101 protein-coding genes, 2 tRNA genes and 1 other RNA gene (1 of these 104 running past the window's edge) are annotated in these 115,343 nt (G+C 58.9%); 38 read left to right on the top strand and 66 right to left on the bottom strand.

The annotated features are described in order from the left end of the window. From nusA to rlmE, 10 genes are all read right to left on the bottom strand, one after another. Positions 1-413, bottom strand: the start of a protein-coding gene (gene nusA, locus EJD88_RS10170; protein WP_003212187.1) for a transcription termination factor NusA. It extends 1,069 nt beyond the left edge of the window; only the first 413 of its 1,482 coding nucleotides appear in the window; it begins with the start codon at positions 411-413; its stop codon lies beyond the left edge, outside the window. Between the two features lie 47 nt (positions 414-460). Further along, positions 461-919: a ribosome maturation factor RimP gene (rimP, locus tag EJD88_RS10165; protein WP_038843818.1), complete on the bottom strand. Its 459-nt coding sequence runs from the start codon at positions 917-919 to the stop codon at positions 461-463. A gap of 140 nt (positions 920-1,059) precedes the next feature. Beyond that, positions 1,060-1,136 (bottom strand) — tRNA-Met (locus EJD88_RS10160). Between the two features lie 96 nt (positions 1,137-1,232). Then, positions 1,233-1,318: transfer RNA gene (locus EJD88_RS10155), tRNA-Leu, on the bottom strand. 22 nt (positions 1,319-1,340) lie between these two features. Next, the gene (gene secG, locus EJD88_RS10150; protein WP_158877888.1) at positions 1,341-1,724 is read right to left on the bottom strand and encodes a preprotein translocase subunit SecG; all 384 of its coding nucleotides are present in this window, start codon (positions 1,722-1,724) and stop codon (positions 1,341-1,343) included. A 4-nt stretch (positions 1,725-1,728) separates the two neighbouring features. Continuing rightward, complete coding sequence (gene tpiA / locus EJD88_RS10145; protein ID WP_150675887.1) at positions 1,729-2,484, bottom strand: triose-phosphate isomerase; 756 nt, start codon at positions 2,482-2,484, stop codon at positions 1,729-1,731. 66 nt (positions 2,485-2,550) lie between these two features. Next, positions 2,551-3,888 (bottom strand): phosphoglucosamine mutase, encoded by a 1,338-nt coding sequence (gene glmM, locus EJD88_RS10140; protein ID WP_158877887.1) that lies wholly within the window; start codon positions 3,886-3,888, stop codon positions 2,551-2,553. A 16-nt stretch (positions 3,889-3,904) separates the two neighbouring features. Then, positions 3,905-4,756, bottom strand: a complete 852-nt coding sequence (gene folP, locus EJD88_RS10135; RefSeq protein ID WP_099584790.1) for a dihydropteroate synthase — start codon at positions 4,754-4,756, stop codon at positions 3,905-3,907. Positions 4,757-4,764: 8 nt separating this feature from the next. After that, positions 4,765-6,675, bottom strand: coding sequence for an ATP-dependent zinc metalloprotease FtsH (ftsH, locus tag EJD88_RS10130; RefSeq protein WP_099584789.1), 1,911 nt, complete (start codon positions 6,673-6,675; stop codon positions 4,765-4,767). Between the two features lie 200 nt (positions 6,676-6,875). Then, entirely contained in the window at positions 6,876-7,526 is a 651-nt protein-coding gene (gene rlmE / locus EJD88_RS10125) for a 23S rRNA (uridine(2552)-2'-O)-methyltransferase RlmE (RefSeq protein ID WP_003235041.1), read from the bottom strand. Between the two features lie 105 nt (positions 7,527-7,631). On the opposite strand from rlmE, the gene EJD88_RS10120 reads away from it, so the two are divergent. Further along, on the top strand, positions 7,632-7,940 hold the full coding sequence (locus EJD88_RS10120; protein ID WP_017139256.1) for a YhbY family RNA-binding protein: 309 nt from the start codon (positions 7,632-7,634) through the stop codon (positions 7,938-7,940). Between the two features lie 8 nt (positions 7,941-7,948). On the opposite strand, the gene EJD88_RS10115 is transcribed toward EJD88_RS10120, so the two are convergent. The 8 genes from EJD88_RS10115 to grpE all read right to left on the bottom strand — a co-directional run bounded on the left by EJD88_RS10115 (position 7,949) and on the right by grpE (position 18,417). Then, positions 7,949-8,353, bottom strand: coding sequence for an MFS transporter (locus tag EJD88_RS10115; protein WP_112196765.1), 405 nt, complete (start codon positions 8,351-8,353; stop codon positions 7,949-7,951). 28 nt (positions 8,354-8,381) lie between these two features. Next, entirely contained in the window at positions 8,382-8,858 is a 477-nt protein-coding gene (gene greA, locus EJD88_RS10110) for a transcription elongation factor GreA (RefSeq protein ID WP_099584787.1), read from the bottom strand. Beyond that, the gene (carB, locus tag EJD88_RS10105; protein WP_158877886.1) at positions 8,855-12,076 is read right to left on the bottom strand and encodes a carbamoyl-phosphate synthase large subunit; all 3,222 of its coding nucleotides are present in this window, start codon (positions 12,074-12,076) and stop codon (positions 8,855-8,857) included. The genes greA and carB overlap by 4 nt, the downstream gene beginning before the upstream one ends. 105 nt (positions 12,077-12,181) lie before the next feature. Continuing rightward, on the bottom strand, positions 12,182-13,318 hold the full coding sequence (gene carA / locus EJD88_RS10100) for a glutamine-hydrolyzing carbamoyl-phosphate synthase small subunit (protein ID WP_099584785.1): 1,137 nt from the start codon (positions 13,316-13,318) through the stop codon (positions 12,182-12,184). A 259-nt stretch (positions 13,319-13,577) separates the two neighbouring features. Continuing rightward, entirely contained in the window at positions 13,578-14,384 is an 807-nt protein-coding gene (dapB, locus tag EJD88_RS10095) for a 4-hydroxy-tetrahydrodipicolinate reductase (protein WP_158877885.1), read from the bottom strand. 10 nt (positions 14,385-14,394) lie between these two features. Beyond that, a complete protein-coding gene (gene dnaJ / locus EJD88_RS10090; RefSeq protein WP_015885930.1) occupies positions 14,395-15,519 on the bottom strand; it encodes a molecular chaperone DnaJ in 1,125 nt (374 codons plus the stop codon). A 318-nt stretch (positions 15,520-15,837) separates the two neighbouring features. After that, positions 15,838-17,754 carry a molecular chaperone DnaK gene (gene dnaK / locus EJD88_RS10085; RefSeq protein WP_099584783.1) on the bottom strand — a complete coding sequence of 639 codons (1,917 nt, stop codon included), beginning with the start codon at positions 17,752-17,754 and terminating at the stop codon, positions 15,838-15,840. A 102-nt stretch (positions 17,755-17,856) separates the two neighbouring features. Beyond that, complete coding sequence (gene grpE, locus EJD88_RS10080; RefSeq protein WP_094951702.1) at positions 17,857-18,417, bottom strand: nucleotide exchange factor GrpE; 561 nt, start codon at positions 18,415-18,417, stop codon at positions 17,857-17,859. Between the two features lie 254 nt (positions 18,418-18,671). Between grpE and recN the strand changes: the two genes are divergently transcribed. Continuing rightward, positions 18,672-20,345 (top strand): DNA repair protein RecN, encoded by a 1,674-nt coding sequence (recN, locus tag EJD88_RS10075; protein ID WP_158877884.1) that lies wholly within the window; start codon positions 18,672-18,674, stop codon positions 20,343-20,345. 83 nt (positions 20,346-20,428) lie between these two features. Here the strand turns inward: recN and fur are convergent, their stop codons facing one another. Next, on the bottom strand, positions 20,429-20,833 hold the full coding sequence (gene fur / locus EJD88_RS10070; protein WP_003194220.1) for a ferric iron uptake transcriptional regulator: 405 nt from the start codon (positions 20,831-20,833) through the stop codon (positions 20,429-20,431). 98 nt (positions 20,834-20,931) lie between these two features. Here fur and EJD88_RS10065 point away from each other — a divergent pair, with 98 nt between their 5' ends. Continuing rightward, positions 20,932-21,459, top strand: a complete 528-nt coding sequence (locus tag EJD88_RS10065; protein WP_158877883.1) for an outer membrane protein assembly factor BamE — start codon at positions 20,932-20,934, stop codon at positions 21,457-21,459. Positions 21,460-21,522: 63 nt separating this feature from the next. On the opposite strand, the gene EJD88_RS10060 is transcribed toward EJD88_RS10065, so the two are convergent. Together EJD88_RS10060 and EJD88_RS10055 are read right to left on the bottom strand one after the other, a co-directional pair. Continuing rightward, positions 21,523-21,825 (bottom strand): RnfH family protein, encoded by a 303-nt coding sequence (locus EJD88_RS10060; RefSeq protein ID WP_158877882.1) that lies wholly within the window; start codon positions 21,823-21,825, stop codon positions 21,523-21,525. Then, positions 21,818-22,252 (bottom strand): type II toxin-antitoxin system RatA family toxin, encoded by a 435-nt coding sequence (locus tag EJD88_RS10055; protein WP_158877881.1) that lies wholly within the window; start codon positions 22,250-22,252, stop codon positions 21,818-21,820. Before EJD88_RS10055 ends, EJD88_RS10060 begins: the two co-directional genes overlap by 8 nt. Before the next feature lie 168 nt (positions 22,253-22,420). Here EJD88_RS10055 and smpB point away from each other — a divergent pair, with 168 nt between their 5' ends. Next, positions 22,421-22,903 (top strand): SsrA-binding protein SmpB, encoded by a 483-nt coding sequence (smpB, locus tag EJD88_RS10050; protein WP_003176160.1) that lies wholly within the window; start codon positions 22,421-22,423, stop codon positions 22,901-22,903. A 37-nt stretch (positions 22,904-22,940) separates the two neighbouring features. Here smpB and EJD88_RS10045 read toward each other — a convergent pair whose 3' ends face one another. Beyond that, positions 22,941-23,708 carry an FCD domain-containing protein gene (locus EJD88_RS10045; RefSeq protein ID WP_099584779.1) on the bottom strand — a complete coding sequence of 256 codons (768 nt, stop codon included), beginning with the start codon at positions 23,706-23,708 and terminating at the stop codon, positions 22,941-22,943. 262 nt (positions 23,709-23,970) lie between these two features. Here EJD88_RS10045 and EJD88_RS10040 point away from each other — a divergent pair, with 262 nt between their 5' ends. The 5 genes from EJD88_RS10040 to EJD88_RS10020 all read left to right on the top strand — a co-directional run bounded on the left by EJD88_RS10040 (position 23,971) and on the right by EJD88_RS10020 (position 30,897). Continuing rightward, positions 23,971-25,665, top strand: coding sequence for a lactate permease LctP family transporter (locus EJD88_RS10040; protein WP_158877880.1), 1,695 nt, complete (start codon positions 23,971-23,973; stop codon positions 25,663-25,665). Positions 25,666-25,735: 70 nt separating this feature from the next. Then, complete coding sequence (locus tag EJD88_RS10035; RefSeq protein ID WP_158877879.1) at positions 25,736-28,546, top strand: FAD-binding and (Fe-S)-binding domain-containing protein; 2,811 nt, start codon at positions 25,736-25,738, stop codon at positions 28,544-28,546. Positions 28,547-28,681: 135 nt separating this feature from the next. Continuing rightward, positions 28,682-28,963 (top strand): hypothetical protein, encoded by a 282-nt coding sequence (locus EJD88_RS10030; RefSeq protein WP_099584776.1) that lies wholly within the window; start codon positions 28,682-28,684, stop codon positions 28,961-28,963. A gap of 94 nt (positions 28,964-29,057) precedes the next feature. Beyond that, positions 29,058-29,454, top strand: a transfer-messenger RNA (tmRNA) gene (gene ssrA, locus EJD88_RS10025). Positions 29,455-29,640: 186 nt separating this feature from the next. Then, positions 29,641-30,897, top strand: a complete 1,257-nt coding sequence (locus EJD88_RS10020; RefSeq protein ID WP_158877878.1) for an integrase domain-containing protein — start codon at positions 29,641-29,643, stop codon at positions 30,895-30,897. 173 nt (positions 30,898-31,070) lie between these two features. Here the strand turns inward: EJD88_RS10020 and EJD88_RS27195 are convergent, their stop codons facing one another. The 10 genes from EJD88_RS27195 to EJD88_RS09975 form a co-directional block, all read right to left on the bottom strand. Further along, on the bottom strand, positions 31,071-31,340 hold the full coding sequence (locus EJD88_RS27195; RefSeq protein WP_256673705.1) for a hypothetical protein: 270 nt from the start codon (positions 31,338-31,340) through the stop codon (positions 31,071-31,073). After that, positions 31,337-32,317, bottom strand: coding sequence for an integrase domain-containing protein (locus tag EJD88_RS10015; protein ID WP_158877877.1), 981 nt, complete (start codon positions 32,315-32,317; stop codon positions 31,337-31,339). Before EJD88_RS10015 ends, EJD88_RS27195 begins: the two co-directional genes overlap by 4 nt. Beyond that, entirely contained in the window at positions 32,301-32,654 is a 354-nt protein-coding gene (locus EJD88_RS10010) for a hypothetical protein (protein WP_158877876.1), read from the bottom strand. The genes EJD88_RS10015 and EJD88_RS10010 overlap by 17 nt, the downstream gene beginning before the upstream one ends. Continuing rightward, a complete protein-coding gene (locus tag EJD88_RS10005) occupies positions 32,647-34,047 on the bottom strand; it encodes a YfjI family protein (protein WP_158877875.1) in 1,401 nt (466 codons plus the stop codon). Before EJD88_RS10005 ends, EJD88_RS10010 begins: the two co-directional genes overlap by 8 nt. Positions 34,048-35,303: 1,256 nt before the next feature. After that, complete coding sequence (locus tag EJD88_RS10000) at positions 35,304-36,443, bottom strand: SGNH/GDSL hydrolase family protein (protein WP_158877874.1); 1,140 nt, start codon at positions 36,441-36,443, stop codon at positions 35,304-35,306. Further along, positions 36,430-38,262, bottom strand: a complete 1,833-nt coding sequence (locus tag EJD88_RS09995) for a carbamoyltransferase (RefSeq protein ID WP_158877873.1) — start codon at positions 38,260-38,262, stop codon at positions 36,430-36,432. Before EJD88_RS09995 ends, EJD88_RS10000 begins: the two co-directional genes overlap by 14 nt. Then, the gene (locus tag EJD88_RS09990) at positions 38,259-38,876 is read right to left on the bottom strand and encodes a LysE family translocator (protein WP_158877872.1); all 618 of its coding nucleotides are present in this window, start codon (positions 38,874-38,876) and stop codon (positions 38,259-38,261) included. Before EJD88_RS09990 ends, EJD88_RS09995 begins: the two co-directional genes overlap by 4 nt. Further along, positions 38,873-41,065, bottom strand: a complete 2,193-nt coding sequence (locus EJD88_RS09985; RefSeq protein WP_158877871.1) for an iron-containing redox enzyme family protein — start codon at positions 41,063-41,065, stop codon at positions 38,873-38,875. Before EJD88_RS09985 ends, EJD88_RS09990 begins: the two co-directional genes overlap by 4 nt. Positions 41,066-41,117: 52 nt before the next feature. Next, positions 41,118-41,753 carry a LysE family translocator gene (locus tag EJD88_RS09980; RefSeq protein WP_160385063.1) on the bottom strand — a complete coding sequence of 212 codons (636 nt, stop codon included), beginning with the start codon at positions 41,751-41,753 and terminating at the stop codon, positions 41,118-41,120. Positions 41,754-41,776: 23 nt separating this feature from the next. After that, positions 41,777-42,535, bottom strand: coding sequence for a YqcI/YcgG family protein (locus tag EJD88_RS09975; RefSeq protein WP_158877870.1), 759 nt, complete (start codon positions 42,533-42,535; stop codon positions 41,777-41,779). A gap of 135 nt (positions 42,536-42,670) precedes the next feature. On the opposite strand from EJD88_RS09975, the gene EJD88_RS09970 reads away from it, so the two are divergent. From EJD88_RS09970 to EJD88_RS09950, 5 genes are all read left to right on the top strand, one after another. After that, positions 42,671-43,591 carry a LysR substrate-binding domain-containing protein gene (locus EJD88_RS09970; protein ID WP_158877869.1) on the top strand — a complete coding sequence of 307 codons (921 nt, stop codon included), beginning with the start codon at positions 42,671-42,673 and terminating at the stop codon, positions 43,589-43,591. Positions 43,592-44,041: 450 nt separating this feature from the next. Then, the gene (locus EJD88_RS09965; RefSeq protein WP_099584765.1) at positions 44,042-44,560 is read left to right on the top strand and encodes a cysteine hydrolase family protein; all 519 of its coding nucleotides are present in this window, start codon (positions 44,042-44,044) and stop codon (positions 44,558-44,560) included. A 348-nt stretch (positions 44,561-44,908) separates the two neighbouring features. Further along, positions 44,909-45,163, top strand: coding sequence for a DUF6124 family protein (locus EJD88_RS09960; RefSeq protein ID WP_158877868.1), 255 nt, complete (start codon positions 44,909-44,911; stop codon positions 45,161-45,163). A gap of 106 nt (positions 45,164-45,269) precedes the next feature. After that, positions 45,270-46,295 (top strand): hypothetical protein, encoded by a 1,026-nt coding sequence (locus EJD88_RS09955; protein WP_158877867.1) that lies wholly within the window; start codon positions 45,270-45,272, stop codon positions 46,293-46,295. A 116-nt stretch (positions 46,296-46,411) separates the two neighbouring features. Continuing rightward, positions 46,412-47,845: a glycosyltransferase family 39 protein gene (locus EJD88_RS09950; RefSeq protein WP_158877866.1), complete on the top strand. Its 1,434-nt coding sequence runs from the start codon at positions 46,412-46,414 to the stop codon at positions 47,843-47,845. Between the two features lie 18 nt (positions 47,846-47,863). Here the strand turns inward: EJD88_RS09950 and EJD88_RS09945 are convergent, their stop codons facing one another. After that, entirely contained in the window at positions 47,864-48,352 is a 489-nt protein-coding gene (locus EJD88_RS09945; protein ID WP_099584761.1) for a TIGR00645 family protein, read from the bottom strand. 164 nt (positions 48,353-48,516) lie between these two features. On the opposite strand from EJD88_RS09945, the gene EJD88_RS09940 reads away from it, so the two are divergent. Then, positions 48,517-50,340 (top strand): hypothetical protein, encoded by a 1,824-nt coding sequence (locus EJD88_RS09940; RefSeq protein ID WP_158877865.1) that lies wholly within the window; start codon positions 48,517-48,519, stop codon positions 50,338-50,340. Positions 50,341-50,346: 6 nt separating this feature from the next. Here EJD88_RS09940 and EJD88_RS09935 read toward each other — a convergent pair whose 3' ends face one another. Next, positions 50,347-50,664 carry a hypothetical protein gene (locus EJD88_RS09935; protein WP_099584759.1) on the bottom strand — a complete coding sequence of 106 codons (318 nt, stop codon included), beginning with the start codon at positions 50,662-50,664 and terminating at the stop codon, positions 50,347-50,349. A 505-nt stretch (positions 50,665-51,169) separates the two neighbouring features. Next, complete coding sequence (locus tag EJD88_RS09930; protein ID WP_099584758.1) at positions 51,170-53,611, bottom strand: Lon protease family protein; 2,442 nt, start codon at positions 53,609-53,611, stop codon at positions 51,170-51,172. Positions 53,612-53,878: 267 nt separating this feature from the next. Between EJD88_RS09930 and EJD88_RS09925 the strand changes: the two genes are divergently transcribed. From EJD88_RS09925 to EJD88_RS09900, 6 genes are all read left to right on the top strand, one after another. Further along, positions 53,879-54,367, top strand: coding sequence for a DUF3015 domain-containing protein (locus EJD88_RS09925; protein ID WP_099584757.1), 489 nt, complete (start codon positions 53,879-53,881; stop codon positions 54,365-54,367). Positions 54,368-54,459: 92 nt separating this feature from the next. Next, a complete protein-coding gene (locus tag EJD88_RS09920) occupies positions 54,460-56,313 on the top strand; it encodes a DUF4105 domain-containing protein (RefSeq protein WP_112196790.1) in 1,854 nt (617 codons plus the stop codon). Between the two features lie 96 nt (positions 56,314-56,409). Continuing rightward, positions 56,410-56,709 (top strand): chorismate mutase, encoded by a 300-nt coding sequence (locus EJD88_RS09915; RefSeq protein WP_158877864.1) that lies wholly within the window; start codon positions 56,410-56,412, stop codon positions 56,707-56,709. A gap of 214 nt (positions 56,710-56,923) precedes the next feature. After that, on the top strand, positions 56,924-58,009 hold the full coding sequence (locus EJD88_RS09910) for a type I restriction endonuclease (protein WP_112196792.1): 1,086 nt from the start codon (positions 56,924-56,926) through the stop codon (positions 58,007-58,009). 223 nt (positions 58,010-58,232) lie between these two features. Beyond that, positions 58,233-58,589 (top strand): hypothetical protein, encoded by a 357-nt coding sequence (locus EJD88_RS09905; protein ID WP_158877863.1) that lies wholly within the window; start codon positions 58,233-58,235, stop codon positions 58,587-58,589. A 70-nt stretch (positions 58,590-58,659) separates the two neighbouring features. Then, positions 58,660-59,157, top strand: a complete 498-nt coding sequence (locus tag EJD88_RS09900; RefSeq protein WP_158877862.1) for a GreA/GreB family elongation factor — start codon at positions 58,660-58,662, stop codon at positions 59,155-59,157. Here EJD88_RS09900 and gdhA read toward each other — a convergent pair. Beyond that, positions 59,154-60,491 (bottom strand): NADP-specific glutamate dehydrogenase, encoded by a 1,338-nt coding sequence (gene gdhA, locus EJD88_RS09895; protein ID WP_158877861.1) that lies wholly within the window; start codon positions 60,489-60,491, stop codon positions 59,154-59,156. The two genes, EJD88_RS09900 and gdhA, sit on opposite strands and share 4 nt — an antisense overlap. A 300-nt stretch (positions 60,492-60,791) precedes the next feature. Further along, entirely contained in the window at positions 60,792-62,456 is a 1,665-nt protein-coding gene (gene ettA, locus EJD88_RS09890; protein WP_099584751.1) for an energy-dependent translational throttle protein EttA, read from the bottom strand. A 285-nt stretch (positions 62,457-62,741) separates the two neighbouring features. Here ettA and EJD88_RS09885 point away from each other — a divergent pair, with 285 nt between their 5' ends. After that, the gene (locus tag EJD88_RS09885) at positions 62,742-66,593 is read left to right on the top strand and encodes a bifunctional diguanylate cyclase/phosphodiesterase (RefSeq protein WP_099584750.1); all 3,852 of its coding nucleotides are present in this window, start codon (positions 62,742-62,744) and stop codon (positions 66,591-66,593) included. A gap of 230 nt (positions 66,594-66,823) precedes the next feature. Beyond that, the gene (gene glyA / locus EJD88_RS09880) at positions 66,824-68,077 is read left to right on the top strand and encodes a serine hydroxymethyltransferase (RefSeq protein ID WP_053137906.1); all 1,254 of its coding nucleotides are present in this window, start codon (positions 66,824-66,826) and stop codon (positions 68,075-68,077) included. A 67-nt stretch (positions 68,078-68,144) separates the two neighbouring features. Here the strand turns inward: glyA and yjiA are convergent, their stop codons facing one another. From yjiA to EJD88_RS09865, 3 genes are all read right to left on the bottom strand, one after another. Further along, complete coding sequence (gene yjiA / locus EJD88_RS09875) at positions 68,145-69,104, bottom strand: GTPase (protein WP_112196797.1); 960 nt, start codon at positions 69,102-69,104, stop codon at positions 68,145-68,147. 137 nt (positions 69,105-69,241) lie between these two features. Next, on the bottom strand, positions 69,242-69,439 hold the full coding sequence (locus EJD88_RS09870) for a YbdD/YjiX family protein (RefSeq protein WP_003176208.1): 198 nt from the start codon (positions 69,437-69,439) through the stop codon (positions 69,242-69,244). Between the two features lie 15 nt (positions 69,440-69,454). After that, positions 69,455-71,521 carry a carbon starvation CstA family protein gene (locus EJD88_RS09865; RefSeq protein ID WP_158877860.1) on the bottom strand — a complete coding sequence of 689 codons (2,067 nt, stop codon included), beginning with the start codon at positions 71,519-71,521 and terminating at the stop codon, positions 69,455-69,457. Between the two features lie 174 nt (positions 71,522-71,695). Between EJD88_RS09865 and EJD88_RS09860 the strand changes: the two genes are divergently transcribed. Next, positions 71,696-72,064, top strand: coding sequence for a PilZ domain-containing protein (locus EJD88_RS09860; RefSeq protein ID WP_158877859.1), 369 nt, complete (start codon positions 71,696-71,698; stop codon positions 72,062-72,064). Positions 72,065-72,094: 30 nt separating this feature from the next. On the opposite strand, the gene radA is transcribed toward EJD88_RS09860, so the two are convergent. Genes radA through katB form a run of 3 tightly spaced genes read right to left on the bottom strand, consistent with a single transcriptional unit; the run spans position 72,095 to position 75,634 of the window. Beyond that, positions 72,095-73,462: a DNA repair protein RadA gene (gene radA, locus EJD88_RS09855; RefSeq protein WP_032884669.1), complete on the bottom strand. Its 1,368-nt coding sequence runs from the start codon at positions 73,460-73,462 to the stop codon at positions 72,095-72,097. 35 nt (positions 73,463-73,497) lie between these two features. Further along, positions 73,498-74,037, bottom strand: coding sequence for an ankyrin repeat domain-containing protein (locus EJD88_RS09850; protein ID WP_112196800.1), 540 nt, complete (start codon positions 74,035-74,037; stop codon positions 73,498-73,500). Positions 74,038-74,092: 55 nt separating this feature from the next. After that, positions 74,093-75,634, bottom strand: a complete 1,542-nt coding sequence (katB, locus tag EJD88_RS09845; protein WP_158877858.1) for a catalase KatB — start codon at positions 75,632-75,634, stop codon at positions 74,093-74,095. 286 nt (positions 75,635-75,920) lie between these two features. On the opposite strand from katB, the gene mscL reads away from it, so the two are divergent. Then, positions 75,921-76,340, top strand: a complete 420-nt coding sequence (gene mscL, locus EJD88_RS09840; RefSeq protein WP_099584743.1) for a large-conductance mechanosensitive channel protein MscL — start codon at positions 75,921-75,923, stop codon at positions 76,338-76,340. A gap of 47 nt (positions 76,341-76,387) precedes the next feature. On the opposite strand, the gene EJD88_RS09835 is transcribed toward mscL, so the two are convergent. Continuing rightward, on the bottom strand, positions 76,388-77,164 hold the full coding sequence (locus EJD88_RS09835; protein WP_158877857.1) for a ferredoxin--NADP reductase: 777 nt from the start codon (positions 77,162-77,164) through the stop codon (positions 76,388-76,390). A gap of 381 nt (positions 77,165-77,545) precedes the next feature. Here EJD88_RS09835 and EJD88_RS09830 point away from each other — a divergent pair, with 381 nt between their 5' ends. Continuing rightward, positions 77,546-78,256, top strand: a complete 711-nt coding sequence (locus EJD88_RS09830; RefSeq protein WP_158877856.1) for a LuxR family transcriptional regulator — start codon at positions 77,546-77,548, stop codon at positions 78,254-78,256. A 159-nt stretch (positions 78,257-78,415) separates the two neighbouring features. Then, entirely contained in the window at positions 78,416-79,540 is a 1,125-nt protein-coding gene (locus EJD88_RS09825; RefSeq protein WP_158877855.1) for a methyltransferase, read from the top strand. Between the two features lie 83 nt (positions 79,541-79,623). On the opposite strand, the gene EJD88_RS09820 is transcribed toward EJD88_RS09825, so the two are convergent. The 3 genes from EJD88_RS09820 to EJD88_RS09810 are packed head-to-tail and all read right to left on the bottom strand — an operon-like array spanning position 79,624 to position 82,252. Then, positions 79,624-79,791 (bottom strand): DUF2474 domain-containing protein, encoded by a 168-nt coding sequence (locus EJD88_RS09820; RefSeq protein WP_099584739.1) that lies wholly within the window; start codon positions 79,789-79,791, stop codon positions 79,624-79,626. 12 nt (positions 79,792-79,803) lie between these two features. Beyond that, complete coding sequence (gene cydB, locus EJD88_RS09815; RefSeq protein WP_099584738.1) at positions 79,804-80,811, bottom strand: cytochrome d ubiquinol oxidase subunit II; 1,008 nt, start codon at positions 80,809-80,811, stop codon at positions 79,804-79,806. A gap of 1 nt (position 80,812) precedes the next feature. Then, complete coding sequence (locus tag EJD88_RS09810) at positions 80,813-82,252, bottom strand: cytochrome ubiquinol oxidase subunit I (RefSeq protein ID WP_099584737.1); 1,440 nt, start codon at positions 82,250-82,252, stop codon at positions 80,813-80,815. 318 nt (positions 82,253-82,570) lie between these two features. Between EJD88_RS09810 and EJD88_RS09805 the strand changes: the two genes are divergently transcribed. Beyond that, positions 82,571-83,818 (top strand): MFS transporter, encoded by a 1,248-nt coding sequence (locus tag EJD88_RS09805; RefSeq protein WP_112196804.1) that lies wholly within the window; start codon positions 82,571-82,573, stop codon positions 83,816-83,818. 67 nt (positions 83,819-83,885) lie between these two features. Here the strand turns inward: EJD88_RS09805 and EJD88_RS09800 are convergent, their stop codons facing one another. From EJD88_RS09800 to EJD88_RS09785, 4 genes are all read right to left on the bottom strand, one after another. Next, positions 83,886-86,069, bottom strand: a complete 2,184-nt coding sequence (locus EJD88_RS09800) for a xanthine dehydrogenase family protein molybdopterin-binding subunit (protein WP_158877854.1) — start codon at positions 86,067-86,069, stop codon at positions 83,886-83,888. Beyond that, complete coding sequence (locus tag EJD88_RS09795; RefSeq protein WP_099584734.1) at positions 86,066-87,055, bottom strand: xanthine dehydrogenase family protein subunit M; 990 nt, start codon at positions 87,053-87,055, stop codon at positions 86,066-86,068. Before EJD88_RS09795 ends, EJD88_RS09800 begins: the two co-directional genes overlap by 4 nt. Continuing rightward, complete coding sequence (locus EJD88_RS09790; protein WP_112196806.1) at positions 87,052-87,558, bottom strand: (2Fe-2S)-binding protein; 507 nt, start codon at positions 87,556-87,558, stop codon at positions 87,052-87,054. The genes EJD88_RS09795 and EJD88_RS09790 overlap by 4 nt, the downstream gene beginning before the upstream one ends. A gap of 96 nt (positions 87,559-87,654) precedes the next feature. Continuing rightward, complete coding sequence (locus EJD88_RS09785; RefSeq protein WP_158877898.1) at positions 87,655-88,101, bottom strand: DUF4879 domain-containing protein; 447 nt, start codon at positions 88,099-88,101, stop codon at positions 87,655-87,657. A gap of 188 nt (positions 88,102-88,289) precedes the next feature. On the opposite strand from EJD88_RS09785, the gene EJD88_RS09780 reads away from it, so the two are divergent. Both EJD88_RS09780 and trmA read left to right on the top strand, forming a co-directional pair. Further along, positions 88,290-89,585 (top strand): NCS2 family permease, encoded by a 1,296-nt coding sequence (locus tag EJD88_RS09780; protein WP_099584731.1) that lies wholly within the window; start codon positions 88,290-88,292, stop codon positions 89,583-89,585. Further along, the gene (trmA, locus tag EJD88_RS09775; RefSeq protein WP_099584730.1) at positions 89,582-90,661 is read left to right on the top strand and encodes a tRNA (uridine(54)-C5)-methyltransferase TrmA; all 1,080 of its coding nucleotides are present in this window, start codon (positions 89,582-89,584) and stop codon (positions 90,659-90,661) included. Before EJD88_RS09780 ends, trmA begins: the two co-directional genes overlap by 4 nt. Here trmA and EJD88_RS09770 read toward each other — a convergent pair. The 9 genes from EJD88_RS09770 to EJD88_RS09730 form a co-directional block, all read right to left on the bottom strand. Further along, a complete protein-coding gene (locus EJD88_RS09770; RefSeq protein ID WP_099584729.1) occupies positions 90,644-91,111 on the bottom strand; it encodes a DUF2442 domain-containing protein in 468 nt (155 codons plus the stop codon). The genes trmA and EJD88_RS09770 overlap by 18 nt on opposite strands. Next, positions 91,108-91,536 carry a DUF4160 domain-containing protein gene (locus tag EJD88_RS09765; RefSeq protein ID WP_112196807.1) on the bottom strand — a complete coding sequence of 143 codons (429 nt, stop codon included), beginning with the start codon at positions 91,534-91,536 and terminating at the stop codon, positions 91,108-91,110. The genes EJD88_RS09770 and EJD88_RS09765 overlap by 4 nt, the downstream gene beginning before the upstream one ends. A gap of 136 nt (positions 91,537-91,672) precedes the next feature. After that, a complete protein-coding gene (locus EJD88_RS09760; RefSeq protein WP_112196808.1) occupies positions 91,673-92,989 on the bottom strand; it encodes a TolC family outer membrane protein in 1,317 nt (438 codons plus the stop codon). Next, entirely contained in the window at positions 92,986-94,305 is a 1,320-nt protein-coding gene (locus EJD88_RS09755; protein ID WP_371926553.1) for an HlyD family type I secretion periplasmic adaptor subunit, read from the bottom strand. Before EJD88_RS09755 ends, EJD88_RS09760 begins: the two co-directional genes overlap by 4 nt. A 2-nt stretch (positions 94,306-94,307) precedes the next feature. Further along, on the bottom strand, positions 94,308-96,056 hold the full coding sequence (locus tag EJD88_RS09750; protein WP_158877852.1) for a type I secretion system permease/ATPase: 1,749 nt from the start codon (positions 96,054-96,056) through the stop codon (positions 94,308-94,310). A gap of 176 nt (positions 96,057-96,232) precedes the next feature. After that, positions 96,233-96,853, bottom strand: coding sequence for a heme acquisition protein HasA (locus EJD88_RS09745; RefSeq protein ID WP_099584724.1), 621 nt, complete (start codon positions 96,851-96,853; stop codon positions 96,233-96,235). A 103-nt stretch (positions 96,854-96,956) separates the two neighbouring features. Next, positions 96,957-99,707, bottom strand: a complete 2,751-nt coding sequence (locus tag EJD88_RS09740) for a TonB-dependent receptor (RefSeq protein WP_158877851.1) — start codon at positions 99,705-99,707, stop codon at positions 96,957-96,959. Positions 99,708-99,858: 151 nt separating this feature from the next. Then, on the bottom strand, positions 99,859-100,857 hold the full coding sequence (locus EJD88_RS09735; protein ID WP_158877850.1) for a FecR family protein: 999 nt from the start codon (positions 100,855-100,857) through the stop codon (positions 99,859-99,861). Positions 100,858-100,920: 63 nt separating this feature from the next. Then, the gene (locus EJD88_RS09730) at positions 100,921-101,442 is read right to left on the bottom strand and encodes an RNA polymerase sigma factor (RefSeq protein WP_099584721.1); all 522 of its coding nucleotides are present in this window, start codon (positions 101,440-101,442) and stop codon (positions 100,921-100,923) included. A gap of 207 nt (positions 101,443-101,649) precedes the next feature. Here EJD88_RS09730 and aroQ point away from each other — a divergent pair, with 207 nt between their 5' ends. Both aroQ and EJD88_RS09720 read left to right on the top strand, forming a co-directional pair. Continuing rightward, complete coding sequence (gene aroQ, locus EJD88_RS09725) at positions 101,650-102,099, top strand: type II 3-dehydroquinate dehydratase (RefSeq protein WP_099584720.1); 450 nt, start codon at positions 101,650-101,652, stop codon at positions 102,097-102,099. Then, positions 102,096-102,944: a shikimate dehydrogenase gene (locus EJD88_RS09720; RefSeq protein WP_158877849.1), complete on the top strand. Its 849-nt coding sequence runs from the start codon at positions 102,096-102,098 to the stop codon at positions 102,942-102,944. The genes aroQ and EJD88_RS09720 overlap by 4 nt, the downstream gene beginning before the upstream one ends. Positions 102,945-103,070: 126 nt before the next feature. Here the strand turns inward: EJD88_RS09720 and EJD88_RS09715 are convergent, their stop codons facing one another. Together EJD88_RS09715 and quiC are read right to left on the bottom strand one after the other, a co-directional pair. Continuing rightward, positions 103,071-103,736 carry a TetR/AcrR family transcriptional regulator gene (locus tag EJD88_RS09715; protein WP_099584718.1) on the bottom strand — a complete coding sequence of 222 codons (666 nt, stop codon included), beginning with the start codon at positions 103,734-103,736 and terminating at the stop codon, positions 103,071-103,073. An 80-nt stretch (positions 103,737-103,816) separates the two neighbouring features. Then, positions 103,817-105,718, bottom strand: a complete 1,902-nt coding sequence (gene quiC, locus EJD88_RS09710) for a 3-dehydroshikimate dehydratase QuiC (protein WP_099584717.1) — start codon at positions 105,716-105,718, stop codon at positions 103,817-103,819. 223 nt (positions 105,719-105,941) lie between these two features. On the opposite strand from quiC, the gene EJD88_RS09705 reads away from it, so the two are divergent. Then, the gene (locus EJD88_RS09705; RefSeq protein ID WP_112196816.1) at positions 105,942-107,276 is read left to right on the top strand and encodes an MFS transporter; all 1,335 of its coding nucleotides are present in this window, start codon (positions 105,942-105,944) and stop codon (positions 107,274-107,276) included. A gap of 13 nt (positions 107,277-107,289) precedes the next feature. Here EJD88_RS09705 and EJD88_RS09700 read toward each other — a convergent pair whose 3' ends face one another. Continuing rightward, complete coding sequence (locus tag EJD88_RS09700; RefSeq protein ID WP_158877848.1) at positions 107,290-108,168, bottom strand: DMT family transporter; 879 nt, start codon at positions 108,166-108,168, stop codon at positions 107,290-107,292. A gap of 198 nt (positions 108,169-108,366) precedes the next feature. On the opposite strand from EJD88_RS09700, the gene EJD88_RS09695 reads away from it, so the two are divergent. The 3 genes from EJD88_RS09695 to EJD88_RS09685 are packed head-to-tail and all read left to right on the top strand — an operon-like array spanning position 108,367 to position 110,700. Continuing rightward, complete coding sequence (locus EJD88_RS09695) at positions 108,367-108,780, top strand: membrane lipoprotein lipid attachment site-containing protein (RefSeq protein WP_099584714.1); 414 nt, start codon at positions 108,367-108,369, stop codon at positions 108,778-108,780. Positions 108,781-108,837: 57 nt separating this feature from the next. Beyond that, positions 108,838-109,725 carry a neutral zinc metallopeptidase gene (locus tag EJD88_RS09690; RefSeq protein ID WP_099584713.1) on the top strand — a complete coding sequence of 296 codons (888 nt, stop codon included), beginning with the start codon at positions 108,838-108,840 and terminating at the stop codon, positions 109,723-109,725. Next, positions 109,726-110,700, top strand: coding sequence for an alpha/beta hydrolase (locus EJD88_RS09685; RefSeq protein ID WP_158877847.1), 975 nt, complete (start codon positions 109,726-109,728; stop codon positions 110,698-110,700). On the opposite strand, the gene EJD88_RS09680 is transcribed toward EJD88_RS09685, so the two are convergent. The 3 genes from EJD88_RS09680 to EJD88_RS09670 are packed head-to-tail and all read right to left on the bottom strand — an operon-like array spanning position 110,690 to position 112,792. Beyond that, a complete protein-coding gene (locus EJD88_RS09680) occupies positions 110,690-111,319 on the bottom strand; it encodes an HAD family hydrolase (protein ID WP_158877846.1) in 630 nt (209 codons plus the stop codon). The genes EJD88_RS09685 and EJD88_RS09680 overlap by 11 nt on opposite strands. Next, positions 111,316-112,185, bottom strand: coding sequence for an acyl-CoA thioesterase II (gene tesB, locus EJD88_RS09675; RefSeq protein ID WP_099584710.1), 870 nt, complete (start codon positions 112,183-112,185; stop codon positions 111,316-111,318). The genes EJD88_RS09680 and tesB overlap by 4 nt, the downstream gene beginning before the upstream one ends. Before the next feature lie 37 nt (positions 112,186-112,222). Then, positions 112,223-112,792: a GNAT family N-acetyltransferase gene (locus tag EJD88_RS09670; RefSeq protein WP_158877845.1), complete on the bottom strand. Its 570-nt coding sequence runs from the start codon at positions 112,790-112,792 to the stop codon at positions 112,223-112,225. Between the two features lie 76 nt (positions 112,793-112,868). Between EJD88_RS09670 and EJD88_RS09665 the strand changes: the two genes are divergently transcribed. Continuing rightward, positions 112,869-113,789 (top strand): histone deacetylase, encoded by a 921-nt coding sequence (locus EJD88_RS09665; RefSeq protein WP_158877844.1) that lies wholly within the window; start codon positions 112,869-112,871, stop codon positions 113,787-113,789. Positions 113,790-113,960: 171 nt separating this feature from the next. Next, the gene (locus tag EJD88_RS09660; protein ID WP_158877843.1) at positions 113,961-115,187 is read left to right on the top strand and encodes a TIGR03862 family flavoprotein; all 1,227 of its coding nucleotides are present in this window, start codon (positions 113,961-113,963) and stop codon (positions 115,185-115,187) included. Positions 115,188-115,343: the final 156 nt, after the last annotated feature.

The raw sequence follows: 115,343 nt of genomic DNA, 5'->3' as shown, positions 1-115,343 counted from the left end.
TCACCCAGGCGCTCGCGATAAGCGTCGACAACTTGAGCGCGCTCGGCTTCGCGAACCTTTTGCACGATCACCTGTTTGGCGGTCTGTGCAGCAATACGGCCGAACTCGATGGATTCGATCTTTTCTTCGACGACATCACCGACCTGGGCGCCCGGGTGCGTTTCAGCAACCTTGCTTGGCCAGGTTTCGATGGCCGGATCATCAAGATCGGCTTCTTCGACGACCGTCCAGCGACGGAAAGTCTCATAGGCACCGGTGTGGCGGTTAATTTCCACACGCAGATCAACTTCGTCTTCAAAACGCTTTTTGGTAGCAGTGGCCAGGGCCAGCTCCAGCGCTTCAAAAATCACGTTTGCCGGTACGCCCTTTTCATTGGATACCGACTCAACAACCAGCAGTACTTCTTTGCTCATCGTACGCCTCGCCTTTCGCAAGCCATTGGATCCGCGGGATCCGCGTCTCAGTCAAAACTGGGAATAATGTTGGCCTTGTCGATCATATCGATCGGCAACAGGAACTCATGGTCTTCTACCTGCACCACGACATCCTGTTCTTCTACACCGCGCAGAAGGCCCTGAAAGTTGCGTCGCCCTTCAAAAGGAGACCGCAGCTTGATCTTCACTTGTTCACCGGCAAATTTTGCAAACTGCTCAATAGTGAACAGTGGGCGTTCCATGCCTGGCGAGGAAACTTCGAGGGTGTATTCAACGGAAATTGGATCTTCAACATCCAGGACACCGCTGATCTGACGGCTGACAATGGCACAATCGTCCACCAGCACACCGCCCTCTTTATCGATATAAACGCGCAACATTGAGTGGCGACCTTGAGCCGAAAACTCAATACCCCAGCATTCATAGCCTAGGGCCACGACCACCGGGGCCAGCAAGGCCTGCAACTCTTCTAGCTTGCTCGACACCTGAACCCCCTCGTGCATGTATGTGCATGCTGTGCAAAATAAAAAAATGGGCGAAACGCCCATCCTTGAAACGCCGTCGAACAGCGGCGTTGAAAGTGTCCAGCTAACAAAAAGCCCCTTAAAAGGGGCTCCGCTAAAACTGGTTGCGGGGGCCGGATTTGAACCGACGACCTTCGGGTTATGAGCCCGACGAGCTACCAGACTGCTCCACCCCGCGACAAAGCTGGGGCGGAAGTATACGACCGATCCCTTACAGGGTCAATGTAACCTTCCACCTACAAAAAAGCCCGCAACAGCGGGCTCTTCTGATAATTGGTACCGAGAAGGGGACTCGAACCCCTACACCCTATGGGCACAACCACCTCAAGGTTGCGTGTCTACCAATTCCACCACCTCGGCAATACAGCGCTTACAACCCTTCTTACTTCTGCTCTTGAGCTGGAGGTACGTCAGTCGCTGGAGTAGCCGACTTTTGCTCTTGAAGCACCGGGACATCATCAGAAGCCGGTTTTGCTTTTGGAACTTCCAACACTGCTGTGTTTGGCAAACCTACTTGAGTCAGCACATGAGCTTTCTCTTTAGCAAAGTAACCTAACCCTAAGCTGGTTATGAAGAAACCGGCGGCAAGTATAGCAGTAAACTTACTAAGAAAGGTAGAGGAACCTTGGCTTCCGAACACAGTATTTGAAGCACCTGCACCGAAAGACGCACCAGCGTCCGCACCTTTACCCTGTTGCAACAAAACCAGGGCAACTACGCCCAGGGCAGCCAACAGATGAAAAACGACTACGACTGTTTCCAGCATTTTTTCAGTTTCCCGCGGCGCGACAGATCGCACCGAACTCATCTGCATTCAGGGAAGCTCCACCAATGAGCCCCCCATCGATATCCGGCATGCCGAACAGTTCGACCGCATTGGCCGCCTTCACGCTGCCGCCGTATAGAAGCCGCACACCTTGTGCGATTTCAGAATTCTCTGCCGCCAACTGCGCGCGGATGGCTGCGTGCACATCCTGCGCCTGTTGCGGTGTAGCAGTCAGCCCGGTACCAATTGCCCAGACCGGCTCGTAAGCAATTACCGCCTTTGCAAACGCACCAACACCCAACTCCTCGATGATGCTGCCCAACTGACGCGAGACAACTTCAAGAGTCTTGCCTGATTCGCGCTGCTCTAGGGTCTCGCCTATGCACAACACTGGAATCAAGCCACAAGCCTGTGCCGCTGCGAACTTGCGATTGAGTGTTCCATCACGCTCGCCCATCATCTGACGACGCTCGGAGTGCCCAACAAGCACATAGGAACAACCCGCATCGACCAGCTGACTCGGTGCAATCTCACCGGTCAACGCACCTTGCATGGCCTCCACCGCAGAATTCTGCGCGCCGACCTGAATCGACTTACCTTTCAAGCCATCAACCACTTGGGTGATATGCAAGCAAGGCGGGAAAACCGCGACATCAACACCGCTAGGCAAGGCCAGGTGACGAAGGCCATTGATCAGCTCAGCGACACTGGCGCGGGTACCGTGCATCTTCCAGTTACCAGCTACCATAGTGCGACGCATGCTGTACCTCGTCGGTCAAAGTGGGCGCAGATGTTACCCAACCACATCATTACTGGCAAGCCGAATTCAGGCGCAAACTTCAGTTACCAGTTTTGCCAGGTCTTCGGCGTGGCCGCGAACCTGTATTTCGTCGTCACCTTCGACCATAACGCGCACCAAAGGCTCTGTGCCGGACTTGCGCAGCAGTACCCGCCCGCGCCCCGCCATTGCCAGGGTCACGCGCTCGCAAGCCTCTTTGACAGCAGGGTGCTCGATCGGGTTTTCGCCGCCCGAGAAACGCACGTTAAGCAAAACTTGCGGGCATTTGCGTAAAGCCTGACGCGCCTGCGCCAAGCTCTCTTCACGACGACGCAAAGCCAGCAACACCTGCAAAGCCGCGATAATCGCATCGCCCGTGGTGGTGTGCTGGAAGCATACGACGTGCCCAGAGTTTTCACCGCCTACCTGCCAATTACGCTCCAGCAGCTCGGCGATCACATAACGGTCACCCACGTTGGCACGGACAAAAGGAATACCCAAGTCTGCCAATGCGAGCTCAAGCCCCAGGTTGCTCATCAACGTACCGACGACACCGCCCTGCAGCTTGTTACGCTCGTGCAGGTCACGAGCAATGATGAACAACAGGTCATCGCCATCCACCACGGCCCCCGTGTGATCAACCATCAGCACGCGGTCGCCATCACCGTCAAAGGCAATCCCGAGATCCGCATGCTCAGCCAGGACAGCGGCCTGCAACTGCTCCATATGGGTGGAGCCGCAGTTTTCGTTGATGTTCAATCCATTGGGCTGGGCCGAGAGCACTGTGACATCTGCGCCCAATTCCTTGAACACGCTTGGGGCGACTTTGTAGGTCGCACCATGGGCGCAATCGATCACAATCTTCAGGCCTGCAAAGTTGGTGCTGGTTGGCACGCTGCTCTTGCAGAACTCGATATACCGGCCCGACGCGTCGTTGATCCGCGAAACCTTGCCCAGCTTGCTGGACTCGACCACCGTCATCGGCGCGTCCAACAGCTCTTCAATCATCAGCTCAATCTCGTCCGGCAACTTGGTGCCCTGCCCCGAGAAAAACTTGATGCCATTGTCATCATGAGGGTTGTGCGAGGCGCTGATCACAATACCGGCTTCAGCGTGGAAGGTACGCGTCAGGTATGCAATCGCCGGGGTCGGCATAGGGCCTAGCAACATCACGTCAGCACCTGCGGCGGACAAACCTGCCTCAAGCGCAGACTCAAACATGTACCCCGAGATTCGGGTGTCCTTGCCCACCAGGATCCGGCAAGCGCCCATGCTGCGAAAGGCCATACCCGCCGCCCAACCCAGCTTGAGCATAAAATCAGGAGTAATTGGAAATTCGCCGACCCGACCACGGATCCCGTCGGTGCCAAAGTATTTTTTAGTCATAAGTGCTCCATCATTCTTATTCGGCTGATTCTACAGCGGCAATCATGCGCACCACATCAACGGTTTCTGCGACGTCATGCACACGCAAGATGCGCGCACCCTTGGTCAAGGCCAGCGCGGCCAGCGCAAGGCCACCGTATAATCGCTCACCCACAGGCCGATTCAACGCCAGCCCGATCATGCTCTTGCGTGAAACGCCAACCAGTAAGGGGCGACCAAGGGCATGAAGGGACTCCATGTGCTTGAACAGACTTAAATTGTGTTGCAGGGTCTTGGCAAAACCAAAACCCGGATCAAGAATTATCTTTTCCGGCGCAATGCCCACCGCGGCGCACTGGGCAACCCGCTCGGAGAGAAAACCACTTACCTCGCCGACCAGATCATCGTAGTGCGGGCTGTCCTGCATATTGCCGGGCTCACCCAACATATGCATCAGGCACACGGGCAGACCGGTAGCAGCGGCCGCATCCAGAGCGCCGTCGCGCCGCAGGGACCGCACATCATTGATCAATCCGGCCCCCAGCCGAGCCGTCTCGCGCATCACGGCCGGCGTTGACGTGTCTACCGAAATAATCACATCCAGCTCACGGGCAATGCGCTCGACAATCGGTGCCACACGCTCCAGCTCCTCCAGCGGAGAAACAACACGAGCACCCGGCCGGGTCGACTCGCCACCGATATCAATCAGTGTCGCGCCGGCAGCCACCATTGACTCGGCATGACGCAATGCAGCATCAACCTGGCTGAAGCGGCCACCATCGGAAAAGGAATCGGGGGTTACATTAAGAATACCCATGACATGCGCATGGGCCAAATCAAGAACCCGGTTGCCGCAAGGCAACCGGGTGGAGGACGTACCAAAAGTCATTTCAAACCTTAGTGATCCGCTGCCGGACCGCCGATCGGGGTTTCAGGACGCTCGTTTTGAACCACGGGCGGTGTACCCGAAGTCCCCGAACCACCTTCCCAATCGCGAGGTTCACGAGGCGCCCGACCAGCCATGATGTCGTCGATCTGGTCCGCATCAATGGTTTCGTACTTCATCAGCGCATCAGCCATTGCATCCAGCTTGTCGCGATTGTCGGTCAGGATCTGCTTGGCTGTGCCGTAGCACTGATCAATGATGCTGCGCACTTCGGAGTCGATCAGCTTGGCTGTCTCACCGGAGAAGCTGGCGCTTTGACCGCCACCACCACGCCCCAGGAACACTTCGCCTTCTTCCTCGGCATACATCAACGGGCCCAGCTTTTCCGACAATCCCCACTTGGTCACCATGTTCCGAGCAATCTGGCTTGCACGCATGATGTCGTTGGAAGCACCAGTGGTTACGCCGTCGAAGCCCAGCGTCATCTCTTCCGCAATACGGCCGCCGTACAGCGAGCAGATCTGGCTGATCAGCGCACGCTTGGAGAGGCTGTAACGATCCTCTTCCGGCAGGAACATGGTGACACCCAGCGCACGACCACGAGGAATGATCGACACCTTGTAGACCGGATCATGCTCAGGCACAACGCGCCCTACAATGGCGTGGCCGGCTTCGTGATAGGCAGTGTTCTGCTTCTCTTTCTCGGACATGACCATGGACTTGCGCTCGGCGCCCATCATGATCTTGTCTTTCGCCAGCTCGAACTCTTTCATTTCAACGATGCGCTTGCCGGTACGAGCCGCAAACAACGAAGCTTCGTTCACCAGGTTGGCCAAGTCGGCACCGGAGAAGCCTGGAGTACCACGGGCAATCACGGCCGGAGCCACGTCATCCCCCATTGGCACTTTGCGCATATGCACTTTCAGAATCTGTTCACGACCACGGATGTCCGGTAGGCCGACCACAACCTGACGGTCGAAACGGCCCGGACGCAGCAGCGCAGGGTCCAGCACGTCTGGACGGTTGGTTGCGGCGATGACGATGATGCCGTCATTCATCTCGAAACCATCCATCTCGACCAGCAACTGGTTGAGAGTCTGCTCACGCTCGTCGTGACCACCACCCATGCCAGCACCACGATGGCGACCGACAGCGTCGATTTCATCGATGAAGATGATGCACGGAGCGTGCTTCTTGGCCTGCTCGAACATATCGCGGACACGACTGGCACCCACGCCGACAAACATCTCAACGAAGTCAGAACCGGAAATGGTGAAGAACGGCACCTTGGCTTCGCCAGCAATCGCCTTGGCCAGCAAGGTTTTACCGGTACCCGGAGGACCTACCATCAGAACGCCGCGAGGAATACGACCACCCAGGCGCTGGAACTTGCCTGGATCGCGCAGGAACTCGACCAGTTCGCCGACTTCTTCCTTGGCCTCATCGCAGCCTGCAACATCAGCCAGGGTAGTTTTCACCTGATCTTCTGAGAGAAGGCGCGCCTTGCTCTTGCCGAAGCTCATCGGCCCGCCCTTGCCTCCGCCGCCGCCCTGCATCTGGCGCATGAAGAACATGAACACGGCAATGATTACCAGGATCGGGAAGCTTGCCACCAGGAGCTGAGTCCAGATGCTCTGCTGCTCAGGCTGCTTGCCTTCGACCACCACGTGGTTATCCACCAGGTCGCCGATCAGACCGTTGTCCTGGATTGCCGGACGAATGGTCTTGAAGCTGTCGCCATCGTTGCGTTTGCCGGTGATCACGTAGCCATCAACCGCTACGCGCTCGACCTTGCCATCCTTAACTTGCTGGATGAAGTCGGAGTAGTTGAGGGTCTGCGGCTCGTTAGGGCTGGAGAAGTTGTTCATCACCGTCACCAGGACAGCCGCGATGATCAACCACAGGATCAGATTCTTTGCCATATCGTTCAATTAACTACCCTCTGAAGCAAGCTCCGCTACTGGCGCGCGCTTCGCATGATATTCACCGGCCTAACTTACTACATTACCTACAACTCTGGCAGGCGCCGTCTGTAACCCTTTGTGAAACTTTGACTACACAATATTCGTAAAGCTTCGTGACGAAAGCGATATAAAAAAACCTATCACCCTCCTCGAATAAATCAAAAACGCTCTTCGCTCGCCGCACCTTCAACCCCGCGGAACCCACGGCACAGCAGGTATTGCTCACGAGAACGGTCTCGGGACGAGTCTGGCTTGCGAGTTTGCACCTTGTCGAACAGCTTGCGAATGTTCTTGTGATACTCGTCAAAACCTTCGCCCTGGAAGACTTTCACAAGGAAATCTCCACCGGGACGCAACACCCGACCCGCCAAATCCAGCGCCAGTTCGCAGAGGAACATGGCTCGCGGCATATCGACGGCCGGTAATCCACTCATATTGGGGGCCATGTCGGAAATCACAAGGTCTACCTGCGAATTTCCCACAGCCTCCAGGATCTCGGCCAACACCGAGTCCTGGGTGAAGTCGCCGTGTACGAAGGTCACATCCGGGATGCTGTCCATCTCAAGGATGTCGGAGGCGATCAACCGGCCTTGCCCACCAATCAGACGACTGGTCACCTGGGACCAACCACCTGGAGCGGCACCCAGATCGATAACGCTCATGCCCGGACGGATCAATTTGTCCTTGTCCTGGATCTCCAGGAGCTTGTAGCTGGCCCGCGAACGGTACCCGTCCTTTTGCGCCTTTTTGACGTAAGGATCGTTGAAATGCTCTTGCAGCCACTTAAGGCTAGTTTTGGAACGGGCCACGGGCCACCTCGAAAATAAAACGGGTCGTGATTAACTGGGCGGTCCCGGACTCGCTCGGGTAAACTGGCCGCCGCTTTTTACAAGATCAGACGCAGGGGTCAGATTATGCCGCTCACTCAAGAGCAGAAGAAACAGTACAAATCCATTGGCCACCATCTGAAACCAGTTCTGATTGTGGCAGACAACGGTTTGACTGAAGGTGTGTTAGCCGAACTTGAACGCGCATTGGGCGATCATGAACTGATCAAGATCAAGGTCAACATCCTTGACCGCGAAGCGCGCCTGGCCGCCATTGCAGAACTGTGCAAGGTTGGCAAAGCGGACCTGGTTCAGGTCATCGGCAAGATGGCGCTGCTGTATCGCAAGAACTTCAGCGTCAACAAGCAACTGTCGAACGTGCATCGCTTCAAATGACACAAGGGTCACGGGCGTGCTTTGCGCGCCCTGCCACTCCATCCTGGCGCGGGCTGTACAACCAGCACCAGGCCGGAGAACCCTAATACAAGATAGCTGAATAGCTGCCAGCGCAACGCTTCCGGCAGCCACACATGCACGATGCAAAACATTGCACACGCATACAGCGCCATCAACAGCAGTTGGCCGCGAATATCCCGCCACAAACTCCCCAAGCCCTCGGCCTTGACCAGCACCAATGCCTGAAGAGTCACGCACGCTGCTGCAAAACCCACCAGCAACGCACTCAGTAATCCATCGATCTCATCGATCAGCAACGGAGCCAGGCCAATAAGGCCCAGCGCCGGCAGCACACCAATGTGCAGCAACCACAGGCCACCCACCCAAAGCATCTGGGCAAGCTGCCAAAGCATGGCGCCCGCACGAAGCGGGCGCCGCCTTTCAGACGTGACGAACTTCAACAATCTCGTACTCGATCACGCCACCGGGTGTTTTTACAGCAACCACATCACCCTCTTCCTTGGCAATCAAGGCGCGGGCCAGCGGCGAACCGACGGAGATTTTTCCGAGCTTAAAGTCAGCTTCGTCTTCGCCAACGATATGGTAAGTCACGCGATCATCAGTCTCCACATTGGCGATTTCGACGGTGGTACCGAAGATCACTTTGCCAGTGTGAGGAATGCTCGTAACGTCGATGACGACCTGATTCTGGATCCGACCCTCAATGTCACGAATCCGCGCCTCAACCATCCCCTGCTGCTCGCGAGCCGCGTGGTATTCAGCGTTTTCCTTCAAGTCACCCAGCTCGCGGGCCGTACCGATGTCCTGGCTCAGCTTCGGACGTACGACCTTGGTCAGATGAGCGTGCTCCTCTTCCAGGGCCTTTGCGCCCTGGACGGTCATTGGGTATTTGATCATGCCTTCAATCCTGCGTGTAGATCCTGCAAGCGGCGTACGGTTTTTTCCGGACCGAACTTGAGCGCTTCACAGATAGCTTCGCCAGCAGCAATGGTGGTGGTGCAGTAGATCTTGTGCTGCAAGGCATTACGACGAATGGAGTAGGAGTCCGCGATCGACTGACGACCTTCGGTGGTATTGATGATCAGCGTGACTTCGTCATTCTTGATCATATCGACCACGTGCGGACGGCCTTCCGTCACCTTGTTTACGCGACGCACTTTCAGGCCCGCCGCTTCGATCAGCTTGGCAGTACCGGCAGTAGCCACGACTTCAAAGCCCAAGTTGATCAGATCACGGGCAACACCTGCAACCAGTGGCTTGTCGTCATCACGCACACTGATAAACGCAGTACCGCCGGTCGGCAGCACTTCGCTGGCACCCATCTGAGCCTTGGCGAACGCTTCACCGAAGGTATCGCCCACGCCCATCACTTCACCGGTGGACTTCATCTCTGGGCCCAGGATCGGGTCCACACCAGGGAATTTGGCGAATGGGAACACCGCCTCTTTCACGCTGTAGAAGTTCGGAATGATTTCCTTGGTGAAGCCGATTTCCTTCAGGGTCTTACCGGCCATTACACGGGCAGCGATCATCGCCAGGGACACACCGATGCACTTGGACACGAACGGTACGGTACGTGAAGCACGTGGGTTGACTTCGATGACGTAGATGTCTTCGCCTTGCAGCGCCAACTGAACGTTCATCAAGCCGACCACGCCCAATTCCAGGGCCATTTTCTTGACCTGCTCGCGCATCTCGTCCTGGATGTGCAGCGGCAACGAGTACGGCGGCAGCGAGCACGCGGAGTCACCGGAGTGAACGCCCGCCTGTTCGATGTGCTGCATGATCGCGCCGATCACTACATCAGTGCCGTCGCAAACCGCGTCCACGTCCATTTCAATGGCGCAGTTGAGGAAGTAATCCAGCAGCACAGGGCTGTCATTGGACACTTTCACTGCATCGCGCAGGTAACGCTTGAGTTCTTCTTCTTCGTAGACGATTTCCATCGCCCGGCCGCCCAGCACGTAGGACGGACGCACCACCAGCGGGTAGCCGATCTTGCTGGCTGCGCGAATAGCTTCGTCTTCGCTGCGCACGGTAGCGTTTGGCGGCTGACGCAGGTTCAGGCGCTCAACCATTTGCTGGAAACGCTCACGGTCTTCAGCACGGTCGATAGCGTCCGGGCTGGTGCCGATGATTGGCACACCGGCAGCTTCCAGAGCGCGTGCCAATTTCAGCGGAGTTTGGCCGCCGTACTGCACGATCACGCCTTTTGGCTTCTCGACGCGACAGATTTCCAGCACGTCTTCCAGCGTAACCGGCTCGAAGTACAAGCGGTCGGAAGTGTCGTAGTCAGTGGAAACGGTTTCTGGGTTGCAGTTGACCATGATGGTCTCGTACCCGTCTTCGCGCAGGGCGAGAGCGGCGTGTACGCAGCAGTAGTCGAACTCGATGCCCTGGCCGATACGGTTTGGACCGCCACCCAGGATGATGATCTTGTCGCGACCCGACGGTGCGGCCTCGCACTCCTCCTCGTAGGTGGAGTACAGGTACGCGGTGTCGGTGGCGAACTCTGCAGCACAGGTGTCAACGCGCTTATAGACCGGAAAGATATCCAGCTTGTGGCGATGCGTACGCAGGTTCTTCTCGGTCACGCCCAGCAGCTTGGCCAGACGCTGGTCGGAGAAGCCTTTGCGCTTGAGGCGGAACATCAGGTCGCGGTCGATAGAGGAAAGACCGAGGGTCTTGACCTTCTCTTCTTCCTTGATCAGATCTTCGATCTGTACCAGGAACCACGGATCGATCATGTTCATGCCGAAGATATCTTCGACGGTCATGCCGGCGCGGAAAGCATCGGCCACGTACCAGATACGCTCAGCGCCCGGAACGGTCAGCTCGCGTTTGAGCACGCTCATGCTTTCCGGGTTGCTCAGGTCGAGCTTCTCGTCCAGACCGCAAACGCCCACTTCCAGGCCACGCAGGGCTTTCTGCAAGGATTCCTGGAAGGTCCGGCCGATGGCCATGACTTCACCGACCGACTTCATCTGAGTGGTCAGGCGGGCATCGGCTTTCGGGAATTTCTCGAAAGCGAAGCGTGGCAGCTTGGTGACGACGTAGTCGATCGACGGCTCGAAGGACGCCGGCGTAGCGCCGCCAGTGATTTCGTTCTGCAATTCGTCCAGGGTGTAACCGATCGCCAGCTTGGCTGCGATGCGCGCAATAGGGAAGCCGGTAGCTTTCGATGCCAGCGCCGAAGAACGCGATACACGCGGGTTCATCTCGATCACGACCATGCGGCCTGTGTCCGGGCAGATGCCGAACTGAACGTTGGAACCGCCGGTTTCAACGCCGATCTCACGCAGTACCGCCAACGAGGCGTTACGCATGATCTGGTATTCCTTGTCCGTCAGGGTCTGTGCCGGAGCAACGGTGATCGAGTCGCCGGTGTGCACGCCCATCGGGTCAAAGTTTTCGATGGAGCAGACGATGATGCAGTTGTCCTTTTTGTCGCGGACAACTTCCATCTCGTACTCTTTCCAGCCGATCAGGGATTCGTCGATCAACAGCTCTTTGGTCGGCGACAGGTCCAGACCACGCGCGCAAATCTCTTCGAACTCTTCACGGTTGTAAGCAATACCGCCACCCGTGCCGCCCATGGTGAAGGACGGACGGATGATGCACGGGAAGCCCAGCTTTTCGAGAACCGCGTTGGCCTCTTCCATGCTGTGGGCGATACCGGAACGCGGGCAATCAAGGCCGATGGACTTCATGGCCTTGTCGAAACGCGAGCGGTCTTCAGCCTTGTCGATGGTGTCGGCATTGGCGCCGATCATCTCTACGCCGAACTTTTCCAGAACGCCTTCGCGCTCCAGGTCCAGCGCGCAGTTCAGTGCGGTCTGGCCACCCATGGTTGGCAGCAGGGCGTCCGGACGCTCTTTTTCGATGATCTTGGCAACGGTCTGCCACTTGATCGGCTCGATGTAGGTGGCGTCGGCCATGTCCGGGTCGGTCATGATGGTGGCCGGGTTGGAGTTCACCAGGATGACGCGGTAGCCCTCTTCGCGCAGGGCTTTACAGGCCTGGGCGCCGGAGTAGTCGAATTCGCAGGCCTGGCCGATCACGATCGGGCCAGCGCCGAGAATCAGGATGCTTTTTATGTCTGTACGTTTTGGCATGGGTTTGTCACTCAAATCCGCAGGTCAGTCGGCAAGCCGTCTTGAACAATCTTTGAAGAGCCTGCAGGGGCCACCGGGATTCGGGGCCGCCCGCAGGCCGCTCAGTCAGCGTCGCTTGGCCATCTCATTGATGAAACGGTCGAACAGCGGCGCTACGTCGTTCGGGCCCGGGCTCGCTTCAGGGTGGCCCTGGAAGCTGAACGCGCTCTTGTCGGTGCGTTCGATGCCTTGCAGGGAGCCGTCGAACAGCGACTTGTGAATTGCGCGGACGTTGCCCGGCAAGCTCGCTTCATCCACCGCAAAACCGTGGTTCTGGCTGGTGATCATCACGACGCCAGTGTCCAGGTCTTGCACTGGGTGGTTGGCACCGTGATGGCCGTGACCCATTTTCAGGGTCTTGGCGCCGGAAGCCAGTGCCAATAGTTGGTGGCCCAGGCAGATACCGAACACCGGAATCTCGGTTTCCAGCACTTCCTTGATGGCCTGGATGGCGTAGTCGCAAGGCTCCGGATCACCCGGACCGTTGGACAGGAACACACCGTCCGGCTGCAAGGCCAGCACATCGCTAGCAGGGGTTTGCGCAGGCACCACAGTCACGCGGCAACCGCGCTCAACCAGCATGCGCAGGATGTTGTACTTCACACCGTAGTCGTACGCGACCACATGGTAAGGCAACTCGCTGGCTTCGATGGTCGCGTGGCTGTCGGTCTTCAAGTCCCAGACAGTGGAGCGCCATTCATACTTCTCTTTGACGCTGACGACCTTCGCCAGGTCCATGCCCTTCAAGCCAGGGAAGCCTTGCGCTGCGGCAATCGCCGCGTCTTCGGAAATATTGTCACCGACCATGATGCAGCCGTTCTGCGAGCCTTTTTCACGCAGGATGCGTGTGAGGCGGCGCGTATCGATACCGGCGATCGCCACAACATTGTTGGCTTTCAGGTAATCGGACAGCGACATCGTGTTACGCCAGTTGCTCGCAACCAGTGGCAGGTCACGAATCACCAGACCGGCCGACCAGACACGATCAGACTCGACGTCTTCCGGTGTAGTACCGGTATTGCCGATGTGTGGATAGGTCAGGGTAACGATCTGTTGGGCGTAGGAAGGATCGGTAAGGATTTCCTGATAGCCGGTCATGGCAGTGTTAAACACTACCTCTCCAACGGTTTGACCGTCGGCTCCAATGGCTTCGCCGCGAAAAATGCTGCCATCAGCAAGGGCGAGTATGGCTGGCTTAGTCAAGAAGACCTCCCGTAAATAAAGCCTGAAAGGGCGATCGCAGGTTGTAAAAAAGCGGAGTGACGTATGGACACGTCACCCCGCTTCTTCACTGAATTATTCTGCGCGCTTTTAGTGGACACACTAAAGCTGTAGCTTACAGAAAAAGGCTTTTTGGGTCCACCGCTAATGAGCCTTAAAGGCAGGAGAATGCGACAGGACGTCGCTTAGCGGGTAAAAACGGGGCCTTAGGATAATCCTGAGGCCCCGTTTTAGCTACTGATTAGTGCAGATCCAGCACATCGCGCATGTCGTACAGACCCGCATCACGACCTTCCAACCAAAGCGCAGCGCGCACCGCACCCTTGGCGAACGTCATGCGACTGGAAGCTTTGTGCGTGATTTCCAGGCGCTCGCCTTCAGTGGCGAACAGCACAGTGTGATCACCTACGACATCACCACCACGAACGGTCGCAAAACCAATGGTGTCACGGGCGCGCGCACCGGTATGGCCTTCGCGACCGTAAACCGCCACCTTGGACAGGTCGCGTCCCAGCGCATCAGCAATAGCCTCGCCCATGCGCAGCGCGGTACCCGACGGCGCATCGATCTTGTGACGGTGATGCGTTTCGATAATCTCGATATCCGCTTCATCACCCAGCACGCGCGCGGCCAGATCCAGCAACTTGAGCGACAGGTTCACGCCGACACTGAAGTTGGCAGCAAAGACGACAGGGATATCCTTGCCCGCCTCCACCAGCAACTGCTTCTGCTCGGCAGTCAAACCCGTAGTACCGATCACCATCGCCTTGCCCGCCTTTCGGCAGAAGGCGAGATTTTTCAGCATCACTTCCGGCAACGTGAAGTCGATCAGCACGTCGAATTCATCCGCCACCTGCTCCAGGTTGCCGGACAACGACACACCGATACGACCCAGTGAAGCCAACTCACCCGCATCCGCACCAATCAATGTGCTGCCAGGACGAACAATCGCCGCAGTCAGGCCGGAGGCTGGAGAACGCTGCTGCACCGCTTCGACCAGCGCCTTGCCCATGCGCCCGGCAGCGCCCATTACGGCTATACGTCGCATATTCACTTCCTTACAGATCACCGAAGAAGCGCTTCACACCATCGAAAAAGCCCGTGGTTTTCGGCGAGTGAGAGTCATCGCCTTCCAACGAACTGCGGAACTCTTCAAGCAGTTCACGCTGACGGCGACCCAGGTTGACCGGAGTTTCCACCGCCACACGGCACATCAGGTCGCCAGCACCGCCACCGCGCACTGGCGCTACGCCCTTGCCACGAATGCGGAACTGTTTACCCGTCTGCGTCCCCTCAGGGATCTTCAGCTTGACCCGACCATCAAGGGTCGGAATCTCCAACTCACCGCCCAAGGCAGCATCGACAAAACTGATCGGCACTTCGCAGAACAGGTGCTTGCCGTCACGCTGGAAGATCGAGTGCTCGCGCACATTGATCACCACGTACAGATCACCCGTTGGACCGCCCTGAGTACCCGCCTCGCCCTCGCCAGACAGGCGAATGCGATCACCAGTATCCACGCCCGCCGGCACTTTCACCGAAAGGGTCTTGTACTCTTCGACACGGCCTTCGCCGTGGCAGGAGTCGCACGGATCGGAAATGATCTTGCCCTGGCCATGGCAACGCGGGCAGGTCTGCTGCACCGAGAAGAAACCCTGCTGCATACGGACCTGGCCAATACCGCCGCACGTCGGGCAAGTAATCGGCGAGGAGCCTTTCTTGGCACCCGAACCATCACACGGCTTGCAGTTGACCAGCGTCGGCACGCGAATGTTGACGCTTGTGCCGCGAACAGCTTCTTCCAGGTTCAGCTCCAGCGTGTAGCGCAAGTCGCTGCCACGCTGGGCACCACCGCGCTGACCACCCCGACCACCGCCAAAGAAGTCACTGAATACGTCACCGAAAATATCGGAGAAGTTCTGACCGCCAAAACCGGCACCGCCGCCGCCCATGCTTGGGTCGACACCAGCATGGCCATACTGGTCGTAGGCCGCACGCTTATTGGGATCAGACAGACATTCGTAGGCCTCGTTGGCCTCTTTGAACATTTCTTCGGATTCTTTGCTATCCGGATTACGGTCCGGGTGGTGCTTCATCGCCAGGCGACGGTAAGCCTTTTTCAGGTCCGCCTCGCTGGAGCCGCGCTCCACACCCAACACTTCGTAATAGTCACGCTTTGCCATAAGTCTTTGCACTCTTAAGGACGTTCAGCCAGACCCTCCTGAGCCTGACTAAACTCGTTGAGCCCCAATACAGGCCCGGACCCAACTCACGTCAATTCAACGATCCTGGTCATTACTACCTTTTAGCCAGGGACCCGGCCAAAAACGCGGTATTTAATGCTCGGAAAGCAGGAGCATCCCCGATCACACCGCCAGCATCCGAGCGTTGTCGCATGCTGTAAAAATTCACATACCCCAGACACGCCAACGCGGGAGCAAGCTCCCGCGCGGCGACATCCTACCAGTCACCGCTTGATAGCGGTCAACCGGGCGACCAACTTACTTGGTCTCTTTGACTTCTTCGAACTCGGCATCAACAGCGTCGTCGTGCTTGGCTTCAGGCTCTGCCTGTTGCGCAGCACCTTCAGCTGGCTGGCCTTGCTCGGCATACATCTTCTGGGCAACCGGTGCGGAGACTTTGGACAGCTCCTCAATCTTGGCGTCGATAGCAGCCTTGTCGTCGCCTTTAACAGCGGCTTCCAGGGCAACCACGGCGGCTTCGATTGCAGTTTTCTCTTCAGCGGTCACTTTCTCGCCGGCATCGGCGATCATTTTACGTGTCGAGTGCACCAGTGCATCACCCTGGTTACGGGCGCCGGCCAGTTCTGCGAACTTGGCATCTGCATCAGCGTTGGCTTCAGCATCACGGATCATCTGTTGAATTTCTTCATCAGACAGACCGGAGTTGGCCTTGATGGTGATCTTCTGCTCTTTGCCGGTAGCCTTGTCTTTCGCGCCGACGTGCAGGATGCCGTTGGCGTCGATGTCGAAAGTCACTTCAATTTGCGGCACGCCACGAGGTGCTGGTGGAATCTCAGCCAGGTCGAACTTGCCCAGGGACTTGTTCTGGGCAGCTTGCTTACGCTCACCTTGAAGCACGTGAATGGTCACAGCGCCTTGATTGTCATCGGCAGTCGAGAACACCTGGGATTTCTTGGTAGGAATCGTGGTGTTTTTCTCGATCAGCGCAGTCATCACGCCACCCATGGTTTCGATACCGAGGGTCAGCGGACTGACGTCCAGCAGCAACACGTCTTTCACGTCACCAGCCAATACCGCACCCTGGATGGCAGCACCCATGGCAACTGCTTCGTCCGGGTTCACGTCTTTACGCGCTTCTTTGCCGAAGAACTCGGTAACCAGCTTCTGAACCAGCGGCATACGGGTCTGACCGCCTACCAGGATCACGTCGTTGATTGCACCAACGTCGATACCGGAGTCTTTCAGCGCAATGCGGCAAGGCTCGATGGTGCGTTGAACCAGATCTTCGACCAGCGCTTCCAACTTGGCGCGAGAAATCTTCACGTTCAAGTGCTTAGGACCGGTAGCGTCTGCAGTGATGTAAGGCAGGTTGACGTCGGTCGACTGAGCGGAAGACAGCTCGATCTTGGCTTTTTCAGCAGCTTCTTTCAGGCGCTGCATTGCCAGCGGGTCACCCTTGAGGTTCATGCCGCTTTCTTTCTTGAATTCGTCAACGAGATAGTCGATCAGACGAATGTCAAAGTCTTCACCGCCCAGGAAAGTGTCGCCGTTAGTAGCCAACACTTCGAACTGGTGCTCGCCGTCAACTTCGGCAATTTCGATCACGGAAACGTCAAAGGTACCGCCACCCAGGTCATAAACGATCACAGTGTGGTCGCCTTTGGCCTTGTCCATACCGTAAGCCAGAGCGGCTGCAGTTGGCTCGTTGATGATACGTTTTACGTCCAGGCCAGCGATGCGGCCGGCGTCTTTGGTCGCCTGGCGCTGGCTGTCGTTGAAGTAGGCTGGAACGGTGATTACCGCTTCAGTCACTGCTTCGCCCAGGTAGTCTTCGGCGGTTTTCTTCATCTTTTTCAAGATTTCAGCCGAAATTTGTGGCGGCGACATTTTCTGGCCGTTCACTTCAACCCAGGCGTCACCGTTGTCAGCCTTGGCGATTTTGTACGGAACCATCTTGATGTCTTTCTGTACGACTTCTTCGTCGAACTTACGACCGATCAGGCGCTTTACCGCGTACAAAGTGTTGTGCGGGTTGGTGACAGCCTGACGCTTGGCCGACTGACCAACGAGGATTTCACCGTCGTTGGCGTAAGCAATGATAGACGGCGTGGTACGCGCGCCTTCGGCGTTCTCGATTACTTTTGCAACGCCGTTTTCCAGCACGGAGACGCAGGAGTTGGTGGTCCCCAGGTCAATACCGATAATTTTGCCCATGATTTACTCTCCCGAAACTTGAATTTGGTTGCCGCAGCAGTGGTGGCTAACTGCGGTAGCACTTAAACGCTTGACTTATAAATGGGGGCCTTGCGGCGAATTTCAAGCCTGCTCATCAATAGAAGGTGCAACAGGTGCAGGAGCCTTGCTCACCACTACCATTGCCGGACGCAGCAGGCGGCCGTTGAGCTGGTAACCCTTCTGGAACACCTTCAACACACTGTTGGGTTCCAGGTCATGGCTTTCCTGCATGGCCATTGCCTGGTGATGCTCAGCGTTGAACGGTTCACCGCCTTGCGGATCGATGGCTTCGAGCTGATAACGCTTCAGGGTGTCCTGGAACATTTTCAGGGTGAGCTCGATCCCTTCGCGCATCGGGCGGATGTTTTCGTCATCCGGGTTGGACAATTCAAGGCCACGCTCCAGGCTGTCGATGATCGGCAGCAAGTCATTGGCGAATTTTTCAAGCGCGAATTTGTGAGCTTTCTCTACATCCTGCTCGGCACGGCGGCGGACGTTCTGCAGATCGGCGGCAACACGCAAAGACTGATCCTGCGCAGCGGCCAATTGCTCTTCGAGCACTTGCACACGGGTCGCCAGTTCATCACCGACAGCCGAATTGGCGTCTGGAGTTTGCGTATCCTGCGTCTGTTCGTCAGCCATAGATTTCTCCTTTCAAAATCATGCGCGAACTCAACTCGCGCTTCTGTTCCGGTATATGGGGCCACAATTTCCAGCTTCAAGGGCGCAAGCGTTACCAAAAGTCTTTCGCCTGCCGCAGATCAATTCCCGCACCACCATTCTTCTTTGCACTAAAAAACCTCCTCGACCGAGCAAATCGAGCTAAGCATCAGGATTGTCAGCCCCAAACAAAACACTGTATAAATAACCAGACCTAAAGCCTGGGAGCGGCCGTCATGCTCGTGCACCTGTCCGTACATAACTACGCCATCGTTGAACATCTGGATCTCGAACTGGATCGCGGGATGAGCGTAATCACAGGCGAAACCGGCGCCGGCAAGTCGATCATGCTCGACGCCCTGGGCCTGACCCTGGGCGACCGCGCCGACAGTGGCGTGGTGCGTCCCGGTGCCGACAAGGCCGACATCCTGGCCACCTTCGACCTGGCGGACATCCCAGAAGCCGAAGCCTGGCTGGCCGAGCGCGACCTCAACAATGACGGCCCCTGCATTCTGCGCCGAGTCATCACCGCCGAAGGCCGCTCACGCGGCTATATCAACGGAACACCGTGCCCCCTTGGCGACCTGAAAGCCCTCGGTGAATTGCTGATCGACATCCATAGCCAGCATGAACACCAGTCCCTGCTGAAAACCGACACCCACCGCCGCCTGCTCGACGAATACGCCGGCGCCACAGACCTTGCCCGGCAGGTGCAACTGGCTGCCCAGCGCTGGCGGCAGACCCGCCAGGAGTTGGAACGCCTATCCAACTCCGGCGACGAGCAACGTGCTCGCCACCAACTGCTCAGTTATCAGCTTGAAGAACTCGAAAGCCTGGGCCTTGGCGAGACCGAGCTGGAACAACTGGAGCAGGAGCACAAAAACCTCACCAACGCCGAAACCCTGCTGGGTATCTGCCGCCAAGTGGTAGAGCAATGCAGCGAGAGCGATTCCGGAAACGTGCTCAACGCGCTCACGGCCAGCCTCAACCGACTGTCCAGCGTTAACAATGCTTCAGGCTCGCTGAGTGAGGCCACCACCCTATTGACCAGTGCACAAATCCAGGTCGAAGAAGCCGTCGGTGAACTCAACCGCTTCCTGGATCACTTCGATGCCGACCCGGCGCGCCTGCAGGAAATAGAAGAACGCCTCGATACCATCTATACCCTGGCGCGCAAACATCGAATCCAGCCCACCGAAGTGGCAACCATGCAGCAAAAGCTGCTGGATGAAATCGAAACCCTGAACGCGAATGACGAATCCATTGAGCGACTAGGCGAAGAACTCGGCTCTTTTGCCCGTCACTATCAGGAGAAGGCCCGCGAACTGAGCGATCTACGCCAGCAAGCCGCCAGCAGCCTGGCCCACGCCGTTGAACAGGAAATTCAGCGCCTGGGCATGCCGGGAGGACGCTTCACCATCGAGCTGCGCGCCAACTCCAATAATGAATTGCAACCTCACGGCCTGGAGCAGGTTGAACTACTGGTCAGCGCCAACCCTGGGCAACCGCTCAAGGCTCTGACAAAAGTCGCGTCCGGTGGTGAGCTTTCGCGCATCAGCCTGGCGATCCAGGTGATTACCGCGCAGACGTCACGGGTGCCTACGCTGGTGTTCGATGAAGTGGACGTAGGCATTGGAGGTCCGACTGCGGAAATTGTTGGTCAGTTGTTGCGTCGCCTGGGAGATCGAGGCCAGGTACTGACGGTCACCCACTTGCCACAAGTGGCCGCACAGGGCCATCAACACTTATTTGTGCACAAGGTGCGTGGCAATGATGCAACACACACTGCGGTATCCAAGCTGAACAAGTCGGAGCGCGTGGAAGAAGTAGCCCGAATGCTCGGCGGGATCGATCTGACCAAGGAGTCTTTGGCGCACGCGAAGAAAATGGTTGTCGCCACCAAGGCTTGAGCCGAACTTTTCTTGATATAGAAAGCACGAAGGCGACCCTAGGGTCGCCTTCGATCGTTTCGCAGAGCCATTCTGCGTCGTTTTTACTTTTTCTTACGGATGTACAACACAAGGTTGTGGTCGACCAAGTCGAAGCCATGCTCCTCAGCAATCTTATGCTGAAGCGCTTCGATTTCCGGGCTGGTGAACTCGATAACCTCATTGGTATCCAGGTCGACCATGTGATCGTGATGACCACCGTCAGCCAATTCGAACACTGCATGACCGCCGTCGAAATTATGACGAACCACCAGCCCTGCGGCTTCAAACTGGGTCAGTACACGGTAAACCGTGGCCAGGCCGACGTCCTCGTTAGACTCCATCAGCGCCTTGTAAACATCCTCGGCACTCATGTGACGCTGCTCAGCAGAATCGAGCATTTGTAGAATCTTGACTCGTGGCAGAGTCACTTTAAGACCGGCTTTGCGTAGTTCGCTATTTTCAACCATGGTTAGCTTTCTCGCGGATGCTGCTTCGCAGCTTCTCTTAATACGGGTATGATCGGCGTTTACGTTGTCCCAGCCAAGATAGTGGAAGTCGCCCACCGATGCAAAACACCAAGCTCTTGCTAACCAGTTTCACCTTTGTGGGACTGCTCGCACTCGCCGGTTGTTCATTCCCCGGGGTTTACAAAATCGACATCCAGCAGGGCAATGTCGTCACGCAGGACATGATAGACCAGTTACGTCCGGGAATGACCCGACGGCAAGTACGGTTTATTATGGGCAACCCCCTGCTGACTGACACTTTCCATGCCGATCGCTGGGATTACCTCTACAGCCTGCAGCCTGGCGGCGGTGAACGCCAACAGGAACGCGTCAGCGTCATTTTTAATGGCAATGACCAGCTTGTCAGCCTGTCCGGTGACTTCATGCCCGGCGTAAGCCGCGATGAAGCCCTGCTCGGCAAAGACAGCGGCACCAACGTGACTGCGCCTGCGCAGGAGAGCGAGAAGCCGAAGTCCGAAGTACCGGCCAAGCCAGGCTCGCTGCTCGACAAGATCCAGAAAGACGTCGATGGCGTGGAAACCGTTCCGGTCCCGACGCCTCAGCCGCTGGACACCAGCCCGCAGTAACAGTGCGGCGCCTGCAAAAAAGCCCGGCATGCCGGGCTTTTTGTTGCCTGATGTTTAACAAGCTTATGAATTCTGCTGCCTGGTCATCGCCGCCTTGGCCGCCCGCAATCTACGCACCTCTTTAGGATCAACCAGCAAGGGGCGATAGATCTCAATACGATCACCTGGCTGCACAACGCGCGCTTCAGCATTCGCGACAACTTTACCGAATACCCCCAAAGGGCAATCAGCCAGATCCAGATCAGGAAACAGCATTGTAATTGCGGACGCCTGCACCGCCGCTCGCAGACTTGTGCCGGACGCCACCGTCAACGCCAGCAAAACCTGGCGATCTGCAGCGGCATACACCACCTCAATCTCAACCATGCAGTTGCTTGGCCCGCTGACAGAACGCATCTACCAGTGTGTTGGCCGCCTGGTTGAACAAGGGCCCCAATGTAGCCCGCACAAGCGGGCCAGCGTAATCAAACGACAAGTCGAGGCTGATCTTGCAGGCCTTGTCGGTCAGCGCCTTGAATACCCAGACACCGTGCAGCTGGGTAAAAGGCCCCTCCTGCAGATTCATTTCAATGGACTTGCCCGGCACCAACACATTACGCGTGACAAAGTGCTGGCCCAGCCCACCTTTCGCCACCCCGACGCTGGCGACCATGTGTTCATCAGTACTTTCCAGCACCTCAGCCGTAGAACACCAAGGCAAGAATTCCGGGTAACGCGCCACGTCGTTGACCAGGTCATAGAGCGCCTGAGCCGGATAGGGCAGCAGGGCCGAACGTTGAATATGCGTCGTCATGTGTGCGTTATTTCCACAGCTGAGCGGCAAACATCGCGAAAGAACAGCCCAATCCGCGAGAGAAAAAAACCAAAGAACTGCCCGCATTGTCCGGGATTCGACCAACACGCTCAAGCACGCAGGTTGACCGTAGCCGACACGCTCGCAACTCCCTATAATGCCGCCCCTATGGCTAAACAAAAGAAACACCCCACAGGGACCATCGCGCAAAATAAAAAGGCGCGACACGATTACTTCATCGAACATCGGTTCGAGGCTGGTCTGGTCCTGGCCGGCTGGGAAGTAAAGAGTCTGCGCGCCAGCAAGTTGCAACTGGTCGACAGCTACGTATTGCTCAAGGATGGCGAGGCATGGCTGCTGGGCAGTCATATCACCCCGCTGACTACCGCGAGCACCCACGTAATTGCCGACCCGGTGCGCACACGCAAACTATTGCTCAATGCGCGCGAACTGGAAAAGCTCGCCGCCGCCGTACAGCAGAAAGGCTACGCCTGCATCTGCCTGTCCTGGTACTGGAGCAAGCACCTGGTCAAGTGCGAGATCGCACTGGGCAAGGGTAAGAAGGAATACGACAAGCGTGATACCGAGCGCGAACGCGACTCCAATCGCGAACTGCATCGCGCCGTGCGCAACAAAGGCAAGGAAGAGTAGTCCTTGCAGTGATGTAGCCTCGGAATAAGTCCGTCGGCTACATCCCTTTTCGCCGCTCCGCACGCGCCACGCGCTGAACCTCCTGACGCACCTCCGCCAATACCTCCTGCACGTACTCCAGATGTCGCGTCGAGACGTCTCGCGCCTGTTCGGCCCGCCCCTCAATAATTGCCTGGTACAACTCCCGATGCTGACTGATCAGCATGTCTCGGGTCTCTGTACGCTGCTGATACATACCACCAATGTTGGTCACCACGTTACGCTTGAGCAGGTCGAACAAGCCGCGAATGGTGTGCAGCAACACTGCGTTATGACTGGCCTCCGCAATGGCCAGGTGGAACCTCGCATCCGCAGCCCCCTCCTCCACTCGGCTCACTTCATCAACGCGGGTATAGCAATCCTGCAACGCTTCGAATGCAGCGGTCAGCCGCTCACGGTCGACCTCGGTTGCACGCAACGCGGCGTAATAAGCACAGGACGCTTCGAGGGTCTGGCGAAATTCCAGCAGATCACGCTGTGCCTCGGGATTGTTTTCCAACAGGTGCAACAGCGGATCACTGAACGTCGAACCCAGTGACTCGGCAACATAATTGCCTCCGCCCTGGCGACTCACCAACAACCCCTTGGCGGCCAGTTTCTGAATGGCCTCACGCAGCGACGGACGCGACACGCCAAACTGCTCAGCCAAAGCGCGCTCAGCCGGCAAACGCTCACCCGACTTCAGCGTGCCCTCAAGGATCATCCCCTCAAGCTGCTCGACAATATCGTCAGACAAACGGCGCTGACGCACCTGATCAAACCCCATAACTCACTCTCCACCATCCCGACCACTCGCCGGGCCCTCTATTCTGGCCTATCACCGCCCTTCCAGCACCTATCAGAACAGCCTCGATTCATCCGATCAGATGGTCTCGCCCTCCAACCTACGACCAAAGTTTCGTGAGCGGCAAATTGACACATCCCCCTGAAGGCTTTTAACCTAGCCTCCAGCGATTGTAAATTGGTAATACCAATTATCCAAGTCGACTTAGATGTGCCTGACCAACAACAATTAGGGGCCACCCCATATGCAAACCTGGCAACAGCTTTACAGCCCGCTCGGCAGCCTCGGCCTGTCCGCATTGGCCGCCGTTATTCCCATCGTATTTTTCTTCCTGGCCCTGGCCGTGTTTCGCCTCAAAGGCCACGTGGCCGGCAGCATTACCCTTGCACTGTCGATACTGGTAGCGATCTTTGCCTTCCAGATGCCAGTGGACATGGCGCTGGCCGCAGCCGGCTACGGCTTTGCCTACGGTCTTTGGCCTATTGCCTGGATCATCGTTGCAGCGGTGTTTCTGTACAAACTCACAGTCAAGAGCGGCCAGTTCGAGATCATCCGCAGCTCGGTGCTGTCGATCACTGACGACCAACGTCTTCAGGTATTGCTGATCGGCTTCTGCTTTGGCGCGTTCCTGGAAGGCGCTGCCGGTTTCGGCGCTCCCGTAGCAATTACCGCTGCGTTGCTGGTAGGCCTGGGCTTCAACCCGCTGTACGCCGCCGGCTTGTGCCTGATTGCCAACACCGCGCCCGTCGCCTTCGGCGCTCTGGGGATCCCGATCATCGTTGCCGGGCAGGTGACTGGAATCGATGCCTTCAAGATCGGCGCCATGACCGGCCGCCAGTTGCCGCTGCTGTCGCTGTTCGTGCCGTTCTGGCTGGTGTTCATGATGGATGGCCTGCGCGGCGTTCGTGAAACCTGGCCGGCTGCGCTGGTCGCGGGCTTGAGCTTCGCCATCACCCAATACTTCACGTCCAACTTCATCGGCCCGGAACTGCCGGACATCACCTCGGCCCTGGCCAGCCTGATTTCCCTGACCCTGTTCCTGAAAGTCTGGCAACCCAAGCGCACCGCCGGCGCGCAGATAGCTGGCGCCACCTCCGGCGTAGCCATTACCGCCAGTGCCGGCGGCTTCGGGTTGCCACGCAGCACCGTCGCCTCGCCTTACAGCCTGGGTCAGATATTCAAGGCCTGGTCGCCGTTCCTGATCCTCACGGTACTGGTCACTATCTGGACGCTCAAGCCGTTCAAGGCGATGTTCGCCGCCGGCGGCTCGATGTACAGCTGGGTATTCAACTTCGCGATCCCGCACCTGGATCAACTGGTGGTCAAGGTAGCCCCCATCGTGACCAACCCGACTGCCATTCCAGCGGTATTCAAGCTGGACCCGGTTTCAGCGACCGGCACCGCGATTTTCTTTTCCGCACTGATCTCGATGCTGGTGCTGAAAATAAACATCAAGATTGGTCTTACCACTTTAAAAGAAACGTTCTACGAACTGCGCTGGCCGATCCTGTCCATCGGCATGGTGCTGGCATTCGCCTTTGTCACCAACTACTCCGGCATGTCGTCGACCATGGCGCTGGTGTTGGCCGGCACCGGTGCAGCCTTCCCGTTCTTCTCGCCGTTCCTCGGCTGGCTGGGGGTTTTCCTGACAGGTTCCGACACATCGTCCAATGCCCTGTTCAGCTCATTGCAAGCCACTACGGCGCACCAGATCGGCGTCAATGACACGCTGCTGGTAGCCGCCAACACCAGCGGTGGCGTCACCGGCAAGATGATCTCGCCGCAATCGATCGCAGTGGCCTGCGCCGCTACCGGCCTGGTGGGCAAGGAGTCCGACCTGTTCCGCTTTACCCTTAAGCACAGCCTGTTTTTCGCCACGATCGTAGGGCTGATCACACTGGCTCAGGCCTACTGGTTTACCGGCATGCTGGTGCACTAAGACCTACACGTAATAGGGTAAGAACCGACGCCGGATGACGATTCCGGCGTCAGCCATCTCTGGAGGATCAATGAGCCTGCCTGCTGCTTTCCTTGCTGACGTCGCACAACTGATCCCAAAAGATCGGCGTTTCGACGACCCGCTTTCCACCCTCGCATTCGGCACCGACGCCAGTTTTTACCGATTGATCCCACAACTGGTGATCCGTGTGGAGTCGGAAGACGAGGTGGTAGCACTCCTGCAACTGGCCCAGCGCGAGCGCGTGCCGGTGACCTTCCGCGCGGCCGGCACCAGCTTGTCCGGGCAGGCGATAAGCGATTCGGTACTGATCGTGCTGGGGGACAATTGGAACGGCCGCGAGATTCGCGGGCAAGGCACTCAGATTCGCCTGCAACCCGGCGTGATCGGCGCCCAGGCCAACGCCTGGCTGGCGCCGTTCGGGCGCAAGATCGGCCCCGACCCGGCGTCGATCAATGCCTGCAAGATCGGCGGAATCGTCGCCAACAATGCCAGCGGCATGTGCTGCGGCACCGCACAAAATACCTATCACACCTTGGCCGGGATTCGTCTCGTGCTGGCCGACGGCAGCTGCCTGGACACCGAAGATGCGGCCAGCGTCAGGGCTTTTCGTGAGCATCACAGTGCGCTGCTTGAACGCTTGGCGACACTAGGTCTCGAGACCCGCGCAAATGTCGAACTCGCCGCAAAAATTCGCCACAAATACCGTCTGAAAAACACCACTGGGCTGTCACTCAATGCCTTGGTGGACTTCGATGAACCCCTGGATATCCTCAGCCATCTGCTGGTCGGTTCCGAGGGCACGCTGGGCTTTATCAGCGCAGTGACCTACGACACCGTGATCGATCATCCGAACAAAGCGTCGGCCTTGATTGTGTTCCCGGATGTCGAGACGTGCTGCAACGCGGTAACCGTGCTGAAAACCCAGCCGGTCTCAGCCGTAGAGTTGCTGGATCGACGCAGCATGCGCTCGGTGCAGAACAAACCGGGCATGCCCGCCTTCGTACAGCACCTGTCGGAAAATGCCTGTGCGCTGCTCATCGAGTCCCGCGCGGCATCGCCCTCTTTACTGCACGAGCAACTGGCGCTGATCATGGCCTCCCTGGCCGCTTTCCCCGTAGAGAAACAAGTCGACTTCACTGAAGACCCTGTAGAAAACGCCCGCCTGTGGGCAATCCGCAAGGACACCTTTCCCGCCGTCGGCGCTGTGCGCAAAACCGGTACTACGGTGATCATCGAAGACGTGACGTTTCCTGTCGAACAACTGGCCACTGGCGTGAACCGCCTGATCGAACTGTTCGACAAACACCACTACGACGAAGCCATCCTTTTCGGACACGCCCTGGAAGGCAATCTGCACTTTGTATTCACCCAAGGCTTCAACAGCGCGGAAGAAGTCACACGCTATCAAGCGTTCATGGATGACGTCGCGCAACTGGTGGCCGTGGAGTTCGGCGGCTCACTGAAAGCCGAGCACGGTACCGGCCGCAATATGGCGCCATTCGTCGAGTTGGAATGGGGCAGCGATGCCTACCAGCTGATGTGGCAGCTCAAGCGTCTGCTCGACCCCAACGGCATTCTCAACCCGGACGTGGTGCTCAGCAACGACCCGCAGATCCACCTCAAGCATCTCAAGCCACTGCCTGCGGCCGACGAGCTTGTGGATAAATGCATCGAGTGTGGCTTTTGCGAGCCGGTGTGCCCTTCTAAAGGCCTGACGTTGAGCCCGCGCCAGCGCATCGTGATCTGGCGCGACATACAGGCGAAAAAACGCACCGGCGTCGACACCACCGAACTGGAAGCCGCCTATCACTATCAAGGCATCGACACCTGCGCCGCTACCGGGTTATGTGCCCAGCGCTGCCCCGTGGGAATCAATACCGGCGAGCTGGTGAAAAAGCTGCGCAGCCGTGACGCCGACCGTACGAAAACCGCCGAATGGCTCGCCACCCATTTCGCCACGGCATTGCAAGGTGCGCGCTTTACCCTACATGTGGCCAATGGTGCACGCATGCTGCTCGGTGCACCTCGCCTGGCGAAGCTGTCTGCCTGCGTGACCAAGCTGTCCAAGGGGCAAATTCCGCAGTGGAGCAACGCCATACCACAGCCGGAAAAGGCTATTCGGTTCAGCCCAACTGTGACGGATGAGCGGCCTCGGGTGGTCTACCTGGCCGCCTGCGTCTCACGTGCAATGGGCCCGGCGGCCGGTGATAAAGAGCAAATGTCGCTGTACGACAAAACCCGTGGACTGCTGGAAAAAGCTGGTTACCAGGTCGTCTTTCCCGACAATCAGGACAGCCTGTGCTGTGGCCAGCCCTTCGCCTCCAAAGGCTACGCCGAACAAGCAGAGCACAAGCGCCAGGAGTTGATCGGCGCCCTGCTCCACGCCAGCCGTGGTGGCCTTGACCCGATCTATTGCGACACCAGCCCATGCACCCTGCGCCTGGTGCAGGACCTGGGCGAAACCCGCCTGGACTTATACGACCCCGTGCGATTTATCCGCACGCACTTGATGGACCGCCTGGATTTCCTGCCTCAGGAAGCACCGATCGCCGTACACGTGACCTGCAGCACCCAACACCTGGGAGAAAGCCAGGCGCTGATCGACCTTGCCCGCCGCTGCGCCAAAACGGTGGTGATCCCGGAAGGCATCCACTGCTGCGGGTTTGCCGGCGACAAGGGCTTTACCACGCCAGAACTCAATGCCCACTCACTGCGATCCCTCAAGGAAGCCGTGCAATATTGCAGTGAAGGCATCTCCACCAGCCGAACCTGCGAAATCGGCTTGAGCCAGCATGGGGGCATTGATTATCACGGGCTGGTGTACCTCGTAGACCGCGTCACCCAGGCCCGCGCCCACTAATCCTGAAAAAAAACAGAACCCCTGCGCGCCAATGCAGTCACTTGAATAGGCCTCAACGAACGAGGCCAATCAGTGATGTCGCTGGCAGCCCTTCAACGCCAGCAGCGTCGAGCCCTTTGCGCAAGGAGATACCCTATGAAGCGTTCCGCTCTTGCTGGCTTGTTCATTACCGCTGCGATGCTGGCGTCCCCGGTCTTCGCGGCCGGCAGTGACAAAGACTTGTGCCAGATCAACCTGGATAAACTCAACAACGCCAAAGCGACGCTCGCCACCGACACCACCGGCAAAAGTGGCGAAATCGACACGATCGTCTCCCAGGCCATGGCATTTCACGCGTCTGGCGATGATAAGCAGTGCATCGAAGTCACCAACAAAGCCCTGCAAGACCTGCAAAACAGCAACAAAGGCGGCAAGTAAGCAATAGGGCCAACCTTCGGGTTGGCCTTCGGTGACCGTTTGGCGTACACTGCACAGGCTTGTCACTCACTAAGAAACAACGAGTTACAAGCACGGGGCCGTTTAGGATTCGACGCCGGTCGCGAAACTTTAGGTGCATGCCGAGTTGGTAACAGAACTCGTAAATCCACTGTTGCAACTACTTATAGTTGCCAATGACGAAAACTACGGCCAGGAATTCGCTATCGCTGCGTAAGCAGCCTTAGACCTGAGCTTCTGGTACCTTCGGGTCCAGCAATCACCAGGGGATGTCTGTAAACCCAAAGTGATTGTCATATAGAACAGAATCGCCGTGCAGTACGTTGTGGACGAAGCGGCTAAAACTTACACAACTCGCCCAAAGCACCCTGCCCTTCGGGTCGCTGAGGGTTAACTTAATAGAAACGGCTACGCATGTAGTACCGACAGCGGAGTACTGGCGGACGGGGGTTCAAATCCCCCCGGCTCCACCACTTCATCATCTAAAGACGTCCACGGACGTCTTTTTTTGTGCCTTGAATTCAGTAAATACGGGGGCTCCAGGGCTTCCGGGGACTTTTGAGGATTTCTGAGTTCCAGGCGCTTTGGTATCCCAGGTGGTATCCCAGGCTTCCAAGTGCTACTTTCAGGATACCAAAACGGTGCTGGAGGTAGCCCCTATGCCTACTAACGCAACCCGCCTCTCCGATCGCCAGCTCAAGGCAGTCAAGGCAACTGGTAAAGACTTCGTCCTCAGCGACGGCGACGGCCTGCAGCTTCGAGTACGCGCCAGCGGCTCGATGATGTGGAATTTCAATTATCGCGAGCCGTTGACCAGAAGCCGTCTTAATATGGCGCTCGGTCCATACCCCGACCTCTCATTAGCGAATGCTCGGAAGAAAGCAGTCGAGGCGCGAGAGCTACTTGCTCAAGGCATTGATCCCAAAGCCCAGCGCGATGAGCAAAGGCAAGCCAGGCTGGCTGAGACCGAACACACCTTCGAGAAGATAGCCACCGCCTGGTTCGAACTGAAGAAAGACTCAGTGACGCCAGCCTATGCCGAGGACATTTGGCGTTCACTCACGCTGCATGTTTTTCCGAGCATGAAATCGACGCCGCTTTCTGAAGTCAGTGCTCCTATGGTGATCAAGCTCCTTCGCCCGATTGAGGCCAAAGGCAGCCTCGAAACAGTGAAGCGGCTGAGCCAACGACTCAACGAGATCATGACCTACGGGGTCAATTCAGGACTGATCTTTGCGAACCCCCTCAGTGGCATTCGGGCGGTGTTCAAGAAACCCAGGAAAGAGAACATGGCCGCGCTACGACCTGACGAGCTTCCGGAGCTCATGATGGAAATCGCGAATGCCAGCATCAAGCGAGTCACGCGCTGTCTGATCGAATGGCAGTTGCACACCATGACCCGCCCTGTCGAGGCAGCCACCACTCGGTGGGCAGACATCGATTTCGACAAACGCATTTGGACCATCCCACCGGAGCGCATGAAAAAGCGTCGCCCGCATACCATCCCGCTGACTGAACAGGCACTCGCGTTACTGGAGACACTCAAGACCCACAGCGGCCACAGAGAATACGTGTTCCCGGCAGATAGAAACCCGCGTACCCACGCTAATAGCCAGACCGCCAACATGGCGTTGAAACGCATGGGCTTTCAGGACCGCTTGGTCAGCCACGGCATGCGCTCCATGGCCAGCACAATTTTGAACGAGCATGGGTGGGATCCGGAGCTAATCGAAGTCGCACTGGCGCATGTAGATAAAGACGAAGTTCGTAGCGCTTACAATCGGGCTGATTACATCGAACGGCGGCGTCCGATGATGGCCTGGTGGAGTGAGCACATCCAGAAATCGGCCACCGGTAGCCTGTCGGCATCTGCCATCAATCTAACCAAGAACCGCAACGTGGTGCCGATACGCTAAGCGTCCAAAGATTGGCGACACCGGCGACAATCCGTGCAGTCCGTGTCGTGCATCATGGCGACAAAATGTCGACCGTCGCTAAGTCTCTCGCATGCCTGCGCTTCTTCGGCCAAGCCCCTGAGTATGGGAAGGCTCCGCATTCCCATACTCAGGGGCTCACGCTTAAAGGTCTATCAAATAACTACGACTTGCGCCTTTCTGCGGCGGATCAGCCCTGCTGTTAATTCGTAGTAGTAGACGGTCGCTGGTGCTGAACAACGCAGATAGTGACCCAAAAACCATCTCACATGCTTTTCCCGCCAGCCCCATGGAGTGGCACACCCCCAGTGCTCACGAATCACCTCGTGCATCCTTTCTGCTTGCCTGATGTGTCGCTGCCGCGTGACATGCGCACCTTTGAGCACCGGACTCAGAAACAACGTCATATCAAACTCGGACGTCATCGAAGGCCTCCGATGTAGGCACTCACCACATCGATGCGGTTATGTCCCAACTCGTGGCTGATTTGCTGTCGCGCACGCTGATCGAGCTGGCGATCTTCTCGATGCCTACCACCGCCATTGATGGGTGCAGGGAAGTCAGTCAGTTGCTCATAGCGCTCACAAGCGTAAGCCGCCCGCAGCTCATGAAAGCCTTTTAATCCATGCTGATGCAGAAGGTCCCGCGCCGGTCGCACGACTGTCTGAATGAAGTCTTTGTAGCTTTCGTCGGGCGCCAACAAATTCCGACTGCCACTGGGTGAGACCTCACTGGCTCTGTCCAGCGCCTCTCGGACTTGATCCGTGACCGTAATCCAACGCGGTGCAGATGCGCCTGATCGACCGCCTTTGGTGCCATCCTGGATGTTGATCTTGCCCAGTCGTTGAGCCTCTCGCTGCAGCCGTGGCAGGTCCGCCAAAATCGCTTCACGCAGGCGCATGCCGGTTTCCCGGGCGAGAAGCACAATGGCACTCACCCTCGATTGCTGTCGCTCTGACAGCGTTTGCGCAATCAGCCTGACCTGCACACGGTCTTGGCCTTGCGGGGCACCACTACGCACGCTTGAGCGCTGCACGCCAAGCGCCTTGCTCGGACTGGGGATTTTGACGTACTGATCACCGCGCAGCGCGGCCATGGTTCGGTTCACACTGGACAGGCGGTTCTGCGCGGTGGCAATGCCGACGTTGCCCTGATCAACCTGCTCCCTCACATAAGTGGCGTACCGCATGAGGATGTCACGGTCGATCTGCCGCGCGTCATTGAGCCTCGGACCTTCCTCGGATCGACACCAATTCACGAAGGCCTGCCAGCGATCGCTATGGGCTTTGACGGTAGCGAAATGGCCGTCGCCAAACAGATCCTTTAGTGCTTGCGGTCCGGCATAGCGGAGCTGGCGACCGAAGCCGAAATTACGCCCAGCTCGCCTACCGACCCGAGCCATTTTTCTGCTCCTGATCGACTGCCGCGAGATCATGCAAGAGGGCTTGCCAGTGCGCACTCACGATGGCGAGCTGGGCCCAATCAGTCGGGCGAAAACACAGCGTGTTGTCGGTGACGTAGAGATGTGCGCCCTCCTCTTTCAAGCATTGGATGATGGCTGTCGTCGAGGTGATAGCTTTACGGGTGGTGGCGACATCGGCGACAGCGGCGACAACCCTTGTCCTGCTTGGCTTTGAGCGTGGCGACAAAGTGGCGACAGTCGCGGCGACAAACCGCGCTTTCGGCTCCTTTTGGCGCTGAGCCAGATGGTTGCGCAGCGCTTCATCAAGATTAAACATGGCGCACCTCGAAGGTATGCCCGTCGGTGATCAGCCACTGATGATCAATTAACTCGACCAGCAGCTTGGCGGCATAGCGACTGCTCTTACGGGCAAAGCGGGGACCGTTGCGATTCAGCTCTCGAATACTGAAGCGTTTCCAATTCTTGACCTGCAGCCAGCGCAGCAGCCGGTCCGCCTCTTCTTTTACCCGGCACACCGGTTCCTGTTCGGTCAGGCGCTGGATCTCGGTGAGGTAGTAGCCCACCAAGGTGGAGGCCCGTTGGATATGGTCGACGTCCACGACACTGCTCTCCTCCACCACTGCCAGGATGCCGGCGACGCGCAGCAGGTTGTCGGCGGCCTTCGATCCGCTGGGCCGCACGCTGGCCAGCTCGCCAAACTCACCCAGCTGAGCTTCGATGGCATCATGCAAATCAATCCACCAACGACGAGCCAGTGGACTGAGGCTCAGCGGTGACAGCCGCAAGGCACCGTCAGAGGTAAGTGACCAGGGCTGATGAAACAGCGCCGAAAGGCGGTGGTGATAGCGCTTTAGGGCGGCATCTTTGGACAAGTCGACAGCCTGATAACTACGTTGTCCAGCCAGGCTGGTGGGCCAGGTCATCAGGCAGCGGCCGAGGATGCCTTGCCCTTGCAGTAACGGGTCACTGAGTAACTGCATGGCCAAATACGGTTGCAGCATCAAGTGCAGGCTCAGGCGTCGGTCGTAGGCTCGCAGGCTTTCGCCGGCCATGGAGCGAGCACGATCAATCGGGCTCCCGTCCCAGAGTAACGACAAGGTCGTGACCGCTTTCAAACGGTTATCCCGACTCATGGTGCTGCTGCCGAGGAATTGTCCCCCTTCATCGCAGAACAACCCCATGCTCGGCAGGTCATGGCAGAGCCCTTTGATCAGCGCTTCAATAGTTGGGTCCGTGGTAATCAGCCTGGGTGCAGAGGGCTCCGCTTCGAGCGGTACACCGTTCGCGGAGTCGGGATCGGCAGGGTTGATACGCTGCACCTGGCGCTGTGCGGCGCGGTACCGGGCAAGCTGTTCGCGGTAGCGCTGCCACTGCTCACGCTCCCATTGTCGTGCAGGCAGCAAGGCACATCGGTCTGCCGCGGTCTTGCGATCACCGGATGCGGCCACCGTGATCAGGTACAGCGACAGGGGATAATTTCTCCCGTCGAGCTGTAAGCCCGCATGACCTTGAGTGGCCAGCGCCGAGGCAGCCAGCGCTGATTGCGCAGCCAGTGCCTGGGGCACACCGATGACCTCGGCCATGCGCTCAACCGCAGGCCCAAGAATCCCACCCAGTGCCTGGACCGGATAAGGCTCGGCCACGGGGCTCGACTCAATCAGCGGTCGAGGCGGTCGTGGTATTTCAAGCTTCGGATCTAACTGCTGCATGGGCCCTCTCCTCGGTAATTGCTGGTTGTCCTCACGTAGTCCCGCCACGGCTGTTGAGTGTTATCAGGGATCAAGGCCCCTGCGGCCTGTGAGGTGTTCACTAACGCGGAACGCACGGCTCCTTACGACCGGGAGCGAGGGCATGAACCCATGAATCTGGCCTCCTTAGACGCATCCGAAGATGCGGGCGGGTGGAGGCTGTGCCGACTGACGAGTTCGGCACCTAGAGATCCTGAGCGGGAGAAGGCAACAACATCGACACCTGAGGCATGCCTGACTGTCAGTCAGGTGCAGCCTTTCCATAGGTTGCGGCACCGGCGCCTGTGTCGTTGCGGATGGCGACGAATCGGCTTTGTCAGGCCGATTGTCACGAGGAGAGTCGCGGCAATGCCTTGTACGACGTGGCTTGCAGCAGTGGTACGAGCGCCCGTCTCTTTCCAGGAGAAAGAGACGGGCGCGGTCTGGCGCAGCGAAGTGTGCCGAAAGGTGAGGTTGCTGCAGCGCAGCGAGGTAGGTCCATCGTCTGCCGCATTGGGCAGATAAGTCGAGTAGGCATCCATCACTCTCGGGGAGTGACCGTGCGAGCCGCCGGATGCTAATCGCACTTCGGGAGAACCACCACGAAGTGGCGTAGCCTTGAAGGTTCTGGCTACCTGGGCAGGTGCTGTCAACGACAGCGATCCGTGCGCCAATTTTTATACCCACTCGAAAAGGCGGTCAAGCACTCCGGGGAAAATGGGCAAGAAGTGGCGACTGTCGCCACCTTTGTCGCCATGCTCCAGGCCCCGCTCTGCATAGGTTGTCGCCGCTGTCGCCAGTGTCGCCACTTCTCTGGCCATGGCCCCATAACAAGATCCGATCTGACGCTGGAACAGCACACGCTCGATAGACATCAAGTGCAATTACTGACGGGCAAAGGAAGCGTAGCGATAATCAGATATGAAATTAGAGGGTGGAACGTCGTGGACTCGAGGCAAGCGAGTGAACCCTCCGATCGGCACGATCAAAGATCGCTTGATCGGAGGGTTTGGCGGAAAAGCAAAGCCTCAAGTGTCAAAGGCAGCCTCAGGTAACATGGTCAGCGTCTGCTGTATTCGGCTGGCATTCGTCTTGGCCGTATATCCTGCGGGCGGTGGCAATGAATATTAATACCGCCGGTAGCCCATGCTCAGTATTTCACCCCCCATTTTCGCTGACTTATGCGCCAGTCATAGGCTTAGCGCAGCGGATAGATAGACCCACCCCTTTTCTTTTTCTTACGCTTGAACAGGTTCAAGATTTTTCGAATGATGCTCATGCTTTTGCTCTCGATAGAGGCCGAGTTCGGCGCTGATAAGTTTCGCAAGTTGTTCGTTGCCCAGATCATTGAAATGGACACGGTCTACAAACAGGGTTTCATTGAATACAGGTGATCGTTTGAGCATGGCATTCATGTCCAGGCAACGGATGTCGCCGGCTTTCGCTTGGATATGCCTGAAAAACGGCGCGTGCACTTCCTTGCCCAATACACCGCTGAACAGCCGGTAGAAGTTGTTCGGGCAACTGTCGATGGCATGGAAGACTGCCTCTTCAGCAGGCGTTAGCTGGTCCCGGCACCAATGGGACAAAGGCTGAAGGACAAAGCTCAGGGTGGCATTACTGCCGGACAGCAGCAGCTTCCACTGCTTCAACGCCCCCGTGATGGATTCGGCAGCGCGCTCAAGGCGGGCATCCAGTGAGATTCCGTCGTCGGTGATTACTTCATCTGCCGGATTCTGGTAGAACAATGCCCTCTTGCAGCGCTGTAGCCAGGATTCACCACCCTTGGACCCGAACGAATTCTTCTTGCGTTGCATGTCCTCGTTGAACTTATTCATGTAATGCTGGAATTCGAAGGAATAGTAGTAACGCCCATGCTCACTAGCGAATTCGTCCGGGATACCTTCCAGTGCTAAGGTGTTGATACCACTGAACACCACTACATGGCCGATTTCCCCCAAGCGTTTTTGATGCATCAGGAACATCAATAATTCCTGGGTAGAGTTGTAGCCGCGCCCGGCAAAATTCAGCCACAACTCGCCGGTCAATTCGCTGAGCCTGGAGGCCACGGTGGATGCATCGCGTGTGGCGCCAACACCCAAAGCAGTCGAGCCGCCTACCAGCAAGTTGACCTTGCCATTCGCTGGAAGCTCTGTGACTGAGAAACGCTGGCCTTCGAACTCGCTGTAGCGAAATCCGAACGCGTCAGTATTGATCGTCGGCGATCGAAAGTTCTTCTCATGGAAGTACATGGTGTAGGGCACCCAGCGCGCCCCAATGTGCATGAAACTGTCGTAGTCGCGGATTTGCGGGGTCCACTTATAGACCTCCTGCACGGCCTGGTGGTGATCCAGTACGGGTTTCTCAGTCGAGGGCATAGTGCGTTCTCCAGTCGGTATCTTCATTCCATTGAGGCTGTTCGGGCTTGGTCAGCAGAAACTGGCCGATCACGAGGCAGTCCATTTCCGTGCGCATAAAACAGCGGTAGGCGTCTTCCGGACTCTCAACGATGGGCTCGCCTCGGACGTTGAACGAGGTGTTGATGAGTACCGGGCAACCCGTCCGCCTGGCAAATGAGGTGAGCAGCTGACGAAACAAAGGATTGTGCTTCCCATCAACCGTCTGCACCCTGGCGGAGAAATCCACATGAGTGACCGCCGGTATCTGCGAGCGCTTGAGTTTGAGCTTCTCGATACCCACGTAACCCACTTCGTCAACGGTCGGCTCACGCTTGTCGGGCTGTACCGGGGCGACGATCAACATGTAAGGCGACGGCTGATCCAGATCGAACCAATGATGTGCCTCCTCAGCTAACACCACCGGTGCGAAGGGGCGAAACGACTCGCGGTTCTTTATCTTGAGGTTCATCACGCTTTGCATGTGTTCGGAGCGGGGGTTACCCAGGATCGACCGCGCGCCGAGAGACCGAGGGCCAAACTCCATGCGCCCCTGAAACCATCCGATCACTTTGTCATCGGCAAGCTGGGACGCTGTCGCCTCAATCAATGCCGAAGGGTCGAGCTTTTGATAGTTGGCTTTCAGCTGACGCAGATTCTGTTCGATGTGGGCATTGCTGTAGTCATTGCCTAGGTAAGCGCCTTGCATGCTGTCTTCGACACCATCTGCTTCGCGATGCAGGCCAGAATTTTCGTAATGGCATTGCAAGGCGGCGCCCAATGAACCACCGGAATCCCCTGAGGCTGGCTGGATGAAAAGGCTTTTGAATAGTCCGGAGCGCGCCAGTTTGCCATTGGCCACACAGTTCAGAGCTACACCGCCTGAGAGGCATAGGTGCTCTGCTTGAGTCATTGCCTTGACCTTGCGGGCCAGACCCAGCATGACCTGCTCGGTGACCACCTGAATTGAGGCGGCCAAGTCCATTTCCCGCTGAGTGATGCGGGCCTCAGGTTCGCGAGGCGGGCCGGCGAACAAGGCCTCAAAGGCGTCGCTGATCATCCGCTCGCCGATCTCGTAATCGAAGTACTGACGGTTCAGGGTAAAACTGCCGTCGTCTTCAATCTGGATAAGGTGCTCAAGGATGGTATCGACGTACTTCGGTTCGCCGTAAGGCGCTAATCCCATGAGTTTGTATTCACCGGAGTCGACTTTGAATCCGCAGTAATACGTAAACGCCGAATACAACAGGCCAAGGGAATGGGGAAAGCGAATCTCGAACACCGGTTTAAGCTGGTTACCAGTGCCATGCCAAGCCGTAGTGGTCGACCACTCCCCTACACCGTCGACGCACAACACGGCGGCGTCTTGGAACGGTGACGGGTAGAACGCCGAAGCTGCATGACTCAAATGATGTTGGCACAGGTATAACGGCGGCATCACAACGCCGGGGAAAAGTGCCTCCAGCTCGCTGGCGAGAATGCCGCTGACATTCTTTCGCGCGAGAAACTTGGTGTAGTTTTTAGCGAACGCCAGCGCACCTCGTGGAAAATTATTTTTATAGGTTTGGCAGATCCGCTCAAACTTGATGGCCGGGTCTTCGTAATAGGCTAGCCAACTGACATCAGTCAGGCTGATACCCGCCTGATCAAGGCAAGCGAGCAAGGCTTTGGCCGGAAAGCGCTTGTCCTGTTTGATCCTCGAGAAACGTTCCTCCTGCAAAGCACAGACGATTTGTCCATCCTTGAGCAGGGTCACCGCGCTGTCATGGTAGAAGGCTGAAATTCCAATGATGTAGGTCATGCTATCCCCTGTACGAAGGCGAATAGCGCAATGGCGAAAAACAGCACAGGAGGCAGATAGTCAAACCAGGTAGCGCGCTGGATGGTGGCCCTCAAAGAGTGAGCGGTGAGCCCGACTGTCATGTTCACAAGGATCCCACCAATATTGAAAATGAGTCCGTAGAGCAAAAAATGCAGCCAGGCGGGACTTGCGTCGGAAGGCACGAATTGCGGCAGCAGGCTAATAAAAAACAGGCCGATCTTGGGATTCGACAAGTTGATAAGCATGCCTTTGCTGAAGGCGTAGTTGGCAGGGGCAGGCGGATTTTCGCTAACCACAGCGGCATCGGCAGCAGCTCGACGAGGCCAGGAAATATAAGCCAGATACAATAAATAAATAGCCCCCGCGATCTGCACGGCGCGATACAGCAGCGGCACTTCCTTGAAGATCAGCACCAGGCCGAACGCTGCCAGCAATACGTAGAAAAACACCCCGAACTCAACGCCCGCCGCAGCCCGCAGGCCAGTTCGCACACCGTGCTTCAAAGACTGGTTCATCACATAAAGCATTGCCGGTCCAGGGGAGAGGTTGATGACCAGTACTGCCAATATGAAAGATAAAAATCCGTAGTTCATAATGCATCCTGCCGTTGAGTGATTTTGTTGAAACTGCGTTGTGCAAAGGCTCGCAGAGTGGATAGCAATGACTCAGCGGGAGGGCTTAACGCTCGATATCCGACCCAGACGCGCTGCCAATGGTGGGAGAGTTCTTTGTGCCCGCCGCTCTGCGCCACATCATCCAGGTGCTGTTTGATGGCCTCTATCGCCCAAGCCGTATGACCGCTGACCACGTTGTCGATGGTGTTGTGCAGGTCGGTAAACATTGAGCTAAAACCGTAGTGCCGCAACACATCGGCTGAGCGGCGATACTCGCCCCCCACGCCCGACAGCTCCATTGCGAGATTCAGTCCCAGTGTTTCCGGTTGGAAACTTTTCGGAAACAGTGAGATGGCCATCCAGAAAACGGGAACCTGTAAGCACTCACTGTCGAAATGTGGGGATGAAGCAAAAGACTGCGCGGTGAAGTCCCCCAACTCAACGCCCATGCTGGCCAGCAAATCTTGATAAATATTGCCGTGATGGATTGTGGTGTCGCCTTGCCCGAGCTCATCAAGCAGGGTCCGATACAGCAGCGCACCGATGGGACTAGTGGCGCTGGTGACGATATTTCGCAGCCAAGCCCCGTCGATTAAGGTCAGTGGCGCAAGTTTGATTGCGTCGGCAATGATCTCCTTACGTGTTTCTTCCGGAGCGTCCGTCAACGGCCGATAGCTTTCAACTTGCCGTTTATGCTGTGCAGCCAGCCACAGACCTAATTGATGATGACTGTATGGGCTGAACGGCAGTCCTTCTTTCTGCACTGTCTGGCGATGCCGGGCCAGCCAGCGCTCTGCAAAGTGCCTGGCCATCGGCAGTGCATCCGGTGCTTTATCAATATGAAGGAACAGGGGATAAAGCTTTTGTAGAGGGTATCTAGAGTATTTCGCCAGCGCTTTCTGCCTGGCCTCTGCGAACGCTGTATCACATGGCACAGCAGGGTATTCAATATGTGAAGTGGTAGGCGGCAGAGCGGCATCAGGCCCCTTTTTTTCGGTATTAAGCGTTGCAATCCAAGTATCAACGACGTGGATGTCCCTCGTGGAAAAGACACCGAACATTCTGCCTTTCGGATTGCTGATGAGATTCATCAAAGCGCTTTTTCCTGGCTGGCCAGCCTTGACGTAGCGAGAGTTCGCTAGCGCCTGAATCGTTGCATGTGCATTGAACGTTTGCGGATTCAGCCAATGGTCAATGGGTTGATCCGCCAGCGTCCCACGCTTGTGATAACCGCAGCCATGAGGGCCTAGTTTCTCAACCAAGGCGACCATGTCTTGCGCATTGCTGAAACGCACATCATCCATTAGTTCGCGGGACAGACGGCTTTCATTTTTGTGAATAAAACCCATTGCGCAAGCATGACCTGTGGCTATTTGCGCATGAGATTTCGGGTCGACCTCAGCCAAGTAATGGTCAATGGCCGCCAGAGCCAGCGGACGATAGCTACCACCTGAGGCTTGTCCGAAGAGTGGATTTCCGGCCTCCTCATAAAGGGCATTGAGTTGATCGAGATAGCTACATAACGCAAGGTTGACGCCCAAGGTTTCTGGGAATCGTGTTGCTGGAAACAATGCCAAGCCAAGCAAAAAAACCGGGAGCTCGAAAGCAGCGTCCTGAATGCTCGGGTGTTGGCTGAAGCTGTTTGCGAACACTTCACCCAAATTCACCCCAGCCTGCCGTGCAATTTGGTCGAATTGATAGCTCTGGCTAAGTGTAGGGTGCCCGCCCCCCACGATTTTTGCGTGGGTCTGAAGCAATAACCCAGCGTCCTTACGCCACGCGTACGGGATAGAAGTTACTCCGGAGAGCCAGCCGCCAAGAGTTTTAAACAGTGGCGCATGCTGATAATAAAAATGCTGCCGCTGTTGCGCACTTCTCAGTCGATTAAGAACGTCTTGCCGAATTCTCTCGCCAATTGTTTCGGCCTCACTCTCTCCCACGAGAATAAGTTCGGCGAAATTTGAGACATCGGCAGTACCACGGTAACTGTCCAAACAATGATTAACGTTGTTCCAGACCAACTCGACCAGCCCATGACATTCCTCCTGATTGATCAGCCTGAAAAACCACTGGCGAGAGCCCTGCTGAAACTTTGCGAGTTCTATCGGAGGGACTCCGAGAAAGCTCGGTGCGTCGTCATCAGGCAAAAGGGGGGAAATACCAACCATCACTCGATCCTTGTCTGGTAAGGCTTTACCTGCTCGCGGAATTAGTCACGTGCTAGCCCACAGCAGGCTGAAGCAGTAACTCGCGGACGTTGTAGATCAGTCCCAACAGCGCCACCAGCAACAAGGCGACTCCCGAACACTTGGAAATTAGCTGTTTGTTGGTGTCGTTGAGCAGCTTTCTGGTAATGAAAATGTAGGTCCCCAGAATGAGCAGGTCGATCACAACCCACAGCAACGACAGCAGCAGCAGGCTGTGCCTCGATGATGAGGTGACCTGAATGAATTGGGGAAAGAAGGATATGAAGAAGATAATGTCCTTCGGATTTGAAATACCCACGATGAAACCGCGCCATAGTCCGCCGTGAGCTGCATTTTCCACAGGCGTTTCTGTACCAGCAGATGCGGGCAAGCTCTTGAGCGTATCGAGTGCTAAATAACCAATAAACAGGCAGCCCATCAGACTGAGAATGTTCAACAATATGATGTTAATTGCGGCGCTGGTAAGAATAATGTATGACGCCAATGCAATCAGCACCAGGGAAGCCCAGTTCGTCCCAATTGCCGTCGAGAGCGCCTTCCTCGGCCCAGCGACGCTGGCTGTAGCGACTACTAAGGCGACGACGGGGCCCGGCGTCGCTATCAGTAGCATAACGGTCAAAATATAAGTTGCAGTTAATGCAGTATTCAAAGCTTTTTCGCCCCTTTGGTTGGTTACTTTAGACTCATCCGAAAAGGACACCGCTCATGACTCAGCGACCCTGGTTCTTCGAGTTGATACTGTTTTATTTCAAGACTGCCACGCTCACCAAAAACGCCAAGTGTCTGAGACTTGATGCCTTCGTTGTAAGCTTCGGATCTTGAGCGAATACGAGCGCGAATACGTTGACCACTCACCGAGTTTCCGGCAGCTACGTGGTCAAAATTTTCCCGAGGGTTGATCACGAAAACAATATGCGAACCTAAGTTCCTGCTTTTCATCAACCTATGTTTAGGGAAACTCATATTTATAAACAGGGGCATACCCAGGAAGGAAAACGACCAATGTTCGCTATGAAGGTCGGCTGGAATCGCTTCTGGCCAAGGCCCGGGATCGTGGTCATGCAGTTGCTGTAAAAGACTCCAGGCATAGAGTTGCTCAAGCTCAAGCGAGCCAAAATCATTTCTCTCAAACAGCACAATTAGGGGCTTACCTGTCCTATATTTTAAAGACCAAGACTCTGCTTTTTTTACATATGAAGTTAGACCGGCAATAAAATCCGCAGCCTCGCTTTCTTTACTTACAAAAAGCAGTTCAGCGCTCGAAGAATTCACCGCTTTTTTTCCGAACAAGCAGGGGAAGTCGTCTTGGCTGACGATGGACTCAAATGCGTTTAAGGCCATCATCATCCATGCCATCTTTAAAGACTCACATGCCTCTACATATTCAAGCAAATCCAGCTTGTTAAAGCATCGTCCATGTATAGCTAACATTACATCTCCAAGAGGAACCTCTAAAAGTTATATGCATATAGCTTTTTTAGAGGCGCATTTTGAGAGAGGAGTCGACCGTTGTAAAACGAGTTAGATTATGATCTAGTATTACCTTTACTCATGGTAGAAATTGTCATGACCGAAAGGATTCCAGCACTGTATTCGCTACGTGCATTCGAAGTTGCAGCACGTTTTTGCTCCTTCAGTAAGGCTGCCAGCGAGCTATCGGTTACTCAAAGCGCCGTCAGTCATCACGTCAAAGCCCTCGAAGAGCTCTTCGGGTGCAGTCTCTTTGAACGTCACGGACCGAAAATCAGCCTCACCGACCGAGGACGTCTGTTGGCAGAAGAGCTTAAAGTAGGTTTCAAAATCATTGAAAGTGCTTGTGAGCTTTTAAAAGTAGACCGCCATCGTCTTCGCCTCAAGGCGCCCTCGACGTTAACGATTCGCTGGCTACTCCGGGCGCTTGATAAATTCAACAGAGTCGAGGGCAATTGTTCTGTCCAACTGTCAAGCGTCTGGATGGACGTTGATGAAGTGGACTTCTACTCAGAGCCATACGACTGTGCAATCCTCCTAGGAGACGGCAATTTTGGTGCGGATGTGGAGAGTTTCAAATTATTTGATGAGTGGTTGATTCCCATTTGTAGTCCTGGGTACAAGGGAGTCGGTGACTTTAAGTTGTCGTCACTCAATAAATATGAATTGCTGCACCCGTCCACTGACCGGCGAGACTGGCGGCGATGGCTGAAAAAAATGGGTTGCCTTGACACCATCAATCTTGAGCGAGGCCAGCTGTTCGATACCTTGGATCAGGGGATTGCGGCTGCCTTGCAGGGAATGGGAATATCTGTAGCCGATCTCGTGCTTGTTGTCCAAGAAGTAGAGCTCGGCCAACTGCGGCTCCCCTTCAACAGCGCGGTGGCAACGGGCGATGGCTATTACATGACTTGGCTTAAAGCCTGCCCTAAGGCAAAACAGATGACTCAATTACGAGAATACCTTTCAACTCAGGTACCCTCCCTACCGGCCACAGATATCGATTATCTACGCTAATGATAGGCCACGCTTCAATCGCTTTCGGCGATGATTGGGATCAGCCCGAACTTTGTGGGTACTTTGAAATGCCGCTAGGGCGATTGCTTGCTTCACCAAAAATTTGTGGGCGTGCCGTAGCAAGGTATTCCAATTGGTATGCCAGCCAAAAACCAAAACAGATATTAATCATAAAAATCAATATGATAAGAGCCGTGTTCAGATTACCCCGGCTCTAAAGACGTCCACGGACGTCTTTTTTTGTGCCTAGCATTCCACCACCCACAATGCTAGCGTCACCCCATGACTACCCATTGCCTCACCACAACAACCACCACCACGACCGCTTCAAGCGGAGCGTGCGAGGTGTCGTGAGCCAATAACAAACGAACACTTCAAAGGCCCGCCAGCGATGGACAGGGCCTTTTTTGTGCCCTTGTGTCGCTGGTTCACACGCAAGGAGATGCACCTATGTACGCCCTGTTGATACTCGATATCCAAGTCGGACTCATCCACGGCCCGGAAAAGCCCTGGCGCTGCGCCGAGCTGTTGGAAACGCTCAACACCCTGATGGACAAGGCCCGCAGCGCAGGGGCGCCGATTTTTCTTGCGCGTCATATCGGCCCCGCTGGCTCGCCAATCGAGCCGGGCAGCGCGCTTACGCAGGTTGCACAGGAACTGAAGTTGCTGGGTGGGGAAGTGGTGTTCGAAAAGCGTCGGCCTAACGCTTTTTCGATGACTGACCTGGCTGACAATCTGCGCTCCAGCGGCGCGACCGGCGTGGTGGTCACGGGGATGAAAACGCAATACTGCGTCGACAGCACCTGCCGTGCCGCGCGTGATCTTGGCTTCGATGCGGTACTTATCGCCGACGGTCATACCTGTTCTGATACGCCCTTGATGAAAGCCGAGGCCATCGTGGCTCATCACAACGCCACGCTCAATGGGCCGTTCTGCCAGTTGGTTCGGGCTGAGGACTGGAGCTTTTAGCAGAACCTGACGACGGGAGAGGTCAACAGGGCCGGGCTTCGGAATTTTCCCGCAAGATGCCGCGCTGTTGATGAACTAGCGCACTCCAACCAACAAGCCTAGCCTCCCCCGGTCGCTGCAAAATCAGCGACCGGGTTTAGCAGCTCGGTTAATATCAAGGCCTGCAAAGCCACCATCCGTTCGAGCGATGCTTTCAGCATCCGCTGGTTCGTATCATGGCGGCTGTGCGTGGGGCACTTTCGGGTGCGCCGGGTTCCTTGATTCCTGGTCTGCTAACCCGCGTATGGTCGCCACCCTTTTCGTTTAGCAGCGATGTCTGGCGACTCCATCAATCAAGGAGTTTCAGCCATGAAAAAAATCACCCCCAATCCCCCAACCACCCTCTTCACCCTCGCCGAAAATATCCACCCCGAAACCCTGCTAATCCAAGCCAGCGAAACCCTCGCCTGTCTCAACGCGATGACCACCGACCTGGCTTTCGAGCTTGAAGGCGCGCACCGCCACAAGTTGCTCGCCGCTCAGCAATTGATCGTTCTGGGTGAGCTACTGGTCGAACGAGTCTTGAACACCCAGCCATTCACTACCCATCCGCCACAACCCTAAAACACGAAACCGGGCGAGGCGCCTCAGCGTTTCTCGCCCGCTGGCATCCCCTCACACTTCCCATTACCCTGACGGCCTTTATCAGACAATCGGAAGTCAGATACCCGTGCTCAAGCCCTTAGCCGTCATCGCCCTCTCTGTCATGCCCTTACTCGCCACCGCTGCTGAGCTGGCCGGGGTTTGGCAAGGTACTTTGGGCAAGTCCGCGATCACCGTCTGTTTCAACGGTGCCGACGGGGAGCATGGCAGTTATTACTACCAGCGCATTCGTACCCCTATCCAATTGACTCAGGCCAAGGGCAACGCTCCCTGGGTGGAGGAAGGCAACACCGGTTTCTGGGCCCTGCAAAAACCTCAGGGCGATGCCCTTTCTGGTGCCTGGAGTAAAACCACCGGCGGCACGCCGCTGCCACTGGCTTTACGCCGCATTGCCACGGACGGCTGCGGCAGCGATGCCTATAACGCGCCCCTGGAAGCCGCGCCGCTGCCGATCAAGACCGAGAAGAAGACTTTCGAAAACCATGCCTACCAACTCAAGACTCAGGGCCCCCGCGTCACGCTCAAGCTGGAGGGCGGCGGCCCGGCGGTGCAGAAGATCAATCAGCAACTCGCCGCTCTGGCCGTCAATGACGATGATCTAACCGACTACTTTCATGAACGACGTGAATACCTGGGTCGAAACGGCTCGGCCTATACCAGTGAAATCGAGGTTGAGCCTAGCTATTGGTCGTCGCAATTCATTACCGTGCGGTTCTACCGCTGGGCCGCGGGCACAGGCGCCAGGGGCATCAGTTGGGGGCTGCACTCCTGGAATCTGCAAACCGGCGAGAGTGTGGACCCATGGACTTGGTTCGGCGGCCATCAGCAGTGGTACGACGCCTATTCCGGGCACTTGAAGCTGCCGGCCGCCTTCAGCACCTGGCTGGCCAAGCAAACCAGCACCGACGAGGGCTGCCCCGCGATTACCGATTACTCCAGCTTTGACCTGAGCTTCAACACCCAGGGCCTGCGGCTCGCCACGCCGGCCAATGGTGACGGTTGCGACAACGACCTGACCTTCACCTGGGAGCAGTTGGAACCGGTGCTGACCGAACAAGGCAAAGCGGCAGTGCCCAGGTTGAAACTGCCCTGATGCGCCCGAGAAAAACCCCACAGCCATTCACCAAAGGTTAAGAATCGCGCTCGTATACTCCTTGACTACCCATGACCGGTCGCCCGATCGGTCTCATGCCCCGGTAGCCAGATTCCATGACGCGTCCCGCCCCCCTGCTGCTCTTGCTTGCTGGTCTGTTGTTCTTTTTCGCCCTTGGCAACCACGAGCTGCAGGGCTCCACCGAGGCAAGGGTGTCCGGGATTGCCATGGCGATGCACCTGGACAATGACTGGGTGGTGCCGCGCCTGTTTCAAGAGCCTTTCCTGGAAAAACCTCCCCTGAGCCTGTGGCTGGACGCCGGCGCGATTCGTTTGTTCGGCGCCAGCACCGGGGCGGTGCGCCTGGCTTCGGCGTTTGCCGGGTTGTTCAGCGTGATGCTGCTGTACGGGATGCTGCGTCGCTTCGGGCGGCCGCAGACGCTGGCGTTCAGCGCCGCGCTGATCCTGGCGACCATGGCCAGTTATTGGGGCAATGTGCGCGGTGTGGGTGAGGATTCACTGCTCAGCCTCGGCGTGACCATGGCATTGCTGGGGTTTTACCAGGCTCTGCGGCCCGAGCGCGAAGGTTCCAGTGTGTGGGCCTGGGCGTTGTTTACCGCCGGCATGGTGATCGCCACCCTGAGCAAAGGCGTGTTGGGGCTGGCGTTGCCGGGCATCGTGATCTTTGTGTACTTGGCCAGCACCAGCCTGATGGATAAACGCCTGCGCATCGGCGACTGGCTCAAGCCGGCGTTGTTCACGCTACTGGCTTTGGTGCCGCTGCTGATCTGGCTGGGGTTTCTGTTTCAACGTGGCGGGATGCAGGCGGTCGGCGAAGTGTTGTGGACCAACAGCGTTGGGCGCTTCAGCGGTTCGTTTGTCGAGGCCGGGCATTACGAGCCGTTCTACTACTACATCGCGAAGCTGCCAGAGGCTTTTCTACCCTGGAATATCCTCGTGTACCTGGGCCTGTGGCACTTTCGAAAAAGCCTGGTACACAACCGCTACCGCCTGTTTTTCAGCGTGTGGCTGGTGGCGCAGTTCACCCTGCTGACCCTGGCTTCCAGCAAGCGCACCGTTTACCTGATGGCACTGACCCCGGCCGCTGCGGTGCTCGCCGCAGAATATGCAGGAGTGCTGTTGGAGTGGCTCAAGGCACACAAGCCAGCGCTGTACCGCTACCACCGGGGCGTGATCATCAGTGCATTCAGCTTGGCAATTGCCAGCTACCTGATGGCTGCGTTCTGGTTCGCCCCCAAAGCAGACAAGCGTGAGTCTTTCGTGCCGGTGATCAGTCAGGCCAGGGCGTTTCAAACCGAAGGTAGGGATGTGGTGATGTTCCAGCCCAATGAACGCATTGCCGGGGCGAGCGTGTTCTATCTACAGGCCTACTTGCCGATCCTGCAAACCGAAGCGCAGTTACACAGCTTTCTCACGGCCAAGCCCGGCAACATTGCATTGCTGGACAACACCCGCCAACTGAGCGGGAAGGTCACGGTGATCAAAGAGATGAAGATCGGTCGCCAGCCTTACTACTTCATCGAGCAGTAAGGCCAGCGCACGGCGGGATCAGTGCTTGGTGAGCTTATCCAGATAGCCCATGGCAAAGGCCGAGACCACGAAGGTCATATGGATGATCACGTACCACATCAGGTGATCGGGATCGACGTTCTTGGCGTCCATGAAGATGCGCAGCAGGTGGATCGAGGAAATCGCCACGATGGACGCCGCCACTTTCATCTTCAGCGAGGAAGAGTCCATGGTGCCCAGCCAGTTGAGCTTTTCCTTGTTTTCATCGATATCCAGCTGCGACACGAAGTTCTCGTAGCCGGAAATCATCACCATCACCAGCAAGCCCCCCACCAGCGCCATGTCGATCAAAGACAGCAGCAGCAGGATCACTTCCGCTTCCAGCATGGAAAAAATGTTGGGAATCACGTGAATGATTTCCTGGAAGAATTTCAGCGCCAGGATCAATAAACCCAGGGACAGCCCCAGGTAGATCGGCGCCAGCAGCCAGCGTGAAGCGTACATAGTGTTTTCGATAAAGCGTTCCATGGGATCTCACACAGCTTGGCTAAAAATGGCGGCGAGTATACCAGCCGCTACAAGACACCTGTAAGCACGAGAAAACTGACCCAGGCGGCATCTGTAAGAGAATTTTTCTGCTAGTGTCGAGCCCCTAAACTCGGCTCGATGACGTCGGACAGGAAGAAACTCAGATGATGGATGTGCGATCCCCTTTGGCCAGCATCGGCCTGTGCACGGCATTGCTGCTGGCCAGCGGCTGCTCTCCCAGCGACGAGCAGAAACAGACGACGCTTGAAGAGAAAACCGCCACGTTCGAGCAGTCCCTCGACAGCATCCAAGACCCCAAACTGCGCGACGCCATCGCCGACCTCGGCGGTTCGCTGTTATTGCTGGAACGGGCGCGAGTCAAGCTGGCCACCAAGCCCATCGAAGCCGAGTACGGCGAAGACACCCTCGCCTTGCTCAAGCACTACCCAACGCCCCAGGCGCTGGTGGACACCTACATCAACGGCCTGTTCGTGCTGCGCAAGACCTCCCATTCCGATTACCTGACGGATCTGCAACCGGTCTTCCCGTTCAGTTTCAACATGCCCGACCAATTCCCCTTCCCCCATGGTCTGGAATGGCAGTCGGTCACCTTGAGCAACAACAAAGTTGTGCCCTTCCAGCCAGAATGGTCGGAAACCGACCCCGGCATTCAGTTAAGCCCCAGCAGCTCCAACCTGACCAACCCCGATGACCTGACGGTGACCTACCCCTTCATCGACGGTATCGAGACGGAAAACAAGAGCCAACCGCAGCCCGTCACGCTCAAAGGCGCGGTCGAAGTCATCGCGCCGGGCAAGGTGCTGACGTTCGATCTGTCGAAAAAGGACGTGGGCCACAAGCACACCGAAGGCACTATCACGCTCAACTTGCTGCTGCTGGAGAAGAACTACGCGGAAATCGAGCTGACCAACAGCGCGCCGCTGGCACCGCAAGTCGGCGACGAATCGCCGAACCCTCTGCTGGTGCAAGCGCGGGACAGTACAGGCCAATTCCTCACGCGCGCAGGCTCGATCAACGAGAGCGCTGCGCAAGTGGCGTTCTACGAGAAACAACTGGCTGAGATGCAAAAGCAGAAGGCCTGGTCGCAAGGGTTCGAAAAACAGCTCACGGATGAACAGAAAGCCTTCGAACTCAAACAGGGCAATCATTACGCCAAGGTGTACTTCAACGGCCTGATCGATAACCTGCAGGTCAACGTGATGGACTTCTCTACGGCATCCGTCACCCGCAAGGACCTTGAACTGCCAGTGCTGCGCTTCGACAAGAACAGCCTGGAAAAGACCGTACAAGCCTTGCCGATGCCGGTCACCGTGTACGACGACAGCGCTGCCAGCTGGCTCAAAGACGCAGCCATGACCGAAGATCAGCTGAAAAACAGCGTCAGCATCAGCCAGTCCGTTGAGGACGCCAGTGCCGCGCATGTGGTGTTCGACCACCCATTCACCTTCAACGACGACCTGGTGGGTGCCGAGCGCAACAGCAGCGTATCGCCGATTACCTTTTTTACGGCGGACGAAAAAGGCGAGCGCGGTGACCCCATCGAGCTGCCGACCGAAGCGTTCGAGCTGAACCCGACCCGTGGCACCCTCACCTACGACCTCAACCTGTTCCCGGAAAACCCGGCGTTCGTGGTGGGCTCGATCCCGCTGTTTTTGGCGACTATCGAGAAAGGCGAGTTGGACGTGACCAAGCTGCCCAAGGGCTTGTCGCTCAAGGACAACGCGCTGGTCGTCGATCAGAAAGACTTCCCCGCCGACAGCTGGCGCTTCTACGCCAAGGACGCCAGTGGCCAGTACCTCAAGGAAATTCTGGGGGTCAGCCACCGCGCCGAGGAGTACGGCACGGCGATGTTTGACGTGCATTATTTCTACGGCCGACCGACCGCACTGGAAAGCTACCAGCGCACCGACCTGAACACCGTGCAATACGGCTTTGAGGTCAAGCTGGACAAACCTGACAGCAAATGACCACCGCTACAGCGCAAGCGGTTCACGGTTGCCATTGAGCTGTCGCAGGTGGGCCTGCATGTGCAGGCACCAGATCTGCGGGTCGCCCGCCACCTCATAGCCGTGCTGGGTCAGGCTGTCCACGATGGACTCCAGAATGGTTTGCGCCGCAGAAGACCCAGGAAACGGGCCTTGGGACTTGATGGTGGACGGCTGTTCACCGGACATTCCGGCGGCAAACAATACGGTCCACATTCCGTTATCCCCCGCGAGAGGGCGAATGGAGCATTCGATACGGGTGACCAGGCCGAAGCACTGGCGGGTAAGGCAAAGGTTGCGCGGCATGGCGGCGACCCTCGGTAGATCGGTGTTCAGCCCGGCCTGGGGCGAGACTGTTTCTATCCAGCGACTCCTGTGGATATCCCTAAAGCAGAGAATAGAAGAAAACCGCTACAAACCAAGGTTGTAGAGACCAACGGTGGTGGGCGCTTATGGTTGAGTCAGTTTATTGGCAACCTCACCAAATCTGTGGCGAGCAAATCCGTGTGGTAGGTGATCCCCCTGTGATAAGCAATCCCTGTGGTGAACAGTCCCTGTGGTGAGCAGTCCCTGTGGTGAGCAGCCCTGTGGTGAGCGGGCTTGCCCGCGCTGGGCCGCGAAGCGGCCCCAAAACCTTCACCGCGATTGATTCTGGCACTCTGCGGTGACCTTATTGGGGCTGCTGCGCAGCCCAGCGCGGGGCAAGCCCGCTCACCACAAGAGCCTGCTCACCACAAGAGCCTGCTCACCGCGAGAGTCCGTTCACCACAAGAGTTCGCTCATCAGAACGCTGGCCCATCACAGAGACCCGTCAGCTCACAGGTTTCGCTTCCGCCAACGCCTGCTGCGCCAATTCCTTTTCCGCCTCCTTCAAGTCTTCCTCGCTGATCATCTCGGCAATCGCCCGCAAACGCTCGACCACCCGCGCATTCACCGTGCCTTCCGGGAATTGCCCTTCGGCGTCCGGCTCACCCGCGTCCTCGCCCACCAACAGGCTCAACGCCTCATCGGCCTGGCGCACCGCGTATATATGGAACTGCCCGGCGCGTACGGCCTGCAGCACCTTCTCATCAAGCATCAACGTGGCGACGTTGGCCTGGGGAATGATCGCCCCTTGCTCACCGGTCAAACCGCGCGCTTCGCAGAGGCGGAAGAAGCCTTCGATCTTCTCGTTGACCCCGCCCACCGCCTGCACTTCACCAAACTGGTTGATCGAGCCGGTGATGGCAAAGCATTGCTTGAGCGGGGTTTTCGACAGCGCCGAGATCAAGGTGCACGCCTCGCCGAGGGACGCACTATCGCCGTCTACATAACCGTAGGACTGCTCCAGCGCGATGCTCGCCGAAATCGCCAGCGGGAATTCCTGGGCATAACGGCTGCCCAGGTAACCGGTCAGGATCATTACGCCTTTGGAGTGAATCGGCTGGCCAAGGTTGACCTCACGCTCAATGTCGACAATGCCGCTGCCGCCCGGGTACACCGTGGCGGAAATCCGCGCCGGCACGCCGAACGCCGAGTCACCGACTTCCAGCACCGTCAGCCCGTTGCACTTGCCCACGGCCGCACCCGCGGTGTCGATCAGGATCACCCCGGCGAGCATGTCGTCGAGAATCCGTGCCGACACGCGGCCGGTGCGGGTGGCCTTGGCCTTGAGCGCGCGCTCGATATGGCCAGCGTCGGTCATCTCATCGCCCGCCAGGTGACGGATAAAGTCCGCCTCGCTGACCAGCTGGAACAAGTCACCAATACGCGCCGACAAACGGCCCTGATGCTCCGCCAGCCGTGCGCTGTACGTCGCCAGCCGCGCCACCGCGTCCGAGGTCAGCGGCGCCATGCCTTCTTCCGATGTGCGGGTTTTGAGCAACTGGGCGAACTGCTCCAGGCTCTCATCGACCATTGGAATGTCTTCGTCGAAATCCACCAGCACCCGGAACATCTCCTGGAAGTCCGGATCAGCGTCCTGCAACGCGTAATACAACTGGCGCGAGCCGATGATGATCACCTTGACCTGCAACGGGATCATCTGCGGGTTCAGGGTCACCGTCGCCAGGCGGCCCAGCTCGCCCAGGGGCGATTCCATCTTCAGCTTGCGCGATTGCAGGGAACGCTTGAGGGCGTCCCACACGAACGGCTCGCTGAGCATTTTCTCGGCTTCAAGGATCAGGAACCCGCCATTGGCACGGTGCAAGGCGCCCGGCCGCAGTTGGCGATACGTGGTGTAGAGCGCGCCCTGGTCGGTGCTGTACTCGATACGGCCGAACAGGTTGTCGTAAGTCGGGTGCGGCTCAAATACCACCGGTGCGCCACCGTTGACGGGGTGACCCACCACCAGGCTCGGGCAATATTGCTCTTCGAGCAGCTTGCGGGCCTGGGCGTCGGTCTTGGCGTCGTCGACCAATTGCTCGACCACGGTTTTGAGCAAGTACACCTGCATGGCCTGCAGGTAACCGCAGACGGCTGCGTTCTCGGCGTATTTTTCCGACAGTGGCGCCAGCAAAGGTTGCAGGGCCAGGGTGATGGTTTCTTCGTTGAACTGACGCAGTTGGTTGTTGGACTCACGCTTCCACTGCGGCAGGCTGGCCAACTCTTCGTTGAGGCGCTCTTCCAGCTCGGAAATATCCGTGTGGAAACGCTCGCGATCCACTTCCGGCAGCTGCGAAAACTCGGCCTCATCCAGCGCCTTGCCGTCGAGCATCGGCGTGAATGCAATGTTGGTGCTGTCGCGGTACAGCGCCACGTCCTTTTCCAGGGCCAGACGCTCGATCACGTCCAGGGCCTTGTCGTAACGCTGGTTGAAGGCGCGGTCGATGGCGCTTTTGCGCTGTTGATAAGTCGGATGCTCGAAGACCGCCGGAAAGGTGGCCACCAGGTTATCGACCAAGCCATTGATATCGGCAATGAATGCTGCCGCCGCACCGCCTGGCAATTCCAGGGCACGGGGTTCGCGCGGCTCGTCGAAATTATTCACATAGACCCAGTCCGACGGGGTCTGCAGGCGTTTGCCTTCAGCTTTCAGGTAGCGTTTGACGAACGAAAAACGGCCGGTACCCGGCTCGCCCATGACAAATACGTTGTAACCGGGGCGTGGCATGGCCACACCGAACTGCAACGCTTCAACTGCGCGTTCCTGGCCAAGCACACCGCGAAAGGGCTCCAAATCATTGGTGGTCGAGAAGCTGAACTGTTCAGCGGAGAAAGGGCGAGTCAGCGCTTCGGGCGCTAGACGCAGGCTGGCAGCAACAGGATCAGGCATCGGGCTTCCTTACATCAGGCGGGGCAGATGACGGCATTCTGGCTCTCCGTTGCGCGCTCTGGCAAGGCGAGCCTGTGGGAAAGCGTAGACACGGAATGCGTCCTACAAAAAAATCGCGACATCTCTGATTGTTTTATAAAAACACACGGAACCCTTGGAACGTGCCTAAACTCCAAACTGCGCGGGTTGGACTAATAACCGATCCCTAGGGCGCTATGAAGTGCCTGAACCCTTGTCCATTGGTTTGCACACAAAGAGAACAAAGCTATGAAACGGATCCTTCTCGGTACTCTCTTCACCGTCGTCTCCCTCAATGCAATGGCAGAAGCACCAGGTGGCCCGAACTGCGGTTGGGGCAACATGTTGTTCGAAGGCCAGCGCGGTACTCCAGCCCACTTCCTGGCTTCCACCACCAACGGCACCTCGGGCAACGCCACCTTCGGCATGACCTCGGGCACCAACGGTTGCAGCACCAACAGCGCGCTGACCTACGGCGGCAAGTCCTGGATTGCCATGAATGGCATGATGAACGAGCTGTCCGAAGACATGGCCAAGGGTAATGGCGAAGCACTGACCACCTACGCCGTGGTACTGGGCGTTGCGCCAGAAGATCGTGACCACTTCGCAGCCGTGGCTCACGAACACTTCCAACAAATCTTCAGCAAGGCCGATGTGACCGCTGAAGACGTGCACAACAACACCCTGGCTGTACTGAAAGGCGATGCCCGTCTGGCGAAATACGCTACCCAGGCTTAAGCTCGACCTGCCCGCGCCTCCCCAGGCGCGGGTTTTATTTTTGGACCCGCCTCCCCTTTGGGTCTCTCTAATTTCCGACTTAAGTTGCCCCTATGCTCAAACGCTTTGCCTGGATGGCACTCCTCGCCTGCGCCCCGCTGTACGCGGCACCGCACCTTGATGATCAACGTTTGCAGCAACTGGCCAACGATCCGTTCTGGCTTTCGCTGGGCCATTACGAAGCCGGGAAAATCAGCGGCTGGCGCAGTTATGTCAGTGAAAAGAAATTCTTCCTGGCCGCCGATGGCGCCCACCACCCGGATGCCGAACTCAAGGCCACCGTTGAAGCACTCTATGCTCCGGCCAGCCTGGGCGAAAAACACGCCCAATGCGTCTACCCCGCACGTACCCGCTGGCTCAAGGCTCAGTTGAACCTGACCGACCTGCCCGCCGTGGACTGCACCGAATTCAAGCAATGGTTCAAGGATGTCGCCCCTCACAGCGCGGTGATGATCTTCCCGGCGGCCTACCTCAACAGCCCGTCGTCGATGTTCGGCCACACCCTGCTGCGTATCGACCAGGCTGACGTGCAGAGCAACAAGACCGCGCTGCTCAGCTACGCGATCAACTTCGGCGCCTACATAGAAGGCTCGGATAACAGCATCCTCTACGCCTGGAAAGGCCTGATGGGCGGCTACCCCGGCCTGTTCGCACTGGTGCCCTACCAGGAAAAACTCTCCGAGTACCGTAGCCTCGAAAACCGCGACCTGTGGGAATACCGGCTCAACCTCACCCAGGTCGAGACCGAGCGCATGGTCGAGCACGTGTGGGAGCTCAAGCAGATCCAGTTCGACTACTTCTTCTTCGACGAAAACTGCTCCTATCGCCTGCTGGAACTGCTGCAAGTGGCCCGCCCCGGCCTGCGCCTGACCGAGCAATTCCCGCTGACGGCCATTCCTACCGACACCGTCAAGGCAGTGAAGGACGCAGGCCTGGTCGAGAAAATCGACTACAGGCCATCCCGCGAGCGCGAGTTGCTGGAACGCGCCAAGCCGCTGGACAGCGACGAACAGCAATGGGTGCTCAAGGTCAGCGATGACCAGCAACAATTGCAGGCGCCGGCCTTTAAAGCATTGCCTCGCGACCGCCAGGCCCTGATCATCGACGCCGCCTATCGCCTGGGCCGCTACCGCGCCAACGGCCTGGAACGCGACACTGCACGCTCCCAACGCAGTTTCGAATTGCTGCGCGCCATCAACCAGAACCCCGCGCCCGACCTGAAGATCACGCCGCCCGGCCTGCCGGAAAACGGTCACGAATCGCGCACCTGGCAAGCCGGCCTCGGCACCCGTGGCGACAAGGCCTTCGGTGAATACGGCCTGCGCATGGCCTACCACGACCTCAACGACAATGCCGAAGGCTTCCCCCTCGGCGCGCAGATCGAAATCCTGCAAATGAAACTGCGCCAGTACGAAGGCAACCACTGGCAACTGCAGCAACTGGACCTGGCCACCATCCGCTCCCTGACCCCGCGCAACGCCCTGCTGCAGCCGTGGTCATGGCAAGTCACCGGCGGCCTGGAGCGCGTGCCGGGCAAGCACGACGATGAAACCCTGGTCGCCCACGTCAACGGCGGCGCCGGCGGCACCTGGCAACTGCGCGACGACATGCTCGGCTTCGCCCTCGGCACCGTGCGTGTGGAACACAACAACGACTTCAACGAAGCCATCTCCCCCGCGGCCGGCTTTAACACCGGCGTACTGTGGAAAAACCCGCTGGGCAATTTGAGCCTGGAGGCCAAGGGCGATTTCTTCACCAATGGTGAAGTGCGTCGCAGCATCAGCCTCAACCAACAGTGGGAACTGTCGCGCAACCTGGGGCTGCGCCTGAGTGCACAGCGCGAATACAGCCACTTGTCGACACCGGTCAATGAAGTGATGCTCGAAGTAAAGTGGTATCACTACTGACCCAGCCTGGTGAAAATCAAAATGTGGGAGGGGACTTGCCCCCTCCCACATTTGCCCGTATTTATTCAGTTTCCATCTCAGGGAGTTCCAATCAACATGGCAGTTAACTGCAACACTCTCGAAGAAGTCCGTGACAACATCGACCGCCTCGACCAGCAAATTGTCAGCCTACTGGCTGAACGTGGCGCCTACGTATCCCAGGCAGCCCGCTTTAAAAAGGATGCAGATGCGGTCAAGGCACCACAACGGGTTGAACAGGTGATCGCCAAGGTGCGGGGCTTGGCGCACACGCTGGGCGCCAATCCAGAAGTCACCGAGCAGGTCTATCGCGCAATGATTTCGGCGTTTATTGAGCAAGAGTTGGCTGAGCATGCGGCACGCGGTCGAGTGGGGTAAAAATTTGCAAATTTATTCGCTGATATAGAAATCCTTTAGGCATCTTCAAGCCACTGATTAATAAGCAGGAAACCTCAGCCTATTTTTTAGCTTTTTCTAATTGATACCAACTTGCTTTTACTGCCCTCGCTTTATGAGGATTTGTGGCTAGTCTCGGATAGCAATCAAATTGCCACCAAGTCTATCCACGGATCTGAATAGGTAGAGGCTGACTATGGATTTTTTTGAAAAGCTCACCAGTCTGGCAGCAAAAGTTCGGTTACAAGGCCCTGCCATTCAAACGGAAGAAGCTACAAAAAATGCTTTCGTAATGCCTTTCATAAACACTGTCCTGGGTTATGACGTGTTTGATCCCCAGGAAGTGACGCCTGAGTTCGTATGCGATGTGGGGACTAAAAAAGGCGAAAAGATCGACTACGCAATCATGAAAAACGGTGAGGTTCAAATTCTCATCGAATGCAAAAAAATCGGTGAGTCACTGAGCATTAATCACGCCTCTCAGCTTTTTCGATACTTCCATGTGACAAGCGCGAGAATCTCCATTCTCACAAACGGCCAGGTCTACAGGTTTTTTACCGACCTGGACGCCCCCAACAAAATGGACGAAAAGCCATTCCTGGAACTGGACTTGCTGGACATTGACGAATATTCCGTGCCGGAATTGATCAAGCTTACTAAGTCGGCTTTCGACGTAGACTCGATCATCAATGCTGCAGGAGAGCTGAAGTACGTCAGCCAACTCAAGAAAATTATCGGCGCTCAGGTCAGTAAACCCGAAGACGAGTTCGTGAAATTCTTTGCATCCCGCGTTTATGACGGCGTCATCACGCAGAAAGTGCGTGAACAGTTTTTTGAACTGACTCGAAAAGCGCTAGCACAATTTCTGAATGATCAAATCAATGATCGACTCAAGTCAGCCATGAGCGGCGTAATTCAACCGACTATCGCCTCGATGCCAGTGGCAAACAGCGCGAATTCTGATACGCAGGACCGCGATGAATCAGAAGACAAGATCCTGACGACACTTGAAGAGTTAGAGGGTTATCACATCGTCAGGGCAGTAGTGAGATCGGTAGTAGATGCCAAGCGAATTGTTCAGCGAGATACTCAAAGCTATTTTGGAATTTTGCTGGACGACAACAATCGCAAGCCGATTTGTCGCCTCCACTTCAACCGCAGTCAGAAGTACCTCGGGATATTCGACGAGGAAAAAAATGAAACCCGACATGCGATTTCGTCCATTGATGAGATTTACGAGTATGCGGATCAATTGAAAAAGACAGTGGGTTATTACGACTAGGGGCGGATGATACCCCCTGTGGCGAGGGAGCTTGCTCCCGTTGGGCTGCGCAGCAGCCCCGAAACCAGGCACCGCAATCTTTCTGGATAATCTCCATTGCCTGTATTGGGGCTGCTGCACAGCCCATAGCGGTCTACAGATTTCTCACACGCCTTTCACATCCCCCCGACGAATCCCCTTCTAGACTTCCCATATCAGCCGTGAAACGGCCAGGGAGTACGCCATGTGGCGGTATGCGGTAATGCTGTGTGCGATGGTGTGGCTGGCGGGTTGTCAATCGACTCACCAGGAGTTGTTGGCCAAAGGCTATCCACCGGCTTTTGCCGATGGCTTTGACGACGGCTGCAGCAGCGGTCGCCAAGCGGCCGGGGTGATCACGGGGACATTTCGCAAGAACGTGCCACGCTATCTGAAAGACCGGGAGTACGCCGAAGGCTGGGAAGACGGTTTTCGCCAGTGCAAGGCCATGCGCGAGAACGAAGAACTGCGCGACTACAAGGACAATCACTGGGACGACCGTGAGCGCGCCTGGCAGCAGGAAAAGGATCGCGATGCCGCCAGGGCCTATCACTCGCAATAGGTCGCTTTCAGACATCCATCGAAACTAAAGCACGGCGACCATGGCCCAAGTTTCATAGAGGGAGAACACCATGAGCCGAGCTTTTGTGAATGAAGACAGCGCCGCCGCCCAGGCTGATCAGCCGGTGGAGCGGCAGGTCAGCGAGCAGCCCAATCGCGTGACCGCGCATGGGTTGGCGCAGTTACAGGCCAAGGTTGCGCAACTACAGGCCGAATACAGCGCCGAGTCCGCCAAGGGCGAACAGGCCGATAAGCAGCGCCAGGCCGATCTTGAGCGGGATTTGCGCTATTTCAACCAGCGGGTGCAGAGCGCCCAAGTAGTGGCGTCAGCCACTTCCACCGACAAGGTACAGATCGGCAGTTGGGTCACGTTCGCCAATGAACAGGACGAGCAGCAGCGCATCCAGTTGGTCGGTGAAGACCAGGCCGACGCGACTGCAGGCCTGATCAACTGGGGTTCACCTCTGGGTCGCGCATTGCTGGGCGCCCAGATCGGCGACGAGGTGCTGTGGAAGCGCCCCGTCGGCGATCAGTTGATCGAGGTGCTGCGTATCGAAGCCGAGACTTAGACGATGCCTTGGGCCAGCATCGCGTCGGCGACTTTCACGAAGCCGGCGATGTTCGCGCCCTTCACGTAGTTGATCCGGCCGTTTTCTTCGCCGTAGTGCACACACGCGTGGTGGATCGACTGCATGATGTTGTGCAGCTTGCTGTCCACCTCACCGGCGGTCCACAGCAGGCGCATGGCGTTCTGCGACATCTCCAGGCCACTCACCGCTACGCCACCGGCGTTGGATGCCTTGCCCGGAGCAAACAGAATGCCTGCCTCGATAAAGATATCCACCGCCTCAAGCGTGGTCGGCATGTTGGCGCCTTCGGCCACGCAGATGCAGCCGTTGCGCAGCAAGGTACGGGCGGCTGCGGCGTCTAGTTCGTTCTGGGTGGCGCATGGCAGGGCGATATCGCAGGCCAGCTCCCAAGGCGTCTGGCCCTTGCGGAACTCCAGGCCGAAACGCTCGGCCAATTCGCTGATGCGACCGCGCTGAACGTTTTTCAGCTCCAACAGGGCTGACCATTGCTCTTCGGTCAAACCGCTTTCGGCGTACAGGGTGCCCTCGGAGTCGGACAGGGAGACCACCTTGCCGCCCAGGTCCATGACTTTGCGTGCCGCGTATTGCGCCACGTTGCCGGAGCCGGACACCGCCACGCGCTTGCCTTCAACCCGTTGGCCGTCGCGCTTGAGCATTTCTTCAGCGAAGTACACACAGCCAAAACCGGTGGCTTCCGGGCGGATCAGGCTGCCGCCGTAGGTCATGCCCTTGCCGGTCAACACGGAGGTGAACTGGTTGCTCAGGCGCTTGTACTGGCCAAACAGGAAACCGATCTCACGGGCGCCCACGCCGATATCGCCAGCCGGCACATCCACATCCGCGCCGATATGGCGGTACAGCTCGCTCATGAATGCCTGGCAGAAGCGCATGACTTCTGCGTCGCTCTTACCTTTTGGATCAAAGTCCGAGCCGCCCTTACCGCCGCCCATGGGCAGCGAAGTCAGGGAATTCTTGAAGGTCTGTTCGAAGGCGAGGAATTTCAGCACCCCCAGGTTGACCGACGGATGGAAGCGCAGGCCGCCTTTGTAAGGGCCGATGGCGCTGTTCATCTGGATACGGAAACCGCGATTGACCTGGACCTTGCCGTGATCATCGACCCATGACACCCGGAAGGTAATTGCACGCTCCGGCTCGCAGATGCGTTCCAGGATGCCCGAGTTCAGGTAGTGAGGATTGGCTTCAAGAAACGGCCACAGACTGCGTAGGACTTCTTCTACAGCCTGGTGAAATTCTGGCTGGTCTGGGTCGCGTTTTTTCAGGCGGGCAAGGAAGGATTCGACGGATTCGATCATGAAAAGTCTCGGCAAATTGATTGTTTTTAAGGGAGATTGGGCCGGACTTTATCAATTCATGTCGCACTGCGACAGGGCAAAATGTCGCCTTTGTGAATTTAAATGGTGCATTGGATATAACTGTATCCAGTTTTACCGTGTTTTATGCACTTAAAAGGGGATTTCAAATCACGCACATGCACCAACAGATAAATGGCTATCGGGGGCAAGCCCCTTCCCATATTTGATCAGTGTGGGTCAGGAAAAATGCGCAAAAAAAAGCGGAGCCCGAGGGCTCCGCTTTTTTTCAAACCCGCCGGATCAGGCGAGTTTTTTGTGGCGTACACGGTGCGGCTGGGCAGCAGCGTCGCCCAGGCGCTTCTTACGGTCGGCTTCGTACTCGGTGTAGTTGCCTTCGAAGAACACGGCTTGCGAGTCGTCTTCGTACGCCAGGATGTGGGTCGCGACGCGGTCAAGGAACCACCGATCGTGAGAGATCACAATGGCGGCGCCCGGGAAGTCCAGCAGGGCTTCTTCCAGGGAACGCAGGGTTTCTACGTCGAGGTCGTTGGACGGTTCGTCGAGCAGCAACACGTTGCCGCCCTCTTTCAGGGTCAGGGCCAGGTGCAAGCGGCCACGCTCACCACCGGACAGGTCCTTGACGAACTTCTGCTGGTCGCCGCCCTTGAAGTTGAAACGACCGACGTAGGTGCGCGACGGGATTTCATAGTTGCCGATGCGGATCTGGTCGGAGCCGTCCGAAATCTGCTGGAACACAGTCTTGCTACCGTCGAGGTCGTCGCGGCTCTGATCCACACAGGCCAGTTGCACGGTTTCGCCGACTTCGATGGTGCCCGAATCCGGCGTTTCCTTGCCCATCAGCATGCGGAACAGCGTGGATTTACCCGCACCGTTACCACCAATTACGCCGACGATCGCGCCTTTTGGCATGGAGAACGACAGATTGTCGATCAGCACGCGGTCGCCATAGCCTTTGGAAACGTTCTTGAACTCGATGACCTTGTCACCCAGGCGTGGACCGGCCGGGATGTAGATCTCGTTGGTTTCACTGCGCTTCTGGAATTCCTGCGACTGCATTTCTTCAAAGCGTTGCAGACGCGCCTTGGATTTGGACTGGCGGGCCTTGGCGCCTTTGCGCACCCACTCCAGTTCTTCCTTCATGGCTTTTTCGTGGGCCGATTGCTGCTTGGATTCGGCGGCCAGACGGTCGGACTTGGCTTCCAGCCAACCGGAGTAGTTGCCCTCGTAAGGGATGCCGGCGCCGCGGTCGAGCTCCAGGATCCAGCCGGCGACGTTGTCCAGGAAGTACCGGTCGTGCGTGATCGCAACCACGGTGCCCGGGAAATCGTGAAGGAAGTGTTCCAACCAGGCGACGGAATCGGCGTCCAAGTGGTTGGTGGGTTCATCGAGCAGCAGCATGTCGGGGGCCGACAGCAGCAGGCGGCACAAGGCCACGCGACGTTTTTCACCACCGGACAGGAATTCGACCTTGGCGTCCCACGCCGGCAGGCGCAGCGCATCGGCGGCGACTTCCAGCTGGCGCTCCAGGTTGTGACCGTCGCCGGCCTGCAGGATGGCTTCGAGCTTGGCCTGTTCGGCGGCGAGTTTGTCGAAGTCGGCGTCTTCTTCAGCGTAAGCCGCGTAGACCTCGTCCAGGCGCGCCTGGGCGTTCTTGATCACGGCGACGGCTTCTTCGACCACTTCGCGCACGGTTTTGGTCGGATCGAGGATTGGCTCTTGCGGCAGGTAACCGATGTTCAGTTCCGGCATCGGGCGGGCTTCGCCTTCGAACTCGGTGTCGACGCCAGCCATGATTTTCAGCAACGTGGACTTACCCGAACCGTTCAGGCCGAGCACGCCGATCTTGGCGCCGGGGAAGAAGGACAGCGAAATGTTTTTCAGGATTTCCCGCTTCGGCGGAACAACTTTTCCCAGCCGATGCATGGTGAAGACGTATTGAGCCATGGTGAACCTAGCGTCAGTGACTGATGAATTAAGCGGGCGAAGCCCGTGCCAGGCCATGCGCCGCGCGGGCCGTTGACTATCATCAATGCCAGCGAGCGGAAAAAGCCTGAGTCTCTGGGGCTGGAACGCCCCCGCGTAACCGGCAAAGCTACCTGAATGCGCTTGGTCAGTCCAGCCAAGCAGGGCTGGCACTTTGCCACAAGTCAAGGCATGCTAGCCGCCCTCCGGGCGTCCGGCTTATAGTGCACGTCGCGCGCCAATCCAGCCAAACCGCAGGATCACAGCTTGTCCAAAGTCACGCCGCCAACGCCTTTACGCGCCGCTCATATAGCGCCGGGAGCGCCCCTGCACGGCACCCTTAAAGGCGCATTGGCGACGCTCGTCCTCATGCTGCTCGCGTTATTGTTCTGGCAACTGCTGGACCAGTTGCAGCAAAACCAGAAAAACCAGCAGCAATACACCATCGACTACAGCGCCGACCTGGCTGAAGAGTTCAGCCTGAACATGGCCCTGAGCGCAAAAATTGCCCTCAACCTGCTACCGATCGTCGAACCGCCCCGCGACAGCGAACAGCAACAGGCCTTGATGCGCACCTTGCAGCGTTCCCTGCCGGAGCTGCGCAGTTTCGCCCTGCTGGCCCCCAGCGGCGCGATGATCAGCGACAGCGCCAATGACAGCGAGGACAGCGCCTGGCTGGAAGAATTGGTGCAACGCAGTCACGGCCAGTCCTATTACCTGAGCAACAACAACGACGGCACCATCATCTACCTGCTGCTGCACCAGCCCAGCGGCGATTCAAGGATGTACTGGGCGCTGCGCCTGGCGCCCGGTTACCTGGTTAACCTCACCCGCCAGGACAGCCAGGGTGCGCGCCCGATGTGGGCCATCGAAAACCGCCTGAACCACCGCGTGGTCAGCCGTGACAATGGCTCGCCGGCGCAATGGTCCGGCGCCCTGACGCCGGATGACTTGAATAAAAGCGTACTGGTCACGCCGCTGAGCAAAAGCGACTGGCAGTTGCGTGGCATGTTCGACCGCGCCGCTGTGCTGGAACAACTGCTGCCGGCGTTTATCGGCAAATGCCTGCTGGGCCTGGCGTTCTCGTTGATCCCGGTGATCGTGCTGCTGAATATGCGTCGCCGTCAGCGCCAGGTGCATGAAGGCCGGCGGCGTTATCAGGATATTTTCGAAGGCACCGGCGTGGCCTTGTGCGTGCTTGACCTGTCAGGCCTGAATGCGTTTTTTGCCAGGACGCACGTGCAGACCCGCGAGCAACTGCACGCCTGGCTGCAACACAAGCCCGAAGAAAGCAGGCAGTTGCTCGCCGAGCTGCGCATCACCGAGATCAACCAGGTAGCGGTGCGCCTGCTGAACGTGGACTCGTGCGAGGAGGCTTGGGAACGGCTGATCGATGACTGCCCAAGCAACAGCACGTCCATTGGCCATCAGATACTCGAAGCCGTGCTGACCCAGCAGAACCAGCTTGAACTGGAAATCCAGCTCAACGATGTGGCTGGTAACGAGCAATACCTGTGGCTGGTGATGCGTCTGCCGGAGCAGAAGGACGATTTCAAGGCGGTGATCCTCAGTATCAGCGACATCACCAGCCGCAAGCTGATCGAGCTGTCGCTGGTGGAGCGTGAGAGTTTCTGGTCGGACGTGGTGCGCACGGTGCCTGATCATCTGTATGTGCAGGACGTGATCAGCCAGCGCATGATCTTCAGCAACCATCACCTGGGCCACACCCTCGGCTACACAAAGGCCGAACTGCAGCAAATGGGCGAGTACTTCTGGGAAATCCTGCTGCACCCCGACGACGCCGAGCATTACCACGACTTGCGCCTGCAGCAACGCCAGGCCGGCTACGCAACGCAGTTGCATTGCCAATTGCGCTTCCGCCATCGCAACAACCAATGGCGGCGCTTTGACATTCGTGAGCAGGCCCTGGCCCGCGATAAAACCAGCCAGGTCACCCGCATCATTGGCGTGGCCAAGGACATCACCGACCAGATCGAAGCCAGCGAATCCCTGCGCGACAGCGAAAAACGCTACCGCATGCTGGCCGAAAGCATCAGCGACGTGATCTGCTCCACAGACAGCAAACTGGCCCTCAATTACATCAGCCCGTCGGTCAGCGCGGTGCTCGGGTACGACGTGGACTGGGTGTTCAAGAACGGCTGGCAGTCGATCATCGCTAATCCGGCGCAATTGGCCGGTATCTACAGCCTGGTGGAACAGGTCAGCCGCGCACTGGGTGACGTCGAGGTGCTGAACAAGCTGCGCGATGAAGTGCAGACCCAGCTGTTCCTGTTTGACTGCCTGCGCGCCGACGGCCGTAAGGTGCCGATCGAGCTGCGCCTGGTCCTGGTGTGGGACGAGCATGGCGCCTTCGAAGGCATTCTCGGCGTCGGCCGCGATATCAGCCAACAACGCCGCGCCGAGAAAGACCTGCGCATGGCGGCCACGGTATTCGAGCACTCCACCTCGGCGATCCTGATCACCGACCCGGCGGGCTATATCGTGCAGGCTAACGAGGCGTTCAGCCGGGTCAGCGGGTATGCCGTCGCGGATGTACTCGACCAGTTGCCGAACATGCTCACCGTCGATGAACAGCAGGAAGCCCACCTGCGCTACGTGCTCAAGCAACTACACCAGCACAGCACGTGGGAAGGCGAAGTGTGGCTCAAGCGCCGCAACGGCGAACATTACCCGGCGTGGGTCGGCATTACCGCCGTGTTCGACGACGAAGGCGACCTGGCCAGCTACGTGTGCTTCTTCAGTGATATCAGCGAGCGCAAGGCCAGCGAACAGCGCATCCACCGCCTGGCCTATTACGATGCCCTGACCCACCTGCCCAACCGCACGCTGTTCCAGGACCGCCTGCACACTGCGTTGCAGTCGGCGGAGCGGCAGAAGTCGTGGGTGGTGCTGATGTTCCTCGATCTGGACCGCTTCAAGCCGATCAACGACTCCCTCGGCCACGCCGCTGGCGACCGCATGCTCAAGGAAATGGCCACCCGCCTGCTCGGCTGCGTGGCCGAAGACGACACCGTGGCGCGCATGGGCGGTGATGAATTCACCTTGCTCCTGCAACCACGGGTCAGCCGTGAGATGGCGCTGAACCGTGCGATTCACGTGGCCGAGCAGATCCTTGCCAGCCTGGTGAAACCCTTTGTACTGGAGGGTCGCGAGTTTTTTGTGACCGCCAGTATCGGCATCGCCCTCAGCCCGCAGGACGGTAACGAGCTGAGCCAACTGATGAAAAACGCCGACACGGCGATGTATCACGCCAAGGAACGTGGCAAGAACAACTTCCAGTTCTACCAGGCCGACATGAACGCCAGCGCCCTGGAACGCCTGGAGCTGGAAAGCGACCTGCGCCACGCCCTGGAACAGAACGAATTCGTGCTGTATTACCAGCCGCAGTTCAGCGGCGATGGCAAACGCCTGACCGGCGCCGAAGCCCTGCTGCGCTGGCGCCATCCGCGTCGCGGGCTGGTGCCGCCAGGGGACTTCATTCCGGTGCTGGAAGAGTTGGGCCTGGTGGTGGATGTGGGTGACTGGGTGATCAGCGAAGCCTGTCGCCAGCTCAAGACCTGGCACCAGAACAAGGTGCGCGTGCCAAAAGTCTCGGTGAACATCTCGGCGCGGCAGTTCTCCGACGGCCAACTGGGCACCCGCATTGCCACCATCCTCAAGGACACCGGCCTGCCGCCGGCGTGCCTGGAGCTGGAGCTGACCGAAAGCATCCTGATGCGCGAAGTCAACGAAGCCCTGCACATCCTCGACAGCCTGAAAAACCTGGGCCTGAGTATCGCGGTGGACGATTTCGGCACGGGCTATTCCTCGCTCAACTACCTCAAGCAATTCCCTATCGATGTGTTGAAGATCGACCGCACCTTTGTCGACGGCCTGCCGTCCGGAGAGCAGGACGCGCAGATCGCCCGGGCGATTATTGCCATGGCCCACAGCCTCAACCTGGCGGTAATCGCCGAGGGCGTGGAAACCCATGAGCAACTGGACTTCCTGCGCGAGCATGGCTGCGATGAGGTGCAGGGTTATCTGTTCGGACGGCCGATGCCGGCCAATCGGTTTGAGGTGCAGTTCAGTAATGATGCGCTGTTCATGTTTGATTGAGATCAGGTGGTGAGGCTACTGGCCCCATCGGGGGCAAGCCCCCTCCCACACTTGAATGTGTTCACAGATCAAAATGTGGGAGGGGGCTTGCCCCCGATGAGGCCTCCAAAGCCACCACTCATGCCCAAGTGAATCCCGCTTGTCCGCGACATGATGTCCTTTCATATGCCATCTAAAACCCATTGGGTTAGAATGCCCTCCTTTTCTGCCCCCGATCCTTGAGGACCGCCATGTTCAGCCGTGATTTGACCATTGCCAAGTACGACGCCGATCTCTTCGCCGCCATGGAGCAAGAAGCCGTGCGCCAGGAAGAGCACATTGAGCTGATCGCTTCGGAAAACTACACCAGCCCTGCGGTCATGGAGGCTCAAGGTTCGGTTCTGACCAACAAGTACGCCGAAGGCTACCCAGGCAAGCGTTACTACGGCGGTTGCGAGTACGTCGACGTGGTTGAGCAGTTGGCCATCGACCGTGCAAAAGAGCTGTTCGGCGCCGATTACGCCAACGTCCAGCCGCACGCCGGTTCCCAAGCCAACAGCGCCGTGTACCTGGCCCTGCTGCAAGGCGGCGACACCATCCTGGGCATGAGCCTGGCCCACGGCGGTCACCTGACCCACGGCGCCAGCGTTTCCTCCTCCGGCAAGCTGTACAACGCCGTTCAATACGGTATCGATGCCAACGGCCTGATCGACTACGATGAAGTCGAGCGCCTGGCGGTTGAACACAAGCCAAAAATGATCGTGGCCGGTTTCTCTGCCTACTCGCAGATCCTGGACTTCCCACGTTTCCGCGCCATCGCCGACAAAGTGGGCGCTTACCTGTTCGTGGACATGGCTCACGTGGCTGGCCTGGTCGCCGCTGGTGTCTACCCGAACCCGGTTCCCTTCGCTGACGTGGTCACCACCACCACCCACAAGACCCTGCGCGGTCCACGTGGCGGCCTGATCCTGGCTCGCGCCAACGCCGAGATCGAGAAGAAGCTGAACTCCGCCGTTTTCCCAGGCGCCCAGGGTGGCCCGCTGGAGCACGTGATCGCCGCCAAAGCGATCTGCTTCAAGGAAGCGCTGCAGCCTGAGTTCAAGACCTACCAGCAACAAGTGGTCAAGAACGCCCAGACCATGGCCAGCGTGTTTATCGAGCGCGGCTTTGATGTAGTGTCCGGCGGTACTGAAAACCACCTGTTCCTGCTGTCGCTGATCAAGCAGGACATTTCCGGTAAAGATGCTGACGCTGCCTTGGGCAAAGCCTTCATTACCGTGAACAAAAACTCCGTACCGAACGACCCACGTTCGCCGTTCGTCACCTCGGGCCTGCGCTTCGGCACCCCGGCTGTGACCACTCGTGGCTTTAAAGAAGCAGAGTGCAAGGAACTGGCTGGCTGGATCTGCGACATCCTGGCCGACCTGAACAACGAAGCCGTGATCGACGCGGTCCGTGAGAAGGTCAAGGCCATCTGCAAGAAGCTGCCGGTATACGGCGCTTGATTGCAGTTGCTTGAATAAGAAGCCCGGCTCTTGAGCCGGGCTTTTTTATGCCTGATCTCATTTCAGGTCACAGATGGTAGATCCGAGCAAAACCTTCGCGGATCTTGTCCTCCGGCAGGTCATCGGCAATAAACACAATCACACTTTCCCGCGCCTCGCCTTCGGCCCACTCGGTGTCCCAATCGAAGCCGTAGAGCTTCAGCACGCCCTGAAACACCATGCGCCGGTCTTCCCCGGCGATGTTCAGCACGCCCTTGTAGCGCAGCAGTTGCTTGCCATGGTCTTCCAACAGCTCATTCATAAACTCGCTGAGGCGGTCGATGTCCAGTGGCTGGTCGGTGCGCAGCACCAGGCTGGAGATGCGGTCGATGGACGGCGCCTTGCTCACTGGGCGCAGGCTCATGCCGGCGTTGAGGTTGAAACCGCGCACGTCGAGCAATTGCGCCAGGTCGATCTTGCCGTGTTCCACCACGCGAATCGGCGCTCGGCGGTTGATGCGGGTGAGGCGTTCGCTGAGGGCATCAAAGGTGGCGTCGTCCACCAGATCACGTTTGCTCACCAGCAGGCGGTCGGCAAAACCGATCTGGGCCTGGGCGATGGTCTGGGTCAGGTGATGCTCGGCGTGGGCCGCGTCCACCAAGGTGATGATGCCGTCGAGGATGTAGCGCTCGCGCAGTTCTTCATCAATGAAGAAGGTCTGGGCCACCGGCGCCGGATCAGCCAGGCCGGTGCACTCGATCACCAGGCGGTCGAAGGCGATCTCGCCGCTGTCCAGGCGTTCCAGCAGCAGGTAGAGGGCTTTGGTCAGGTCGGTGTGGATGGTGCAGCACACACAGCCGTTGGACAGGGTCATGACTTGCACCGGCTCTTCGCCCAAAAGCTGGGTGTCGATACCGGCGTCACTGAATTCGTTTTCGATCACGGCAATTTTCAGGCCGTGTTCGGCTTTGAGCAGATGGCGCAGCAAGGTGGTCTTGCCGGCGCCGAGGAAGCCGCTGAGGACGGTCACTGGAATGGGAGAGGACAAAAGAAATTCTCCTTGAAGAAACACTGAAACAAATGTGGGAGGGGGCTTGCCCCCGATAGCAGAGTGTCAGGCACTGATGTGTCACTGATACACCGCTATCGGGAGCAAGCCCCCTCCCACAGGGGAGTTACATTAAATCAACAGCACTTGGGCCCACCCTTGCCACCGTAACGTGCTTCCTGGCGTTCTCGGAAGAACGCCTTGTAGTCCATCATCGGTTTGTCCGGGTGCTTGGTTTGCATATGCTCGACGTAAGTGTCGTAGTCGGGCATGCCGACCATCAGGCGCGCGGCCTGACCGAGGTATTTACCGAGGCGACTGATGTCATTGAACATGGTTGCAATCCTCGATCATGCGTCCGGTACAGCCTGGAACGGGGCTTCTTTATCCGTACGTTCTTTGTTGCCCCAGGCGGCGACACCGACCTTGAGCGCGTAGAACAGGATGCTGAACACCACGAACAGGAACAACACCGTCAGCGTTGCGTTGGTGTAGGCGTTGTAGATCACGTGTTGCATCTGGTCGATGCTCTTGGCCGGGGCCAGGATCTGGCCGTTGGCCAGGGCATCACTGTATTTCTTGGCCAGCGCCAGGAAGCCAATCGCCGGGTTGGCGTCGAACAGCTTGATGAAGCCCGCCGTGGTGGTGCAGATCAGCAGCCAGACAGCCGGCAGCATGGTCACCCAGATGTAGCGTTGGCGTTTCATTTTGATCAGCACGACTGTCGCCAGCATCAGCGCGATACCCGCCAGCATCTGGTTGGAGATACCGAACAGCGGCCACAAGGTGTTGATACCGCCCAGTGGGTCGATCACGCCCTGGTACAACAGGTAACCCCACATCGCCACGCAACCGGCGGTCGCGATCAGGTTGGCGGTCCAGGATTCGGTACGTTTGAGCGCCGGCACGAAGGATCCGAGCAAATCCTGGAGCATGAAGCGACCGGCACGGGTACCGGCGTCTACCGCCGTCAGGATGAACAGCGCTTCGAACAGGATTGCAAAGTGGTACCAGAACGCCATGGTGTTTTCACCCGGCAACACACTGTGCAGGATCTGCGCGATACCCACCGCGAGCGTCGGTGCACCGCCGGCACGCGCCAGGATGGTGGTTTCACCGATGTCATGGGCCACGGCCGACAGCGCTTCAGGGGTAATTGCAAAACCCCAACTGCTGACGGTTTGCGCGACGGTCACCACGTCAGTGCCGACGATCGCTGCCGGGCTGTTCATGGCGAAGTACACGCCAGGCTCAATCACCGAAGCAGCAACCATGGCCATGATCGCCACGAACGATTCCATCAACATGCCGCCGTAACCGATGTAACGGGCGTGGCTTTCATTGGCCAACAACTTGGGCGTGGTGCCCGAGGAGATCAGCGCGTGGAAACCCGAAACCGCGCCACAGGCGATGGTGATGAACAGGAACGGGAACAGACCGCCCTTCCACACCGGACCGGTGCCATCGATGAACTGGGTCAGCGCCGGCATTTTCAGGTCTGGCATGGTGACCAGGATGCCGATTGCCAGGGCAATGATGGTGCCGATTTTCAGGAACGTAGACAGGTAGTCGCGCGGCGCCAGGATCAGCCACACCGGCAGGACTGCGGCAACGAAGCCATAGCCGATCAGCATCCAGGTGATCTGGATCCCGGTGAAGGTGAAGGCCTTGGCCCAGACCGGATCAGCAGCAATCTGCCCGCCCAGCCAGATCGAGCCCAGCAGCAACAGCACGCCGATGATCGAGATTTCGCCGATGCGGCCCGGGCGGATGTAGCGCATGTAGATGCCCATGAACATCGCGATCGGGATGGTCGCCATTACGGTGAAGATGCCCCATGGGCTCTCGGCCAGGGCCTTGACCACGATCAGCGCCAGCACCGCAAGGATGATGATCATGATCAGGAAGCAGCCAAACAGCGCGATGGTCCCCGGAATACGGCCCATCTCTTCGCGAACCATGTCCCCCAGGGAACGGCCGTTGCGACGGGTCGACAGGAACAGCACCATGAAGTCCTGCACCGCACCGGCCAGCACCACGCCGGCAATCAGCCAGAGCGTGCCGGGCAGGTAGCCCATTTGCGCAGCCAATACTGGACCGACCAAAGGGCCCGCGCCGGCAATGGCCGCAAAGTGGTGACCGAAAAGGATGTGTTTGTTGGTCGGCACATAGTCCAGACCATCGTTGTTGACCACTGCGGGGGTGGCCCGCCGTGGATCGAGTTGCATCACGTTATTAGCGATGAACAGGCTGTAGTAGCGATAAGCAACCAGGTAGATGGCCACAGCCGCGACCACAATCCACAAGGCGTTGATCGCCTCGCCGCGGCGCAAGGCCACTACGCCAAGGGCGCACGCTCCTACGATTGCCAGCACCAGCCAGGGTAAGTGGCGTAGCAGGCTATTATTATTTTTCATTTTTATATTCCAGCCAGGGTGGACAGAAAGGACAGCCATTCGGAGTTTAGCGCTGTTGGCCTTAAAGGCCACCCCCCTACGTTGGTCTAGAGCCTTGCAGCGACGAAAAAAGCAGAAAAAAAGGCCCGATGATGGCGCAGGGCTACAATCCTTTTATCCACAGAGGGTTTCACCATGACCGAGCAAGCGTCTGACCGCCGTCGTTTTCGCCGGATTGTTTTTGATGCCAAGACCGAACTTCGGCAAAACGGCAACGAATGGCCAGTGAAATTGGTGGATTTATCGCTCAAGGGGCTGCTGGTGCAGCGCCCCGAAGACTGGAAAGGGAACAAGGCGCTGCCGTTCGACGTCGACATACGGCTGGACCCAAATGCCCATATAAAGATGCAGGTACGCCTTACCCACGAAGAGCATGGTCAGTTGGGCTTCGTATGCAAACACATAGACCTGGATTCGATCAGCCACTTGCGGCGGCTGATCGAGTTGAACCTAGGCGATCAGGAAGAATTGGATCGGGAGCTGGCCGCGTTGCTGGAGACCTGACAGTCCACCTTGGTTTTGCAGTGTTGGTGATTACTCGAACAAGGCATCCAACGCCTGTTCCAGGCGCGTCACCCCAATCACCTGCAACCCCGGCGGCATTTCCTTCGGCGCATTGCCCTTGGGCACGATGGCGCGCTTGAAGCCATGCTTGGCCGCTTCCTTCAAGCGCTCCTGGCCGCTCGGCACCGGGCGCACTTCACCAGACAGGCCGACTTCACCAAACACCAACAGGTCGTGAGGCAATGGCCGGTTGCGCAGGCTGGACATCACCGCCGCCATCAACGCCAGGTCGGATGCAGTCTCCAGCACCTTGACCCCGCCCACTACGTTGAGGAACACGTCCTGGTCGTGGGTCGGAATGCCACCATGGCGGTGCAATACCGCCAGCAACATCGCCAGGCGGTTCTGATCCAGTCCCAGCGTGACCCGGCGCGGGTTGGCCAGATGGCTGTCATCCACCAACGCCTGGACTTCCACCAGCATTGGCCGAGTGCCTTCCCACGTTGCCATCACCACGCTGCCAGGAACTTCTTCCTGGGCGCGCGTCAGAAAAATCGCCGATGGGTTGGAGACTTCTTTCAATCCCCGGTCCGTCATGGCGAACACACCCAGTTCATTCACCGCGCCAAACCGGTTTTTCACCGCTCGCAGCAAGCGCAGGCGGCCATCGGATTCGCCCTCGAAATACAGCACGGTGTCGACCATATGCTCCAACACACGCGGCCCCGCCAGTGCCCCCTCTTTGGTCACGTGGCCGACCAGGAAAATCGCCGTGCCGCTCTGCTTGGCATACCGCACCAGCAGCGCCGCGCTCTCGCGCACCTGGGACACGCCGCCCGGCGCCGATTGCAGTTGCTCGGTGAAAATCGTCTGGATCGAGTCGATCACCATCACCTTGGGCTTTTCGATACGGGCCGTGGCGATGATGCTTTCGATGCAAGTCTCGGTCATGACCCGCAACTGATCCTGGGGCAAGCCAAGGCGCCGGGCGCGCATGGCCACTTGTTGCTGGGATTCTTCGCCGGTGACGTACAGCGCCGGCATGCGGCTGGCGATGCTGCACAGGGTTTGCAGCAGGATGGTGGATTTGCCGATGCCGGGGTCGCCGCCGATCAGCACCACCGAGCCGTCCACCAGGCCGCCGCCGAGCACCCGGTCCAGCTCGCCCGAGGCAGTAGAGAAACGCGGAATTTCTTCGACACTGACTTCGGCCAGGGTCTTGATCTGTGCCTGCTGCCCGGTCCAGCCCGCACGACCAGTGGGCGCCGCAGCACCGCCGCTCTCGATCATGGTTTCAGTCAGGGTGTTCCACGCACCGCATTCGCCGCACTGGCCGGCCCACTTGGGAAAGGTCGCGCCGCACTCGGTGCAGCCGTACATGCGCTTGGCCTTTGCCATTTGAGAACCTCCAACCGAAAAACCGCGATGATAGCTCAGCGCGGCGCCGGGGTCCGGATTTCACCGCTGGCCAATCGCGACGCACTGTTGCCGATCGGGTCTTCGGCGTTGAGGTCCGCGCCTTTGGCTTTCAACTCATCCAGCAACTCGACGCGCTTGAACAGGCCGGCATACATGGCGGCCGTCTGCCCGGCGCCGTTGCGTTGGTCGGGGTTGCAGTCGGTGGCCAGCAGGCGCTGGGCGATTTTCAGCTCGCCCTTGAAGATCGCGCCCATCAGCGCGGTGTTGCCACGTTTGTCCTGCACACAGGCGTCGGCACCCGCATCGAGCAAGCGCGCCACAAACGGGCCCTGGCCGTGGTAGGCGGCGAGAATCAGCGCGGTGTAGCCCTTGTCGTCCTGGGTGTTGAGGCTGTAGCCGGAGTCGATAAAGGTGTTGAGCATATCGAGGTCGCCACGGCGGGCGGCGTCGAAGTAATAATCCTGCAACTGGGCCTTGAGGGCTGCCGGCTCGGGGGATTCGGCATGGGCAACAAAGGCCAGCATGGCCATCAGTAAACCGATAGAAATACGCATGGGATTCTCCTGCCAAGGGTCGACGCCCCAACCAGCGCGTCGACCGTTACCAACGTCAGTCAGTCAGTTTTTCAGCCAGCGCCTTCACGCGGGTCAGGTCACCCTTGGCGACCTTGGCCACGCCCGTGCCGTACGCCGGGTCCGCTTTGTAGAGGAACGACAGGATGATGTGCTTGCTCTCGTCATCGGTAGTGGCCAGGGAGCCGCCGAAGTTGTCGATCAAGTCCTGCTGCTCTTTCTTGGTGTAGGAGCGATACAGATCACCGGCCTGCTTGAAGTTCTGCTCACGCTGGATCTTCGCCTGCTGGGTGCTGCCCACCAGCGCCGACTGGCTGTAGCGCGCGGTTTGCGGCTCTTCCCGTGGCATCAGGCGGCTTGGCTGGTAGTTCACGCCGCTGGTGCTCTTGCCGAAGTTCATCGCGCCATCCTGGTTACCGTTGTTGACGGTGACCCGTGGGGCATTGATCGGCAGTTGCAACGCATTGGCGCCCAGGCGGTACATCTGGGTATCGGCGTAGGAGAACACCCGGCCTTGCAGCAGGCGGTCTTCCGACGGTTCGATGCCCGGCACCAGGTTGGCCGGGGCCATGGCCACTTGCTCGGTCTCCTGGAACACGTTCGCCGGATTGCGGTTCAGCACCATTTGCCCGACTTTGCGCTCGGCCACGTTCGGCCAGATTTTGGTGGCGTCCAATGGGTCGAAATCAAACTTGGCCAAGTCTTCGGGCTTGAGCACCTGCACATACAGGTCCCACTTGGGGAAGTCGCCCTTGTTGATATGGGTGACCAAGTCGTTAGTCATATGACTGTAATCACGCCCCTGCACTTCGGTGACTTGCTTGGGATCAAGGTTCTTGATGCCTTGCAGGCTCTTCCAGTGGAACTTGACGTAGTGCACTTCGCCCTTGGCGTTGATCAACTTGTAGGCATGTACGCCATTACCGTCCATTTCCCGGTAACTGGCTGGCGTGCCGGAGTCCGAGTACAACTCGGTCAGCGTGCGCGTGGCCTCTGGAACATGGGAGAAGAAGTCAAAGCGACGGGAGTCGTCATCCAGGTTGGTGCGCGGGTCCGGCTTGAACGCGTGCACCATGTCCGGGAACTTGATGGCATCACGGATGAAGAACGTGGGGAAGTTATTGCCCACCAGGTCCCAGTTACCGTCAGCGGTGTAGAACTTGGTGGCGAAACCGCGGGGGTCACGCAGGGTTTCCGGGGAGTGGTTGCCGTGAACCACGGCCGAGAAGCGCACAAATACCGGGGTGGCTTCACCCGCGGCGAAGACTTTGGCCTTGGTCAGGTCGCTGAGGTTGTCGGTTACGGTGAAGGTACCGTGGGCACCTGTGCCACGGGCATGCACCACGCGCTCGGGGATGCGTTCACGGTCGAAGCGCTGCAGCTTCTGGATCAGCTGTACATCTTGCAGCAGCACCGGGCCATTGGCGCCAGCGGTTTGCGAGTTCTGGTTGTCACCGACGGCAGCGCCGTTATCGCGGGTCAGGTTGGCGGCCTGCACCGACAGGGAAAGCAGGCTGGCAGTCGCCAGCACCAGCGCGTGTCGCGCCAGCACTGGCCTGCGGCTCATCGAAATTTTCATCAAGGTTTCCTCTGGTTTTTTTATGCACATTCAGTTGTGCTTGCCAGAGGCTAGTGACCCGGGAGTCAGAAGATAAATAGAAAAACCCCACCAGGGCGATTAAGAAATTAATGTGGTAAGCCGCTGAAACAGCGAGTATTTCGCGCGCGATTGATGGCACTTTGCAAACTATTTGCGTTTTAATGTGTCGATTAAAACAGACAGTGTTAGTAGTTGTGTCGCGCAAGCCCACTACGACTGACTTACACTCAGCTCCACCCTTCTAATCTGTAACAAGGAATAACCTATGGGCGTGATCAGTGAGTTCAAGGCCTTCGCGGTCAAAGGTAATGTGGTCGACATGGCCGTCGGTATTATCATCGGCGCCGCTTTCGGCAAAATTGTTTCCTCGTTTGTAGGCGATGTGGTGATGCCGCCCATTGGCCTGTTGATCGGTGGTGTGGATTTTGGCGACCTGGCGATCACCCTCAAGGCGGCTCAAGGCGATGTACCCGCCGTCGTCCTGGCCTACGGCAAGTTTATCCAGAGCGTAATCGACTTCGTGATCGTTGCATTTGCGATCTTCATGGGCGTGAAGGCCATCAACCGCCTCAAGCGCGAAGAGGCCGTAGCACCGAGCCTGCCGCCGACGCCAACCAAGGAAGAGCTGTTGCTGGGCGAGATCCGCGATCTGCTCAAGGCACAGAACGACAACAAGCAGCTCTAACCTGGCCCCGCTTGGAAAAAAGGCGCCTGCTTGAGGCGCCTTTTTTATTACCAGTAGTTTTCCACCGCCACCTGGCCTGGCCGGCGGCTCAGGCTCAGTTGCATGTCGCGCAGCTTGAGCAACTGGCGGGTGTCGTCGACCATCTGCGGGTTGCCGCAAATCAGCACCCGCGAATGCTCCGGGCTCAGCTCGACGCCGGCGGCGCTCTCCAGCTCACCGTTTTCAATCGAGGTGGTAATACGCCCACTCAATGCGCCCGAATAATGCTCGCGGGTCACGATGGGAACGTAGGTCAGTTTGTGGGCGTACTCGGCGAGGTACTCGCGCTCACCCAGCTCCTTGATCAGCGACTGATAGGCCAGCTCCTTGGCCTCCCGCGCGCTGTATACCAGTACGATCCGCTCAAATTTCTCCCAGACTTCGAAGTCCTGCAGGATCGACAAAAACGGCGCGACCCCAGTCCCCGTCGCCAACATCCACAGGTCACGGCCATCGACGAACCGGTTCAGGGTCAAGAACCCCGTCGCCTGGCGCTCCACCATCAAGGTATCGCCCACACGCAGGCGGCTCAGCTCACTGGTGAACTCGCCGCCGGGGACGACAATCGAGAAGAAATCGAGGTGCTCATCAAACGGCGAGGAGACCACCGAATAGGCGCGCCATACCGTGCTGCCATCCGCCTTGGTCACGCCCAGGCGCACGAACTGACCTGCCGTAAAACGGAACCCCGGATCACGGGTGGTGCGCAGCGTAAACAGGCTGGGGGTCAGCGATTGCACATCGAGTAAGGTCTGGCGGGTAAATTTCTCAGCGCTGGCCGTCATGGGGGGCTCCGTTCTACAGGTGCCCTAGTGTCCCTCAAACTCGCGCACGGAAACACCGGTGGTTTGTAGTGGCATCGCCCGGCGACCAAGTAATGGCAATTTAATGGCTATCTAATCAATTAGCTATTAAGCCCTTTGCCCTGGCTGCAAGCACACTCTAAGTTGATTTGGCACACGCGCTTTAACTCACTAAAAAATCGAAAAAAACCAACTAATCAGTTAAACGACTCATTCAAGGCCATGGATGAAAACTTCTTAAACGCCGTCATGCAAGAGCGAAAATTTCCTCTTGCGCTGTAGCTCTTGTCCTACACTTCCTTCCGTGCAGTTTTGGGAATCAGGACGTATCCCATGTCACACAGAATCCATGGAGAGTTACCAATGGTTAACTGGCGCAACACACGACTTGCCAAGCTGCAAGGCGAGAGCGAGGCCACCAGTCTGTTCGAAATGGCCGTCAATCACACCTACGCACTTGGCTTCCAATACTGTTCCTTTACGATGAGTTCACAGCTACCAAACAACCAAACGAAGCCCATCCAAATCAATAACTATCCAGATGAATGGAACAAGCTGTACAACCAGGCCCACTTCTTTGAAATTGATCCCGTGGTGACACATTGCAAACGCTGTGTATTACCGCTTGTCTGGGAGGAAAAAACCTTTAAAGACTCACCCAACTTGTGGTCTCTAGCCCAATCGTTTGGCGTGCATCGGGGCTGGACCCAAGCTGTGCATGATTTCCAGGGCGTGTTCAGCATGCTGACCCTGGGCCGCAGCACCGGTGAAGTCACTCCGGAAGAACTCTACGAAAAAGCCGGCCAGGTCCTGTGGCTGTGCCATGCGATGCATGCAGTCGTGGCGCGGACTTACGCAGACAGGCCCAGCCTCAACCTTGCTAGCAAATTGACCGCGCGCGAAACCGAAATCCTCAAGTGGTCTGCCATGGGCAAGACGGCCGCAGACATTGCCGCCATCCTGTGCCTGTCCGAACGTACGGTGGGCTTTCATATCTGCAGTTGCTTCAAAAAACTGGGGGTCAACAACAAGATCGCCGCCGTGCTCTGTGCCTCGAAAGCGGGGCTGTTTTAACCGACCGTGAAACACCCCATGTAATCCCCGTGGAAAAAACGTAACATTTACGGCCAATTCTGAGTGCTGAGCAGCCCCCAAGGGTGCCGCCCGCTGTTCACTCAGATGGTTGCGCAGATCACTGCCGAACCCCACCGATTACCCAGAGCCTCCCCCGCCATGCCCCTGCTCGACAGCCCCTTCGCCCAGCTCGATCTGATCCGCCAGCCAGAACAACACAACGATCCGCTGCAAGCCTTTGATGCCGCCGACGAGTACCTGCTCAGCCACCTGGCCGAACAACAGCCGAGCGCCGCGACGCGTGTGCTGGTGCTCAATGACAGCTTCGGTGCCCTGGCCGCCAGCCTTGAAAGCCAGGTGCAGGTGACCTCCAGCGGCGACTCGTTTCTCGCCGCCCAAGGCCTGGAGAAAAACCTGGTGCGCAATGGCAAGGCGTTTGATGCAGTGACTTTTGTACCTGCCAACCAACTGCCGACCGGCCCTTTTGACCGAGTCCTGATCCGCGTGCCCAAGACCCTGGCACTGCTGGAAGAACAACTGATTCGCCTGCAAGGCCAACTCGCTCCGGGCGCCGAGGTCATCGCGGGGGCAATGGTCAAGCACCTGCCCCGTGCGGCCGGCGATTTGCTGGAGCGTTACATCGGGCCGATGCAGGCCTCCCTCGCGGTCAAGAAGGCGCGGCTGCTGATTGCCACTGCGCAGGAACGTCCTGCGGCGGTCTCGCCCTACCCCACCCGCTATCACCTTGAAACACCCGCTATCGAATTGCTCAACCACGCCAACGTGTTCTGCCGTGAAGGCCTGGACATCGGCACCCGCGCCTTCCTGCCGCACCTGCCTAAAGGCTTGGGCAGTGCACGCGTGGCGGACCTGGGCTGCGGCAACGGCGTACTGGCGATTGCCAGCGCGCTGCAAAACCCCGACGCGCAATACACCTTGGTCGACGAGTCGTACATGGCCGTGCAATCGGCCCTTGAGAACTGGCAAGCCGCCCTCGGCGAGCGCAAGGTGGCCGTGCGTGCCGCCGATGGCCTGGCCGGCCAGGAGCCCGATTCCCTGGATGTGGTGCTGTGCAACCCACCGTTCCACCAGCAGCAAGTGGTCGGTGACTTCCTGGCCTGGCGCATGTTCCAGCAAGCGCGGGAAGCGCTGGTGGTGGGCGGCGCGCTGTATATCGTCGGCAACCGTCACCTGGGTTATCACAGCAAATTGGCGCGGCTGTTCCGAGGCGTCGAGCAAGTGGCCGCCACCCCGAAATTCGTCATCCTCAAAGCGCGCAAATAAAAAAAGCCCCGCCCTTCCAGAAGAAGAACAGGGCTTGCCCCTCAAGTCAGCAGGCAGCGGGCCGCAAGGCCCGGATCGGGATGTCAGTGAGTGGTCAGGCCGGCCGCATTCATGAACATGCGCATCAGGCTGGCCACGATGAACAAGGCCAGCACACTGCCCGTCCAGATCATCGCCAGCCACCCCAGGCGCCGCCACAGCGGCTGTTTCTCGGCCTGTTCGATCTCGTGCAACGTAGGTTTGCCGGACATGCAACGCCCCTCCTAGTGGTAACCGTCTTCGTGGGTGACCTTGCCGCGGAACACGTAGTAGCTCCAGAAGGTGTAGCCCAGGATGAACGGGATGATGAACAACGTGCCCACCAGCATGAAGCCCTGGCTCTGCGGCGGTGCGGCGGCATCCCAGATCGACACGGATGGCGGGATGATATTTGGCCACAGGCTGATCCCGAGGCCGCTGTAGCCGAGGAAGATCAGCACCAGCGTCAGCAGGAACGGCGTGTAGTGCGCGTTACGCGCCACGGCGCGGATCAGCCCGTACATGGTCACCAGCACCAGGATCGGCACCGGCAGGAACCAGAACAGGTTTGGCAGGGTGAACCAGCGCGAAGCGATTTCCGGGTGCGACAGCGGCGTCCAGATACTGACGATGCCAATTACCGCCAACACCACAAACGCCAATGGACGCGCCAGGTTGTGCATCTTCTCCTGCAAGGTGCCTTCGGTCTTCATGATCAGCCAGGTGCAGCCCAACAGTGCGTAAGCAACGATCAACGCCACGCCGCAGAACATCGTGAAGGGCGTGAGCCAATCCAATGAGCCGCCGGCAAACTGGCGATTGACCACCGGAATCCCGTCGATAAACGCGCCCAGCGCCACGCCCTGGAAGAATGTCGCCGCCAGCGAGCCGCCGATGAATGCCTTGTCCCACAGGTGACGCTTGTGGTCCTTGGCCTTGAAGCGGAACTCGAAGGCCACGCCACGGAAGATCAGCCCGATCAGCATCAGGATCAACGGCAGGTACAGCGCCGACAACACCACCGAATAGGCCAGCGGAAACGCACCGAACAACGCCGCGCCGCCGAGTACCAGCCAGGTTTCGTTACCGTCCCAGACCGGGGCGACGGTGTTCATCATCACGTCACGGTCGACTTTGCCGGGGATAAACGGAAAGAGGATGCCGATGCCCAGGTCGAAACCGTCCATGACCACGTACATCATGATGCCGAAGATGATGATCACGGCCCAGATCAGCGGAAGATCAATACCCATCTCAATTCCCCTTGTGCTGGATGTGGGCGTGGTCGTCATCGCCACTGTCATCGGCGGCCGACAACGGACGTGCCGGTGTGCGTTTCTGGCCAGGACCGCCATGGGTCGGTTCGCTGCCTTCGTGGGTCTGAGGCCCTTTGCGCACCAGGCGCATCATGTAGCCCAACCCGGCGCCGAACAGCGCGAAGTACACCACCACGAACAACACCAGGGTAATCGTCATCTGCGCCAGGCTATGCCCGGATGAGGCATCCGCCGTGCGCATCAAGCCGTAGACCACCCACGGCTGGCGGCCGATTTCGGTGGTGAACCAACCGGCGAGAATCGCGATCAGGCCGGACGGCCCCATCCACAGCGCCAGGTACAGGAACGGCCTGGACGTGTACATCTTGTCGCCGCGACGCAGCCACAGGCTGAACAGACCGGTGAAGATCATCAGGAAGCCCAGGCCGACCATGACCCGGAATGACCAGAACACGATGGTCGAATTGGGGCGGTCCTCGGGCGGAAACTCCTTGAGGGCCGGCACTTGTTTGTCCAACGAGTGGGTCAGGATCAGGCTGCCCAGGTACGGGATTTCCACCGCGTATTTGGTTTTTTCGGCCTTCATGTCGGGCCAGCCAAACAGGATCAGCGGGGTTGGCTCATTGCCTTTGTTTTCCCAGTGGCCCTCAATCGCGGCAATTTTTGCCGGCTGGTGCTCCAGGGTATTGAGCCCGTGGAAGTCACCGATCACCGCCTGGATAGGCGCGACAATCAGGGCCATCCACATGGCCATCGAGAGCATCTTGCGGATCGCCGGGTTGTCCTTGCCGCGCAGTAAGTGCCAGGCCGCCGAAGAACCGACGAAGAACGCGGTCGCCACAAAGGCTGCGGTGGCCATGTGCATCAGGCGGTAAGGGAACGAGGGGTTGAAGATCACCGCCAGCCAGTCGGTCGGAATCACGCGGCCGTCGATGATTTCAAAACCCTGGGGCGTTTGCATCCAACTGTTGGACGCGAGGATCCAGAACGTCGAAATCAACGTACCGACGGCCACCATCACGGTGGAGAAGAAGTGCAGCTTGCGCCCCACCTTGTTCCAACCGAACAGCATCACGCCAAGGAAACCGGCTTCGAGGAAGAAGGCCGTAAGCACTTCGTATGTCAGAAGTGGCCCTGTGACAGCACCGGCGAAGTCCGAGAAGCGGCTCCAGTTGGTACCGAACTGATAAGCCATGACCAGGCCCGAGACCACACCCATGCCGAAGTTGACGGCAAAGATCTTCGACCAGAAATGATAGAGGTCACGGTAGGTGTCGTTGTGGGTCTTGAGCCACAAGCCCTCCAGCACCGCAAGGTAACTGGCCAGGCCGATGGTGATCGCCGGGAACAGGATGTGGAATGAGATGGTGAACGCAAATTGAATTCGGGCGAGATCTAGCGCCTCCAAACCGAACATAAGTCTTCCTCTGTCAGGTAATACCGGCTGCTGGCGGGAGCCTGCACCCACTGCCCCCACGGATATGGAGTGTGGCGAATTTCAATTCGTTTCTTTTTTTAACCAGCCACGTAGGGATTCTGGCCTTGCGGCCGCCAGATCAATCCCCACGCAGGTTTTGATCTGGATCAAGCATTGCTCAAAGAGTAGTCCCATTTTCTGTGTCCAGTTATGTGGTCTTTTGCCGCGTGACAGCTTGCCTCAGCCCAGATCTTGCAACTATTTGTTACAGCTTGATGATAATCTCGACGCTCCCTCCCGCCTCGACCCGAATTCCCGATGCCTAGTGAACCCGTGTTGCTGTTGCGTCATCACCGCCCTTTCATCGCGTTCTGGCTGGCACGGATTTTCACCGCCAGCGGCTTCCAGATGCTCACCGTGGCCATCGGCTGGAACCTCTACCAACTGACCGGCAACGTGCTGGATCTGGGATTGGTCGGGCTGGTGGAGTTCGTGCCGCGCGTACTGTTCATGCTGCACACCGGGCACGTGGCCGACCGCTATGAGCGGCGCAAGGTCGCGGCGATCTGCCAGACCGTGCAGGCGCTGATTGCCCTGTCCCTCGCCATTGGTGGCCTGACCGGCAACGTGACCCGCGAGATGATTTTTATCCTCGCCTTCCTGCTCGGTGCGGCGCGTTCCTTTGAAATGCCGACCACCCAGGCGCTGCTGCCGAGCATCGTGCCCAGCGCGCTATTCCCCCGTGCGGTGGCGTCTTCACAGTCGGCCCAGCAACTGGCCACCATCGTCGCCCCGGCGCTCGGCGGTTTGCTCTATGCGTTCGGCAGTGTCTGGGTGTATGGGCCCACGGTGGTGCTGTACATCATCGCCTGCGTGCTGACCCTCAACCTGCCCGCCCGCCAGACCCCGCTGAACAAAGGCAAGGCCACCCTGGATTCGCTGCTGGCCGGCATCCGCTTTATCCGCAGCCGCCCGGACATCCTCGGCGCCATCTCCCTGGACCTGTTCGCCGTGCTGCTGGGCGGCGCCACGGCATTGTTGCCGGTGTTCGCCAAGGACATCCTGCTGACCGGCGCATGGGGCCTGGGCCTGTTGCGTTCGGCACCGGCGGTGGGCGCGTTGTTGATGTCGTTGTGGCTGGCGCGCTTTTCGGTGGACCGCAAGGTTGGCCGCGTGATGTTCACCGCCGTCGGCGTGTTCGGCGTCGCCACCATCGCGTTCGGCCTGTCCACCTCGTTCTGGTTTTCCCTGGCGGTGCTGGTGGTGCTGGGCGCGGCGGACATGATCAGCATGGTCATCCGCGCCTCCTTCGTGCAGTTGGAGACGCCGGATGAAATGCGCGGGCGGGTGAGTGCGGTCAACGGGTTGTTTATCGGCGCATCCAATCAATTGGGTGAGTTCGAGTCAGGGATCACCGCGCACTGGTTCGGCACCGTGCCTGCCGTTGTGATGGGCGGGATCGGTACGCTGGTGGTGACTGGGGTGTGGATCAAGCTGTTCCCGACGCTGGCCAATCGGGATCGGATGCATGTGCCGGTGGAAGAAAGCATCAAGCCCGCCACATGATCCGATGTGGCAATAAGGTCAATGTGGGAGGGGCAAGCCCCCTCCCACATGGGTTATGCGGTGTGTTTTAGAGCACCTTGTCCAGAGTGATCGGAAACTCCCGAACTCGCTTGCCGGTGGCGTGGTAAATCGCGTTCGCCACCGCCGCCGCCACCCCGACAATGCCGATCTCGCCAACGCCTTTGGAACCGAGGGCGTTGACGATCTCGTCGTGTTCTTCGACGAACACCACGTCAATCTCGCCGATATCGGCATTCACCGGGATGTGGTATTCGGCCAGGCTGTGGTTCATGTAGCGCCCCAGTTGATGGTCGATCTGGGTTTCTTCATGCAGGGCCATGCCGATCCCCCACACCACCCCACCGAGGATCTGGCTGCGCGCCATTTTCGGGTTGACCACACGCCCGGCGGCAATCGCGCTGACGACACGCCGAACTTTGATCGTGCCCAAGTCTTCGTCCACCTGGACCTCGACGAACACCGCCGAATGGGTCGCGGTGGCGTAACCCTCGCGTTTTTTGTCGGGCTCGCTGTCGACCTGAACCTCCAATGCGTCTTCGCTACTGTCCTTGACCAACTGCGCCAGCGACACACTTACGTCCCCCGTGTGCAGGTGACCGTCCTCAAAGCGCACGGACTCGGCGTCCTTGAATACCGGGTAGGTCTGGCGGGCGATGCTCAGCAGTCTGGCGGTCAGCGCTTCGCAGGCTTGTTGCACGGCAGTGCCCACTGAGGACACGGTAAACGAGCCGCCCTGCAGCGGCGCGGTAGGCAGTGAAGAGTCGCCGAGCAGAAAAACCACATCCTCGACCGCCACACCGCTGGCCTGGGCCGCGATCTGGGTCATCACCGTGTAGGTACCGGTGCCGATGTCGGTGGTGGCACTGCTGACCGTCAACTTGCCCTGCGCATCGATGCGCGCCTTGGCACTGGCCTTCATTTGCATGGCCTCCCACACGCCACCGGCCATGCCCCAGCCGATCAGTTGGCGGCCGTCGCGCATGCTGCGCGGCTCCGGGTTGCGCTGCTTCCAGCCAAAACGCTCCGCGCCTTCGTGATAGCACTCGCGCAGGGCTTTGCTCGACCAGGGCTTGTCTTCGTTCTGATTGCGTTCGGCGTAGTTGATCAAGCGCAATTGCACCGGGTCCATGCCCAGCGCGCAGGCCAGTTCATCCATCGCGCATTCCAGGCCGATCACGCCCAACGCGGCGCCCGGCGCGCGCATGTCCAGGGGCGTGAACACATCCAGCGGCACCAACTTGTAGGTCAACTGCACGTTGTCGCAGTGATAGAGCATGCCGCTCCATTCCACCACGTGTTCACTGAAGTCCTCGAAACGTGAGGTCTGGCCAATCGCGGTATGCCCCAGCGCCAGCAAGCGGCCATTGGCGGCGGCGCCCATCTGCAAGCGTTGCAGAGTGCGCGGGCGATAGCCGAAGGTGAACATCTGCTGGCGCGTCAGCGTAACCCGCACCGAGCGCTTGAGCGCCAGGGAAGCCATCACCGCCAAGGGCAGTTGGTATTGCGGGCGCAGGCCGGAGCCAAAGGCACCACCGACGAATGCAGCAAAGATACGCACCTGGCTTTTATCCAGGCCGAAGACTTTTTGCACATAGGCCTGGCAGTTCTGCGGCCCCTGGGTCTTGTCGTGGATATGCAGCGTGCCATCCGCCTGATACAGCACAGTGCTGGCGTGGGGTTCCATCGGGTTGTGGTGTTCGATGGGCGTGCTGTAGTGCAGATCGAGGCTGATGGCCGCGCCGGACCATTCGGCCTGGAAGTTGCCGCGAGGCTTGGGCGGGGTTTGCGGCGAGGGATGGGCCAGTTCCTGCTGGGCGAGCAGATCGGTCTCGAAGTCCTCGCGCGCGTATTCGATGTGCACCAGCGAGCCGGCGTGCCGCGCCAACTCCAGGTTATCGGCGATGACCAAGGCCAAGGGCTGACCGCTGTAGAGCACGCGGTCGTTATACAGCGGGCGAAATGGCGAGCCGTCCGCCGCATCAGCATCCGCGAAGGCATCGTCGTAACTGGCGATTTTCGGGCGGTTGAGGTGATGGATCACGTCCACCACGCCCGGCAGCGCTAAGGCCTTGGACGCGTCGATGCTGATAACCCGGCCCTTGGCGATAGTGCTGGACACCACGCTGCCATGCAGCAGGCCTTCCTCGGGAAACTCACCGGCGTACCGCGCCTGGCCCGTGACCTTGAGCAGACCGTCGACACGGTCCAGGGGTTTTCCGATAGCGGTCATGGCTGTTCTCCTGCGACGGCGGCGTCGCTGAGCGCACGGATAATTGCGCGGCGCGCCAGCTTGATTTTGAAGCCGTTGTGTTCCAGTGGCTCGGCGTCTTGCAGCAGCGCGTCGGCGGCGTTGCTGAAGGTTTCGCGGCTGACGGCCTGGCCGATCAGCGCGGTTTCTACCGCACGGTCACGCCAGGGTTTGTGGGCCACGCCGCCCAGGGCCAGACGCGCGTCGACGATGGTGTCGCCGTCCAATTCAAGGGCGGCGGCGACAGACACCAAGGCAAAGGCGTACGACGCACGATCGCGAATCTTCAGATAATGGCTGTGACGCGCCAGGTGGTCGGCGGGCAATTCAATCGCCGTGATCAGCTCATCGTCAGCCAGCAGGTTGTCGCGCTGCGGGGTATCGCCGGGCAACCGATGGAAATCCGCGAACTCGATGACGCGTGCGCCGCCACGGCCTTCGACATGCACCCGCGCTTGCAATGCGGCCAAGGCGACGCACATGTCCGACGGATGCGTGGCCACGCACTGCGCGCTGGCGCCGAGAATGGCGTGGATACGGTTCAGGCCGGTACGCGCCGGGCAGCCGCTGCCGGGTTCGCGTTTATTGCACGGCACCGTGGCGTCGTAGAAGTAGTAGCAACGGGTGCGTTGCAGCAGATTGCCACCGGTACTGGCCATGTTGCGCAACTGCGGCGAAGCGCCTGCGAGAATGGCTTGGGACAGCAGCGGGTAGCGCGCTTCGATCAGCGGGTGCCAGGCCAGGTCGGCGTTGCTCACCAGCGCGCCGATCAGCAGGCCGCCGTCGGCGGTTTCTTCAATCTCATGCAGCGGCAGGCCGGTGATATCGATCAGGTGCTCGGGGCGGCTGATGTTTTCTTTCATCAGGTCCAGCAGGTTGGTGCCACCCGCAATAAAGCGCGATGCGCCGCTGGCCAGGTGCACGGCCTCATGGACGTCGGCCGGTTTGCTGTAGTGGAAGGGGTTCATTGCTCACCTCCCAGGCCGTCTTTGATGGCATCGCGAATATGGGTATAGGCGCCGCAGCGACACAGGTTGCCGCTCATCAGCTCCTGGATCTGGGCGGTGTCGTGGGCACGGCCTTCATTGGCCAGGCCGACGGCGGAGCAGATCTGGCCGGGGGTGCAATAGCCGCACTGGAAAGCATCGTGTTTGATGAAGGCTTGCTGCATGGGGTGCAACTGGTCGCCGTTGGCCAGGCCTTCGATGGTGGTCAGTTCGGCACCGTCGCACATCACCGCCAGGGTCAGGCACGCGTTAATGCGTTTGCCATCGCGCAACACCGTGCAGGCGCCGCATTGGCCGTGGTCGCAGCCTTTTTTGCTGCCGACCAGGTCGAGTTGTTCGCGCAGCAGGTCCAGCAACGTAGTCCAGGGCAACACGTCCAGTTGGCGATCGTGACCATTCAAGGTCAAGCGTATGGAGTGGGCGACGAACGGTTGGGCCGCCGCGCCATTGGGGGTCGCGCTCATAAACACCTCACGGGTTGGTGTACATCCGCGGCGTTCAGGAAAGTCGCCGTCTCAGGGGTACGACTTCCCGGGGTTTTGAGCGTTCAAGCGGATTGATCAGCGGATATTGAGCAGGGTTTTCAGGGTATTGCGCGGGGGATTGATCGAGGAGTTGCTGTATTCGAACCAGCCTTGGGCCTCGACATTCAGGTCGAATACATAGATGTAGCCCATCAAGGTGCCCGCGCCATTGCAGGTCTCGCTGACGTTGCCGACCTGGCACACCGGCGTGCGCTGGCCATTGAGCACCGCGCCGTTGAACAGGCCGACAGGGTTGTTGCCCAGGCCCACTTCCATCACCGACACCTTGGTTGGCCCACGGTGCGCGCACATCTGCGTGGTGCTGGTGCGCTCCGGGATGGTTTCGGTGCACTTGGCCGACTCGACCTTGAATACGCGCACTTCGCTCAAGGCCGGTGCAGTCGCGCCCCACACCGGTGCCGCGCCCAGCCACAGGCCGAGACAAGGGATCAGAGCTAGACTCCACGCGGTGGCTTTTTTCATGCTGTCGATGACCCGGTATTGAACGTCGGCGCAGTATGCCTCAAGGCCATGCGCCATACAGCCTCGGCTGCTGGTATGATGCGCCGCTTTTTCCGATCCTCTCTGAAACCAAAGGCGCTTGGCGCAGTTTGTGCTTTGACTTAGAGGTCAACAAATCACGACGCAAGATAGCGTCACAGGGAGCAGGCATGCTGGAAAAGCTGTTTCAACTCAAGGCACACAACACGAACGTGCGCACCGAGATTCTCGCGGGCATCACGACATTCCTGGCCATGGCCTACATCCTGTTCGTGAACCCGAGCATCCTCGGCGAAACCGGCATGGACAAGGGCGCGGTGTTCGTCGCAACCTGCCTGGCGGCCGCCATCGGTTCGACCGTCATGGGCCTGATCGCCAACTACCCGATTGCGCTTGCGCCGGGCATGGGCCTCAACGCCTTCTTTACCTACACCGTCGTGCTGCACATGGGCCATACCTGGCAAGTGGCGCTGGGTGCGGTGTTTATTTCGGCGGTGCTGTTCTTCCTGCTGTCGATCTTCCGCATCCGCGAGTGGATCATCAACGCCATTCCCCTGCCCCTGCGCTCGGCGATTGCCGCCGGTATCGGCCTGTTCCTGGCGCTGATCGCGCTGCACAACGCCGGCATCGTAGTGAGCAACCCGGCGACCATGGTTGGCTTGGGTGACCTGAAACAACCGGCACCGATCCTCGCCACGCTGGGCTTCGTACTGATTGTTGCGCTGGAAGCCCTGGCCGTACGCGGCGCAGTGCTGATCGGCATCCTGGCAGTCACCATCGCCTCCATCGTGCTGGGTTTCACCCCGTTCATTGGCGTGACCTCGATGCCACCGTCCCTGGCCCCGACATTCCTGCAACTGGATATCAAAGGTGCGCTGGATATCGGCCTGGTCAGCGTGATCTTCGCCTTCCTGTTCGTGGACCTGTTCGATAACTCCGGCACCCTGATCGGCGTCGCCAAGCGCGCCGGCCTGATGGGCAAGGACGGCCACATGCCGAAAATGGGCCGCGCCCTGATCGCCGACAGCACGGCCGCCATGGCCGGCTCGCTGCTGGGTACCTCGACCACCACCAGCTACATCGAATCGGCCGCAGGCGTGAGCGCCGGTGGCCGTACCGGCTTGACCGCCATCGTGGTAGCGATCCTGTTCCTGCTGGCCTTGTTCTTCTCGCCACTGGCTGCGAGCGTTCCGGCCTACGCCACCGCGCCGGCGCTGCTGTTCGTAGCCGTACTGATGACCTCGGGCCTGGCGGAAATCGACTGGGATGACATTACCGTTGCAGCGCCGGTGGTCATCACCGCCCTGGCGATGCCCTTCACATACTCCATCGCCAACGGCATCGCCTTCGGCTTCATCGCCTGGACCGCCATCAAGCTGCTTTCGGGCCGCTACCGTGAGCTGAACCCAGCGCTGGTGATTCTGTCGATTCTGTTCGTGATCAAGCTGGGCTGGTTCAACGCATGACTTTTGACGCCGCAAGCTACACCGCTCAACTGCAAGACAAGGTCACGCGCTTGCGTGACCTGCTGGCGCCGTTCGACGCGCCCGAGCCGCAGGTCTTCGACTCACCGCTGCAGAACTTCCGCCTTCGGGCGGAGTTCCGCCTGTGGCGCGAAGGCGGGGATCGCCACTACGCAATGTTCTCCCAGGACGACAAGCGCACGCCGATCCTGATCGAAGAATTCCCGATTGCCAGCCAACGCATCAACCAGTTGATGCCGCAGCTCAAGGCCGCCTGGCAAGCCAGTGCCGCCCTGAGCCACAAGCTGTTCCAGGTGGAGTTCCTCACCACTCTGGCCGGCGATGCGATGATCACGCTGTGCTATCACCGCCCACTGGACGAGCACTGGCAAACGGCTGCGAACAAGCTGGCAACTGACCTGAACGTGAGCATCATCGGCCGCTCCAAGGGCAAGCGCGATGTGATCGGCCACGACTACGTGGTGGAAAAACTCGACGTGGGCGGGCGCACCTTCAGCTACCGCCAACCCGAAGGCGCCTTCACCCAGCCCAACGGCACAGTGAACCAGAAGATGCTCAATTGGGCATACGAAGCACTGGGCGATCGCCCGGATGACCTGCTGGAGCTGTACTGCGGCAACGGCAACTTCACCCTGCCGCTGGCCACCCGCGTACGCAAAGTGCTGGCCACCGAAATCAGCAAGACCTCGGTGAATGCAGCCCTGAGCAACCTCGATGAAAACGCGGTGGGTAACGTCACCCTGGTGCGCCTCTCTGCCGAAGAGCTCACCCAGGCACTGAACGAAGTGCGCCCGTTCCGTCGCCTGCACGGCATCGATCTGAAGAGCTACGAATTTGGCAGCGTCTTCGTCGACCCGCCCCGCGCCGGCATGGACCCGGACACCTGCGAACTGACCCGTCGCTTCGACAACATCCTGTACATCTCCTGCAACCCGGAGACACTCGCAGCGAATATCGCGCAACTGCATGACACGCACCGGATCACCCAATGTGCAATGTTTGACCAGTTCCCGTGGACGCACCATATGGAGTCCGGGGTGTTATTGACCCGGCGGTAATTCCACGTCCTCGGGTTCTTTCTTGCGCGGTCGGCCGCCCTTCTTGCCATTGGCTCGGGCGGCGGCGGATTTGGCAGCACTGCTTTTGCGACCGTTGCGGGACGCTACCAGGCTGGTGGCCAAGTCCATCAACGGCTTGCTTGTGGCAATCAGGCCAGTGATCGAGACATCCAGATCCCGGGCTTCACAGCAAAGCGCCTTGCCACCAAAGCCGACCTCCAACTGCTGAAAATCCTCCAAGCAAAATCCCTTGAACTCCGGCAGACCAGCCACAGGCAGCACGACGCGACTGCCGTCGCTGAAGCCAATGGAGATGCAGTTGTCTTCGTAACGCACATTGCTGGCGTTGGCGTGCAGACGCTTGAGCTTGCGCCCACGGGCGATTGCCTTGTCGACATCAGCTTCGGTGAGCGGTACATAAGGTACGACTTTGGCTTTTATGATTTTCATAAATTGATCCCCACGCAATCCGGTGCTCTTACCAGATTCAAGATTGTCCGTTGCTCGATTACGTCATGCCAGGCGTTTGCGATGACATAGACACCAGGCCGAATGATCAACCCAGGAAGCACTTCACCCGCGTCCCAGTCCCAGGAATGATTTTCCAGGCAGACCGTTTGCAGGTTTTCCCACCACATCCTGCGGGCCCGCGCCAAGTAATGCCGCTGCATCATTGCCTCGCGTATCTCGTTCAGAACCGCCGTGGGTGGCCGCCTCCGGTCAGGCTCAACATCCCACAACTCCACATCCCCATTCAGAAAACTGAAACGAAAGCGTGCATCCCAGCCCTTGCCCCTGACATGCACATGAGGCGGGCAATGCTCATCCCTGAGAAAGACCGAAATTACATATCCCTTGTAAGCCGCTACTCTCATCGTAACCCATCCGTTAGGTTATTTTCCGTCAGGTAACAGTTTTCCCAGTGGCACCCGACAACCGGCTCCCAACTTCCGGAGCTTTTTCACAGACTAGTGACGATAAAAAACCCGGCGAATGCCGGGTTGTAACCACTCATGCCGAGGGCTGGAAATACCCCGCCAACGCCCGCAAGTCCTGCTCGCTGAGTAACCCCGCGTAATACTTCAACTGAATCCTCGCCAGCAAATACGCATGCCGCGCATTCGCCAGGTCACGGCGGGCGGTGAACAGTTGTTGTTCGGCGTCGAGCACGTCGAGGTTGACGCGCTCGCCTCCACTGACGCTTTTCTTCGTCGCGGTGACCAATGCCGTGGCGGAGCTGACGGCCATTTCATAGGCGCGCACTTTCGCCGCGCCACTGGTGTTGAGGTTGAACTGTTTGCGCAACTCCACCAGGGTGGCCGAGGTTTGCGCGTCCAGTTCGTACTGGGCCTGGCTCAACTGATTGCCTGCCTGACGGGTAGACGCCGACACCGAACCACCGGCGAACAGCGGCAAGCTGACCTGGATGCCGACGCTGTTGGTGTCGTACTTCTGGTTGTAGCTGCTTTCCGAATCGGAGCTGGTCTGGCGGCTGCTGGCGTACAGGCTGACCTTGGGCAGGTGCCCGGCACGTTTGCGCTCCACTTCGTAGGCCGCCACGTCCAGCGCATGATGCTGGGATTTGAGCTCGGGGTTGTTGACCATGGCCATTTCCCGCCAGGTCTCGAAACGGTTCGGCTCCAGGGGCGGGATGTCGAATTGACGGGTCAGCGGCGCCAGCGCCTCGATCTGCAACGGTTGGCCGACGATGGCTTCCAGCTCACGCAGGGCACTGTCCTGGGCGTCCAGGGATTCGATTTCTTCGGCCTGGGCCAGGCTCAGGCGCGCCTGGGTTTCCAGCACATCGGTGCGCGTGCCTTCGCCACCTTTAAGCAGGCGGTCGTTGAGTTGCAGGCGTTCGGCAAATGCGCGCTTCTGGGCGCGGCTCAGTTCGATACGTTCCTGGGCCAGCAACGCCTGGCTGTAGGCGCTGAGTACCCGCACCGCCAGTTCCTGGCTCTTGCCGCGAAAGCGCTCATCCGCCATCAGCGCCTGGGCCGTGCCTTGGCGAAACCGCGCATAAGCTTCGTAATCCAGCAGTGGTTGTTGCAAGGTCAGGGTCGAAGCATAGCTGCGGTAGTCGCGGTCGCTGGTGACATCACCCGCCGTCACTTCAGATTCGTTGCGAGAGTTGTTGTAGCTCCACGACAGATTCGGCAGCAACGCCGCGCGGCCGATCACGCGATTTTCTTCACCGGCCTCACGCTCCTGAATGGCGGCCTGAAAGGTCGGGTCATTGCGCAAGGCCAGATCGTACGCATCCAGCAAACCCAGCGCCTGCGCCGCGGGTGTACAGCCCAAGCACAGGGTAAACAGCAGCGCCTTCATTCTTCCACCAGGGCCATATGGGTGCGGTCCAGCAAGGGTTTGAACAGGTAGTTGAGCATCGAGCGCTCACCGGTCTTGACGAAGGTTTCCACCGGCATGCCGGGGCGGATCTGTACGCCGTCGAGTTGTTGCATGCCCGCCGCACTGACCTGGGCACGCAATGTGTAGTAAGGCTCGTCCGTGCGCTCATCGACCTGGCGGTCGGCGGATACCAAGGTCACCTCGCCCGCCACCCGTGGCGTGGTGGCCTGATTGAAGGCCGAGAACAGCAACTCCACCGGCAAACCGGGGTGCACTTTGTCGACCATCTGCACCGGCACCCGTGCTTCCACCAGCAGCGGCTCGCCCTGGGGCACGATGTCCATCAGCGCCTGGCCGGGCTTGATCACACCACCTTCGGTGTACACGTCCAGCCCCACCACCACGCCGGATGCGGGTGCGCGTACCAGGCTGTTGGCCAGCTCGAATTCGGCCGAGGCCAGGCGATTGCGCAGGTCGTCGCTGCGGGTGCGGGTGTCGGCCAACTGGCCGCGCAGGTCTTTCTGGAAGTCTTCGCCGAGCTGGCGGATGCGCAGGCGCAGTTCAAGCACCTGGCGCTGCAATTGGCCGATGCGGCCGTAGTCTTCGGCGATGGTGCCGTCTACCTGGGCGTACAGGCGCTCGCTGTCGAGCAGGCGATTGCGCGGGATGTAGCCGTCGCGCGCCAGTTCGCGCAGGCCTTGCAGTTGCTCATTGAGCGCCGCCCGTTGCTGCAACTTGCTCGCCTGGGAATCGCGCGTGCCGCGCAACTGCGCTTCGGCCCCGGCGATGGTCTCGCGCAGGCCTTGCTGCTCGGTGGCCAGCGACTGGGCGCGGCTGTTGAACAGTTGCCGTTGCAGCTTGAGGGTGTCGGCCGCCTCCGGTTCGTTCAGCAGTTCAGGGCCGAAGGTGATCGCAGGCAACCCTTCGCTTTCCGCGCTCAACCGCGCTTCGCTGGCCAACGACGCCAGGTACTGGCTGCGCAGCGACTGCATCTGCCCGCGCAACGGGGTTTCCTTCAAGCGCAGCAACACTTGACCGGCGTTGACCACCTCACCGTCGCGCACTTCGATACGCTCGACGATGCCGCCGGTAGGGTGCTGCACGGTTTTGCGATGGCCCGAAACCATCACCTTGCCGGACACCGCCACACCCTTGTCCAGCGGCGCCAACGCCGCCCAGCCGACAAACCCGACAAATCCGCCGAGCACCAGCAGCCAACCCAGGCGCGAATATTGTTTGTCGTCCAGCGCCAGCACGTTATTGGGCGCTTCGCTGACCAACACCGGTTTACTCATGTTCATGCCTGTTTTCCTCCACCGAGGCGGTAACTCATGCTCATGGTCGACACCGGTTTGCTGGCTGCGGGTTTGTGCCGCGCTTCCAGCACCCGCGCCGTGGGGCCGAAGGCCTGCAATTGGCCGTCCTTGAGGATCAGCAGTTGGTCGGTCAGGCTCAGCACATTGGATTTGTGGGTGATCAGAATCACGGTGCGACGCTGCTGCTTGAGCTGGGCGATGGTCTGGAGCAAGGCCTGCTCGCCCACTTCGTCGAGATTGGCGTTGGGTTCATCCAGCACGATCAGCGCGGGCAAGCCATACAGGGCACGTGCCAGCGCCACCCGTTGTTTCTGCCCGCCGGACAGGCCTGCGCCGCCCTCCCCCAACACCGTGTCGTAGCCTTGGGGCAGTTGCAGGATCAGTTCATGCACGCCGGCCATTTGCGCGGCGGCAAGGACGTTGTCGGCATCCAGCTCGGCAAACCTGGCAATGTTGTCGGCGATGCTGCCGGCAAACAGTTGGATGTCCTGGGGCAGATAGCCGATGTGCGGGCCGAGTTGCTGCTTGTCCCACTGGGTCAGGTCGGCACCGTCCAGCCGCACCTTGCCGGCCAGCGGTGCCCAGGCGCCCACCAGCACCCGCGCCAGGGTGGACTTGCCGCAGCCCGACGGCCCGATCACACCCAGCACTTCACCCGCTGGCAGATTAAAGCCAAGGTTGGCCAGCGCCGGCCGACGGCTGCCAGGGGCGCAGGCGCTGACCTGCTCGACGCTCAACTGCCCCTTGGGCACCGGCAGGCTCATGCGTGCCGGCCGCGCAGGGTTGTCCGCCAAGATCTTCGAGAGCCGCTCAAAGGCCAGGCGCGCCGAGCCCCATTGCTTCCACACGCCGATCAGTTGGTCGATGGGCGTGAGCACCCGGCCCATCAGGATCGAACCGGCGATCATCATGCCTGGCGTGATGTCGCCCTGCACCGCCAGCAACGCGCCCAGGCCCAGCACCAGGGACTGCAACGCCAGGCGCACGCCCTTGGACCAGGCACTGACGGCGGCGGTCTTTTCACTGGCCAGGTTCTGCTGCGCAAGAAATGCCTGGTGCTGGCTGAACCAACGCCCGCGCAAGGTGGCAAGCATGCCCATGGCTTCGATGGTGTCGGCATTGCGCAGGTTAGCGGTGGCCTGCTGGCTGGTGCTGATAGACAGTTGGCTGGCCTGGGCCATCGGTGCCTGGCTGACATGGTGATTGATCCACGCCAGGGCAATCAAAATCACCGCACCGCCCAGGGCCAGCATGCCGAGCCAGGGATGGAACAGGAAGATCACCAGCAGGTACACCGGGAACCACGGCGCATCAAAAAACGCGAACAACGCCTGGCCGGTCGCAAACTGGCGCAGTGTGGTCAGGTCATGCAGCGCCTGCCCCGCCGCCTGCCCCGACGCCTGGCTGCCGCCCTTGAGTTGCGCCTCGAACGCGGCGTCGTATACGCGCTGGTTCAAGCGCATGTCCATCTGCGTGCCGAGGCGGATCACCACCTGGCTGCGCACCCACTCCAACGCGCCCATCAGCCCGAACAGGCCGAGGATCATCAGCGTCAGCATCAACAGGGTCATCTGATTGCCGGAGGCGAGCACCCGGTCATACACCTGCAACATGTACAGCGCCGGGGCGAGCATCAGCAGGTTGATCACCGCCGAGAACAGGCCGATGTTGAAGAAGCCACTTTTATAGGCCGTGAGGGCGGCCAGGGTTTCGTTGCCGGCGTGGCGCATCTGGAGGTTCTCGTGGGGTTGAGCGTGCAGCGTCGCCGCGTTGACAGGCGATACGACGCTGCGCAGAATTCGGCACCGCCGTCGCCGGAAGAGTTAGAAGGCTTGGGCGACGGCGGTGTGTCATGCGGCGAATGGGAGAGCGATCTTCCATTCGCTTTTTTCCTGCAGCAGCCGGCTCAGGCGGCGAGTGCCCAGTCCTGGGCCACGTCTTGCACACCCACCAGGGCAACGTCGCTGGACACTGCGCTGGCGTGTGCCGCCAGGCCCGCAGACACTTCGTCGAAGGTGCTGGCAGTGGACAGGCCAAAGTCGTCGAGCAGGTTGTTGAGTACGGTTTCCAGCGCGGCGGTATTGCCCTGCATCAAGCCGTAGATCACGCTTTGGACCTCGTTGCCCGCCCGGCCTGCACCCTCGGCGGCGCTCAGGTCGAGGCCGTTGAACGCGACTTTGAAGTCGCTCAGGCTGAAGTCGCTGCCACTGCCGCCGCCCAGGCCTGTGCCCAGTTGCACATTATCCAGGTCGCCCCACAGGTAGTGGTTCAGGTTGCTGCTGGCGGGCAGCGACGGGTTGAACACATAGTGCAGGCCATTGCTGGTGTCGCTGTCGGCGATGAACGCGTACTCGGAGTTGTTGGCGCCGTGGGTCGAATACTGATCGCCGCTGAGGGTGCCGTTGCTGAAACCACCCGTGTTACTGGTGCCGTGACCTGCGGTGTTGAACCCCACCGCCCAGGCACTCAGGTAGTCCGATACCGACAGAGAACCCAGGCCCGAATCGTAGCTAACAGAAATAGTCATCACTGAACCTCGTTAAACAACGTTTTTGATGAACACGCCGGTGCGGCGTGCCTTTTTGCCCACCCATGGGCAAAACCGTTAATCAGCTGCCTGCGCACGCCGATCAGAATTTGTATTCCAACATTCCGCTCAGGGTTCGCCCGCGTGCCAGGCTGAGGTTATTGGCGTCGCCCATGGCAACGAAATAAGCTTCATCGGTGGCGTTTTCCAACGCCAGGGCAATGTTCAGTTGATCCGTCATCCAGTAACTGGCGTACAGGTCATAGAGCGTGTACTTGGGCCACATCGCCTGATCCATCAGTTCGTAGCCCTGCTGATTGAGGTTTTCGCCGTTGCCCGAGCTGTAGCGCACACGCACACCGGTATCCAGGCGTTTTTCCAGAAAGCGCGCACCCAGCGTCAGCGAGCCGCGATCGGCAGGCATGTACGTGGCGTTACCCATGATTCGCCCGCAGCTTTCCTGGTTGTTGGCGACGTCGTCATCCAGCACTTCATAAGTGGTGACCGGCCGTATGCTGATGCGCCCATCCGGCAGTGTGAAACGCTCCAGGCGCGTGGTTCTGGGCCCGGTGGTCTTGGCGCCGCCCATGTAGTAGTTCTTCGAGCAGAACTCATTGCTGCCGATCATGTGGGTGTAGCTGAGGTTGGCGTATGCGCGCCCCATGTCGTAATTGAGCTGGTATTCGACCCCGCGAAAGCGCGTCGGGTTGGTGTTATTGACGTACGCCATGGTCCCGAGAAATCCACCCACCTGGGTTTCCGGCAAGCTGACGCTGGTGTTGAGGAAAGAGAAGTTTTCAATCCGGGTATCGAAGTAAGCCACTTTCATGCCGAGGCGATCGTCACTGAAGAACAAGCCTTCCTTGAAGACATTCATGCCCACTTCCCAATCCCGCGATTCTTCAGGCTTGAGGTACGGGTTGGGGAAGACGCGCTCTCCCGAACCGCCGCCATGGGGGCGGCCGGTCATGAAGGTTTCGGTGACCGCCGGTGGCCGCCAGCCCTTGCCCCAACGGGTATAGAGTTGCAGCCAGTCCACGCCCGGTTTCACCGCGAGACCGAAGGTGGGGGAAAACTGGCCTTCTTCCCGGTCAACCTCAATCACTTCCGCGACACGCCTGGCGCCGACGAGGCTGTTGTAGAAGCGATCACGCCGGTACAGCGTCATGCCGGTTTCGCCTTCAAGCCGATAGCGGTCATAACGCAGGCCCGCATCCAGGGTCAGCCAGCCGCCATATTCGTACTGCGCGTTGTTGAACAGGCTGGCGATGGTGCGTTTGCCTCCTGGAGTACTGCCCTCTGCGTAAGGCAACAAGCCCAGGTTGTTGGTGGCTTCAACTTTGTTGGTGCGTGGCTTGAACTCGTCCTGATACAGCTCCACACCGTAATTCCAGGTGACATGCCCTCGCTCGCCGAAATCAAACCGCGAGGTGTTGTCACCCTGCAGGCCCCAGGTGTCGGTCTGGAAGTGATCGGTGTAGGCACCGATGTAGTTACCGGTGCCTGGCGACGACTGGTTGGGGCTATTGCCGCGATCCATCTGGGTGGTGACGTAATAGAGCTTGGCCTTGAGATCGATCAGCGCGTTGGCCGGGCTGTAGCTGTAGTCCAGCGCAATGTTTTTCGCATTGAGATTGTTTTTGCTGGTGCGCACGTAATAGGTGCTCTGAAGGTCATCGGCGATATAGCCCCAGGCATCGTTACTGTCGGTGTCGCTTTCCAGGTAGCTCAACTGCACACGCTGGTCGTTGGGCAAGTTCAGGCCGAACTTGACGATCTGCGAGCGGGTCACGCTGCCGGTGTCACCGACTTCGCTGTTCAACCAGTCGTCGAAGGCCGCCGGGGCGTACTTTCGGGCCCGCAGGTTGGTGCCCAGGTTGTCGTCGTTGTGCTTGCCGGCGCGGTAGTTGCCAAAATGCCGCTCGCTGTAGCCCAGCAACACATCGCCGCGCTCATCGCCAAAGGCGAATACGCCGCTGCCGTTGAAGTCGGTGCCGTTGCCCAGCTCGCCGATGCCGCTGCCGGCACGCAGGCGGCCGCCGTACTCCTTGCCGTCTTTGAGAAACTCACTGGCATCCAAAGTCTTGAACGAGGCAATTCCGCCCAACACCGCTGCCCCGCCCTGCCCCGACTGGCTGCCCTTGTCGATCTCGATGCTGGAGATGAACTCCGGGTCGATCAGCATGGTGCCGTTGCGTTGCTGGTGGCCATTGACGTTGAAGTTCTGGCGCATGCCGTCGATGTTCATGTTCACGCGGCCGTAGTCCTGCACGCCGCGAATGTTCACCGAGAGGCCAGGGTCGCGCTGGTTCACGGCGGTGTAGACGCCGGCGGTTTCTTCAAGCATGTCGGCGGCGTGACGGGGCGGGCGTTTATCGATCATGTCACGGCTGATCACGGCCACGGACTTTGGGGTCTGGTACACCCAGTCGCTGGCCTGGCCGTTGGTGTTGCCGGTGATGGTGGTGGTGCCAACGGTCATGGCGCCGTCGTGATCATCGCTGACGCGGTTGAGGGTCACCTGGCGCTCGCTGGTAAAGCGATATTCCACCGGCGCGGCACCGAGCAAACGGCCCAGGCCTTCCTGAACGCTGAAGCTGCCTTTGAGCGCGGTGCTGCTCAAACCTTGCAGGCGCGGGCTGTCGAACAGCACCTGCAAACCGGCCTGGTCGGCAAAGGCCAATACGGCACTGCCCAAGGACTGCGCAGGAATATCGAACGTCAGCACGGCGGGCTGGGCCGCGCCCACTTGAGGCGCCGCCGCATACACGGGTGCCGTTGCGGCGAACAGGCCCAAGTGGATGGCCAGGGCTAACCGGCTACCGGTGATACGCCCCTTGGTGAGTGCTGACATTTCTGGCTTTCCCTACGCTGATCGTATTTTTGTTTATGCGAATGCTTCTCACATAGCAAGACGTACGAGGCGCAGGAAGTCAGTAAGGTTTTTTTAAAAGTTTTTGTGCGAGGGGTTTCAAGCGGGTGAGAGCGCGACTCCCACCGGGTCATCAGTAGATGAGGCTGAGGCCTGCCAGGTCCAATCGTTGCACCTGGAGTTCCCGAGTCAGGGTGCCGAGGGCCGTGTCGAGCATGTCGAGGCGGAACACACCGCTGACTTCACGCTCGCCCAGGTCGGAATGGGTCAACACCACCTGGCCGGGCCGGTAGCGGTTGAGTTGTTCAATGACCTTGGCCAGCGGCTGGCGATCAAAGATCAACACGCCGCGCCGCCAACTGGTGGCACGGTCGACATCAAATTGATCCAGCGGCACGATGCCCTGTTCGGGGCTGAAGCGCGCGGCCTGGCCCTGCTTGAGCACATGATCGCTCGGGCCGTTTTTCGGTGTGGCGTGCAGGGAGACTTCAACGCTGTGTTGCAACACGCCGACCCAGCCATGGCGGTCGTCCTCGCGCTGCACCACAAACCGCGTGCCCAACGCCTGCGTCTGCCCGCCGGCGCTCTGCACCACGAAAGGCCGGGTTTCCTTACCCACCATCGGCGCCACGTCAAAAATCGCCGAACCCTGGATCAGGCTGATGCGCCGCTGCACGCCGTCGTAGTCCAGGCGGATGGCGCTGGCGGAATCCAGCTCCACCGTGCTGCCATCGGCCAGGTGCACGGTGCGCACTTCACCTTTTTGGGTGACGTAATCGGCCTGCATGCGCAGCCAGGCGTCCGGCCCGCGCACCCAGCCCACGCCGGCCACCACCACAACCAGCGCCACCGCTGCCGCACGTTGCCACGGCCTGCGTCGCGGGGTTCGGCGCACCGGCGGCATCGCCGACGACGGACGCTGGCGATGCGCCGGTTCGTCCTTATGCACCTCGCCCAACGCCGCCCAGGTCCGCTCGGCATAACGCAACGCCCCTTCATGGCGGCTGTCGCAGGCGATCCACTGGCGCAGCTCGGCCTGCTCCTGGTCGGTCAGGGCACCGGCGTGCAGGCGCACCGCCCAATCGGCGGCCGCCTCGGTAATGCTGTGCTGCTGCGGACCCTGGCTATTCACGTGTGAATCTCGAATTTTTCGTTATATAACGCTGTGACGTCTGACCTGGCAATTTTCCGTAATTCATTCGTCGGATGGCGTCACCTCACCGTCCTGCAAGCGCTGCATCACGTACGCCAATGCCTTGGCCAGGTGCTTTTGCACGGAACTGTCGGAGATGTCCAGGTGCCGGGCAACCTGGGCGTGGGTCATGCCCTCTATACGGTTCAGACGGAAGATCTGCTGGGTTCGTTCCGGCAACTGCGCCAATGCCTGCTTCAACGCCTGCCGCTGTTGCTGCGCCATTGCCTGAGCCTCCAACCCGGCCACGTCATCTTCAATCTCGGCCAACGCCTCATGGGGCACGGAATCGGTCTTGCGCCGTGCTTCCTGGCGAATATGGTCGATCAGCAGATTGCTCGCCGTTCGATAGAGATAGCCCTGGGAATTGTCGATGCGCTCGCCGGCCGGTTTTTCCGCCAGGCGCAGGAAACTCTCCTGCACCAGGTCGGCCGCCAACTGCGGGTCCCGTACCTTGCGGGCCAGATACCCGCGCAGGGTATCGGCGTGCTTGAGAAACAGGCCCTTGAGATCCACGTCCGACAAACCGACTCCCTGGAATGTAAAGGAAACACGCGGGCATCTTAAGCGTTGTCGAGAATGATTTTCAATTGATATCTAATCTGATTCCGCCGTAGGACACGCCTGATTAAAAGTTCGGTAATCGAACACATCCGTTGTCATCAATTGACCAAATTAACTAACCAGTACATTTTATCCACACAACGAACAAGAACTGTGGAGATCCCCCCAATGCCGCCTATCGTGCTGGTGCTCAACGGCCCCAACCTCAACCTGCTCGGCACCCGCGAGCCTGCCACCTATGGCCACGAAACCCTGGCCGACGTCGCCGCCCTGTGCGGACGCAGCGCGGACAAGCTCGGGCTGAAAATCGAATTTCGCCAGACCAACCACGAAGGCGAACTGCTGGACTGGATCCACAGCGCCCGTAATCGTTGCGCCGGTATCGTGATCAACCCGGCGGCCTGGACCCACACCTCGGTGGCGATTCGTGACGCGCTGGTGGCCAGTGAAGTGCCAGTGATCGAAGTGCATTTATCCAACGTGCATGCCCGTGAAGCGTTTCGTCATCACTCCTTTGTGTCGCCCATCGCCAAAGCGGTGCTCGCCGGGTTTGGCAGCCACGGCTATCACCTGGCACTGGAGCACTTCAGCCAGTTGCTGAAAGGATCGGCTCAATGAAACCGCGCATCCTCGCTGGCCTGATCGGCGCCGGTATCCAGGCTTCCCGCACCCCCGCCCTGCATGAGCAGGAAGGCGACGCTCAAGGGCTGCGGTACTTGTATCGCCTGATTGACCTTGAGCCCCTGCACCTGGACATCAACGCCCTGCCCGATCTGCTGGACGCTGCGGAGTTGATGCACTTCACCGGGCTGAACATTACCTACCCGTGCAAGCAGGCGATCCTACCGTTGCTCGATGAACTGTCCGACGAAGCCAGGGGCATCGGCGCGGTGAATACGGTGGTGTTCAAGAACGGTAAACGCATTGGCCACAACACCGATTGCCTGGGCTTCGCCGAAGGTTTCCGGCGCAACCTGAATGATGTACCGCGCCAGCGCGTGGTGCAGATGGGCGCCGGTGGTGCGGGCGCCGCGGTAGCGCATGCGTTATTGGCAGAAGGTGTGGAGCACATGAGTATTTTCGACGTAGACGTCAGCCGCGCCCGCGACCTTGTGGATAACCTCGCCCAGCGTTTCGGCAATGGCCGTGCACAAGTGGGTCAGGATTTGGAAAACGCGATGGCCGAGGCCGATGGCCTGGTCAACACCACGCCGATGGGCATGGCCAAACTACCCGGCACTCCCGTACCTGCGGCACTGCTGAGAGCCGAACTATGGGTGGCTGAAATCGTGTATTTCCCGCTGGAAACCGAACTGCTGCGCGATGCCCGCGCCTTGGGTTGCCGCACACTGGATGGCGGCAACATGGCAGTGTTTCAGGCGGTGAAGGCGTTTGAGTTGTTCAGTGGCGAGGTGGCGGATGCACAGCGGATGCTGGCGCACTTCAAGAGCATGAATACCTGAAATGTGGGAGGGAGCTTGCCCCCGATGGCCATTGGTATCCATACAACTCTCAAAGGCTTACACATAACATTGTGGTGAGCGGGCTTGTTTGCCCTCCTACATTGGAATGCATTCCAATCGGGTCACTCAAGCCTGCAGATACCGCAACACCGACTCACAGATCATCTCGCGATGGCGCTGTTTAACCACGTCATCCGACAGTTCGATCTGAAAAATCTCACTGAACGTATGGCGGTTGGACACCCGGTAAAAGCTGAATGAGTTGATCAGCAAGTGCACATCCAGTGGTTCCAGGCCCTCACGGAACACGCCCATTTCCGCGCCCCGACGCAGGGTCGCGCCCAACCCCTCAAGGATCTTGCTGTTCATCGCCTTGATCGTGTCGGTGCGTTTCACGTACTCGGCATTGTGGATATTTTCGATGCTGACGATCCGCACAAAGTCCACGTTCTGATCGTGGTGATCAAAGGTGAACTCCACCAGCCGCCGAATCGCCTCTCGCGGCTCCAGCTCGGTCAGGTTCATGCGCGTTTCGGTGTTGCGGATATCGCCGTAGAGCTTCTCCAATACCTCGACGTACAACTGCTCCTTACTGCCGAAGTAGTAATAGATCATGCGTTTGGAGGTGTGGATGCGTTCGGCGATGGCGTCCACGCGCGCGCCGGACAGGCCCTGTTGGACAAACTCCACAATGGCTTCCTGAAGGATGTTTTCGCGGGTCTTTTCCGGGTTGTTCTTACGACTCTTGCGCGGTGCGGCTTGCACCTCGGGGAGTTCGGGACTTGAGGTCATGGTGCGCTCACGGCCATTTTTATTGTGCAGGCCGCGATTATGGGCCTCGGTGCTCCCCGAAGGAAGCACCCGACACCCCCTTATAAACGTGCCTGGCGCACCGCACCGCTGCGGGACTTGGCCATTGCCGCCAGACGCACCGCCACGTTGGCCGCGCCGTAGCCGGCATAGCCATTCTTGCGCTGGATGATCTCGAAGAAAAACCGCCCCTCGAAGGGTTCGGTGTACACATGAAACAACTCACCGCCCTGGGCGTCGCGGTCGTACAACACGTTGTAGTACGCCAGCTCGCTGAGGAACTCGTCGTCGAAATCGAAACGTGCGGCCAGGTCGTCGTAGTAGTTGAGCGGAATATCCAGCAGCGGCACGCCGGCCTCTTTGGCACGGCGCACTTCGGCGAAAATATCCGCACAGTCGAAGGCAATGTGGTGCACGCCGGAGCCCCGATAGCTCGATAGCGCGTGGGAAATGGCGGTATTGCGGTTTTCGGAGATGTTCAGCGGCAGGCGGATCGAGCTGCAACGGCTGCGCAAGGCGCGGCTTTTGACCAGGCCGTAAGGGTCGGGCAGCACCACTTCGTCATCGGCTTCAAAGTCCAGCAGGCTCTTGTAGAACAGCACCCAACTGTCGAGGCTGTCGGCCGGCAGGGCCATGGCCATATGGTCGATGCGCAGCAAACCGCCGGCGTCGGTCGAGGCAGTTTGCAGGTTGAAGTCGGTGTCATACAGCCCGCCTTCGCTTGGGTCCACCAGGTAGATCAGGCTGCCATCCGGTGCGCGCACGGCCGCCAGTTCCAGCTCGTTGGGGCCGACCAGGCCGCGATAGGGTTGGCCTTTATAGGCGACCGCTCGCTCCAGGGCCTTGGCGCTGTCCTTGACCCGGATCGCCGTGGCGCACAAGGACGGACCATGGGCTTCGAAAAAATTATGGGCGAAGGAATAGGGTTCGCAGTTGAGGATGAGGTTGATATCACCCTGACGCAGCAGGCTCACGCTCTTGGAGCGGTGCTGCCCGGCCTTGACGAACCCCAGGCGTTCCAGCCAGTTCGTCAGCTTGGCGCCGAGGTTTTCATCCACGGCAAATTCGAGGAACTCAATGCCGTCATACTCACTCGCCGCCGGGGTTTCGAAGAGGATATCGACCGGTGTGGCAGGCGCTTCTTCGGCCAGGCGCTGGCGGGTTTTCTCTTCCAGGTACAGCAGCGAACGCAGGCCATCGGCGGCATTGGCACGGGTTGGCGCAGCGCGGAAACCATCGTTGAAAATTTCCAGGGACAACGGCCCGGTATAGCCACTCTTGATGATCGGTGCCAGAAAGCCCGCCAGATCAAACTCGCCCTGGCCGGGGAAACAACGGAAATGCCGGCTCCACTCCAACACGTCCATGGCCAGGATCGGCGCGTCGGCCATTTGCACGAAGAAGATCTTGTCGCCGGGGATCTCGGCAATGGCACTTGGGTCGCCCTTGAGCGACAGGGTATGGAAGCTGTCGAGCAACACGCCGAGGCTTGGGTGATCGACCTGACGCACCAGGTTCCACACGTGTTGCCAGGTGTTCACGTGCTTGCCCCAGGCCAGCGCTTCATAACCGATGCGCAAGCCGCGACGGCCGGCATGTTCGGCCAGCAGGCTAAGGTCATCGAGCAAAATCTGTTGATCGCCGACGCAATCGGCCGAGGCATTACTGCACACCAGCACCAGGTCGGTGCCCAGTTCCTGCATCAGGTCGAATTTGCGCTCGGCCCGCTCCAGGTTGCGCGCCAGGCGGTCGCGGCGGCAGCCTTCAAAGTCACGAAAGGGCTGAAACAAGGTGATGGCAATGCCGAGATCGGCGCACATCTGCCTAACTTCACGGGGGCTGCCATCGTAATACAACAGGTCGTTCTCGAAGATCTCAACCCCGTCGAACCCGGCGGCGGCAATGGCTTCGAGTTTTTCCGGCAGGGTGCCGCTCAATGAAACGGTGGCAATGGAACGTTGCATGGACGACTCCCGGCAATTGTTGTTTGTGGCAAATTATTCGCCCCCAGCCTACACGCAGCAATTAAAATGTACGAACCGGTTAGTTTTTGGTGCGATTATCGAACACTAAGCCTCTTTGGCGAATTGACGATTTTTTAGCCGCTGCGCACCATCGATCCCGCTACAAACGTTTACAAAAGACCCAGAACACACCATAAAAATTTCAAAAAACGGGTACAACCACATGCCTTCGCAAAACTCCGCCCTGGCCTCGCGCCCCGGCACCCCGCACGCCGGCATCGGCGACAAGATCCGCGGCGCCATGGCCGTCGGTAAAACCCGCTGGGGCATGTTGGCCCTGGTGTTCTTCGCCACCACCCTCAATTACATCGACCGCGCCGCCCTCGGTGTCATGCAACCGATCCTCGCCAAAGAGATGAGCTGGACGGCGATGGACTACGCCAACATCAACTTCTGGTTCCAGGTGGGCTACGCAATTGGCTTTGTGTTGCAAGGCCGCTTGATCGACAAAGTCGGCGTGAAGCGCGTGTTCTTCTGCGCGGTACTGCTCTGGAGCCTGGCCACCGGCGCCCACGGCCTGGCGACCTCGGCCGTCGGCTTTATGGTCTGCCGTTTTATCCTCGGGCTGACCGAAGCCGCCAACTACCCGGCTTGCGTCAAGACCACGCGGTTATGGTTCCCTGCGGGTGAACGTGCAGTGGCCACCGGGATCTTCAACGCCGGCACCAACGTGGGCGCCATGATGACGCCGATGTTGCTGCCGCTGATTCTGCATGTGTGGGGCTGGCAGGCTGCCTTCCTGTGCATGGCGTCGCTGGGCGCGATCTGGCTGGTGTTCTGGGGTTTGAAGTACTACAACCCGGAAGATCATCCGAGCGTTAAACAATCCGAATTGGACTACGTGCAACGGGAAGTCGAGCCGCAACAGCCTGGCGTGCCGTTCAGCCGTATCCTGCGCATGCGCGGCACCTGGGCTTTTGCGATTGCCTACGCGCTGACCGCGCCGGTGTTCTGGTTCTACCTGTATTGGCTGCCGCCGTTTTTGAACCAGCAATACAACCTGGGCATCAACGTGACCCAGATGGGCATCCCGCTGATCATCATCTACCTGACCGCCGACTTCGGCAGCGTGGGCGGGGGCATCCTGTCGTCATTCCTGATCGGCCGCGGGATGAACTCGATCAAGGCGCGGTTGCTGTCGATGCTGCTGTTTGCCTGCTGCATCGTCGGCGTGATCATGGCGGCCGGTTCCAGCGAATTGTGGGTCGCGGTATTTGCCATCTCCCTGGCCATCGGCGCGCACCAGGCCTGGACCGCGAATATCTGGAGCCTGGTGATGGACTACACGCCCAAGCACATGATGAGCACCGTGTTCGGCTTCGGCGGCATGTGCGCGGCCATCGGCGGCATGTTCATGACCCAGATCGTCGGCCATATCCTCACCGTGACCAACAACAACTACACCGTGTTGTTCACCTTGATCCCGGCGATGTACTTCATTGCGCTGACCTGGATGTACTTCATGGCGCCGCGCAGGATTCCTACCGTAGACGTCTGAGCCATCCCCTGACCTATCGACGCCGCTGCTGCCAGGCAGCGGCCAACCCGCTCATGCAGATCACCCCGATACCGACCACCGTGGTCATATCGGGGGTATGACTGAACACCAGCCAACCCAACAACCCCGCAAACACGATCTGGCAATAGCCGAACGGCGCCAGCAAGGCCGGCGCCGCAAAGCGGAACGCCTGGGTCAGCATCAGGTGCGCGGTCATCCCGCACGTGCCCAGCGCCAGCATCATCACCCCGTGCCACAGCGTAGGGATCTGCCAGAAGAACGGCACCATTGCGCTCATCACCAAGGTATTGCACAGCCCGGCGAAGAAATTGCTGGTGGTCGGTGTGTCGTACTGGCTGAGGATGCGGGTGAGCAACTGGTAGAAGCAAAAAAACAGCGCCGAGCACAGCGGCAGCAACACCGCCGGGGTGAAGAGTTCACCGCCGGGATGGATGATCACCAGCACGCCGACAAACCCGCAGATCACTGCCAGCCACTGGCCACGCGTGACGTGCTCACCCAGCAGCGGCAACGACAGCGCGGTTACCAGGATCGGCGCCAGGAAGTTCACCGCCGTGGCTTCCGCCAATGGGATGTAATGCAGCGCCGAGGTAAAAAACAGGCTGGTGCCCAACAGGCACAGGGCCCGCACCATCTGCATGCCGGGCCGCTTGCTGCGCAGCACGCGCAGCCCCGATTGCGGCAGGAAAATCCCGGCCATCAACAAGGTGTGCACCACGTAGCGCGCCCACACCACCATCACAATCGGGTAGAACCCGGCCAGGTATTTGGACAAGGCGTCGTGGCTGGAGAACAGGAACGTCGCCGCCACAATCAGCACAATGCCTTTGAAGGGATGGTTGACGCCGGACAGCGGGGTACTGACAGTCATGGAATTCTCTTGCGTGGCGGACGGAACACCGAGCACTGAACGAAATAGCGCTCAACCCGGTAATCTAGCAGCCGGGTCGGAGTCTGCCCCAAGAGCATAACCAAACACCGGGCGAACAGCGCACTAAATCATGGGAATCGAGTCCAACCCTGCACGTTCGCCCCCGTGCTGCACACTTTTTAACCAAGGCCTGCTGCTATGAAAAAAACCCTCTTTGCTCTTTCCACCCTTGCCCTGCTCACCGCCTGCAACCAACAAGCCCAGGACGCACCTAAACCCGCACCCGCCTCCGTGCAGGCCACCCTGGTGCCGGAGACGCCACCGACCGACAAATGGGTCGGCAAGTGGATCGGCGTCGAAGGCCTGAACCTGACCATCGCCAAGGACGACGCCATCGGCCGTGGTCACTACGTGCTCACCATGCAATACGGCCTGGATGCGGACGATTCCGGCACCTTCAAGGGTGAGGCCTCCGAAGACGGCATCGCTTTCACCCGCCCGGACGGCCCGCAATTACTGCGTGCCGGCGACGGTGAAGCCACTGGTTTGAAATGGCTGGCAGATAAAAAAGACTGCCTGATCGTCGACACCGGCGAAGGGTATTGCCGCTAATACCGGCCATACTCAACCCACATCTTTGTAGGACCGTTCATCAAGAGGATTGCCCCCATGCTATGGAAAAAAGGCCGACGCAGCGACAACGTGGTGGATGCCCGCGATGACAGTGGCGGCGGCGGTGGCGGCATGCGCTTTGGCGGTGGCAAGGGCCTGAGTCTGACGGCGATTGTGCTGATCGTCGGCATTGGCTGGCTGACCGGCCAGGACCCGATGCAGATCCTCGGCCAATTGACCGGCCAGATGGAACAGGCACCGTCGGTCAGCACGCAGTCGCGCCAGGCGCCACCGGCCAATGATGAACAGGCCGATTTCGTCCGCGCCGTGCTCGGCGATACCGAAGACACCTGGGGCCAGGTGTTCCAGGAAAACGGCCTGACCTACAAGAACCCGAAACTGATCCTGTTCCGTGGCCGGGTCAATTCCGCCTGTGGCGGTGCCACCTCGGCCAGCGGTCCGTTCTATTGCCCGGCGGACCAGCAGGTCTATCTGGACCTGGATTTCTTCCGGGAAATGTCCCAACGCTTCCAGGCCGCCGGCGATTTCGCCCAGGCCTACGTGATCGCCCACGAAGTTGGGCACCATGTGCAGACGTTGCTCGGGATTTCCTCGAAGATCCAGGCCGCACGCCAACAGGGCCGGCAGATGCAAGGCGACGGCGGCCTGCTGGTACGCCAGGAACTGCAAGCCGACTGTTTTGCCGGCGTGTGGGCCAACCGTGCGCAAAAACGCCTGAACTGGCTGGAGCCCGGCGACATTGAAGAAGCCCTGAACGCCGCCAACGCCATCGGCGATGACCGTTTGCAGCAACAGGGTCAGGGCCGCGTGGTGCCGGACTCGTTTACCCACGGCACGTCGGCACAGCGGGTTCGCTGGTTCAAGACGGGCTTCGCCCAGGGCCAGATCACACAGTGCGACACCTTCACCGCCAAGAGTCTTTAAATGAATAAACGATTGGGTTTGCTGATGGGTCTAGTCGTGTCGTGCTCCGCCCTGGCGGCGGAACACGGCGTCAAAATCGTCAGCCCTGATCGTTTCCACCTGGACGCCGGCGACCTCAGCCTCGGCGTAAGCCAGGACTGGCGCCAGCCGCTGCCGAACGTCTCCCGCGTGTTGATCATCGTGCATGGCCGGCTGCGCAATGCGCAGACCTACCTGCAAAGTGGTGTCGATGCCGCCGAGCATGCAGGTGTGGACGCGAACACGCTGGTGATTGCGCCGCAGTTTCTGAATGCTTCTGATGTGAAGCGCAACCATTTGGACGGGCAAGTCCTGCGCTGGAATGGCAACGACTGGATGGCCGGCGAGCCTTCCACCGGTCCCGGCCAGGTCAGCTCGTACGGCGCCCTCGACCAGATCATCAAGCACCTGGGCAACCGCACACTGTTTCCGGCCTTGAAGGACATCGTCGTCGCTGGTCATTCCGGCGGTGGCCAAGTGGTGCAGCGCTTCGCCCTCACGGGCCATGATCATCCCACCCTGCAAAACGAAGGTATCCGCCTGCGGTATGTGGTGGCCAATCCTTCGTCCTACGCCTACTTCAGCCCGCAGCGGCCAGTGCCGTTCGACACCGCCAACTGCCCCGGTTTCAACGACTGGAAATACGGTCTGCAACACCTGCCGGCTTATGCCAAGGGCCAGAGCGCCGAACAGCTGGAACAGGCCTATGTGTCACGGGACATCACCTACCTGCTGGGCCAGCAAGACACCGACCCGAACCACCCGGCGCTGGATAAAAGCTGTGAGGCCGAGACGCAGGGCGCGTATCGACTGATACGTGGGCACAACTATTTTTACTACCTCAAGCAACGTCATCCGCAGTTGCGCCAGACGCTGGTAGAAGTGCCAGGGGTTGGGCATAACGGGGACGGGATGTTTACGTCGCCCGAGGGGCAAAAGGTGTTGTTTACTCAGTAATACCTGAAGAAACTGGCTCAAAATGTCTGGACTGGATCATTTGCCGCAAGACCGCGCAATCCTGCGCATGCCAATCCGCCAACTCCGGCCACGGGTTCTCCGGCAGGTTAACCAACACCGTCTTGGTCCCCGCCGCCCGGCCGCAATCCAGGTCAAACCGATAATCCCCCACCATCACCATCGCGCTCGGCGACACATCCCAGGCCGCCGCCAGCTTCAGCAGGCCGCCTGGATCCGGCTTGGGTGGCGCGTCATCACGGCCCAGCACATCTTCAATGGCGAAACAGTCCGCCAGGCCAATCGCTTGCAGCGTCACATGAGCCAGCTCTTGGGCATTACGGGTCAGGATGCCCAGGCGATAACCGCGCCCGGCCAACTCGCGCACCAGCTCCACCGCGCCTTCAGCGGCGACCGAACCCAGCGCCAACTCGCGCTCGTGCTCCAGCAACCACGCATGTTTGGCCGCCGCGATATCCGCCGGCAACGCCGCCAGGTGCGTGAGGATGTCGTCCTCGGGCGGGATTTCCAGTGCCACGCGAATGGCCGCAAAGTCATGCACGGCCACGGTGAGGGTGCCGTCCATGTCGAACACCCAGTGCTTAACGTTGCTCAGGCTCATGCCCAGTCCTTGCGGTGGCGGATCAAGCCTTCCTGGGTCACCGAGGCCACCAGTTGCCCGGCGCGGTTGTACACGCTGCCACGGGAGAACCCACGGGAATTGCCGGCCCAAGGGCTGTCCATGGCGTAGAGCAACCAGTCGTCGGCACGCAGGTCGGCGTGGAACCACAGCGCGTGGTCAAGGCTGGCGACCTGCATGTCTTTCTGCCACACGGTCTTGCCATGGGGCAGCAGCGAAGTGGTCAGCAGGCCGAAGTCCGAGGCGTAGGCCAGCAGGTATTTATGCAGCGCCGGTGTGTCGGCCAAAGCACCGTCGGCACGAAACCATACGTACTTGACCGGATCGGACGGCTGCGGGTTGAACGGGTCTTTTTCGGTGACCGGGCGCACTTCAATCGGCTTGGGGCACAGCAGCTTCTCGCGCATGTGCTCGGGGATCAGATGCGCGCGCTGCTGGGTCAGCTCCAGTTCCGAAGGCAGGTTTTCCGGGCCGACCACCACGGGCATGGTGGTCTGGTGCTCGAAGCCTTCTTCGTCGTACTGGAACGAGGTGGTGCAGGTAAAAATCGGGTGGCCCTTCTGGATCGCGGTCACGCGGCGCGTGCTGAAACTGCCGCCATCACGCACGCGGTCGACCGAATACACCACCGGCAATGCGGCATCGCCGGGGCGCAGGAAATAACCGTGCAGGGAATGCACGTGGCGCGCTTCTTCAACGGTCTGGCTGGCGGCCGACAGCGACTGGCCGAGCACCTGGCCGCCGAACAGTTGGCGAAAACCCAGGTCCTGGCTGCGGCCGCGAAAGAGGTTTTCCTCGATCGGCTCCAGGGTCAGCAGGTTCACCAGATCTTCCAATACTTGGCTCATAGAGCAACTCCTACAATCTATGGGGCATTCCGGGCTGCTATCCGTGCAGCGTGTCCAACCATTGGGCGCGGGTGATGCGGTACAAAACATGTGGGCGCAGCGGGTCATCGGCTGCGACCTTGGGGTGTTCAAAATCGGCCTGGGGATCGTAATGCATACCGATGGCCTGCATGACTTTTTGTGATGGCAGATTGGCTTCGGTGGTGAAGGCGACGATTTCATCCAATTGCAAACGGTCGAACCCACAGCGCAGCGCGGTCCACGCCGCCTCGCTGGCATAACCCAGGCCCCAATGCTCACGGGCCAGGCGCCAGCCGATTTCCACTGCTGGGGTAAACCCCGCCTCAAAGCCGACATGCTGCAGCCCGGTCAGGCCGATGAAGGCGCCGGTATCTTTGCGTTGCAACGCCCAGAAACCAAAGCCGTACTCGGCAAAATGGCCGCGAATCCGCCCGATCAGCGCGGCGCTTTCCAGATGGCTCAGCCTGGCCGGGAAATAGCGCATCACCTGCGGGTCAGCGCACATGCGCGCAAAGTCCGGCAGGTCCGTGTCGCGCCATTGGCGCATCACCAGACGTGCACTTTCCAATTCGAGTATCGGCTCCATGGGTCCCCTCCCCTTGCCATGTGCGTGAGTGTACAGCGCTGGTAAGATCCTTCGCAGGTTCCCGTCAGAAAATCCCATGCCTTTGCCATTGATCTACCACGATGACTACAGCCCTGAGTTCCCGGCGGACCACCGGTTCCCCATGGACAAATTCCGCCTGTTGCGCGACCACCTGGTGTCCACGGGGCTGACCGAAGACAGCCTGTTGCTGCGCCCCGAGCTATGCCCACCGGAGATCCTGGCCCTGGCCCATGAACCTGGGTATATCGAACGCTACATGAGCGGCGAATTGTCCCGCGAAGATCAACGTCGCCTCGGCCTGCCCTGGAGTGAAGACCTGGCCCGGCGCACGGTGCGGGCGGTAGGCGGTTCGATCCTGGCGGCGGAGCAAGCGCTGGAGCACGGCCTCGCCTGTCACCTGGCAGGCGGCACCCACCACGCCCATTACGACTATCCGGCGGGCTTTTGCATCTTCAATGACCTGGCGGTGATCAGCCATTACCTGCTGGCCAGCGGCCGAGTGAACCGCGTATTGATCTTCGACTGCGACGTTCACCAGGGCGATGGCACCGCACGCATCCTGCATGACACGCCGGATGCCATCACCGTGTCGTTGCACTGCGAAAAGAACTTCCCGGCGCGCAAGGCCCAGAGCGACTGGGACATCCCGCTGCCCATGGGCATGGGCGATGCCGATTACCTGCGCGTAGTCGACGACGCCCTCAATTACCTGCTGCCGCTCTACCAGCCCGACCTGGTGCTCTACGACGCTGGCGTCGATGTGCATAAGGATGACGCCCTCGGTTACCTCAAGCTGACAGACGAAGGCGTAGCCGCCCGCGATGAAAGCGTGATGCGCCACTGCCTGGGCCGGGACATACCGTTAATGGGCGTGATCGGCGGCGGCTACAGCAAAGACCGCCCGGCCCTCGCTCGCCGCCACGGCATCCTGCACCACAGTGCACAACGGGTGTGGACGTCATCAGGTTGTCATTGAGTGGTGGGTGTTACCCACAATGGCTGTGGAGCGGCCTGTGGATAACTTGAGCGTAAGCGGCTGAAAGCCAGAAGCCATAAGGCCCGTAGGAAAGTGTACGTTTTTTGATCAGGCAGTTAGGCCGACGTCGGGTAGAATGCTCGGCCTATTCACGTCACCGTAGCCCTGCCCATGCCTCAGACCGTACCTCACCACGTCACCATTATCGGCGGCGGCCCTGCCGGGCTGATGGCCGCCGAAGTCTTGAGTCAAGCCGGGGTGCGCGTAGATCTGTACGACGGCATGCCGTCCGTGGGGCGAAAATTCCTGCTGGCGGGTGTGGGCGGTATGAACATCACCCACTCCGAGGCTTACCCGGCCTTCCTTTCGCGCTACGCCGAACGTGCACCGCAGATGGCGCCGTTGCTGCGTGGGTTTGGTGCCGACGGCTTGTGCGAATGGATTCATGGCCTGGGTATCGAGACCTTTGTCGGCACCTCCGGCCGGGTGTTTCCTACAGACATGAAAGCTGCTCCCTTGCTGCGTGCCTGGCTCAAGCGCCTGCGCGAACAAGGCGTGGTTATCCACACCCGGCATCGCTGGACCGGCTGGAATGCCGAGGGCGATTTACTTATCCACAGCCCGGAAGGTGAGAAGGTTGTCCACAGCGACGCCGTGCTGTTGGCCCTTGGCGGCGGCAGCTGGTCGCGGCTGGGTTCCGACGGTGCGTGGCTCAATTTGCTGGAAGACAAAGGCGTGCCTTATGTGGCACTGCAGCCGAGCAACTGCGGCTTTGATGTGTCGGCCTGGAGCGAATTACTGGTCAGCAAATTCGCGGGCGCCCCGTTGAAAAACGTCGCCATTGGGCTGGGGGATGACAAACCCCGGCTCGGCGAATGTGTGATCACCGCCACCGGTATCGAGGGCAGCCTGATCTATGCGCTGTCGGCGCCGATCCGCGAGGCGATCAACCGCGGTGGCTCAGCCACGGTGCATATTGATCTGCTGCCGAGCAAGGCACTGGATAAGGTGCAGGCGGCGCTGGCCAAGCCACGCGGTTCACGCTCTATGAGCAAACATTTGCACAGTCAGTTGGGGCTGGATGGGGTCAAGGCGGCGCTGCTGCGTGAGTTGGCGCCAGCCGATCACTTCAATGATCCGGCGCAACTGGCGGTGGATATCAAGGCCTTGCCGTTGAGGCTGGTGAAGACGCGGCCCATTGATGAGGCCATCAGCACCGCTGGCGGCGTGCCGTTTGAGGCGTTGGATGAGCGACTGATGCTCAAGCAATTGCCGGGGGTGTTTTGTGCGGGGGAGATGCTGGATTGGGAAGCGCCGACGGGCGGGTATTTGCTGACGGGGTGTTTTGCCAGTGGCAGAGCGGCTGGGCGGGGGGTTTTGGAGTGGCTTGAGCGCTGAGATTTTTGCTTAGTTCAAAGCCCCCGATAGGCATAGCTATCTACACAACTCTCAAAGGCTTATACATAACTCTGTGGTGAGCGGGCTTGTCCCGCGCTGGGCTGCGCAGCAGCCCCAAAACCAGGCAACTTGGTTTTTCTGAAAAAACGCGGTGGC

Source organism: Pseudomonas sp. PB105 (assembly GCF_009764655.1).
Taxonomy (GTDB): domain Bacteria; phylum Pseudomonadota; class Gammaproteobacteria; order Pseudomonadales; family Pseudomonadaceae; genus Aquipseudomonas; species Aquipseudomonas cyclaminis.
The sequence above is the reverse complement of the archived record's forward strand: the minus strand, read 5'-3'. Positions and strand labels throughout refer to the sequence as shown.

Bases quoted from the DNA above. Each gene is read 5' to 3' on its own strand.
- EJD88_RS09925 (WP_099584757.1), top strand. From the start codon at position 53,879: ATGAAACGGATCCTTCTCGGTACTCTCTTCACCGTCGTCTCCCTCAAT.
- gdhA (WP_158877861.1), bottom strand. From the start codon at position 60,491: ATGATCGAATCCGTCGAATCCTTCCTTGCCCGCCTGAAAAAACGCGAC.
- dnaJ (WP_015885930.1), bottom strand. From the start codon at position 15,519: ATGGCAAAGCGTGACTATTACGAAGTGTTGGGTGTGGAGCGCGGCTCC.
- katB (WP_158877858.1), bottom strand. From the start codon at position 75,634: ATGAAAATTTCGATGAGCCGCAGGCCAGTGCTGGCGCGACACGCGCTG.
- EJD88_RS09830 (WP_158877856.1), top strand. From the start codon at position 77,546: ATGGTTAACTGGCGCAACACACGACTTGCCAAGCTGCAAGGCGAGAGC.
- EJD88_RS09950 (WP_158877866.1), top strand. From the start codon at position 46,412: ATGACGCGTCCCGCCCCCCTGCTGCTCTTGCTTGCTGGTCTGTTGTTC.
- greA (WP_099584787.1), bottom strand. From the start codon at position 8,858: ATGATCAAATACCCAATGACCGTCCAGGGCGCAAAGGCCCTGGAAGAG.
- EJD88_RS09910 (WP_112196792.1), top strand. From the start codon at position 56,924: ATGGATTTTTTTGAAAAGCTCACCAGTCTGGCAGCAAAAGTTCGGTTA.
- EJD88_RS09860 (WP_158877859.1), top strand. From the start codon at position 71,696: ATGACCGAGCAAGCGTCTGACCGCCGTCGTTTTCGCCGGATTGTTTTT.
- EJD88_RS10010 (WP_158877876.1), bottom strand. From the start codon at position 32,654: ATGTTTAATCTTGATGAAGCGCTGCGCAACCATCTGGCTCAGCGCCAA.
- EJD88_RS09720 (WP_158877849.1), top strand. From the start codon at position 102,096: ATGAAACCGCGCATCCTCGCTGGCCTGATCGGCGCCGGTATCCAGGCT.
- EJD88_RS10035 (WP_158877879.1), top strand. From the start codon at position 25,736: ATGAGCCTGCCTGCTGCTTTCCTTGCTGACGTCGCACAACTGATCCCA.
- EJD88_RS10030 (WP_099584776.1), top strand. From the start codon at position 28,682: ATGAAGCGTTCCGCTCTTGCTGGCTTGTTCATTACCGCTGCGATGCTG.
- EJD88_RS10115 (WP_112196765.1), bottom strand. From the start codon at position 8,353: ATGCTTTGGCAGCTTGCCCAGATGCTTTGGGTGGGTGGCCTGTGGTTG.
- EJD88_RS09795 (WP_099584734.1), bottom strand. From the start codon at position 87,055: ATGAACCCCTTCCACTACAGCAAACCGGCCGACGTCCATGAGGCCGTG.
- EJD88_RS10060 (WP_158877882.1), bottom strand. From the start codon at position 21,825: ATGGTTGAGATTGAGGTGGTGTATGCCGCTGCAGATCGCCAGGTTTTG.
- glyA (WP_053137906.1), top strand. From the start codon at position 66,824: ATGTTCAGCCGTGATTTGACCATTGCCAAGTACGACGCCGATCTCTTC.
- EJD88_RS09760 (WP_112196808.1), bottom strand. From the start codon at position 92,989: ATGAAGGCGCTGCTGTTTACCCTGTGCTTGGGCTGTACACCCGCGGCG.
- EJD88_RS09750 (WP_158877852.1), bottom strand. From the start codon at position 96,056: ATGCGCCACGCCGGCAACGAAACCCTGGCCGCCCTCACGGCCTATAAA.
- EJD88_RS09975 (WP_158877870.1), bottom strand. From the start codon at position 42,535: ATGTTAGCTATACATGGACGATGCTTTAACAAGCTGGATTTGCTTGAA.
- EJD88_RS09665 (WP_158877844.1), top strand. From the start codon at position 112,869: ATGCCTTTGCCATTGATCTACCACGATGACTACAGCCCTGAGTTCCCG.
- secG (WP_158877888.1), bottom strand. From the start codon at position 1,724: ATGCTGGAAACAGTCGTAGTCGTTTTTCATCTGTTGGCTGCCCTGGGC.
- EJD88_RS10020 (WP_158877878.1), top strand. From the start codon at position 29,641: ATGCCTACTAACGCAACCCGCCTCTCCGATCGCCAGCTCAAGGCAGTC.
- EJD88_RS09970 (WP_158877869.1), top strand. From the start codon at position 42,671: ATGACCGAAAGGATTCCAGCACTGTATTCGCTACGTGCATTCGAAGTT.
- EJD88_RS09945 (WP_099584761.1), bottom strand. From the start codon at position 48,352: ATGGAACGCTTTATCGAAAACACTATGTACGCTTCACGCTGGCTGCTG.
- EJD88_RS09755 (WP_371926553.1), bottom strand. From the start codon at position 94,305: ATGAGTAAACCGGTGTTGGTCAGCGAAGCGCCCAATAACGTGCTGGCG.
- EJD88_RS09780 (WP_099584731.1), top strand. From the start codon at position 88,290: ATGCTGGAAAAGCTGTTTCAACTCAAGGCACACAACACGAACGTGCGC.
- recN (WP_158877884.1), top strand. From the start codon at position 18,672: ATGCTCGTGCACCTGTCCGTACATAACTACGCCATCGTTGAACATCTG.
- EJD88_RS09865 (WP_158877860.1), bottom strand. From the start codon at position 71,521: ATGAAAAATAATAATAGCCTGCTACGCCACTTACCCTGGCTGGTGCTG.
- EJD88_RS09805 (WP_112196804.1), top strand. From the start codon at position 82,571: ATGCCTAGTGAACCCGTGTTGCTGTTGCGTCATCACCGCCCTTTCATC.
- EJD88_RS09985 (WP_158877871.1), bottom strand. From the start codon at position 41,065: ATGGTTGGTATTTCCCCCCTTTTGCCTGATGACGACGCACCGAGCTTT.
- EJD88_RS09700 (WP_158877848.1), bottom strand. From the start codon at position 108,168: ATGACTGTCAGTACCCCGCTGTCCGGCGTCAACCATCCCTTCAAAGGC.
- EJD88_RS09690 (WP_099584713.1), top strand. From the start codon at position 108,838: ATGCTATGGAAAAAAGGCCGACGCAGCGACAACGTGGTGGATGCCCGC.
- EJD88_RS09695 (WP_099584714.1), top strand. From the start codon at position 108,367: ATGAAAAAAACCCTCTTTGCTCTTTCCACCCTTGCCCTGCTCACCGCC.
- EJD88_RS09940 (WP_158877865.1), top strand. From the start codon at position 48,517: ATGATGGATGTGCGATCCCCTTTGGCCAGCATCGGCCTGTGCACGGCA.
- folP (WP_099584790.1), bottom strand. From the start codon at position 4,756: ATGACTTTTGGTACGTCCTCCACCCGGTTGCCTTGCGGCAACCGGGTT.
- EJD88_RS09715 (WP_099584718.1), bottom strand. From the start codon at position 103,736: ATGACCTCAAGTCCCGAACTCCCCGAGGTGCAAGCCGCACCGCGCAAG.
- EJD88_RS09680 (WP_158877846.1), bottom strand. From the start codon at position 111,319: ATGAGCCTGAGCAACGTTAAGCACTGGGTGTTCGACATGGACGGCACC.
- EJD88_RS10055 (WP_158877881.1), bottom strand. From the start codon at position 22,252: ATGACGACGCATATTCAACGTTCGGCCCTGCTGCCCTATCCGGCTCAG.
- smpB (WP_003176160.1), top strand. From the start codon at position 22,421: ATGGCTAAACAAAAGAAACACCCCACAGGGACCATCGCGCAAAATAAA.
- EJD88_RS09785 (WP_158877898.1), bottom strand. From the start codon at position 88,101: ATGAAAAAAGCCACCGCGTGGAGTCTAGCTCTGATCCCTTGTCTCGGC.
- glmM (WP_158877887.1), bottom strand. From the start codon at position 3,888: ATGACTAAAAAATACTTTGGCACCGACGGGATCCGTGGTCGGGTCGGC.
- dnaK (WP_099584783.1), bottom strand. From the start codon at position 17,754: ATGGGCAAAATTATCGGTATTGACCTGGGGACCACCAACTCCTGCGTC.
- aroQ (WP_099584720.1), top strand. From the start codon at position 101,650: ATGCCGCCTATCGTGCTGGTGCTCAACGGCCCCAACCTCAACCTGCTC.
- trmA (WP_099584730.1), top strand. From the start codon at position 89,582: ATGACTTTTGACGCCGCAAGCTACACCGCTCAACTGCAAGACAAGGTC.
- EJD88_RS09930 (WP_099584758.1), bottom strand. From the start codon at position 53,611: ATGCCTGATCCTGTTGCTGCCAGCCTGCGTCTAGCGCCCGAAGCGCTG.
- EJD88_RS10040 (WP_158877880.1), top strand. From the start codon at position 23,971: ATGCAAACCTGGCAACAGCTTTACAGCCCGCTCGGCAGCCTCGGCCTG.
- tpiA (WP_150675887.1), bottom strand. From the start codon at position 2,484: ATGCGTCGCACTATGGTAGCTGGTAACTGGAAGATGCACGGTACCCGC.
- ettA (WP_099584751.1), bottom strand. From the start codon at position 62,456: ATGGCTCAATACGTCTTCACCATGCATCGGCTGGGAAAAGTTGTTCCG.
- EJD88_RS09670 (WP_158877845.1), bottom strand. From the start codon at position 112,792: ATGGAGCCGATACTCGAATTGGAAAGTGCACGTCTGGTGATGCGCCAA.
- EJD88_RS09770 (WP_099584729.1), bottom strand. From the start codon at position 91,111: ATGAAAATCATAAAAGCCAAAGTCGTACCTTATGTACCGCTCACCGAA.
- EJD88_RS09850 (WP_112196800.1), bottom strand. From the start codon at position 74,037: ATGCGTATTTCTATCGGTTTACTGATGGCCATGCTGGCCTTTGTTGCC.
- EJD88_RS10015 (WP_158877877.1), bottom strand. From the start codon at position 32,317: ATGGCTCGGGTCGGTAGGCGAGCTGGGCGTAATTTCGGCTTCGGTCGC.
- EJD88_RS09920 (WP_112196790.1), top strand. From the start codon at position 54,460: ATGCTCAAACGCTTTGCCTGGATGGCACTCCTCGCCTGCGCCCCGCTG.
- ftsH (WP_099584789.1), bottom strand. From the start codon at position 6,675: ATGGCAAAGAATCTGATCCTGTGGTTGATCATCGCGGCTGTCCTGGTG.
- EJD88_RS27195 (WP_256673705.1), bottom strand. From the start codon at position 31,340: ATGACGTCCGAGTTTGATATGACGTTGTTTCTGAGTCCGGTGCTCAAA.
- EJD88_RS09685 (WP_158877847.1), top strand. From the start codon at position 109,726: ATGAATAAACGATTGGGTTTGCTGATGGGTCTAGTCGTGTCGTGCTCC.
- EJD88_RS10045 (WP_099584779.1), bottom strand. From the start codon at position 23,708: ATGGGGTTTGATCAGGTGCGTCAGCGCCGTTTGTCTGACGATATTGTC.
- EJD88_RS09870 (WP_003176208.1), bottom strand. From the start codon at position 69,439: ATGTTCAATGACATCAGTCGCCTCGGTAAATACCTCGGTCAGGCCGCG.
- EJD88_RS09660 (WP_158877843.1), top strand. From the start codon at position 113,961: ATGCCTCAGACCGTACCTCACCACGTCACCATTATCGGCGGCGGCCCT.
- EJD88_RS09810 (WP_099584737.1), bottom strand. From the start codon at position 82,252: ATGTTCGGTTTGGAGGCGCTAGATCTCGCCCGAATTCAATTTGCGTTC.
- EJD88_RS09800 (WP_158877854.1), bottom strand. From the start codon at position 86,069: ATGACCGCTATCGGAAAACCCCTGGACCGTGTCGACGGTCTGCTCAAG.
- EJD88_RS09905 (WP_158877863.1), top strand. From the start codon at position 58,233: ATGTGGCGGTATGCGGTAATGCTGTGTGCGATGGTGTGGCTGGCGGGT.
- mscL (WP_099584743.1), top strand. From the start codon at position 75,921: ATGGGCGTGATCAGTGAGTTCAAGGCCTTCGCGGTCAAAGGTAATGTG.
- EJD88_RS09965 (WP_099584765.1), top strand. From the start codon at position 44,042: ATGTACGCCCTGTTGATACTCGATATCCAAGTCGGACTCATCCACGGC.
- EJD88_RS09960 (WP_158877868.1), top strand. From the start codon at position 44,909: ATGAAAAAAATCACCCCCAATCCCCCAACCACCCTCTTCACCCTCGCC.
- EJD88_RS09835 (WP_158877857.1), bottom strand. From the start codon at position 77,164: ATGACGGCCAGCGCTGAGAAATTTACCCGCCAGACCTTACTCGATGTG.
- EJD88_RS09790 (WP_112196806.1), bottom strand. From the start codon at position 87,558: ATGAGCGCGACCCCCAATGGCGCGGCGGCCCAACCGTTCGTCGCCCAC.
- EJD88_RS09765 (WP_112196807.1), bottom strand. From the start codon at position 91,536: ATGAGAGTAGCGGCTTACAAGGGATATGTAATTTCGGTCTTTCTCAGG.
- EJD88_RS09745 (WP_099584724.1), bottom strand. From the start codon at position 96,853: ATGACTATTTCTGTTAGCTACGATTCGGGCCTGGGTTCTCTGTCGGTA.
- EJD88_RS09825 (WP_158877855.1), top strand. From the start codon at position 78,416: ATGCCCCTGCTCGACAGCCCCTTCGCCCAGCTCGATCTGATCCGCCAG.
- quiC (WP_099584717.1), bottom strand. From the start codon at position 105,718: ATGCAACGTTCCATTGCCACCGTTTCATTGAGCGGCACCCTGCCGGAA.
- dapB (WP_158877885.1), bottom strand. From the start codon at position 14,384: ATGCGACGTATAGCCGTAATGGGCGCTGCCGGGCGCATGGGCAAGGCG.
- EJD88_RS09990 (WP_158877872.1), bottom strand. From the start codon at position 38,876: ATGAACTACGGATTTTTATCTTTCATATTGGCAGTACTGGTCATCAAC.
- EJD88_RS09705 (WP_112196816.1), top strand. From the start codon at position 105,942: ATGCCTTCGCAAAACTCCGCCCTGGCCTCGCGCCCCGGCACCCCGCAC.
- EJD88_RS09995 (WP_158877873.1), bottom strand. From the start codon at position 38,262: ATGACCTACATCATTGGAATTTCAGCCTTCTACCATGACAGCGCGGTG.
- EJD88_RS09915 (WP_158877864.1), top strand. From the start codon at position 56,410: ATGGCAGTTAACTGCAACACTCTCGAAGAAGTCCGTGACAACATCGAC.
- carB (WP_158877886.1), bottom strand. From the start codon at position 12,076: ATGCCAAAACGTACAGACATAAAAAGCATCCTGATTCTCGGCGCTGGC.
- grpE (WP_094951702.1), bottom strand. From the start codon at position 18,417: ATGGCTGACGAACAGACGCAGGATACGCAAACTCCAGACGCCAATTCG.
- EJD88_RS10065 (WP_158877883.1), top strand. From the start codon at position 20,932: ATGCAAAACACCAAGCTCTTGCTAACCAGTTTCACCTTTGTGGGACTG.
- EJD88_RS09820 (WP_099584739.1), bottom strand. From the start codon at position 79,791: ATGTCCGGCAAACCTACGTTGCACGAGATCGAACAGGCCGAGAAACAG.
- EJD88_RS09740 (WP_158877851.1), bottom strand. From the start codon at position 99,707: ATGTCAGCACTCACCAAGGGGCGTATCACCGGTAGCCGGTTAGCCCTG.
- EJD88_RS09900 (WP_158877862.1), top strand. From the start codon at position 58,660: ATGAGCCGAGCTTTTGTGAATGAAGACAGCGCCGCCGCCCAGGCTGAT.
- EJD88_RS10005 (WP_158877875.1), bottom strand. From the start codon at position 34,047: ATGCAGCAGTTAGATCCGAAGCTTGAAATACCACGACCGCCTCGACCG.
- fur (WP_003194220.1), bottom strand. From the start codon at position 20,833: ATGGTTGAAAATAGCGAACTACGCAAAGCCGGTCTTAAAGTGACTCTG.
- radA (WP_032884669.1), bottom strand. From the start codon at position 73,462: ATGGCAAAGGCCAAGCGCATGTACGGCTGCACCGAGTGCGGCGCGACC.
- EJD88_RS10000 (WP_158877874.1), bottom strand. From the start codon at position 36,443: ATGCCCTCGACTGAGAAACCCGTACTGGATCACCACCAGGCCGTGCAG.
- cydB (WP_099584738.1), bottom strand. From the start codon at position 80,811: ATGGGTATTGATCTTCCGCTGATCTGGGCCGTGATCATCATCTTCGGC.
- EJD88_RS09935 (WP_099584759.1), bottom strand. From the start codon at position 50,664: ATGCCGCGCAACCTTTGCCTTACCCGCCAGTGCTTCGGCCTGGTCACC.
- tesB (WP_099584710.1), bottom strand. From the start codon at position 112,185: ATGAGCCAAGTATTGGAAGATCTGGTGAACCTGCTGACCCTGGAGCCG.
- EJD88_RS10120 (WP_017139256.1), top strand. From the start codon at position 7,632: ATGCCGCTCACTCAAGAGCAGAAGAAACAGTACAAATCCATTGGCCAC.